Source organism: Gordonia sp. N1V, assembly GCF_029269935.1.
Classification (GTDB): Bacteria; Actinomycetota; Actinomycetes; order Mycobacteriales; family Mycobacteriaceae; genus Gordonia; species Gordonia polyisoprenivorans.
Genome location: NZ_JARJDD010000006.1, coordinates 1 through 115,343, shown reverse-complemented (window position 1 = coordinate 115,343; position 115,343 = coordinate 1). Strand labels below are relative to the sequence as shown.

The following is a 115,343-nucleotide window of genomic DNA, read 5'->3' as shown; positions in this document are numbered from 1 at the left end:
CGGGCGAGCGTTACGCATCGCCAGTGCCATGCGCGAGCACGCGGTACGCGCCGGTGACGGAGTGTGCGTGATCCTGCCCACCGATGTCACCTGCGCGGCAGCGTTCTACGCGGTCTGGGCGTGCGGCGCGGTCTTCACACCGATCACCCCGCCGACCTTTGCCGACCTCGACGAGTACACCGCGCACGCCGCGGCCATCCTCGCCCAGGCCGCTCCCGCTCTCGTCGTGACCGCACCCGGTCTCACACCACTGGTGACCGACGCCGTGTCCGCGGCGGGACTCGACGTCCCGGTCATGGAGGTGGGCGCCGCCGGCTCGGACGCCACGCCGCTCGACGACCTCGCGCCGACGACCGAATGCGCTCTGCTGCAGTTCACCTCCGGATCCACCGGCATACCGCGCGGGGTCGAGATCTCCTGGCCCAATCTCGCGACCAACACCGCGATGATCACCGACCTGCTGTGCTGGCGTGCCGACGAACCGATGGCGTCGTGGCTTCCCCTCTACCACGACATGGGACTGGTCGGTGGCTTCCTCACCACGGTCACCAATCAGGAAGATCTGTACCTGATGCGACCCGACCAGTTCGTGCGTGATCCGGCGCGCTGGCTGCGCGCGATGGAGATCGCCCGCCACACACCGTCCCCGTCGTTCTCCTTGGGTTACCTGGCCCACCGTATTCGCCCCGACGACATCGACCGTCTCGACCTATCGGGATGGCGCACCCTCGCGGTCGGTTCGGAGCCGGTGGAACTGTCGGATCTGCAATCGTTTTGCCGCCTTGTCGCCCCACAGGGCTTCGACCCGGCCGCGATCACCCTGGCCTACGGACTCGCCGAATCGACGTTGATGGTCAGTTCCTCGAGGCGCGACCGACCGATCACACTGCTCCGACCGGCCTCGCCACTTCGGTTCGGGGAGCCGGTCGACATGGGCAGATGTGCGGTGTTCGACGTCGATGCCGAGTATCCGGGATCGGGATGGATTGCCGGCCTGGGGTGTTCGACCCCTGACTCCGAGGTCGCCGTCGTCGACGACGACGGTCGGCCGGTGCCCGACGGGGTGCTCGGTGAGGTGACGGTCCGCGGTGGCTCCGTCGCCCGCGGCTATCTCGCCGGGTCACCGGCCGGTTCGACCCACATCACCGACGGTGTGCTCCACACCGGCGATGCCGGATTCCTGCACAACGCAGAGCTCTATGTCCTCGGTCGGATGGGATCGAGCCTGAAGGTGCGGGGCCGCTCGGTGTTCATGGAGGATGTCGAATCGACGGTGTCGGTCGAATGCGGGATCACCAAGGGCAAACTGGCGGCGGTGGCGATCACCGATGCCGGGTCCCAAGGCGTCGCACTGTTCGCCGAGACCGCGCCGGGAGAATGGATCTCCCACGCCCGCACCGTTATTCGCGGGCAACTCGGGCCCGCTCAGACGGTCACCGTCATCACCGGCGGGCGCGGCCTGATCCGGCGCACCTCGAGCGGAAAGCCGCGCCGGCGCCACATGTGGCAGATGTTCACCGCCGGGGAGATGACCGACGCCGTGGTGCATGAGGTCGACGGCACCGCGAGTGCCGCCTCTGCGAGCACCGTCGCGTCGGCCCGGGAGACCGCCGACGACCGGGCCGTTCCGACGCTGCCCGCGCAGCGCGTGGCCCAACTCCTCGATACCGCACTAGACTCGGTCGTCGTCCCCGACAACTGTGCGATCGTGTTCGAGGGGTCACTCGCTGAGGGATTCGGCAACGAAGGCTCCGACGTCGATTTCCTCGTCGTGGCGGGCGGCGACGAAGAATTGCCGACGCTGCCGACGGTCCTGTTCGGTGACGGCCGCCGCCTCGAGGTGCGCACCCGTTCGCTCGCCCAGCTGCGCCACCACTTGGAGACGGTCGCCGATCATCTGGCCACCGGCACCGTCTCCGAGCTCGACGAGGATCTACTCAACCGGTGCCAACGATTCCTGCGCTCGACCACGATTCGTACGAGCGCCCTCGTCGACCTCGACGAGCTGCGGGGGATCATCGACCACCGCCGTTTCGGTGAGGTGATGGCGCGATGGTGGCGCCATCGCGCGGTGGCGGTGCTGCGGCACGTCACCACTCTGCGGACCCTCGGTGCCGACGACGAAGCGATCGGGTGGATGCGTGATGCACTCGTTCAGGCGGCCAAGGCATGGTGCGCCGAGCGCGGCGAAACCTACGTGGAGACCAAATGGCTTCCCCGACAGCTCGATCGGATCGACGACGAGAGGATGACCGAACGGTGGACCGCTGCGACGACACCGCCCACGCCTGACGCCGACTCGACCGGCTCCTGGTGGGTGACGGCCACCGACCTGCTCGCGGAGATCGGAATCGACGCGAACGAGTGGACGGATGCGCGGCAGCTTCGGCTCGCACGTGTTCCCGGTGTGACGACGTGGACCATCGGTTCGCGTGTGCACGTGGTGCGTGGTGTGCGGGACGTCTTCGTGCTCTCCGACCCCGCGGCACAAGCGTGGCGGCAGATGGTGTTCCGTCGTCCGGTGCTCGAGATCTGCGACCGCGGTGACCGTGCCGGGCAGGCGGAGCACCGCCCGGTCGCGGAGTACCTCGTCGAGTTCCTTCGACTCGGTGTCGTCGGAGTGGACTGGGCAGGCGCCGGGCCCATCCGGCCGGCGATCGCGATGTGCGAGGTCTCCGAACCGTACACACCACCGCCGGCCACGAGCGGTCCGATCGTCGGACTGGGTGGGGCGGTCGCCCCGCCGAGGGAGGGCGTTGCCGTGCTCTCGCCGTTGCCCGCAGAGCGATTCGCCTCGGCCGGCTTACAACTCACCTGGGCCAACATCGTCGCCGAGAACGCGCGGGAGGACCTCGTCGGCGCCCTCAAGAGCGGGCAGGGCGGTGTGGCCGATGTTGCAGCGCCACGCCTGATCGCAATGATCGCCCGAATGGTGCTCTCGGCGTGGGGAGTTCATCCTCTACCTCCCGATGTCACTCCGGCAGCCACGCTCCGCAGGATCCTGCCGAGCCCGATGATCGAACCCTCGACACTCACCGTCATCGAGCGGGCCGCCCATTTCCGATTCGACGACATCTTGTCCTCGGGCGGCGACGGACTCGCCGAACTCGAGGTACTCGACGGACTCCTCGGCGCGGTCCGGGCGCTCGTCGGCAGTGACTTCCCGGCCTCCTTCGACTCCCGCGACCAATGGCGCCGCACCCTCGAGATCGCCTACGACTGGGTTCGCCTGGGCACTCACCTGGAGGTTCGGTTGCCGCTGGCCGAGGCCGCCGATCTGATGAACAGCGGAGGCGGACAACCACATCCGGTCGCCGACGCCCCGCCGGCACCGTCCACACCGATCGGGGGTGGCGCCCGATGAGCGTCGATGAGCAGCACAACGCGGGCCCGGACCACCAGGTCCGACGGATCGTGGTCGCGATGGCGCCGAACCCGCCCGCGGATGCGCCGGCGGCAACCGATCGCCTCCGCGAGGACCTCGGATACGAATCCGTCCGGCTCATCGAGCTCACCATCGCCCTGGAGAGAGCGTTCGGCCTGCCGCCCCTACCGCCCGCCGAACTCGCCGGCGTGCGCCGGGTAGGCGATGTCGAGGCCCTCATCCGCCGCCAGATCGGCCCCGACGATAGTCGCCGGATCAGCACCGACGATAGTCGCCGGATCAGCACCGACGGTAGAGGAGAAGGCCGATGACCCCGTCACATGGTCGGCGCCGGCGTGATCACATCCTGGTGACCGGCGCTGCGGGCCTGGTCGGTACCGAGGTGTGCCGCAGACTCGAGGCGTCGGGCCGGCCGGTGATCGGCGTGACCCATCGCACCGACTCACTGATCGCCAACGACGGTGCACCCGTGACCATTTCCGACACGATCACCGGTGACGTGCGACTCGGTGGATTCGGTCCCGCGGTGACCGCCCGGGCCGATTCGCTGGCCGGTCGGGTATCGACGATCGTGCACTGCGCGGCGACCACCGCCTTCGATGCCGCCGAGGAGGACTACGCGCAACTCAATGTGGGCGGCACCGCGCACGCCGTCGACCTTGCCCGCGCCTGGGACGTCCCGTTGGTGCACGTGTCGACCGCCTATGTCTGCGGCATGCGGGGCGGCACGATCGCCGAGGACGAGCTCGACGTCGGTCAGGTGTTCGGAACCCGCTACGAGAAGAGCAAATTCGATGCCGAGAAGCTCGTCGAACGGGCCCGCGCCGATGGGTTGCGCGCGGTGACGGTCCGGCCCGGGATCGTGACCGGCGTGAGTACCGACGGTGCCATCCGGGACCACAAGAACCTCTACACCGTCGTCAAACTCATGGTCGAGGGCAAACTGCGCACGCTGCCGGGACGCTACGACGCCACACTGTCGCTCGCGCCGGTCGATCACGTCGCCGACATCGTCACCGCCGCCACGTGCCACGCCGCCGATCTCGACGGAAAGGTACTGCACGCGTTGAGCTCTCGGCCGGTGACCCTGCGGGAGCTCTCCGACGTCCTGGCCGAGTATCCCTCCTTCCATGTGGCCACCTTCGTCCCGGATGCCACCTTCGATCCCGATGCACTCGAGGTGATCGAACGCGAGTACTTCCGCCGGGTCGGCTCGCTCTACACCAGCTACTTCCAACGGCGGCAGACCTTCTCGACCTGCATCGCCGAGACTGTCCTGGGGCGGCCGGCACCGGAATGTGGACCCGACTACTTGCGATTGCTTCTCGACCATTGCCTCGACATCGGCTACCTCGGTGCGCCACTGCCAGACGTGGAGACCGTCCTCGCCGGCCTCGGTGGTGCTCGATGACCGTGAAGACCGAGCGCGCGCACCACGCGACGACCCCCATGACCGCCGATCTGCTCACCCGGATCGGCGTCGACGGCGCCGACCTGTCGACCCACCTCGGCGACACCTACGTGCTCGAGGCGATCGAGCATCTCGATCGGATGGGTGTGGAGGCAGACTGGTTTGCCACCCGATGCTCACTGCTGCTCCTCAAACCCGACGCCGTGGTGGCCCGTGGCGTCGCGCCGACGCTCGAGTGGCTGGCCGCGCATCGGTGGCGAATCCTGCACGCCGCACGGGTCGAGTCGGGACGCCACCTCGCGAGGGCGTTGTGGCAGACCTCGTGGGCGCGGGCGTCGGTCGAGCGTCGCCGACTGGCCGACCTCCTGGTCGAGATGTGCGACTCCATGGTCCTTCTCGTCACCGACGACCACAGCGCTGTCGGTGCCGCGGACGGCGCTGTCGGCGTTTCTGCGGGCGCTGTCGGCGGAGAATCGGCGACGGTGCGGCTGACGCGGGAGAAGGGACCCACCGATCCGACCGCGGGTGCCCCGGGTGAGCTGCGGCATGCGCTCGGTCACCGCAGCTACCTGCTGAATCTCGTGCATACACCCGACACGCCCGTCGAGGTGTTGCGGGAATGGGCGATCATGCTCGACGAACCCGCGCGCGCAGCGTGCCTGCGGGATGTGATCGACGGTGGTGTCGACGTCGCCGAGCGGGTGGCGGCGTTGGCTGGGGAACTGTATTCGCAGACGCCGTCGCGTGAGTTCGGGCGGGCAGTGGCCGCCGAGCGGGTCGCCGCCCAGATGAATGCTGCTGCTGCACGTCTCGCGCCCCCGGGGCCCCACCTCACCGATGACCGGCTCTGTGCCGACATGCTGCGCAGCGCCTGGGCGAACGGGATCGACCTGGACCCGTGGTCGGTGATCGTGCTCGGCTCCCACATTCTGCCCATGACATCCGACCCGACCCGACGGGAGTGCAGATGACCACGCACATGACACCGGCCCCGGACCATCTCACCGTGGCGCCCACCTTCCACAGTCAGACGATTCCGCGCGAACTCGTTCATCGGTGTTCCGTCTCGGAGGTGTTCGTCACGTCGTTGTCGCGCGCGCAGCCGGATCTCGGCGACGACGAATTCCGCGTCGGTGCGCAGCTTCCGCGAATGCACGCCTACTTCGGGGATCACCGTGGGCCGCAGGCGGGTCGTCATGACCCGTTGTTGGTGATGGAAACCGCGCGGCAGGCCGCGATCGCGGTGACCCACCAGTTCTTCGACGTGCCGCTCGACAGCGCGTTCCTGGTCCGCACCTTCAACGGCGTCGCCGACGCACCTGTTGACGACGGGGCGTGGCGGCCGGGATCCCGGCCCGCAGACGTCGACATCTCCGTCGGCATCGGCGCCCGCCATGTGGTCGCCGACCGGCTGATCGGACTCGACATGGTGCTGGCGATCTCGGCCGACGGTGCGCCACTGATGACCGTGGACGGGTCGTTCTCCTGGACGACCCGTGCGCAGTGGTCGGCCCTGCGCGCGCAGGCGCGCGGCGGTGCGGAACGCGGGCGCGTCCACGTGGCCGAGCCGGCACATCCACACGTCGTCGGCCGCTTCGACCCGCGCAACGTCGTGGTCGGGGTGCGCGCGCGGGATGGCCACGAGACGCGGGGCGAACTCGTCGTCGACACCGCCCACCCGGGCTTGTTCGATCACGAACTCGACCACGTGCCGGGCACCCTGCTGCTGGAAGCGGCGCGACAGATCGCGCTTGCTCATGTCGGTACGGACGTGCGGATCGCGGCGGTCCGGAGTTCGTTCGGCCGGTTCGTCGAACTCGATCGGCCGGCGAGGTGCATCGCACGTACAGACCATGCATGTACAGATCATGGGCACGACCCGGCCGACCCCGGAGCGGCAATCTCGGTGCTGGTGACGATCGAGCAGGGCGGCACCGCGTGCGCCGAGGTCCGGCTGGGTGTGGTGATCGGGACGTGATGGTGACCGAAACCCTTCGGGCGTCGTCGGTCTCGGTTGCGCGCATCGCCCGATTCACCGCGGTGATGTTCAAGCCGCAATATCTGCTCTTCGGGGTCCTGTGGGTGCTCGCGGCCGAAGGGACTGCGGCCCGGCTCAGCGGTGTGCGTTGGGAGCCCGGAGCGGCAACGGTCGTGCGCGTGGTGGTCGTGGTGCTCGTTCTGCTGTTCCTGCGGATGGTCGACGAACAGAAGGACCTCGACTACGACCGTGTGTACCACCCGGACCGGCCGCTGGTGACCGGTGCGGTCACCGCCACCGACCTGCGCGTCGCGATGCTCATGCTCGGGGTGGTCGTGGTGGTGCTGTCCGGGACGGCGGGTGTGGGCTCGGCGATCGCGATCGCGGCGGTGCTCGCCTACGGACTCGGTCTGTGGGCCGCCGAGACGGTGTGGCCTGCGCTGCGGCGGTCGGTGCTCGGCAATCTCGCCGTCACCTACCCGGTGCAACTGGTGTTGGCGGCGTATGTCATCGCCTCGGCGGTCGACACCGGACAGGTGGGCGCAGCATGGTCGACGGCGTGGGTCGCGGTGCTGATGGCCGGGTCGTTCCTGCAGTTCGAGTTCGCGCGGAAAATCTCTTGCCGGCCGCGACCCGGTGAGATGTACTACTCGAATCCGCTCGGTGCCGCCGGCGCGGTCGGTGTCTCGATGGGCTTCGTCGCCCTGACGACGGTCGCGGTCCTGGCCATCTGGACGCCGTGGCGATTCGATGGCGTCGGCGCCCTCTTCGGTTGGGCGGCAGTGGTTCTCGCCGTCGTCCCGGTCGGGGCCGCGGTGGTGTGGCTGCGTTCGCGCCACGACGGGTATCCGCCCGTACCCGCCGCGGTGTACGTCCTGACCGTCTACCTCGCGGTCATCGGCGCGGCGCTGGCCACCCCGACGGGATGAGGTGACTCACCGATGACCAGCGCTCGCTCATCGCCTCGGCTCGAGGCGCACCCGGACCTGCGAGGGGGCGGCGACGAAATCGGTGGTCGATGGCCTGACCCGGCGGCGTCCGGCCGGCCGGACGGTCCAGCGCGAGTACAGGGCTGCCGAGCACAACAGGATCGTCGAGATCGCGAACGTGTTTCCCGGGCAATGGCGTTCTCCCACACCGAAAGCGAGATCGGCTTTCCGGTCGAGATACTCGGCTCGGTCCGGCTGCCATCGGTCCGGGTCGAAGGTCTCCGGATCGGTGTAGAACCGTGGGTCGTGCAGGACGAGGTACGGGCTGTAGATCACCGTCGAACCGTCCGGCAGGGTGAGTCGGCCGGTCTCGTCGTCGCCGAGGGTCACCGGCCCGTCGGCGGTCTGACTGCTGATCCACGGCCCCCACATCCGCAGTGTCTCGGCCACGACCCGACGCAGGTAGGTGAGCTGTTCGAGGTGGTCGGGGTGTACCGGTCCCTCGCCGACGACGCGTTCGACCTCTTGTGCAACAAGGGAACTCACGTGCGGGTTGCGGGCGACCTCGTACCACACCCAGGCCAGGATCGATGCCGTCGAACCGACGCCGGCGGCCACCATCAGCAGCAGTTCGTCGATGATCTCGTCGTCGGACAGGCCGATTCCGGTGTCCTCGTCGGTGTGTCCGACGAGGACCGACAGGACGTCGCCGTGATCGACGCCTTGGCTTCGGTAGCGGCGAACGACGGCGCCGATGGCCTCGCGCAGCATCGCCGAATCCCGCGCGAAACGCCGGTTCGCGCGCATCCGCATCCGGCGGACGGGGGCGGGCAGTGCGCCGCGGATGATCACCTCGCCGAGCAACCAGGGCACGGTTTCGCGAACCCGATCGAGCGCGTCGGCGCCGAAGTCGGCACGAAACAGCGTCGAGGTGACGGTCTGCAGGATCAGACCGTGCGCCTCGGTCCGCAGGTCCACCGGACGCTCATGGGGCAGACCGCGCGACCAGTCGTCGGCGATGGCGGCCGTGGTGACCGCATACCGCGCCAGCCGACGCGCCCGCAACGCCGGTGCCATCTGACGTCTGCGCATCTCGTGGCGTCGGCCACTGAGGACATTGGAGGCCTCCCGGATCGCCTCGTGCATCGCCTCCTGCAGATCGGCGCGGTGGAACTCGCCTGCGGTCCGAAAACCGATCTGCCGGATCAGTTCCGGAGTCGTGACCAGATAGGCGGGCCGGGTCCCGAGGTCCACGCGCACCACCGGGCCGATACGGCCCAGGCCGACGATGAAATGCAGTCCCTGTCGCAGGGCGACGACGCTGTGGCCGAGCCCGGGTACGCGCCCGGGCGCGCTCGGGACGTCCTCGGGCCGCACAGGCATACTTCCTCGGCGCAGTCGCTCGGTACCGACGAGTTCCCGGTAGATCCCGATGGTCTGCCGGGTCATTCGGGACTGGGGGACTGCTTTGTCGGACAACGCATCTCGTGCAGCAGCGAGTCGTGCCGGGTAGGCGAGTACCGCTGCGATGACCGCGGCGACGGAATCGGCCGACGGATCGGCGGCGCGCAGCCCGCCGCCGGTGGGCACCGTCTCGTCGAGGTCGGGATCGCAGTAGATCACCGGGAGACCGGCAGCGGCGGCCTCGAGCAGGACCAGTCCCTGGGTGTCGAATCCGGCCGAGGTGAACAACAGCGCGTCGGCGTCGGCCATCGCGGCCAGTACTCCGGCCCGGTCGGTCGAACCGAGCAACCGAATACGTTGTCGCAGCCCGAATTCGTCGACGAGGGTACGGATGTGGTGCTCCTGATCGCCGCTGCCCAGGATGTCGAGGGTGCATCCCGGGGTCGACGCGACCGCCTCGACGGCCACCATCGGACGCTTCTCCGCGGAGATCCGGCCGCACCACAGCAATCTGAGCGGATCGTCGTGGCTGTGAGCCGACCGTTGCGGCAGTGTGGCCAGGAGATCGTCGTCGACACCGCCGGAGACGACCCGGATGTCACCCGAGAGACCATGGCGGCGCAATCGGTCGGCAAAGTGCTGGGTCGGTGCGATCACCACGTCGGCGGTACGCGCCTGCGCAAGCATCATGTGCCACACCTGCCGTGCGGTGCGGGACTCGGCAACCCGCGCGACCCCTCCGCCGTGGGTCAACAGGCGGGGGGAGACGAGGCAACGGTGCAGGATTCGCATTCCCACCGCGGACGCCCAAGGCGCGGGGGAGGTGCGTTCGACGAACACGTCGTCGCGGCTGTGCATCGTCTGGACCAGTGGGATTCGGTGCCGGCGGGCGACTTTGGCGCCGAGGATCGCAACCCCATAGGTGGTGTGCACGTGCACGACGTCGACCGGGGAATGCCGGATCAGTTCTCTTTCGACCGCCGCGAGGACTCCGCGGGTGGGCACGACGAACGGAAATCCGTTGACCGACAGCGCCCGCGGTGCGGGGACGGCCACGAGCCAGGTGGGCACGGCGGCCTCCGGATCGGTCGGTGCCGGCGCGAACACCGTCACCCGATGGCCGAGGCGTTCGAGTGCCCGACGCTGGTCGTCCACGGCCGTCGAGATGCCACCGAGCGATCCCGGCGGGAAGTCGGCGAACATGGCGATGTGCAGCCGGTCGGGGGGCATTCCGCCGGGTTCGGGCGCCGTGGACTCGCCGGGCTCGGGCGCCGTCGGCTCGCCGGGGTCGGGCGTCGCACTGTCGGGTCGCATTGTCTGCAGGGTAATCCACACCGCAATCGAAAGGAGTCACATGAGGATTGCGATCCCGTTGACGGGAACACGCGGAGACGTCCAGCCGGCCGTGGCGCTGGGGGTGGAACTGCGCAGGCGCGGGCATGACGTCCTCGTCGGAGCGCCACCGAATCTCCTCGACTTCACCCGTCGTGCCGGTCTCGACGCGGTGAGCTGCGGACCCGATGTGGCACAACTGTATTCCTCCGACGAGGGGCAACGCGCGTTGGCCGCGGGCAGCAGCCTGGCATTGATGCGACTGGTCGGTGCGCAGATGGCCGACTATGCGTCTCGGATGAACACGGAGGTGATCGAGGTCTGTCGGGGTGCCGACGTGGTGGTTGCGACGCTGCTGACCGAGGATCGTGCGGCGTCGGTGACCGAGGCCTTCGACATCCCGATGGTGACGATGCACGGATTCCCGGGGCGGCCGAGCCGCAGCTATCCGTTCCCGGGTGCGCTGCCACCGACGATGACACCGCCCGCGGCGGTGAACCGCGCGACATGGCTGCTCGCCGACAACGTCCGTCGGCTCGTCTTCCTGCGATACCTGACTGCGTTGCGCACGGAATTGGGGCTACGTCGGAGTCTGGCCATTCCCGCCCAGATGTGTGCTCGCCGAGGGATTCCGGAGATCCAGATCTACGATCGCGCGCTGGTGCCCGGCCTGGCCGAGGAATGGGGGCACCGACGACCGCTCGTCGGGTTCCTGCCGCTGGAACCCGACACACGTGCCGCGGTCGGCGACCTCGACGGTGACCATGCCGAGGTGACCAAGTGGATCGGGGCCGGGAGCCGGCCGGTGTACTGCGGCTTCGGCAGCATGCCGATCCGTGACGCATCGGCCACCGTCGCCATGATGCGGACGGTCGCCGCACGGCTCGGCGTGCGCATCCTCGTCAGCGCGGGGTGGAGTGATCTCGATCCGGGCTCTCGCGGCGTCGCCGACAGCGACGTGATGGTCACCGGTGCGCTTGCACACGATCTGATCTTTCCCCGATGTGCGGCAGCGGTGCATCACGGTGGGATCGGCACGACCTTCGAGAGTCTGCGCGCGGGCATTCCGACACTGATCTGTTCGGTGTCGTTCGACCAGCCGATGTGGGGTGGGCAGGTGACCCGGCTCGGGGTGGGCGGGCACCTCCCGTTCGCCGACCTCGACGCCGATTCGCTGACCGATGCTCTCCGCGCCATCCTGCGCCCCGAGACCGTCGATCGCGCGGCCCGGTTCGCGGCACGACTGACCGAGCACTCCGACGCCACCGCACGCACGGCCGACATCGTCGAGGCCGCCGCGTGAGGCGGAATGGCGGCAGCCGGTCAGCGATGACATGCTTGTGCACCGACCACGCGAATACATCCACACAACAGAGGTGAGACACGACGATGACGGTGACCTTCGGCGATCACGACTATGCGCTGGTGATGTTCGACCTCGACGACACGCTCGCGCCGTCGAAGAGTCCGCTCGACGACGCGATGGTCGAGGTGTTGCGGCGGCTGCTGCAGCGGTCACTGGTGTGCATCATCTCCGGGGGGCGCTACGAGCAGTTCCGCGCCCAGGTCCTCGACCGGATCGGTGGCGTCGAGGAAGTCGCCAACCTGCACCTGATGCCCACCTGCGGCACCCAGTACGTCCGGTACTCCGCCGGACAGTGGGAGACCGTGTACGCCGAGGACCTCACCGACGACGAGAAGCAACGCACCCTCGACGCCCTGGAGACCGGCGCGAAGGAACTCGGGCTCTGGGAGACCGAGACCTGGGGCCCGATCCTGGAGGACCGCGGCAGCCAGATCACCTACTCGGCGCTGGGACAGTCGGCGCCGGTGGACGCCAAGAAAGCCTGGGACCCCGACGGCGCGAAGAAGGAATCGCTGCGGGCCTATGCCGCCGAACGACTTCCGGATCTGGAGGTCCGCAGCGGCGGGTCGACATCGGTGGACGTGACCCGCAAGGGCATCGACAAGGCCTACGGCGCACGCAAACTCATGGAGATCCTCGACCTGGGCCTCGATGACATCCTGTTCTTCGGGGACCGGCTCGACGAGGGCGGCAACGACCGCCCCGTCCAGGACATCGGCATCACCTCCGTCGCGGTCGAGGGCTGGGAGGACACTCACGGCAAACTCGTTGCGCTGCTGGACAACTGAGCCACCGCCCCCGTTCGGGTTTGCGAACCGGGTAGTGGGGAAATGCTCAGTTGATCGGCGCCGCGGCCGGTTGCACGCGTGACGATCCGGCCATCACCCGGTACGAGCGGCCGTGATACCGACCGGTCCGCGCATCGGTCTTGTCGGTGACGAACCACCAGTCCATCTGTGCCGCAGACGGCGTCACGGTCAGCACGGCATATCCGTGGGCGTCGAAGTCGTTCCACCGGACGTGCCGGTTGGCCGCCATCAGTGCCGGCGAGACCGCGGCACCCGCGGTGTGCTCGGGTACGCCGAGGATGTCGTCGATGTTGCTGGAGGTGACCGAGGTGACGACGAGTTCGGTTGCCACCGAACCGCTTCCCGGATAGTCGGCGGCATCGACCGGGATGTCACACGCCCATGACGAGTGGATGTCGCCGGTGATGAAGACCACGTTGGTCACCTTGTTCGACCGGATCGAGTCGAGCAGGCGCCGACGATCGGCGGTGTAGCCGTCCCACTGATCGGGATTGTAGGGCAATCCCTCGGCGGGCAGCCCGAGGGATTCGGTGAGTGCGGCGGTGGTGCGTGTGTCGAGCGGAGGCAGCAACACCGGTGCGATCATCACGGGATTGCCCACGATCTTCCATCGCGCCGCCGAGGACGCGAGACCGTCGGTGAGCCAACGCATCTGGGCGGCTCCGATGATGGACCGGGCCGGGTCGTCGATGCGATTCGACGACATCGACACCTGCCGGTCGCGGTAGGTGCGCAGGTCGAGCATCGACAGGTCGAGCAACCGGCCGAAGCGCAACCGGCGATAGAGGTGGGTGCCCGAGTCGTCGGCGGCCGCGCGTACCGGCATCCACTCGTGGTACGCGCGTTCGGCGGCGGCCTTACGCGTCGCCCACGCGCCCTCGTCGGGCGAGTGGTTCTCGGCGCCCTCGGCCCACGTGTCGTTGGCGGATTCGTGATCGTCCCAGGTGCAGATCCAGGGCAGAACACGATGGAGCTCCGCGAGGTCCGGGTCGGTCTTGTACTGCGCGTGGCGGATTCGGTAATCGGCGAGGGTGACGATCTCGTGCCGCGGTGAATGTGTGCGCACCGCACCGGTTTTGCCGGTGTACTCACCGGTGCCGTACTCGTAGAGATAGTCACCGAGCGCGACGATGGCGTGCAGGTCTCGGTGGGAGCGCAGATGCCGGTACGCGCCGAAGTACCCGGCCTCCCAATTCGCGCACGAGACCACCCCGAAGCGCACCCGCGACACATCGGCGTCGGATGGCGGTGCGGTGCGGGTGCGGCCCACCGGCGACACCGCCCCGGTGGCCGGACCGGAGGTCACCCGAAACCGGTAGTGGTACTCGGTGGCCGGCGTGAGGCCTGCTGCATCGACCTTGACGGTGAAGTCGCGCTCGGCGAGGGCGTTCACCGATCCCGACGCGGCGACGGTCGCGAACCGCTCGTCGTGGGCGATCTCCCACCGCACGGTGCCTCCCGCGCCACGTCCCGAGCCCGGCACCGCGTCGGCGGTCGCAGTGATCCGGGTCCAGAGGATGACCCGGTCCGGCAGCGGATCACCCGAGGCGACGCCGTGGGCGAAGACGGCCGACGCCGCCGGCGTGGTCACCGGGGCAGCGACCGCGTTCGTTGCCCACGGGCCCGCGAGGGGGCTCGCCACGCACAGCGCTGTACCGGTCTGCAGGAGCCGTCGTCGCCCGAGCGGGTTCACAGCAGTCGGGTTCACAGCAGTCGGGTTCGCGCGCGGCTGGTTCACGGGGCATCATTGTGCGGCATTTCCGACATATCGCCATGGTCGACCTCGCGTGGCGCTCGCATCGGTGCTGGTCGCCACAGTGGTGACACCGACGCGACGCCGAGAATTCACCTGCTGCTCATCGCGATCGCCGTCGTGTGCACAACAGGTCGGTCCGGCACGGGGTGGGCGGAATCGCCATGGATGCCGGTGGGACAATCGATGACTGCGTTCTCCTCCCGCCCGGGGGACGCGGCGATGGCGTGAGGCGAGTGACGAGGAGGCGACGTGTCCGAGATGGTTCCGTTGCGGGTGCAGATGGTGGCCGCCACCGAGTTCACCGCGCCGTCGGACGTGCCCTGGACCACCGACGCCGACGGCGGCGAGGCCCTGGTCGAGTTCGCCGGTCGCGCCTGCTACCAGAGCTGGGACAAACCGAATCCGCGGACAGCGACCAATGCCGGCTACCTGCGCCACATCCTCGAGGTCGGGCACCTCTCGCTTCTCGAGCACGCGACGGTGACCTTCTACATCACCGGCATCTCCCGATCGTGCACCCACGAGCTCATCCGCCACCGGCACTTCTCGTACTCCCAACTGTCCCAGCGGTTCGTCCCCGAACACGATTCGAATGTGGTTGCGCCCCCGGCCATCAGCGGCGACGCGGAACTCGAGCGCTTGTTCATCGAGGCCACCGACGCCAGCCGCGCCGCCTACACCGAACTCCTCGCCGCACTCGAGGCCAAGTTCGCCGACGTCCCCAATGCGATCCTGCGTCGGAAACAGGCCCGGCAGGCCGCGCGGTCGGTATTGCCCAACGCCACCGAAACCAAGATCGTCGTCACCGGCAACTACCGAGCATGGCGCCACTTCGTCGGGATGCGCGCCACCGAGCACGCCGACGTCGAGATCCGCCAGCTCGCCGTCGAATGCCTGCGCCAGTTGATGCAGGTCGCGCCGACGGTCTTCGGTGACTTCGAGATCGGCACGCTCGCCGACGGCACCGAGGTCGCGACCTCACCGTTCGTGCTCGAGGGCTGAGGTCCTCCCGTACAGCACCGGCGGCCCACAAAGTGCTGGTGGCGTGCCTTTCTGCGACACGTAGTGCCCATTGGCCGCGGGCCACGGCGCCCCGGTAATCTTGACCACCATGAGCGCAACCGAGTCGCAGCCACAGGCGCACCCGTTCGGGACCAACGTCGTGGCGATGGTCACCCCTTTCCGTCCCGACGGTTCGCTCGATCTGGACAAGGCCGCCGAGCTGGCCGACCACCTGGTCGGCAAGGGTTGTGACGGACTCGTGGTCAGTGGCACCACCGGTGAGTCGCCGACCACCACACCCGACGAGAAGATCGAGCTGCTGCGCACCGTTCTGGACGCGGTGGGCGACCGCGCCCGCATCACCCAGGGCGCGGGCAGCTACGACACCGCCGAGAGCATCCGCTTCGCGCAGGCCTCGGAGAAAGCCGGCGCGCATGGTCTGCTCGTCGTCACGCCGTACTACTCCAAGCCGCCCCAAGCGGGTCTGCTCGCGCACTTCCGCGCCGTCGCGGACGCGACCAGCCTGCCCGTCCTGATCTACGACATCCCGCCCCGCTCGGTGGTGCCGGTCGCCAACGAAACGATGCTCGCACTCGCCGAACACTCCCGGATCAAGGGCGTCAAAGACGCCAAGGGTGATCTGCATTCGGCCGCGGGACTGATCGCCTCCACCGACCTCGAGTACCTCTCGGGCGAGGACGCGCTCAACCTGCCGTGGCTGTCGATCGGCGCGACCGGCTTCGTCAGCGTGATCGGCCATCTCGTCGCAGATCGCCTGCGCGACATGCAGATCGCCGTGGAGAAGGGTGATCTGCAGACCGCCAGATCGATCAACATCACCATGCTCCCGCTCGTCAACGCGATGGGACGGCTGGGAGGGGTGACCATGGTCAAGGCGTCGTTGCGCATCCTCGGACTCGACGTCGGGGACCCACGCCTCCCGCAGGTACCCGCCGACGGTCCGCAGATCGAGTCGCTCATCGCCGACCTCCGCACGGCCGGATTGCTGGACCGATGACCGGCCCCCAGCGCCGCCGCAGCGCCCGACGCCAGGCCGGACCGCCCGAGCCCGCACCCGCCACCGATACCGCCGGCTCACCGGCCCCCGCCTCGTCTGCCCCCGCCTCGCCCGCCGTGGATCCCCCGACGGCCTCAGCGTCTGGCGGAGGGTCCGAAAGTGCGGCTGCGCAGCAGGATTCGGCCCGCCACGCCGCGTCGGCGCCGGCGGAGAACCGGGGTGGAGGTGAACCCCGTCGGTCCGGCCGGCACGAGCGCCGCGACAACGCGCGAGGTGCACGAGGCGGTGGTGGCCGGGATCGCGGCACCCCCACGCCGCCGGCACCCGTCGATCGACTCGGTACGCCGCGCCGACTGCCGAAGGGCGCGCTGCGCGTGGTCGCCCTCGGCGGCATCGGTGAGATCGGCCGCAACATGACGGTGTTCGAGTACAACGGCAAACTGCTGATCGTCGACTGCGGGGTGCTGTTCCCCGAGGACGCGCAGCCCGGCGTCGACCTCATCCTCCCGGACTTCCGCTACATCGAGGACCGGATGGACGACGTCGAGGCGGTCGTCCTGACCCACGGGCACGAGGATCACATCGGTGCGGTCCCGTTCCTGCTGCGTCTGCGTGGCGACATCCCCGTCGTCGGATCCAAGTTCACGCTGGCACTCGTCGCGGCCAAGTGCCGCGAACATCGGTTGCGTCCCAAGCTCATCGAGGTCCGCGAAGGCGAGCGGACCACGCACGGCCCCTTCGAGTGCGAGTACTTCGCGGTGAACCACTCCATCCCGGATGCGATCGCCGTCGCGATCCGGACCCCGGCCGGACTGGCCCTGCACACCGGCGACATCAAGCTCGACCAGCTGCCGCTCGACGGCCGACTCACCGACCTCGCCGGATTCAGCAGACTCGGCGATGAAGGCGTCGATCTGTTCCTCGTCGACTCCACCAACGCCGAGGTGCCGGGATTCGTCACCCCCGAGCGGCAGATCGGGGGAGTGCTCGACCAGGTGATCGGCAAGGCGCGTGGCCGGGTCATCGTCGCCTCCTTTGCCAGCCACGTGCACCGCATTCAACAGATCATCGACGTCGCGCACACCCACAACCGCCGGGTCACCTTCGTCGGCCGCTCGATGGTCCGCAACATGCAGATCGCCCAGGACCTCGGTTATCTGCACGTGCCCGACGGTGTCGAGGTCGACATGGACACCGCGGCAACCCTGCCCGACCACCGGGTGGTGCTGATCTCCACCGGATCGCAGGGTGAGCCGCTCTCGGCGCTGTCGCGGATGGCCCGCGGAGAGCACCGGCAGATCAACATCCGCTCCGCCGACCTGGTTGTCCTCGCGTCGTCGCTCATCCCCGGCAACGAGAACTCGGTCTTCGCGGTCGTCAACGGCCTCGCGAAGCTGGGCGCCACGGTCATCACCCAGCAGAGCGCCAAAGTGCACGTCTCCGGCCATGCGTCGGCCGGCGAACTGCTCTATCTCTACAACGCGGTCCGGCCGAGCAATGCCATGCCGGTGCACGGCGAGTGGCGTCACCTCCGCGCGAACGCCGCGCTCGCCGAGGCCACCGGGGTGAACCCGGATCGGATCATGCTCGCCGAGGACGGCGTCGTCGTCGACCTCGTGGACGGGCAGGCGCAGATCGTCGGCCGCGTCCCGGTCGGCCATGTCTACGTCGACGGTCTGTCCGTCGGTGACGTCGGTGAATCGACGCTGTCGGAACGACTCGTCCTCGGCGAGGGCGGGTTCATCGCGATCACCGTCGCTGTCGACTCCACCACCGGGCGTGCGGTGAGCACCCCCGAGGTCTCCGGTCGCGGCTTCTCCGACGATCCGGACGCCCTCAAATCCGCTGCCGACCTCGTCGATCAGGTGCTCGACACGCTGGCCGCCGAGGGCGTCTCCGACACCCACCGCATCGCGCAGGGCATCCGCCGGACGGTGGGCCGGTGGGTGGCCGACACCTATCGGCGCCGACCGATGATCGTGCCGACGGTGCTCGCCGTGGGCGACTGACCGCGACTGACCCGAACGCGTCGATCTGTCGAGACTCCTTGCGTGTCAACGACTCCGGAATGTCCGACATGTCCGACGCGCGACCATCCGGACGTCCCCCCGGTTCATCCGGCGCTCTCCTCACCGTTCACGCGCCGGTGGTAGCCTCCCCGCGTGATCGCCGCCGGACGGGCGGCGGCCGGACGGGCAGGAGTGGCGTGGTGACGGTGATCGGCGAGCGGTATCGGTGGCACGTGCGTGCCGTGGCGGTGGCTTGTACGGCGTTCGGGATCTTCGCCCCGGCGGCGACCATCGCGGCCCCCGTCGGCGCCGCCCCGCCCGCGGTGTCGACAACAGCGACCCCGCAACCGCAGGCAGTCGACCTCGGCGGGGTCACCAACGCCCGAACGTTGCACGACTACCGCACCGCCGACGGCGCGGGCATCACCGACAAGGTCATCCGCAGCGCGAACCTCTCCACGATCGACGACCGCGGGATCACCGAGCTCCGGCGGCGCGGAGTCCGCACGATCATCGATCTGCGTACCGCGTTCGAGACCCGGCTGCAGCCCGACAAGTCCGTGCCCGGCACCGCGGTCGAGTCGTTCGACGTCCTGCGGACAGCACCGACCACCCACCTCATCGACATCGGTTCCGCGTATCGCCAGTTCGTGGTGAACCCCGTGGCGCGGCAGGCGTTTCGCGATTCACTGCTGTCCATCCAGCGCACGGTCGCCGACGGTGGCGCCGTACTGTTCCACTGCACCGCCGGCAAGGACCGGACCGGTTGGCTCGCCGCAGTGCTGTTGACCATCCTCGGGGTGGACCGCTCGGTCGTCGACGCCGACTACCTCGCCAGCAACCGGTTCCGGCACGCGTCCGCCACGGACCCGCTCAACGGCGTGAACCTCGGACTGCTCGACACCGCCTTCGGTGCGGTGCGCACGACCTACGGAAGCTTCGACAACTACGTGCATCACGGGCTGGGCCTGAGCGACGCCGATGTCGACGCGCTGCGCCACACACTGCTGATCCCGGCTCGCTGACACCGGCCCCGCCGCGATATCGGGGCGCGGTGACCGACGGTCGCCGGCCGCAGCCAGTAGCGTTGGGGAGTGAGCTTCGCACAGGATGAACGCCGTGCCCTTGTCGACTCGATGCGTGAGGTGGGGCCGGACGCGCCGACCCTCTGCGCCGGATGGACCACGCGCGATCTCGCCGCGCATCTCGTGGTCCGGGAACGCAGGCTCGACGCCGCACCGGGAATTCTGATCAAACCCCTCGCCGGATACACCGAGAAGGTGCAGGCGTCGGTGGCCGCCGACACCGACTGGGACAAACTGCTTGCCGACCTCGCCTCCGGTCCACCGATCTTCTCACCCATGCGCCCACTGGACCGGTGGGCGAATCTGGCCGAGATGTTCATCCATCACGAGGACGTGCTGCGCGGTGCCGCCGACCCCGACAGTGAGTGGGTTCCGCGCGTCCTCGACCCCGGACTCCAGGACGCTCTGCGCATGCCGTTGCGGTCGATGAGCAAGATGACGCTGCGCTCGATGCCCGCTCGGGTCACGCTGCGCAGCACCGACGGCGCTGACCTCGCCTCGGGCGGTAGCGGAGAGCCGGTGACGGTCACGGGTACGCCCGGGGAGTTGCTGCTGTTCGCCACGGGGCGGACACCGGTGGCGGTGACCTTCGACGGCGATCCCGGACGGATCGATGCGGTGAAGGCGGCGGCCCACGGCTTCTGATCGCCGCACTGTGCTGTTCTCCCTCTGAGTGGCTGTTCTCCCTCTGAGTGCGGCGGCTTCCGGAACGGGACGGTGCCGAAACCGCCACGTCGCGGGTCACGAATTCGACACGCGCCGGTGTTGCCGGTGTTGCCCGTGTGACTGAGGTGATCATTGCCGACTAGTCTGTCGGCATGGCTTCGAGAGCGAGCACTGGCACGCGCACGTCCGCATCCCGTGCGTCGGGGGGGTCCTCGTCCGCACGGTCAGGGACATCGGCGCGGTCACGTACGTCGGCGTCGGCTTCCCGGTCGAAGAACGGCGCGAGCGCCAAGGCGACCTCGAAGTCCGGGAAGGCGAGTTCGGCCGGCACGCGTTCGACCCGGTCGGGTGCGCGCAGCGCCACCGCGGGCAAGACACGCACGTCGGGCACCTCTCGTGGGACGTCGCGGTCGAGTGCGGCCGCGTCGGCCGACATCTCGCGGCGAAGCTCGGGTGCGGGCGCCGTGGGTGCTGTGGGCAAGGGTGTCGGCAAGGGCATCGGAGCCGGTTGGGGACTCCTGGCACGCGGAGTCGGTGGTGTCGCCCGTGCGGGCTCGGGGCGCCGGGGACCGTCGAACCGGGATACCGATCTCGATGACTTCCACGACGACGACCTCCACAACGACGACCTCCACAACGATGACTTCTACGACGACGTCGAGGCAGCCGCAGAGTACGACGATCCCGATCTCGGCGCCGGCCCCCGTGGCGGACGACGCGCTGGCGACCGGCGTGCACAGCGCGACCGCGCGTCGGCCACCGGCGACGTCGGCGGCCACACACACCGGCGCGATGGTGTGGCCCTCGGGTTGCTGGCGCTCGCCGTGCTCATCGCGGCGGGAGTGTGGTTCGGCGCCGCCGGTCCTGCCGGTGCCTTCATCAATGCGCTGATACGTGCGATCGTCGGGTCGTTGGCGGTCCTGATCCCGGTTGCACTGGTCGCTGCGGCGATCATCCTGATGCGACGACCGCCGAACCCGGTGCGTCGGGGCCGCTACATCGGTGCCGCGCTGCTCATCGTGTTGCCGTTGCTGGGACTCATCCATCTGGTGGCGGGGTCGCCGACTGATCTCGACGGTCGATCGGGTGCCGGAGGGTTCCTCGGGTTTGCCGTCGGCACGCCGCTCACCGCCGGTGCCACGGCGTGGGTGTCGGTGCCGATTCTGTTGTTGTGCATGGCCTTTGGCGTTCTCGTCATCAGTGGCCGGACGGTACGTGACGTGCTCGACGCAGTGCGCACCTACCTCGGCCTGACCGCAGGTGTCGACGACTGGGACACCGACGACGAACTGCCATGGGACGCCGACGTCGATCTGGCCGACGACCCCAACTCCTATGACCCTGACGCCCATGACCCCAACGCCTACGATCGTGACGACTTCGGGTCCGGCGATCGGTTCGGCGGGTCGTCCGCACGACGCGGTCGTCCCGCGGGCGACCCGGGCTACTCTCCCGATCCCTACGACAACTACCCACCGGACCCGAACGCCGAGAGCCCGCGGCGCGCACGCCGATCTCGTCGTCCGGCACCGGTCAGTGCCGGCGACGTACTGGCGTCGGCGACGACGGAGAGTTTCGGCGATGACGCCACCACCGATCCGTTCGTCGACGAGGTCACCGAACCGCTCGGTGAGCCACCGGCGCCGCGGCGCGCGCGCAACCGGTCCACCGCCCGGGCGACCTCGGACACCGCGAAGCCCACACGCGCCACGCCGCCCGCGACAACTCCGCCTGCCCCGGCGCCGACCCCCGTCGACGACGACGCGGACGAGCCGTTCACGGTCGAGCCCGCCGACGGCGACTATCGGCTGCCGCCGACCACGCTGCTGATCGAGGGCGACCCGCCGAAGCAGGGCAGCAGCTCCAACGAGGACATGATCGACCGTGTCACCGGTGTTCTCGAACAGTTCAAGATCGACGCCGCGGTCACCGGTTACACGCGTGGGCCGACGGTCACCCGCTACGAGGTCGAACTCGGTCCGGGGGTCAAGGTCGAGAAGATCACCGCCCTGCAACGCAATATCGCCTATGCGGTGGCCACCGACAACGTGCGACTCCTCGCGCCGATCCCGGGCAAATCGGCGGTCGGTATCGAGGTACCCAACTCCGATCGCGAGATGGTGCGTCTTGCCGACGTCCTCACCGCGCCGTCGACGCGCAAAGACGGCCATCCGCTGGTCATCGGCCTCGGCAAGGACATCGAGGGTGACTTCGTCAGTGCGAACCTCGCGAAGATGCCGCACCTGTTGGTCGCCGGCTCGACCGGGTCGGGCAAGTCGAGCTTCGTGAACTCGATGCTTGTCTCGTTGCTCACCCGGGCCACACCCGAACAGGTGCGGATGATCCTCATCGACCCGAAGATGGTCGAGTTGACGCCGTATGAGGGCATCCCGCATCTGATCACCCCGATCATCACCCAGCCGAAGAAGGCCGCGGCCGCCTTGGCGTGGCTGGTGGAGGAGATGGAGCAGCGCTACCAGGACATGAAGGCGTCCCGGGTGCGCCACATCGACGACTTCAACGCGAAGGTACGTTCCGGTGAGATCACCACGCCACTCGGTTCCGAGCGCGTGTACAAGCCGTATCCCTACATCGTGGCGATCGTCGACGAGCTCGCCGACCTGATGATGACCGCCCCACGCGACGTCGAGGACGCGATCGTGCGTATCACCCAGAAGGCCCGCGCCGCGGGTATCCATCTGGTGCTGGCCACCCAGCGTCCGTCGGTGGACGTGGTGACGGGCCTGATCAAGACCAACGTGCCCTCCCGGCTGGCCTTCGCGACGTCGTCGCTGACCGATTCGCGCGTCATCCTCGACCAACCGGGCGCGGAGAAGCTCATCGGCATGGGCGACGGACTGTTCCTGCCGATGGGGGCCAACAAGCCGATCCGCATGCAGGGCGCGTTCATCACCGACGAGGAGATCAGCGCCGTCGTCGACTATGCCAAGGAGCAGGCCGAGCCCGAGTACACCGAGGGCGTCACCGCTGCCAAGGCCGGCGACAAGAAGGACATCGACTCCGATATCGGCAACGATCTCGACGACTTGCTCCAGGCGATCGAGTTGGTCGTCAGCAGCCAGTTCGGTTCGACCTCGATGCTGCAGCGAAAGCTGCGTGTCGGCTTCGCCAAGGCCGGACGACTCATGGATCTGATGGAGACCCGGGGGGTCGTCGGACCGAGCGAGGGATCCAAGGCCCGTGAGGTGCTGGTGAAACCGGAGGATCTGGCCGGCGTCATCGCGTCGATCAACGGCGGTGGGGATCAGGACGGCGACACCGCGCCCGAGTAGAACCGGGCCTGCGGTCTCAGGAGTCGCCGTGCGCGGCGAGCCAGTCGCGTGCGCGTCGCGCCGAGGCCCGCGACAGCCAGGCATCGGTGACGATCTCGGTCAGCTCGTCGACCGAGATCTCACCGATCCGTGACGTCCGCAGCAGCACCGACGGGTGACCCTCGAAGTGCGCCGTCGTGAAGAACGGCGACCTCGGGTCCTGCACCAGCGCCTGCTTGTCGGCCTCCGAGGGCACCCATAGCACGACGACGTCGTCGTATCGGTGGCCCGACTCGTCCACCGCGTCCGGGCGCGGCGTACGGAAGAACACGAAACTCTTGCCGCCGACCTGATAGATCGGACGATCGGGATCGTCGTTCGCCTCGGTGACGTGCGGCATCGACCGGGCCGCGGTGTGAAGGTCATCCACGTTGGCCGCGCGGGACCGGTGTCGCGCCATGACCGCCATCGTAGGGTGCCGTCGGATCGGTCGCCGCTGTGATTCACACTTTCGGTTCCGCGCCAGCCGAACCGGTCGAAACGGACATCGTGTAGGGTGGTCGCAGATCGAAGAGGGGAGTATCCCCATCTCGCGGCGGGTCCGTCAATACGGTCGCGGATTCCGAAGGTGCCGATCACCTTCGGACCGTGGCCCGGACCCCCGGTCGTCCATCGGCGGGAGAGACCTCTGGCATCGCAACCAACTTTGTGCTGCGCGCTGGAGGTAGATCGCTCATGCAAGTCTCGACCACGATGTGGATCATCACGTGTCTGGTGATCCTGGGTCTGTTCGTCTTCGATTTCTTCGCCCACGTCCGGGTTCCGCATGCTCCCTCCCTCAAGGAGTCGGGCATGTGGTCGGCCATCTACATCACGATCGCCGTCATCTTCGGCGGATTCGTGTGGTGGAAATGGGGATCGACCTACGGCGGTGAGTATTTCGCCGGGTACGTCACCGAGAAGGCACTGTCGGTCGACAACCTGTTCGTCTTCGTCATCATCATGTCGAAGTTCGCCGTGCCGAAGGAATACCAGCAGAAGGTGCTACTGCTCGGCATCGTCATGGCGCTGGTGCTGCGCGGTCTGTTCATCGCCGTCGGTGCCGCCGCGATCAACGCCTACAGCTGGGTGTTCTACCTGTTCGGTGCGTTCCTGATCTTCACCGCCATCAAGTTGCTGCGGGAGAGCGACGATCCGGTTGAGCACGAGGAGCAACGCGAATCGCGTCTGGAACGGTTCGTCAAGCGTGTCCTGCGCACCTCGGACACCTACGATGGCGACCGCCTGTTCACCCGGATCTCGGGCAAGCGGATGGCCACCCCGATGCTGTTGGTGCTCATCGTCATCGGCTTCACCGACATCCTCTTCGCCCTCGACTCCATCCCGGCGATCTACGGACTGACCCAGCAGCCCTACCTGGTGTTCACCGCCAACGCGTTCGCCCTGATGGGTCTGCGTCAGCTGTACTTCCTGCTCGGCGGCTTGCTCGACCGCCTGGTGTACCTGTCCTTCGGCCTGTCGTTCATCCTGGCCTTCATCGGCGTCAAGTTGGTGCTGCACGCATTGCACGAGAACACCCTGCCGTTCATCAACGGTGGCGAACACCTGTCGGTCCCGGAGATCTCCACCCCGCTCTCGCTGGGCATCATCGTCGGCACCCTGGTGATCACGACGGTCGCGAGTCTGGTGAGTTCGCGACGACAAAAAGCGGTTCCGCCGGCGTGATGGGGACGGTGCGGTGCGGACCGCCATCGGTCCGCACCGCTTTCCACCTCATTGCGAGAGATGGTGTGCCACGGCGGCATCCAAGATCTCGGTCGTGAGGCTGCAGGTCGGACTGTAGGTCTCGTACGCCTCGACCATGTACTCAATGGTCTCGACCCGCTCGGGTGGCTTGCCGGGGTCGAGGATGTCGGTGCGATAGGAGACCTCGCGTCGCGCGACCGGATGCTCCAGGTCGACGAAGGTCCACCCCTTGCATCCGGTGGCGCCGTCGTCGCGAAGCTGTGCGCGGAAGCCACGCACCATGATGTCGCGGATCTCGCTGCGGCCGAATCGGATCACCGGATCGGGTGGACCCGGACGATGTGTCGAGACGGCGTCGACGAAGATCCCGTGATCGAAGTCTGCCGACGGTTCGAGGTCGATCCGGCACGTCGACCACCACCGCCCCTCCGGGATCTGCGCACGCGGATGGCGTGGACGCAGAAACCGTGCGGCACCGCACATGTCGATGCCCGAGAGACGTGAGGTGACCGGAAACGGCGATGCCGTGCGCAGCCGGAGGTCATGAGCCCGGGGTACCGCCGCGCGCACGATGTCGGTCAGCGCGTCGCAGACATCTCGCGGATCGGTCCCGGCGGACCGGTGCGCGGAGAAGAAGACACCGAGTTTCGGGCTGTGGCTCACCGCGATCGAGCAATGCAGGCCGTCGCCACCGAGGCCGAAGCCGCCGTGAATCCGGGCGTCGACCCCCTCGATCGGCAACCGTGTGAAGGAATCCCCGCCGTACATGCGGGTGGGCGTCGGGGAGACCGACAGATGCGTGATCCTCGAGGTGGACTCGTCGAACCGCAGTTCGCAATCCTCCAAACTGCTGTCGAGGCCGACATCGTAGGGGCGATCGCCAACGATACGGGTGGTTGCCTCGACATCGAGGAATCCGCACGGGTCCAGCGCGGCGAAGTCCTTGAGGCGCGCGGTCTCGGCAGGGTCCCGCAGATCCAGTGCCCATGGTGGGTCGACGACGGCGACCGGCGACCCGGTGAGCGTCAGGGTGCAACCCGTGAGCGACACACCGATCGCGGTCACGGTGACGGCGATCCTCGCCGCGGCAGGCCATTCCCGGCGTCTGGGCGCACATCTCCACATGGGCGTCGATTCTCCACAGTGCGAGCCGGTGTGCGACCCGCCCGATCAGATCTGTGGACAACTCTCGGTGAGCAACTCGCCGGCGGTGCTGCGAACCGCTCGTGGTGCGGTCGGTCGCGCGAGTCAGTCGTCGAACGGTCCGTACACCTGGGTGAACTCGACGATGCGTACCGAGTCGACGGCCTGGTGTGCGTTGAAAGGGTCGTTGGCCATGAATGCCTCGGCAGCATCGATGTCGCCGTCGACCCGGATCATGATCAATGCTCCGGTGCCGTCGGGGTATGGACCGCTGAGGAGCACGTTGCCGGCCTGGTGCTCCTCCGACAGCCATTGACGATGGACGGCACGGTGGGCGTCGCGGATGGCCGCCTTGGCCGGCTCGTAGCCGTAATGCACCGCATAGATGGTCACGAAAGAATCTCCTCGCTCTGGTGAATGTGGTTCGACACGTTGGGGTTTCGGCTCATCATGTCGATTGCTCGGCGGCCGGCGCGTCGAGGTGTACCAGCATCCTGGTGTTGCCCAGCGTATTCGGCTTGACGTAGCTCAGGTCGAGGAACTCCGCGACACCCGTGTCATAGGAGCGGCACATCTCCTCGAACACCTCTCGGGTGACCGGTGTGCCCTCGATCTCACGGAATCCGTGCCGACCGAAGAACTCGGTCTCGAAGGTCAGCACGAAGACGCGTGCGAGCTGCAACTCTCGCGCCACATCGAGCAATCGCGCGACGAGCCGGTGGCCGATACCGCGCCCGGAGCACTGCTGATCGACGGCGACCGTACGAACCTCACCGAGATCGGCCCAGAGCACGTGCAGTGCACCACAACCCACGACGAGCCCGTCGAGTTCGGCCACCCAGAACTCCTGCACGGCCTCGTAGAGTGTGACGAGGTTCTTCTCCAACAGGATTCGCCCGGCGTACTGGTCGATGAGTTCCTTGATGCGGGGGACGTCGGAGGTCCGGGCACGACGGACGACGACCTCGCCAGGGGAGTTCATGGGTTCATCTTGCCCCCAGGACCGCCGGGCGCGTCACCGGGAGGCACGCTCTCCGACCGCTGACGCGACGGGGCACCGGTGAGCGTGGCACGGATCCGCCGGTCGCCGAGCGCGCATCGGTCGATACCCTGGTGATCGTGCGAATGAACGACACGCGTCCGACGCCGAGTGCAGGAGTCGGCGCCCGGGACGCGGTCTCATGACCGATCGGATGCGCCGGGCGGTCAACGAACGCGGTCTCGCCGACGTCGGGCGGGGACCCGATCACATCACCGATCCCGTCGACCCGGTGCCCGTCGTCAACATCGCCAATGCACTGACCGTCTTCCGGATCGTCCTGGTGCCGGTCTTCCTGGTCGTGCTGTTCATCGACGGCGGACATGACACCTGGTGGCGGGTCGGTGCCGCGGTGATCTTCGGCGTCGCCGCGATCACCGACCACATCGACGGCCGCCTGGCCCGTGGACGCAATCTGGTCACCGACTTCGGCAAACTCGCCGACCCCATCGCCGACAAGGCATTGATCGGTTCGGCGCTGATCGGATTGTCACTCCTCGGTGATCTGTCGTGGTGGATCACCGCGATCATCCTGGTCCGCGAACTCGGGGTCACCGCATTGCGGTTCTGGGTGCTGCGGCACGGGGTCATCCCGGCCAGCCGGGGCGGCAAGCTCAAGACGTTGTTGCAGGCCATCGGTATCGGGTTGCTGCTCTTCCCGTTGAGCGGGCCGTTGCATCTGGTGGCGGTCATCATCATGTGGGTGGCCGTCGTGATCACGGTGGTCACCGGATTCGACTACGTATGGCAGGCGCTGCGCATGCGTCGTTCCGCCCGTCATCGGGCCCGCCGGACCGCATCGCAACGTGGCGCCCCGATCACCGAATCGGGTACGGGGCGTCACTGACCCGCCGCAGGTCCGTCATCGGCGCCAGCGGCCGGGCGGACATGCCCCGGCTCGCCGCCGGACAGACGCGGCGACGGCCACGGAATTCGACTACTGTCGTCCACACGCGCACCCAATGGTTTGCCCGCGCGTGAGCTTCGGGAACGACACACCCCCGTCGGGCGTTGAACAGCACGATGTTGGTTGACCAACACGATGTGGAGCCCTATCACGGGCGGTTCATCGGGCCGGTGGCGATGTTCGATGTGCGAGACAGACAGGGAGGAAGCCCGATGGCAATGCTTTTGCGAGAGGCGCTCGGCGACAGCCTGCGTCGCGTTCGCACCCAGCAGGGCCGGACGCTGCGTGAGGTGTCCACCGATGCGCGGGTGAGTCTGGGTTACCTGTCCGAGGTCGAGCGGGGCCAAAAAGAGGCATCCAGCGAACTACTGGCCGCCATCTGCGATGCGCTCGAGGTCGAGATCGCCGATCTGCTCCTCGACGTCGGCACGGCCATGCGTCCCGACCATGCCGCGGAGCCGGCGGCCGAGGGTGCCGACCGTGAGGCGGCCATCGCGTCCAAGGTGGTCATCGCCGCACCCGAGGTGCGCGCCCACGCGACCGCGCTGGCCGCGGCCTGACGTCGCATCGTCGACAACACCTGCTCGTCCACCCCGGGAGCGTGCGCGATCTGGCTCTTCGGCGCAGGTTGTGAGATGGCGTCGGCGCCGGATGTCCGGGTGGCCGAGCGACGTGAGGTGCGCGTGGCCCGCGACATCCGGGTATCCCCTGGGTAATCCCCCAACTGAATGCCGGACTGCCTCGCCCCACCGACCGAGACGCTAGATTGGTGTGCAGACCGACGCGAAACCGTTCTGAATGGAGCTGACGACAAGCATGGCGAACCCGTTCGTGAAGATGTGGCGCTATCTGATGGCCCTCGGCAACGCGAAGATCGACGAGAATGCCGACCCGAAGATCCAGATCCAACAGGCGATCGAGGATGCGCAACGGCAACACCAGGCTCTCTCACAGCAGGCGGCGTCGGTGATCGGCAACCAGCGTCAGCTCGAGATGAAGCTCAACCGCCAACTCGAAGAGGTCGAGCGGCTGCAGGCGAACACCCGGCAGGCGCTGACCCTGGCAGATCAGGCCAACGCCGCAGGCGATGCCCAGAAGGCGCAGGAGTACACCAACGCCGCCGAGGCCTTCGCCGCTCAGCTCGTCACCGCCGAACAGGGCGTCGAAGACCTCAAATCGCTGCACGATCAGTCCCTGCAAGCCGCGCAACAGGCCAAGCAGGCCGTCGAGCGCAACGCAATGATCCTGCAGCAGAAGCTCGCCGAACGCTCCAAGCTGCTCAGCCAGCTCGAGCAGGCCAAGATGCAGGAGCAGGTCAGCGCCTCCCTCAATCAGATGAGTGAGCTCTCGGTGCCGGGCAACACCCCGAGCCTCGACCAGGTGCGCGAGAAGATCGAGCGCCGCTATGCCAACGCGCTCGGTTCCGCCGAACTGGCGAAGAATTCGGTGCAGGGCCGGATGGCCGAGGTCGAGCAGGCAGGCGTGCAGATGGCCGGGCATGCGCGTCTCGAGCAGATCCGTGCCAGCATGTCCGGCGGTTCGCTGCCGACCGGGGGAGCGGCGTCCCCGGCGGCTCAGCCGGCACCGGGCCTGACGAAGCCGACCACCGAACCGCCGCAGACGGGCAACTGACGTCACCGTTGCCGCCGACGTCGTCCCCGGCGGCTCCCCGGAAGGTCGCCATTGTCGCCGGTCCGGACGCCGGACATGCTTTTCCTGCCTTTGCTCTGGCAGAAAAGCTTGCCGCGCAAGGTATCTCATCCACGGTGTGGACAGGTGTCGTCTGGCACGAGGTGGCGCGTTCGCGAGGACTCGACGTCGCGGAGTTGCCGGGTCTGCGTGCACTTGCCACCGACGACGACTCCGACGCCGGTGCCAAGCTCGCCGCGCGTGCCGCGCGGATGGCCGTCGCGCTCGCTCCGGTGTTGGCCGCGCGGGGTACCGATCTGGTGATCTCCGACGTCATCACCGTCGGCGGCCTGTGGGCCGCGGAGTTGTGCGGGCTCCCCGCGATCGAAATGTCGCCACATCCGCTCTACCTGCCGTCGCGGGGACTGCCACCGATCGGCGCCGGGCTGAGCCCCGGTGACGGGGTGGGTGGACGGCTCCGCGACATCGCGCTGCGCACGGCGAGCAACGTCTCCGTCCGGGCCGGTGAGCGTCAGCGCGCGGCCGCACGGCGGGGGATCGGTTTGGCCGGGACACGGTCCGGCACAGCACGATTGATCGCGACCCTCCCCGCCCTCGAGGTGCCCCGACCGGATTGGCCGCCGCAGGCCCACATCGTCGGACCACTGCTGTGGGAACCCACCGACGTGATCGTCGAACCACCGTCGGGCACGGGCCCGTTGGTGGTGGTGGCGCCGTCGACCGCGGTGATCGGTGCGGCCGACATGCTCGCCGAAACGCTTGCGGGATTGTCTGAGCTGGCGTCGAGAAGTCCAGTGCGCGTGGTGATCTCGGCGCTCGACCCGCCAGGTGCCGCTGCGTTCGGGGCGCCCGGGCTGTCGGTGACCGCCGGCCTGGGACGGCAGGATCAGCTCGTCGCCCGAGCCGACGTGGTGGTGTGCGGTGGGGGGCACGGGATGCTGGCGAAGTCGTTGTCGGCAGGGGTCCCGGTGGTCACGGTGCCGGGCGGCGGCGATCAGTGGGAGTTGGCCAACCGTGTGGCCCGGCAGGGCGGTGGGCTGGTGGTGCGGCCGGTCGAGGGGCACGCGATCGCCGATGCGGTCGCCACGGTGCTCGGCGATCCGAGGTATGCGCGTGCCGCGGCGGCCGCCGCCGCGTCGATGTCGGATGTGGTGGACCCGGTTCGCGTGGCGTGTGATGTGTATCGTCGGTCGGTCGCCGGGAGCGCGCTCGGACGCGGCGATGGGTACCGGACGGACGGAGGGGAAGTGCCGCGATGCGATTGACCGAGTTCACCGAGTTGATCACCGAGGAATTCGGCACGATGTCGGCGGATTCGATCCTGTCCGATCATGTGCTCACCGAGCTCGGTGGGCGGACGGGCGCGCAGGCGATCGAGGCCGGCGTGGATCCGCGCGATGTGTGGGTGGCGATCTGCCGGGACTTCGACGTGCCACGCCACCGCTGGTAGAAGTCGCGCTGGTGAAAGTCGCGCTGGTAGAAGTCGCCCGGCACCCGCGTGTCGGACTTGCCATCGAACACATGTTCACGCAATTCTGTAGGGGTGTGGAACCAACTCGGCACCGCGTGCGTCCAAAGCTCTCGTGAGGACGTGAACGGTTTTGTCGGACCCCGTCGCTAACGTCCTTCACGAATCACACCGATACCGACGACCCACCCGATGACCGCCGGAGTCCCCGGCGCACAGACACGAGGAGACAGCCATGGCAGCAGCGCCCCAGGACCGTGAGAAGGCCCTTGATCTCGCACTCGCGCAGATCGACAAGAACTTCGGCAAGGGCTCGGTCATGCGACTCGGCGAGGAGACCCGGCAGCCGATCGAGGTGATCCCGACCGGCTCGATCGCCCTCGACGTCGCGCTGGGTATCGGCGGACTGCCGCGCGGCCGTGTCGTCGAGATCTACGGCCCGGAATCGTCGGGTAAGACCACGGTCGCCCTGCATGCGGTCGCCAACGCGCAGGCCCAGGGCGGCATCGCGGCGTTCATCGACGCCGAGCACGCACTGGATCCGGATTACGCGGCCAAGCTCGGCGTGGACGTCGACGCCCTGCTGGTGTCGCAGCCGGACACCGGTGAGCAGGCGTTGGAGATCGCCGACATGCTGATCCGCTCCGGTGCCCTCGACATCCTGGTCATCGACTCGGTTGCCGCACTGGTCCCCAAGGCCGAGATCGAGGGCGAGATGGGCGATTCGCACGTCGGTCTGCAGGCCCGCCTGATGAGCCAGGCATTGCGCAAGATGACCTCGGCGTTGAGCAATTCCAACACCACCGCGATCTTCATCAACCAGCTGCGCGAGAAGATCGGCGTGATGTTCGGTTCACCGGAGACCACGACGGGCGGTAAGGCACTGAAGTTCTACTCGTCGGTGCGTCTGGACGTCCGTCGCATCGAGACCCTGAAGGACGGCACCGACGCCGTCGGTAACCGCACCCGCGTCAAGGTCGTCAAGAACAAGGTGGCACCGCCGTTCAAGCAGGCCGAGTTCGACATCCTCTACGGACAGGGCATCTCCAAGGAGGGATCGCTGATCGACATGGGTGTGGCCGAGGGCTTCATCCGCAAGTCCGGCTCGTGGTTCACCTACGAGGGCGATCAGCTCGGTCAGGGCAAGGAGAACGCCCGGAAGTTCCTGCTCGAGAACGACGACATCCGCGACGAGATCGAGAAGAAGATCAAGGAGAAGCTGGGCATCGGCGCGGTGGTCGACGCCGATGACGTCGCTCCGGCACCGGTGGAATTCTGACCGGCGCCGACGAACCCAGCGGCGCAACCGGCTCCAGCGGCGCAACCGGCCCCACGGCGTGGGATGTGGCGCTGCGTCTGCTGGGTGTCCGGGCGCGGTCACGCGGCGAGATGCAGGAGCGACTGGTTCGGCGTGGCTTCGACGCCGACACGGTCGCCGATGTGATGCGGCGCCTGGATTCGGCGGGTCTGCTCGACGATGAGGACTTCGCCTCCGAGTGGGTGCGGTCACGCCACACCCACTCGGGACGCGGACGCGTGGCCCTACGTCACGAGCTCAAGGCCAAGGGCGTGGATGCGGCGACGATCGAGAATGCGTTGTCCGACATCGATCCCGAGGACGAGCGCGCCGTGGCCGGCCGCCTGGTCGCCAAGAAGCTGACTCCGCGGGTGCTCGAGCAGGTGGCCGATCGCGCCGAGCGGGACAAGCACTTTCGTCGGCTCGTGGGCATGCTGGTCCGCCGCGGATATCCGCAGTCCCTGGCGATCGACGTCGTCGGCGAGCACCTCGACGCCGCGGCGGAATGAACTCGGCGGAATGAACGCGATGTGCCGAGTCGGTAGAACAGCTCGATCAGTATGACGTTTCACCCGGAATCCGGGCGAAACGTCATGCTGATCGGCAATGGCACCTGACCGGCAACGTCAACTGATCTGCGCTGAACCGGGTTGGGTTATCGCGGACCGAAGTTCGGCATGTTCTCCATCGCGCCGAGGTCCACGTCCTCGCCGTGGGGGACGTCGGTTCTGCGGCGTCCCCGGCGCAATGTCTTCTCGATGAAGGTCGCCAGCGACGACAGACCGAAGTTGATGACGATCATCACCACCGCCACCACGACGAGTGCGGGCAGGTAATTGCCGTAGTACGACGCCGACTGGATGCCCGACCGGACCACCTCGACGTAACCGATGGCGTAGCCCAGTGCCGAGTCCTTCAGTGCGATGACCATCTGCGAGATCAGTGCGGGCAGCATCGCGGTGATCGCCTGCGGAAGCAGCACGATGCGCATCATCTGGGACTTGCGCAGTCCCAACGCCATCGACGCCTCGGTCTGTCCTTTCGGCAAGGAGTTGATGCCCGAACGCAGGATCTCGGCGATCACCGACCCGTTGTAGAGCGTCAGACCTGTGACGACCGCCGCGAACGCCAACTGCGACGACGGGAACACCGCGTAATCGGCGAACAGGTAGTAGGCGAAGATCATCAGGATCAGCACCGGGATGGCGCGGAAGATCTCGACGAACAAGCCCGCCAGCGTCCGCACCCACAGGTGATCGGACAGTCGACCGATACCGAGCACCGAGCCCAGGACCATGGCGAAGATGATCGACAGGAACGCCGCTTTCAGCGTGCCCCACAGACCCGGCAGGATGTAGGTCGTCCAGGTGGTCCCGGTGACGAAGGGATTCCATTTCTCGCCGGTGAGCTGATCGTTGTCGCTGAGGACGACGAGCACGTACACGACGACGGCGACGATCACCGCGAGGAAGATCGCGGCGATGATCGCATTGCGAATCCGCGCCTTGGGTCCGGGTGCGTCGTAGAGAACCGTTGCGCCGCTCATCGTTTCACCGCCAGTCGTTTGGCGAGGTAGCCGAAGACGGCGCCCTCGATCAGGGTGATGATCATGAAGCCGATGGCGATGATCACGAAGATCGCGATGATCTCATTGGCGTGGTCCTCGATCTGCTCCTTCATCAGCAGCGAGGCCTCGGCGACCCCGATCACCGAGGCGATCGTGGTGTTCTTGGTCAGAGCGATCAACACGCTGCCCAGCGGCCCGATCACCGCACGCAATGCCTGTGGCAGCACGATGATCCCGAAGACCTGCGTGAAACCCAGGCCAAGGGAGCGGGCGGCCTCGGCCTGTCCGATGGGAACGGTGTTGAAGCCCGATCGCAGTGTCTCGCAGACGAAGGTGGCCGTGTAGAGGATGAAGGCCAGCACCGCCAGGCGGAAGTTGTTGTTCTCGATGAAGGTGTTGTTGTCGGGAGCCAACGCCAGACCGAGGTTCTGATAGAGGCCCACCGAGCAGAAGATGATGATCAGCGTCAGCGGGGTGTTGCGCACGACGTTGACGTAGGTGGCGCCGAACCAGCGCATCACCGGGACGGGGGAGACCCGCATCCCGGCCAGGATGATGCCCCAGATGAGCGCGCCGAGCGCCGACCAGAAGGTGAGTTCCAGGGTCACCTTGAACGCGGGCCACAGTTGCGGCCCCATATCCGACCAGAGTTCATTCATGGTTGTTCACCTGCCTTCCTCAGCTCAGTCCCGGCGGGCACGGGGTGGACGTGGAGTTGACGATCTTGTCGACGGCCTGCGGTCCGGGGTCGGGCAGGAACTTGTAGCTCGATCCGGGAGCTGCGGCGCGGGCCATCATCTCGTCGACATACTGGTTGCCGATCGCCTTGCGCAGCGCCGCTTCCCATGCGGATTCGCCCCCGCCCGGTCCCGGCTGCAGCATGGCGTCGAGTGCCTCGTCCACGGCCGTGATCGCCTCGGGGTAGTTCTTGGCCATGCCGATGCCGTAGTTCTCGGTGGAGAACGGCGCACCCTGTTTCTTGAGGACCTTCTTGCCGCTGCTGGTGACGCATGCGTCCTTGGGGTAGGTCATCCCGACGAGCTTGAACTCGTCGGGGAAGAAGTCGGCGTAACCGGCGAGGATGACCTCGTCGGTGGTCAGCGCGTCCACTTTGCCGCGACGCACGGCCTCCACACACGATGAGTACGAGTCGTACTCCTGCAGTTGCACTCCGGGCAGCTGCGCCTTGACGTTCTGCGCCGACGTCGATCCGGTGACCGAGCAGAGTCTCTTGCCCTTGTTCAGATCGGTGAGTGAGGTGATCGAGTTGTCGTCCTTGCGGACGAGCAGAGCTTGATAGTTGATCAGGTAGGGGCCGGCGAAGCTGACCTGCTTGGCTCGGGAGGCGTTGATCGAGTAGGTGGCCGCGATCATGTCGACCTCACCGTTGTTGATGAGCGTTTCGCGCTGGGCCGACGGCGTCTCACGCCAGGTGATCTCGGGATGGGCCACCCGGAGCTGGTCGGCGATGTGATTGACCACGTAGGTCGACACCGACGGGTCGAACCCGGTGACGCTCTTGTCGGGGTTGCGGATACCCAGGCCGGGCTGGTCGTATTTGGTGCCCAGCACCACTTTTCCGTTGCGGATGGAGTCGAGTAGGTTGCGGGGTTCGGAACTGCCGCAGGCGCTCAGGCAGGCGGCGAGCACCGCGGCAACGAGTACTGCGACGCCCAGAGCGGCGGCGCGGCCACGTCGCCGATGACCGGAGGTCTGTGGAAAACGTTGTCGCATATGTCTTGTCGAGGATCCCGGAGTGTCGGTGGGGTTGGTCATCTCAGTGACCCAGGATCTTCGACAGGAAGTCCTTGGCGCGGTCGGACTGCGGGTTGTCGAAGAAGGACTCGGGGTCGGAGTCCTCGACGACGGCGCCGTCGGCCATGAAGATGACGCGGTCTGCGGCCTTGCGGGCGAAGCCCATCTCGTGGGTGACCACGAGCATCGTCATGCCCTCCTTGGCCAGCGAGACCATCACGTCGAGGACCTCGTTGACCATCTCCGGGTCGAGTGCCGAGGTGGGCTCGTCGAACAGCATGATCTTGGGGTTCATGGCCAGGGACCGGGCGATCGCCACGCGTTGTTGCTGTCCGCCGGACAACTGCGCCGGATACTTGTCCTTCTGGCTGGCGATACCCACGCGCTCGAGGAGTTGCAGCGCGTGTTTCTCGGCCTCGGCCTTGTTCTGTTTGCGGACCTTCGTCGGCGCGAGGGTGACGTTCTGCAGGATCGTCTTGTGTGCGAACAGGTTGAACGACTGGAAGACCATGCCGACATCGGCGCGCAGCCTGGCGAGGTCTTTGCCCTCGGCGGGTAGCAATTCCCCCTCGATGCGGATCTCGCCGCTGTCGATCGGTTCGAGGCGATTGATCGTGCGGCACAGGGTGGACTTGCCCGATCCCGAGGGGCCCAGCACGACCACGACCTGCCCGCGCGGGACGTCGAGGTTGATGTCCTTGAGGACATGGAGCTCACCGAAGTGCTTCTGCACATTCGTCATCGCGATCATCGGCGGTGAATCGGCGGCGGTCGCCGCACCCGGCGCCGCGTTCGGAGATTCGGTCATACGTAGCAACCCTAATGGGGACAAGTCCGAACGGCGCGGCAAATGCGACACCTGCGTGTCCGATTCGGGAGGAAACAGGAAGTCACGTGCACTTTTCCGTCCAGGCCCCCTGCATGCCCCCGGGCGATGACCCGACAGCCGATTTGCCCCCGCCCCGTACTCTGGACCGAGTGAGTATCGACCTCTCCGAATCCTCAGCGACCTCGCCGAATGCCGGTGTGGGCGGCGACGCCGTGCGTCGCTATCAGGTTCGCACGTACGGCTGCCAGATGAACGTCCACGACTCCGAGCGGATCTCGGGTCTGCTCGAGGAGGCGGGCTATATACCTGCCGACTCCGACGACGACGCCGACCTCGTGGTTTTCAACACGTGCGCGATCCGTGAGAACGCCGACAACAAGCTCTACGGCAATCTGTCGCATCTGGCACCGGTGAAGGCCGCTCGGCCGGGTATGCAGATCGCCGTGGGCGGTTGTCTGGCGCAGAAGGACAAGGACGCGGTCTTGGGTCGGGCGCCCTGGGTCGACGTCGTCTTCGGCACCCACAACATCGGGTCGTTGCCGGTGCTGCTCGAACGCGCACGACACAACGAGACCGCCCAGGTCGAGATCCGCGACTCCCTCGAAGCATTTCCCTCCACGCTGCCGGCCAAACGCGAATCCGCTTATGCCGGTTGGGTTTCGGTGTCGGTGGGCTGTAACAATACCTGCACGTTCTGCATTGTTCCGTCGTTGCGCGGCAAGGAGGTCGATCGCCGGCCCGGCGATGTGCTCGCCGAGGTGACGGCTCTCGTCGATGCAGGTGTGCTCGAGGTGACCCTGCTCGGGCAGAACGTCAACGCCTACGGCATGTCCTTCGCCGACCCGGGCACCCCGCGTAACCGCGGTGCGTTCGCCGAACTGCTGCGTGCCTGTGGTGACATCGACGGGCTCGAACGTGTGCGGTTCACCTCGCCCCATCCGGCGGAGTTCACCGACGACGTCATCGAGGCGATGGCTCAGACGCCGAATGTATGCCCGCAGCTGCACATGCCGCTGCAGTCCGGGTCGGACCGGATCCTGAAGTCGATGCGACGCAGCTATCGGCGGACCCGCTTCTTGGGCATCCTCGACAAGGTGCGCGCGGCGATGCCGCACGCCGCCATCACCACCGACATCATCGTCGGCTTCCCCGGCGAGACCGAGGAGGACTTCGCCCAGACCCTCGAGGTGGTCGAACAGGCCCGCTTCGCCAGCGCGTTCACCTTCCAGTACTCGCCGCGACCGGGAACACCCGCGGCCACGATGGACGACCAGGTGCCGCCTGCGGTGGTCTCCGAGCGGTACCGGCGACTGATCGAACTCCAGGAGCGGATCTGTCTGTCGGAGAACCGGGCGATCATCGGCCGGCAGGTCGAGTTGCTCGTGGTCGCCGACGAGGGTCGCAAGAGCGCACACTCGCACCGCATGACCGGTCGCGCGCGAGACGGCCGGCTGGTCCATTTCCGTCCCGGGGATCTCGCCGCGCCGATCCGTCCCGGTGACATCGTGACCACCGAGGTCACCGAGGCGGCGCCGCACCACCTCATCGCCGACGCAGGGGTGGCCGGGCATCGGCGCACCCGAGCCGGTGACGCGCACGAACAGAGCCGGACCCCGACGACCCCGCCGGTCGGTGTCGGCCTCGGCATCCCCGGCATCGGTCCCGCGCCGGTGGTCGCGGACGACAGCGGCTGTGGTGCCGGGGCCTGCGGGGCCGGCACCACCGCACCCGGTTCCGCGGGTCCCGGGCGCGTGATGGCGACGGCAGGACAGTGAGGGACGACGACGTGAGTATCGAGGGCCAGAACCCGAAAGATCCCGACCACCGCGACGGCGACGACGCCGCGAGTGCGGCCGACACCGATGCGGCGGCCACGCGTGAGCGACGAGAGAACCTGCGGGGGGACAAGGCGCTGTCGGAACTTCTCGGTCGCGACGTCCGGCGGCCGGCGGGATCGTCGGAGAGTCTCGCCGATCTGGCAGCCTACGAGAACGACCTGCGCAAGGCCGAACGCAAGGTGGCCGGTGAGATCGATCCGGGTGCGCGCGCCATCGTGGTGGCGGTCGCGGTGCTACTGGCAATGGTGTCGCTGGTGTTGCCGCACACCGGGTCGGCCAGCGGGATCGACGTCCTGACGATGTCGGCGAATGCGGTGACCGAACGGGTGGCGGTGACCTCCCGGGTCTTCGTCTACCTGCTGTTGATCTTCGGGATCGGCGCATCGATGCTCGCACTGCTCACCCGGCGCTGGATCATCGCGTGGGTCGCATTGTGCGGATCGGCGGTCGCATGCGTGGCCGGGTTGCTGGCCTGGTGGACCCGCAACACCCCGGGCGTGGGCGGGATCGAGCCGCCGTCCGGCGTCGGAATCGGGCTGATCCTCGGCTGGATCGCGGTCTTCGTGCTCACTTTCCACTGGGCGCGGGTCGTGTGGGCACGCAGCACCTATCACCTCGCCATCGCCGAGCAGCGCCGGGTGGAGGCCGCCAAACGCGAGGAGGCGACCCGTCGCATCCGCGGGCGGACCGACTTCCGGCCACCGACCGGCGGGGACTCCGGGGCCTGACCGGCAGGGACTCCGGGGCCTGACCGGCGGGGACTCCGGGGCCTGACCGGCCGGGACCGCGAGCGGGCTCAGCGCTCGTCGATCGCCGTCTGGGCGGCCTGTGCCCACTCGTGCCACTGCGCCGCCTGCTCGCGCAGCTTGGCTGCGTCCCGTGCCTTGCCGCGCTCCTCGGCCTTGCGGGCCTGCTCTTCCAATTGCGCTGCGCGGTCGGCGAATTGGGCGGCACGTGCCTGCGCCTCCGGATCGGTGCGCTGCCATTGTGCGTCCTCGGCGTCGCGAATCCGCTTCTCCAGAGCTCGTGCCCGGCTCTCGAGGCTGTGCATCTGCTCCCGAGGAACCTTGCCGATCTCGTCCCACTTGTCCCGGAAGGCCCGGAACTCGCGGCGGGCCGCCTCGAGGTCGGCCGCGGGATCGATGGCGGCCTCGGCGGTGGCGAGCAACTCGAGTTTTGCCTGACCGTTGGCGGCGAACTCGGCGTCGCGTTCGGAGGCGGTCGCATTGCGTGCGGCGAAGAACACGTCCTGCGCCGCCTTGAACCGCTGCCACAGGGCTTCGTCGGCGTCGCGCGGGGCGCGGCCCGCGGCTTTCCATTCGCCCAGCAACTCCCGGAAGCGGGCCGAGGTGGGACCCCAGTCGGTCGACGACGACAATTCCTCGGCCTGCGCGATCAGCTCCTCCTTGCGTGCCTTGGCGCCGGCACGCACCCGGTCGAGCTCGGCGAAATGAGCGCCCCGGCGTCGGTTGAACGCGTCGCGAGCCTTCGCGTACCGCTTCCACAGCACATCGTCGGTTTTGCGGTCGATCCCCTTGATCGACTTCCATTCGTCGAGGATCGCGCGCAGCCGGTCTCCCGACGTCTTCCACTGGGTGGACTCCGCGCCGATGGTCTCGGCCTCGGCGGCCAGTTCTTCCTTGCGGGCGATCGCGGCGGCGCGGGTGGCCTCCCGCTCGGCCTTGAGTGAGTCAGCGACCTCGTCGGCGGTGCCGACGATCGCCGACAACCGCGCGGCGAGCGCATCGACGTCACCGATCACCGCGGCGTCGGGGAGGGTCTCCAACAGATGCTTGGCCGCGGCCTGTGCCTTGCGCGGATCGCCGGAACGCGCGGCGAGGCGTTCCTCGAGGATCTCGACCTCGGTGGCCAGGTCGTCGAACCGGCGACCGAAGTGCTCGAGCCCGTCCTCGACGGACCCGGCCTGCCACGATCCGATCTGCCGCTCGCCTGACGAGGTCTTCAGCCACACGACGCCGTCGGCGTCGATCCGTCCGAACCGGTGGGGATCGGTATGTGGCAACGGGTTCGGGGTGACGACCGGGATCGGGGCGGACGCTGCCGGCCCCGGTTGGGGGCGGGGCCGCGGGCCGGGGCGGGGGCCCGGGCGCGGACCGGGTTTGGGGATCGGGGGCCGGGCTGCCGGTCCCGTGGTGGGTTCGGTGGTGTCGGTGTCGCCGCCGGTGGCCTCGTGCCCGCCGGTTTCCGGTGTCGCGTCTGGTCCGCTCATGTGCAGGTGCCCCTTCCCGCCTTGTGGTGCCGCGCGTCACGGCTGCCGTTTCACTTCGATCCCCGGCCGCGTTGGCCGCCGGGCTGGAGTCCATTCAAGCAGCTCAGAGTTCATCGCGTGTGGGCTGCGGAACAATGGGTACCGCTCGTCGCCCGATCGGCGGGGTCGGGCCGCGAACGCCCGCCCGGGGTGCCCACGGTGGCGCTGCGCCGTCGACTAGCGTCGAGCACGTGTTCAGCTGCGCGGTATTCGTCCCGAGTGCGCCCCTGCTGGTACCCGAACTCGCCGGTCCCGACGCCGTCGACACGCGGCCGGTACGTGAGGCGACGCGTTCGGCGGTGCGGGCGCTGGCGGCCTCGGCCACCCGATGGGTTGCCCTCGGCGCCGACGACGCGCCGGCCGTTCCGGCGAGCGGGCCCGCCGCAGCCGTGCTCACCGACCGGCCGCGATGCGGCACCGATGTGGCCGTCACCGGGACCTTTGCGCGCTTCGGTGTCGACCTACCGGTGACCCTGGATCCCGCCGTGGAGGAGGCTTGCGCGCAGGCCGACGCCGAGCCGGTGCGACCGCGATTGCCGCTGTCGATGCTGATCGCCGCCTGGCTGCGGGAACAGGCGGGCGCCGACCGCGTGACGCCGGTGGTGCTCGACCCGTCGGCGAGCCCCGCACAGTGCGCGGCGGTGGGGGACGAGATTGCGGCGGCGCTGTCGGCGGTGTCCGAACCGGTGGGTCTGCTCGTGGTGGGCGACGGCGCGACCGCGTTGTCCCCGAAGGCTCCGGGCGGTGGCGAACGCGCATCGGCGGTGCGGTTGCAGAAGCGGATCGACACCGCCCTCGAATGTGGGGATCTGGAAACTCTGGCCGACCTCGACGCGCAGGAGTGCGATGCCGAGGGTGTCGGTGGACGAGTCGCCTGGCAGGTCGCAGCGGCGGTGGCCCGGGCGTCGCGCGCGCACACCGATGTGGACCCCGCCCGGTTGGACCCCGCCCGGTTGGACACCGCCCGGTTGGACACCGCCCGGTTGGACACCGAATGCCTGTATGCCGCAGCACCGTTCGGCGTGGGGTACGTCGTCGCTCGCTGGACCCCGCTCCCAGCCGGACCCCGAACAGGAGCCGATTATGACCGGCGGTGACATCGGGGCGCCCGTTCCGGTTGCGGTGGTGGGTCCCACGGCGGTCGGCAAATCCGATCTCGCGCTCGATCTCGCCGAGGCCCTCGACGGGGAGATCGTGAACATCGACGCGATGCAGCAGTACCGCGGAATGGACATCGGCACCGCGAAACTCACCCTCGCACAGCGTCGTGGTATCACCCATCACCAGATCGACGTCCTCGACGTGACCGAGATCGCCACGGTCGCGCGATACCAGGCCGCGGCCACGCGCGACATCGAGGAGCTGCTCGCGGCCGGCCGGACCCCGGTGATCGTCGGCGGATCGATGCTCTACATCCAGGGACTGCTCGACGACTGGAAGTTTCCGGCGACCGACCCGCAGGTGCGTGCGCGCTATGAGGAGATGCTGGCGCAGATCGGCGTCGCCGCCCTACATCGCAGGCTCGCCGAGGTCGACCCCGCCGCGGCCGAATCGATCCTCGACACCGACGGCCGCCGGATCGTCCGGGCACTCGAGGTCGTCGAACTCACCGGAGAGCCGTTCGCCGCGTCGGCTCCCAAGATCGGTGAAGCGCGCTGGGGTACAAGGATTCTCGCTCTCGACAGAGAAACCGCTGACCTCGACGAGCGGATTGCCGCGCGCACCGCGGAGATGTTCGCCAACGGCCTGGTCGACGAGGTGGCCAGGCTGGCCGAGAACGGGCTGCGTGAGGGGCGCACCGCGCGCCGGGCGATCGGATACGCCCAGACCCTGGCCGCCCTCGACGGCGAGTACGACCTCGACCGGGCCGTCGAGCTGACCGTCATCGGCACCCGGCGCTATGTTCGCCGGCAACGTTCCTGGTTCCGACGTGATCATCGGATCGTGTGGCTCGACGCCGCGGCCACCGACCTCACCGATCGGGCACTGGCTACCCTGGACCGGTGACGACCAGCGCCTCGACCACCGCCGCCGAATCGAAGAGTGGCCTGCCGTTCGTGAAGGGCCACGGCACCCAGAACGACTTCGTCATCCTCACCGATCCCGCGGTCGAGATCGCGCTGGGTGCCGATCTCGTCGCCGCACTGTGCGATCGGCAACGTGGTATCGGCTCCGACGGACTGTTGCGGGTCGCGCGATCGGGTGCGCTGGTCGCGGCGGGGGTGCTCGAGGCCCTGCCGGACCGGGTGAACCCCGACGACTGGTTCATGGACTATCGCAACGCCGACGGCTCGATCGCCGAGATGTGCGGCAACGGGGTCCGTGTCTTCGCCCATCATCTGCGCGCGTCGGGACTCGTGGGCACCGACGAATTCACCGTGGGTTCGCGCGCCGGCGCGCGACCGGTCGTCGTGCACTCCTTCGACCGACTGCGCGCCGACGTCAGTGTGCAGATGGGCCCGGCGAGCGTCGGGGAGCCCTCGACGGTCCGCATCGGCGACGATCTGTACCCCGGGGTGGCCGTCGACGTCGGCAACCCGCACCTGGCCTGTGTGGTTCCCGAACTCGATGCCGACGGCCTGGCCGCCGTCGACTTCTCCCGGGGTGTCGTGATCGACCCCGAGGTCTTCGCCCACGGAGCCAACGTCGAACTGCTGACCGTCCCGGAGGCCGTCGACGGACGGCTGTACGCCCGGATGCGGGTGTTCGAACGTGGGGTCGGCGAAACCCGAAGCTGTGGAACGGGTTTGGTCGCCGCAGCGGCGGCCGCACTACGTCATCGGGGTGAGCGGGTCGGGGAGTTGGTGATCGACGTGCCGGGCGGGCGGGTCGAGGTGCGCATCCTCGCCGACGATGCGTGGCTGCGCGGCCCGTCGGAACTGGTCGCCGACGGCGCGTTGCGCGCAGGGTGGGACGGATCCTGACACGACCGGCGAACGCTTCCGCCGACAGCCGGGGGCGCCGACAGCCGGGCGGAACGGTCCGGGCCGTGGAGTCGTCGCCGGGCGCCGCGAAATATTCGTGTGCGCTGCATCGTTGCCGCATGCGACCATGGAAGGCGTATGAGCAACACGACACACACCGCATATCCCATCCCGACCCCTGATCTCGCCGAGGACACCGGTATCCCCGAGGACACCGGAGTCACCGACGACCAGGGCATCACCGGGAGTTACCGGACCGACGAGCCGACCACCGGTGAACTCCAACTGTCCGAGCGTGCCTCGCTGCAGCGCGTGGCCGGTCTGTCGACCGAACTCACCGACATCACCGAGGTCGAGTACCGGCAGCTCCGACTCGAACGCGTCGTGCTGGTCGGCGTCTGGACCGAGGGCACCTCGGCGCAGGCGCGGGCGGCGATGACCGAGCTCGCCGCACTGGCCGAGACCGCCGGGTCGGCGGTTCTCGACGCCGTCATCCAACGACGCAATGCCCCCGACCCCGGCACCTACATCGGGTCGGGCAAGGCCGAGGAACTGCGCGAGATCGTGCTGGCCACCGGCGCCGACACCGTCATCTGCGACGGTGAGCTCACCCCCGGTCAGCTCACCGCGCTGGAGAAGGTCGTCAAGGTCAAGGTCATCGACCGGACCGCATTGATCCTCGACATCTTCGCCCAGCACGCCACCTCCCGCGAGGGCAAGGCACAGGTGTCGCTGGCCCAGATGGAGTACATGATGCCCCGCCTGCGTGGTTGGGGTGAGTCGATGTCCCGGCAGGCCGGTGGCCGTGCCGGCAGCAACGGTGGTGTCGGCCTGCGCGGACCCGGTGAGACCAAGATCGAGACCGATCGTCGCCGGATTCGCGAACGCATGGCCAAGTTGCGGCGCGAGATCCGGGACATGAAGAAGGCGCGCGTGACCAAGCGATCGGCTCGCAGCCGCAGCGCGGTGCCGTCGCTGACGGTCGCCGGCTACACCAATGCCGGGAAGTCGTCGCTGGTCAACGCGATGACGGGCTCGGGCATGCTGGTGCAGGACGCCCTGTTCGCGACCTTGGACCCGACGACCCGCCGGGCCACGCTCGACGACGGTCGCGAGGTGGTCTTCACCGACACCGTCGGCTTCGTCCGCCACCTGCCGACCCAACTCGTCGAAGCCTTCCGCTCCACCCTCGAGGAGGTCGTCGACGCCGACCTGCTGTTGCACGTCGTCGACGGCAGCGACGAATTCCCCGCCGAGCAGATCGCCGCGGTCCGCCGGGTGATCAACGAGGTCGTCGCCGAGGAGGGGGTGTCCGCGCCGCCGGAACTGTTGGTGATCAACAAGATCGACGCGATCGACCACACCCGGATGACAGAGTTGCGGGCGATGGCCCCCGACGCGGTGTTCGTCTCGGCGCGCACCGGTGAGGGGTTGCCGGCGCTGTTCGATCGGGTACGGGAATTCGTCGGCCGGACCGATGTCGAACTGACCCTCGCCGTGCCCTACACCCGGGGTGACCTGATCTCCCGCATCCACGAGGAGGGGGAGGTGCTCGCGAGCGACCACACCGCAGACGGCACCCGCATGACGGTACGGGTGCCGCAGGCCTTCGCCGGGCAGCTCGCCGACCTCGTGGTCACCCGGTCCTGACCGTCACCGGTGCCGATCGAGTGCTGCTGATCGCGGGTCGGTCTAGACCGCCTCGGGTGTGGGTGTCGGTTCGCGCAACCCGCTCGACAGGGCCAGCGCGAGGACCGGGATGCAGCCGAGCACGACGAACACGGCCTGCGTGCCCCACCGGTCGGCGACGATGCCCAACAACGGCATGAACAGACCGCCGGCACTGACCGCGAGTCCCAGGGTGACACCGGCCGCGGTGCCGGGGCGGTTGGGCAGATAGTCCTGGCCCAGCTTCACCAGCACGGCGAACGGGATGTTGGTCACCAGGCCGACCACGAAGACCAGGGGCAGGGCCGCGATCTGATGGCCGCACGCGAGCATGGCGAACAAGGCGGGGATCAGCGCGATGTTGCCGATCTGCACGGTGCGCACCATCCCGACGCGGTCGCCGAGCCGGCCGCCGGCCAGCGTGCCGAACACCCCGCCCACCAATTGCAGCGTGAGGGCAAGTCCCGCAATCGAACTCGATGCACCGAGGTATCGGATCCAATACAGCGCGATAAAGGTGTTGACGCCGAAGGAGATCGTCGAGCGGACCACTTCGACGGCGGTCAAGGTGCCGAACATGCCCCAGCGGTCGACTCCGCCGCGGGTGATCCGCGCGGCGGGATGTACCACCGTTCGGCGTTGATGGCGCCAGAGGATGTATCCCATCACCACCGCCGGGCCGATGAACACCGCGGTCGCACCGACACCCCACGCATCGAGTGCCGGGGTGGCCAGGGCGGGCGCCAGGAAGAAGCCGACGCTGCCGCCGGCGGCGAACAGGCTCATCGCGCTCGCGCTGTCGCCCGCGGCGCTCCGGGCGTCGCGCCCGGCGGGTGGATGGAACATCGCCACACCGAAGCCGGAGATCAGCAGCAGCATCCAGACCAGGGCATACGAGCCCGCGAGACCGGCGAGTCCGGCACCCAGCCCGGCCACGACCATTCCGACCGGCGACATCCACCGCAGCCGATGGCGGTCGGCCAGTAGCCCGACGAGGACCTGTGGCAGTGCACTGCCGAGCGTCGCGGCAAGCGCGAGACCCGAGGCGCCGACGTAGGAGTAGTGCCGCTCCAGCACGAAGAACGGCACGGCGGCCGGTACCAGGCCCTGATAGAAGTCGTCGACCGCATGGGCGGTGGCCCAGATCCGCATGCGCTGCCATGACGACCCGGCGGGTCGGCGAGATCCCGGCGGAGTCGACTCGACGGCGGTGTCCTCGATGCTCATGGTTCCATCGTGGTTCGTCGCCGTGGTGCAGTCTTCCGATATTCTGTCGGTTCATGTCGGAAAACAGCCAGCACGAGGATGTGGTGACCCAGTCGTCGTCACGTGCGGCAGGGGAGATCGTCGAACGCCATCGGCACACCGACGACCAGCTCATCTACGTCAGTCGCGGGGTGATCGCCGTTGCCACCGATGAAGGGGGATGGGTGGCGTCGTCGAATCGCGCGGTGTGGATTCCCGCCGAGACCTGGCACCAGCACCGATTCCACGGGTTCAGCCGGTTTCACACCGTGGGTTTCGCCGCCGTCGAACGAGTCCTCGACGCGGACGGCCCCGCGGTGATCTCGGTGACGCCGTTGGTGCGGGAGCTGGTGATCGCGGCCGCGGAGGACGTCCGCGGAGCCGACGAACTGTCCCGGATCCTCGCCGTGCTGCGCGATCAGTTGCGCCGCGTGCCCCAGGAGCCGGTCTCGTTGCCCACACCCCGCGACGATCGCCTCGCACGTGCGTGCGACCTGGTGCTCGCCGACCTCTCGGTGCCTCGCCCGCTGGGTGACCTCGCGGCGGCCGCGGGGGCAGGCGAACGCACGCTTGCGCGACTGTTCCACGACGAGATGGGGATGACATATCCGCAGTGGCGCACCAACATCCGGGTGTATCAGGCGATGATCGCGCTCGCCGAGGGGCGCTCGATCACCGCGACCGCGCACGACTGCGGGTGGGCCACCCCGAGTGCCTTCATCTCGGCCTTCCGACAGGTGACCGGCCGGACCCCGCGCGCCTACCAGATCGAGACGGTCCCGGTGCGTTCCTGACCGGTCGGGGTTCTCCACCGCCGGAATCCCTCGGTCGCAATCCCTGTGGGACAAGAGTTTCGGCCACAACGCCATCGGCCACCGACCCGCTGGGTCGGTGGCCGATGCTCGTCGGGGTCCGGTTACCCGGTCACTCGGCGTCGAGGTCGGTGGCGACCAACTTGGCGATCGCGTCGACGGTGGCCGGGTCCTCGGCGGTCACGACCACGTTGGTGCCCTTCTCGGCGCCGAGCGTCATGATCATCAGCGCCGATCCGGCGTCGACCGGCTCGCCGCCCTCGACGGCCAGGGTGATCAGGCAGCCGGCGTCGGCTGCGGCCTCGGCGATGATCGTCGCGGGGCGGGCGTGCAGTCCGACGGCGGAGCCGACGGCGACGGTGGTGCTGGGCATGATGGATTCTCCTTGACCTGTTCGGATGGCATGTACGCGGATGGGATGTACGCGGATGGGATCGAATCGGATGGGATCGGTGGTGAGGGACGGACCGTTCGCGGGCGGGATCTTCGATTGTGCCCGCGGCGGTCGGTCGAGGTGGGCGAACCGCGCCATCAGGCGGGGACGGCCTCCCGCGGGGTGGTCGCGACGGCGGTGCGGTCACGGTTGCGGCCCCACTGCTTGGCGGCGATGACGCACAGCGCGGAGAGAACGGTGCCCGCGGCGAGAGCGACGAGGAACCACCACCAGGCGTTCATGGCGAAGAAGACGAACACACCGCCGTGCGGGGCGCGCAGTTCGACACCGAGCGCCATGATCAGCGCGCCGGACAGAGCGCCACCGGCCATCATCGACGGGATCACCCGCAGCGGATCGGTCGCGGCGAACGGGATGGCACCCTCGGAAATGAACGAGGCGCCGAGAAGCCAAGCGGCCTTGCCGTTCTCACGCTCGGGTTCGGTGAACAGCTGCGGACGCAGGACCGTGGACGCCAGGGCCATCGCCAGCGGCGGGACCATGCCGGCACACATGACCGCGGCCATGATCTCCAGCTGCGCCGAGCCGCCGACAGCGAGGCCGGTGGTGGCGAACAGGTAGGCCGCCTTGTTCACCGGGCCGCCGAGGTCGAAGCACATCATCAGGCCCAGCACGATGCCCAGGATGATCGCCGAGCCACCGGTCATGCTGCTGAGGCCGTTGTTCATCTCGGTGGTGAGCCACGCCAGCGGCCTGCCGAGGAACATGAACATCACCGCACCGATGACAAGGCTGCCGAAGAGCGGGATGATCACCACCGGCATCAGGCCACGCGCCCACTGCGGCAACGGAAGTCGCGAGATCGCCAGGCAGACGACGCCGGCCGCGAGGCCGCCGATCAGGCCGCCGATGAAGCTGGCGCCGACGGCCACCGACACCAGGCCGGCGACGAAGCCGGGCGCGATACCGGGCCGGTCGGCGATCGCGAACGAGATGTAGCCGGCCAACGCCGGGACCAGCATGCTCATCGCCAGGGAACCGATCGCGAAGCTCACCGCGCCCAGGTAGGTGCCGAGTCCTCCTGCCGGGAGATTCCAGAGAGTGTTGTGCAGCGCGATGTAGGCACCGTCGCTCATCGTCTTGTCGATGTTCTTGTTGGCGATCTGGTAGCCGGCCAGCAGGAATCCGAGAGCGATCAGCAGACCGCCCGCAGCGACGAACGGGATCATGTAGCTGACGCCGGTCATCAGGGCCTGCTGAACCTGCTTGCCCAGGCTGAGCCCACCCTTCTCCGTGGCAGCGGCGCCGGCACTGTCGCCGTCGCCGGCGCGCACCACCGCCGCGTGCGGATTCTCCGCTGCCGCAAGCGCTTCGGCGATCATCGCGTCGGGTTCGTTGATGGCGCGCTTGACGCCGGACTCGATGACCGGCTTGCCGTGGAACCGGCTCTTGCCCTTGACGCCGACGTCGGTGGCGAAGATGACGGCGTCGGCGCCGGCGATGACGTCCGGGGTGAACGGGGTGGTTCCCGAGGACCCCTGGGGCTCGACGTGGAAGTCGACACCGGCGCGCTCGGCGGCGTACTTCAGCGCGTCGGCGGCCATGTAGGTGTGGGCGATCCCGGTGGGGCACGCGGTGATCGCGACGATCGACATCGGCTTGTCGCTCGTCGGTGCGGCCGGGGTCGATGAGTCGACCGGCGCGGTCTTCTGGGTGGTCACCGTGTCGGTGGCCACCTTCTGCGGTGCCGCCTTCTCGGTGCTCGCGGCCGCGGTGGTGCTCGAGCCGGCCGCGGGCGGATTGATCGCACCGTCGACGAGGTCGACGATCTCGTCGTCGGTGCGCGCTGCCCGCAGCGAGGCGACGAAGTCGGGACGGACCAGCGCACGAGCGAGCGAGCTGAGCAGCTTCATGTGCTCGGAGGCACCGCCCTCGGGGGCGGCGATGAGGAAGACGATGTCGGCCGGACCGTCGGGGGCGCCGAAGTCGACCTTCTTCGACAGCCGCGCCATCGCCAGGCTCGCCTGCGACACCGATGCGGCGCGGGCGTGCGGGATGGCGATTCCGCCGGGTAGACCGGTGGCGGACTTGGCCTCTCGGGCGAGCGCGGCGCGCGCGAGGTCGGCGGGATCGCTGGTGCGACCGGCTTCGCCGAGGTTCTCGGCGAGGTGATTGATCACCGCCGACGGGTCGTCGCCTGCGTCGACGTCGAGATTCACCGTGGCTGCGGTGATGATCTGCTCGGACATGGGTTTCCTTACTGGTGTGTCGCTGGTTGGGTGCTGATGGTGGATCTGGTTCTGGAGTTGTTCGGGGTCACGGGTTGTTTGTCATGGGGTTGGGGCGGCTCCGGCGAGATCGGTGATCACGACACGGTCGGGATCGAGGTGGTCGGGGCGGGGAGGCTGGGTGCCGGCGAGTGCGGCCGCCGCGGCACCATAGGCGACCGCGCTGCGCAACCGTCCGGGCTCGTCGGCGCCCCGGGTTTCGGCGATCAGGTAACCGGCCAGCGAGGAGTCGCCTGCGCCGACGGTGCTGCGCGGGACGATCGGCGGCGGCGTGGCGAACCAGCTGCCGGACTCGGTGGTCAGCAGTGCGCCGGCCGCACCGAGGGTGGCCAGCACGGCGCCGCCGATGCGGTGCGCCATGTCGGCCGACGCCGAGACGATGGGCGACAGATCGCCCTCGGCGGCGGCGTGACGCAGGATCTCCGGATCGGCACCGCTGACCTCGGCGAGTTCATACTCGTTCGGCTTGATCAGGTCGACGCGTCCGGTCACCGCTGCCGTCAGGGGAGCACCCGAGGTGTCGATGGCGACGCGGTGTCCGCGCGCGATGAGCTGGTCGGCGAGTACGCGATACCAGTCGTCGGCGACACCCGGTGGCAGCGATCCGCACAGGGCCACCCAGTCGGCACCGGCCGCGCGGGCCAAGACGAGGTCGGTCAACGCACGCACCTGACGGTCGTCGAGGAACTGGCCGGAGGCGTTGATCTTGGTCGTGGTGCCGTCGGGTTCGGCGATGGTGATGTTCGACCGCACCTCGCCGGGCACGGCGAGGGCCTCGTGGCGAAGTCCGACCTGGTCCAACGCGGTCAGCAGCGGATCGCCGTTGCGCGCCGGTAGGACCGCGAGGGTGGTCAGACCCGCCTCGGCGATGACGCGGGAAACGTTGACGCCCTTGCCTCCCGGCTCGGCGCGGACACCGACGGTGCGTTGCACCTCCCCGCGCTGGAGGGGGCCGGCGATCTCCAGGGTGCGATCGAGACTCGGGTTGGCGGTGACGGTGAGGATCATGCGATCACGACCTCGATGCCGCGGGCGGAGAGCACCGCGGAGAAGGTGGGATCGATACCGGCGTCGGTGATGAGGACATCGACGTCGTCGAGGTCGGCGAAACCGGCGAAGTCCTCGCGATTCATCTTCGAGGAGTCGGCGAGCACGATCACGCGTTGCGCCGAGCGCACCAGCGCCGACTTCACCGCCGCCTCGTCGGGGTCCGGCGTGGACAGTCCAAGACCCTCGCTGACCCCGTTGGTGCCGATGAAGGCGACCGTGGAGCGAAACTGCCGCAGTCGGGACACGGTGTCGGCGCCGACTGCCGCCTGCGTCAGACTGCGAACTCGCCCTCCCACCAGATGCAGTGTGGCGCTGGGATGTTCGGCAAGAAGCGTGGCCAGGGGCAGGCTGCTGGTGACCACGCTCAGGCGTCGGTCGGTGGGGATGTTGAGTGCGGCCTGGTAGGTGGTGGTGCCGGCGTCGAGCGCGAGCGAGCCGCCGTCGGGCGGCAGGAAACGCATCGCCGCACGGCCGATCGCCACCTTCTGATCGGCATGGCTGGCCTCGCGCTCGCCGATGCCCTGCTCGTCGACGATCTGGACCAGGCCGGGCCGAACCGCGCCACCGTGTACGCGCTGCAGATGGCCGGCGCGTTCCAGGCTCGCCAGATCGCGTCGCACCGTCTCGCTGGTGACCTCGAAGCGCTCGGCGAGCGCGCTCACCGAGGCGCGGCCCTTCGAGCGGACCAGCTCGGCGATCGCCTGCTGTCGTTCTTCCGCGTACACGTCTCTCCGATCTCTTTCCGACCACCGACCCCATGTGGGTTTCTGTGGGACCCGGTGTTGATATATCTGTGTTTACGCCTGTTTGTGTTGACAAGTCAAGGATTTCTTGTAACTTCGATCACAAGAGGTGGTGACGTACCGGTGTTTCACATCCATCGGACGCCTGGTCGGATCACACAGAACGACCGCGTGACCAGTACGACCCGCATCACCGCAACGCCCGCATCATTGAAGGACGAGGAAAGGCCGGAACCGTGGATCAACAGGTTCGCCCCCAGCACACGCAGACCGAGGGCAGTGCGTCGGATGCCGACACCACGCTGCACGGGACGCCCGTCGTCGGCGGCAAGGCCTACGGGCCGGTCGTCCGTCCGGGCGAGCGGGTGAGGGTCGAGCCCGCCGATCCGGGCTCACATGTGGTGGACGAGGCCGACCGTGAGGCCGAAAAGGCCCGCTTCGTCGATGCCGCGGCCGTGGTCGCCGCGCGACTGCGTGAGCGCGCCTCGCACGCCTCGGGTGCCGCCGCAGAGGTGTTGATCGCCACCGCGGGCCTCGCCGAGGACCGCGGGTGGATCGGCACGGTCACCAAGCTGATCGCCGACGGGACCCCGGCCCCGGCCGCGGCCGCCGCGGCCACCGAACAGTTCGCCGCGATGTTCGCCAAGCTCGGCGGGATCATGGCCGAGCGCATCACCGACCTCAACGACGTCCGTGACCGGGTGGTGGCCGAGGTACTCGGCGAGCCCGAGCCCGGGGTCCCCGTGCCCGACGAGCCGTCGGTGCTCCTCGCCGACGACCTCGCGCCGGCCGACACCGCCGGACTCGATCCGAAACTGATCACCGCGTTGGCCACCCGGCTCGGTGGGCCGACCAGCCACACCGCGATCATCGCCCGCCAACTGGGGATTCCGTGCGTGGTGGCGGTCGCCGGCCTCGACGACGTACCCGCGGGCACGCCCGTTCTCGTCGACGGAACCGCGGGAACCGTTGTCGTTCACCCCGATCCGGCGCGGGCCGGGGACGAGGTGGAGCAGAGTCGTCGGGAGGCGGAGGCGATCGCGGGATGGACCGGGCCCGGGCGCACCGCCGATGGTGTGGAGGTGGCCATCCTGGCGAACGTCGCCGACGGCGTCTCGGCGCGGGCGGCGACGGCATACCCCGTCGAGGGGGTCGGTCTGTTCCGCACCGAACTCGCTTTCCTCGATCGGGCCGACGAACCGTCGGTGGACGAGCAGGCAGCGCTCTACCGCGAGGTCATCGAGGCCTTCGACGGCAAGAAGGTCGTGGTCCGGACGCTCGATGCCGGCTCGGACAAGCCGCTGAAGTTCGTCGATCACGGCACCGAGGCGAATCCCGCACTGGGCGTACGAGGCAACCGGATCGCCGCGACACATCCCGAGATCCGTACCGGTCAACTCGACGCGATCGCCCGCGCCGCGCAGGCGACCGGCACCACGCCCTGGGTGATGGCGCCGATGATCGCCTCGGCCGCCGAAGCCGCCGAATTCGCCGCCGAGGTCCGCGGTCGCGGGCTGGTGGCGGGGGTGATGATCGAGATCCCCTCGGCGGCGATCCTCGCTCCGGCGATCCTCGCCGAGGTCGACTTCGTCTCGATCGGCACCAACGATCTCACGCAGTACACGATGGCCGCCGACCGGATGTCGGCCGAGCTCGCCGGGCTCACCGACCCGTGGCAGCCTGCGGTGCTCTCGCTGATCGCCACCGTCGCCGAGGCGGGCACCCGCAGTGCGACACCGGTCGGGGTGTGCGGCGAGGCCGCCGCCGATCCGCTGCTCGCGTGTGTCCTGGTCGGACTCGGCGTCACCTCGCTGTCGAGCGCCCCGGCCGCGGCGCCCGCGGTGGGAGCGAAGCTCGCCGAGGTCGACCGCGAGGCGTGCCGCTCCGCCGCGCAGGCTGTACTGGCGACCGCCTCACCGGCCGATGCGCGTGCCGCGGCCGCGGAAGCGTTGCGCAGCTGAGCCGTTCGGCTGAGCGGGCCGGCGGGTGCGACTCCGCTCAGATGCGGCGCATCACCGTCACGACCTTGCCCAGCACCGCGGCGTCGTCGCCGGGGATGGGCTCGAACAGGTCGTTGTGCGGCATCAGCCACACATGGCCGTCCTTGCGCTTGAAGGTCTTGACCGTCGCCTCGCCGTCGATCATCGCCGCGACGATGTCGCCGTTGTCGGCGACGTTCTGTTGACGAACGACCACCCAGTCGCCGTCGCAGATGGCCGCGTCGATCATCGATTCACCGACGACGCGCAGCAGGAACAGTGACCCGTCGCCAACGAGTTCACGCGGCAGCGGGAAGACATCCTCGACGGCCTCCTCGGCCAGGATCGGCCCGCCGGCCGCGATACGTCCCAGAACCGGCACGAACGTCGGCGTGGGGAGGTTCGATGCATTCGGGTTGTCGTCGGTGGGCGTGGGATCGCCGTCCTGGACGTTCACCGCGCGGGGTCGGTTGTGATCGCGTTTGAGCAGACCCTTGCGCTCGAGGGTTCGCAGCTGATGCGCGACCGATGAGGTCGACGCCAGGCCGACGGCGTCGCCGATCTCGCGGATGCTCGGCGGATACCCGCGTTCGCGCACGGACTTGCGGATCACATCGAGCACGCCCTTCTGGCGCGGGGTGAGCGCGGCCTCGACGGCCGCGGGATCGATCGGGCCGGTCGCGACGGCGTCGTCCGGATCGGTGACGGTCGCCGCGTCGGGGTCACCCGAGCGGCCCTTCTTCTCACTCATGGGGTTCGCATCCTTTCGGTCGGTGCGCACATCCTCGCGGGGTACGCCCTGGTTGACGGGCCCTGTGGAGAGCTGAACACCGGCCAGGGTAGCCGAGGCGACAGGCAACCTCAAACATGTGTTCGACGTGTCGCGAGAAATTGTCGGTGCCCCGTGGTAGAACTCGAACATCCGTTCTTCGAATGCATGATCGAGATAGGGAGACGCCATGCCGACCGTACTTCTGCCCACCGCGCCGGGCACCAACGACCTGCCCGTTCGGTCCCGCCGGACGGCTCACCGCGCCGCCGCCGTTCGCCGCGGGGCGTCGATGCCGGCCCGCGCAACCGTCGAGCACCGGGCGCTCGAACACCGGGTGCTCGAACACCGGGTGCTCGAACACCGGTCGTCCGAACACCGGTCGTCCGAACACCGGTCGTCCGACCGTCGCCTCCCGGAGCGGCGCACGCTCGAGCGCGACCCGGCCCGCCGACGACCGGCATATGCGGGCCCGGCCCGGACCGGTGCGCGCCGCCTTCCGGCGGTTGCGGGCACCCGTTGCGCAACTCCGGTCGGCCCGCGGGTCACCGCGCACCGCACCGCTCGCCGTACCGGTGCGATGGTGGCCGTGCTGACCGGTGTCGCCCTGGCGCTGCTGGTGTGGCTGGTGGCCGTGGCCGGTAGCGACTACCAGCAGTCGACCACGCCGGCGCCCGCGGCCACCGAGGTCGTGCACGTACGTGCCGGGGAATCGCTGAACTCGGTTGCCGCACGGGTCGCGCCCGACCTGCCCCGGCAGGCCGTCATCGACGAGATCGCGCGGATGAACGAGATGTCCGGCAGCGGGCTCCAGGTCGGTCAGGCACTGCTGGTACCCGCCTACCGGTGACGACCGGGGTAGGCGATCACACGGCTGTTCCACCGCGGTGGGGCGGTATTGTCGGTGTATGCGCTGTCCGTTCTGCAGGAATGATGACACCAAGGTCATCGACTCCCGAGTTGCCGACGAGGGGCAGGCGATCCGTCGGCGCCGCTCCTGCAGCGCATGCGGTCGCCGGTTCTCGACGGTGGAGACCGCTGTCCTGGCCGTCGTCAAACGCAATGGCGTCACCGAGCCCTTCAGCCGCGAGAAAGTGATGCGTGGGGTCCGACGCGCGTGTCAGGGACGCCAGGTCGACGAGGACGATCTCGCGCAGCTCGCCCAACAGGTCGAGGAGACCGTTCGGGCCTCCGGAGTCGCCGAGATCCCCAGCAACGAGGTCGGATTGGCGATCCTCAAACCCTTGCGCGACCTCGATGAGGTCGCCTACCTGCGATTCGCGTCGGTGTACCGCTCGTTCGATTCCCTCGAGGACTTCCAACGCGAGATCGACGACCTGCAGGGCAATCTGACCCACGGCCGGACGACGCCCGCAGCCGGCGTCGTGTCAGCCGAGTCGGTCCAGGGTCCGTAGCGCCCGTTTCTCCGAGATCGGATAACGCGTGCCCAGTCGCTGCGCGAACAGACCGACCCGCAATTCCTCGACGAGCCAGTGCGCCTGTTCGTTGACCGCGTCTCGCCTGCGGTCGGGCACCTGCGCGAGCCGCTGGTTCCAGCGCTCCACCACCCGATCCAGTGCCTCCATGCCGGCGCGATCCCGCGCGGCGGATGCCGGCAGATGCTCCAGGCGCTCACGGGCAGCGCGCAGATAGCGGGGCACCTCCGCCAGGTGCTCCCGTGGGGTGGCGGCGACGAAGCCGTCGAACACCAGATGGCCGAGCTGTTCGGCGACGTCGTCGGCGGCGAGTTGCCCCGAATGGGTGTCGATCACACCGCGCAGTGCCACCAACTCCCGCAGGACGTCGACCGCGAGGCGTAGATACTCCGGAGCGGCGTCGGTCACCGCTGGCCGCAGCCGTTGGGCGAGCGCGGCGAACGCCTGGGGCGAACGTACGACGCGCAGTTCGTCGGGCTCCACGAGATCACGGATCGCTCGGCGTGTGCAATCGCCGAACAACCGCGCCGGCTCCCGATAGGGGCTCTGGCTCAACGCGATCCGTCCGGCAGGGTCCAGTCCGGAGGCGGCTTTCGGACTCAATGCGGGGATCGTGTTCTCCAACAACACGATCACGCCGCCGGCCAGGGCGGTGCTCGCCTCGGTGGTGGTCGCCGCCCGGACAACCGAGACCCCGTCGGGATGGCCGGCGCGGTGGGTCACGTGCAGAGTCGGGTAACGGGTGATGGTCTGCCCGGCGACGTCGGCGGTCTCGCTCGGCGCGAGTGTTCCGATGCCCTCGTCGGTCCACGTGGTGTACACCGGTGTGGCCGTCTGTGTGGTGGCGGCGGATGTCGGTTCCGACAGTTCGGCGAACGATGAAGTACGGGTGAGGATCTCGCCCTTGTCGTCGACGACCGCGAAGTGGATGCGCAGATGAGTCGGGAGTCGGTCGGGGTCGAAGTCGGCGGGCGAGACCGAGTGACGGGTGATGGTCGACAACTCCCGGGCCAGACCGCGGATCAGCGGCTCCGAGCGTGGGGTCAGCCGAGAGAGCGCCAGATCGGCGAAACGTTGGGCCGGTGCCATCGTCTTGCGCAGCGACTTCGGCAGGGTCTTGACGAGTTCGGTCGCCAACTCCGAGCGCATCCCCGGGACCAGCCAATCGAAGCCGGCGTTGCGTACATGGGGCAGAAGATCTTTCGGGATGACGACGGTGACGCCGTCGTCGGGCGCGCCGGGCTCGAAACGATACCGCAGCTCCAGACGGGTCTGGCCCTGCTGCCAGAACCCCGGATAGTCGGTGTCGGCGACGGCGACGTCAGCCGCCACATCGGCCGCGGTCAGGTCGAGCAGATGCGGTTGCGCCGACCGCGTCTTCTTCCACCAGGAGTCGAAATGTCGCGCCGAGGTCACCTCGGCAGGGATGCGCTGATCGTAGAACTCGAACAGTTGCTCCTCGGAGATCACCACATCGCGCCGTCGGGCGCGGTGCTCGACATCGGCGGCGTCGCTGAGCAGTTGCCGATTCCGGTGGAAGAACTCGTGGTCGGTCTTCCAGTCGCCCTCGACCAGGGCGTGCCGGAGGAACAACTCCCGGGAGACCTCGGGGTCGATGGGGCCATAGGTCACCCGGCGTCGTGCGACGAGGGTGACCCCGTAGAGGGTGACGCGTTCGTAGGCCATCGCCGCGCCCCGCCGCGACGACCAGTGCGGCTCGCTGTAGGTGCGTTTGACCAGGTCGCCGGCCAACCGTTCCACCCACAACGGGTCCACCCCGGCCACGGTGTGCGCGAACAACCGTGACGTCTCGATGATCTCGGCCGCCATCAGGAACGCGGGCGGCTTCTTGGCGACCGACGACCCGGGGAAGATCATCAGCGTGGTGTTGCGGGCTCCGGTGTATTCGCGGCCCTCGGCATTGCGTGCGGCGATGTTGCCGAGCAGCCCGGCGAGGATCGCGCGATGGATCGCATCGGCATCGATCTCGGTGCGTGGAGTCTCCCAGTCGAGGTCGGAGACGATGCCGCGCAACTGTCGATGCAGGTCCTGCCATTCCCGGATGCGCAGATAGTGCAGGAACTCGCGCTCGCACATCCGCCGGAATTGATTGCCCGACAGCTCTTTGCGCTTCTCCTGCAGATACGCCCACAGCGTCGGGTAGGCGAGGAAATCCGAGCCCGGGACCGCAAAGCGACGATGCGCGGCGTCGGCGGCCTCCCGATGTTCGGCCGGTCGCTCACGGACATCGGGCAGCGACAATGCCGCAGCAATGACGAGCACGTGCTCCAGACATCCCTCGTCGCGGGCGCCGACGAGCATGCGAGCGATCCGCGGATCGACCGGAATGCGCGCCATCGTCGCGCCGACCGGCGTCAGCCGGGGCGCCGTGCCGGAGTCCGACCGGGCAGTGCCGGAGTCCGACCGCGCTGTGCCGCGCGTCTTCTGGCCGCCGGTGGTGATCGCGCCCAGTTCACCCAGGACTGCCATGCCGTCGCGGATCGCCCGGGCGTCGGGTGGCTGCACGAACGGGAAGTCGGCGATGTCGCCGAGGCGCAGCGCGGTCATCTGCAGGATCACCGACGCCAGGTTGGTGCGCAGGATCTCCGGATCGGTGAAGGCGGGCCGGGCGTCGAAGTCCGCCTCGGAGTACAGCCGGATACACACGCCGGGCGCGACGCGCCCGCAGCGCCCGGCACGCTGGCGGGCGCTGGCCTGCGAGATGGGTTCGATCGGCAGCCGGAGCACCTTCGTGCGCGTCGAATAGCGGGAGATGCGTGCGGTCCCCGAATCGATGACGTAGCGAATGCCCGGAACCGTCAGCGATGTCTCGGCCACGTTGGTGGCCAACACGATTCGACGGCCGTCCGACGGCGAGAACACCTTCTGTTGGTCGGCGATGGACAACCGCGCGAACAGCGGAACCACCTCCGCGCCCGCGGCGACACGACGCGACAGCACTGCCGCGGCCTCTCTGATGTCGCGTTCGGTGGGCAGGAACACCAGGATGTCCCCGCGACCATTCGCGCCCCACAACTCGCCGATTGCGGCGTCGATCCCCTCGAACAGATCGAGATCGGCGTGCTCGCCGCCACCGGCGTCGTCGCCGGAATCAGGGTCTTCCCGCAGTGACAGCGGGCGATACCGCACCTCGACCGGATACGTGCGCCCCGACACCTCGAGGATCGGCACCTCGGTATCGGCGGTGGCGAAATGCCGTGCGAATCGGTCGGGTTCGATGGTCGCCGAGGTGATGATGACCTTGAGGTCGGGCCGGCGGGGCAGCAGGCGGCGCAGATAACCGAGGATGAAATCGATGTTGAGACTGCGTTCGTGGGCCTCGTCGACGATGATCGTGTCGTAGTGCCGCAGCATCGGGTCCGAGGAGATCTCCCGCAGCAGGATGCCGTCGGTCATCACCTTCACCAGCGTGTCGGCACCCGAACGATCGGAGAACCGCACGGAGTAACCGATGGCGTCGCCGATGTGGGTGCCCGTCTCGTCGGCGATCCGGCGCGCCACCGAACTGGCCGCGATCCGACGGGGTTGGGTGTGACCGATCGCCCCCCGCACACCGCGGCCGAGCTCGAGGCAGATCTTCGGCAACTGGGTGGTCTTGCCCGACCCGGTCTCCCCGGCGACGACGACCACCTGATGCTCGGCGATCGCCGCGGCGATCTCCGCACGCGCCGCCGACACCGGGAGCTCCGCCGGATACTCGATGACCGGGATCGCAGCACGTCGAGCAGCGATCCGTTTCTCGGCGCCCTCGATCGCACGGAGCAGGCCGTCCAGACGTTCGGGCGAGGGAGCTGCTCCGCGTTCGTCCGGTCCGCGCTTGTCGAGTCCGAGTTTGTCGAGTCTGAGTTTGTCGAGTCTGCGGCCCAACGAGTGCTCGTCGACGATGCTCAGCCGAGCGATGCGCTCGCGCAGTTCGTGAGGATCGACGTCCTCCGGATGAGCGGTGGAGCGGGCGGGGGAGGAGGACATGATGCGTTCCAGGATATGGGGTCGGGCGGGGGTGGGCTGGATCGCACCGGCTCCTGCCCGCCCCCGCGACGCACGTGCACGGCGGCGACCGGCATCATGGTGACCATGGCTGGTTCGCTGTGGCATGGCTTCGCCGACATGGGTTCGGTGAGTACCAACGGTCCGTTCGTCGTCACCCGCGGTGAGGGGGCGCGCATCTGGGATGCGCAGGGCAACTCCTACCTCGACGCCACGGCGGGACTGTGGTTCACCAACGTCGGTCACGGTCGCACCGAGATCGCCGACGCCGTGCGCACACAATTGGCGACGTTGGCCCATTACTCCGGATTCGGTGACCTCACCGCCGATGTCACCGACACCCTCGCCGACCGGCTCGCCGCGCTGGCACCGGTACCCGGCAGCAAGATCTTCTTCACCTCCGGCGGTAGCGATTCCGTCGACACCGCGGCCAAGCTGGCGCGACGGTACTGGACCGAGGTCGGCAAGCCGGAGAAGACCTTGCTCGTCGGCCGCACCAAGGCCTACCACGGCATGCATGTCGCGGGTACCTCGCTGGCCGGTATCCCGGCCAACCACGACGGCTACGGACAACTCATGCCCGACGCGGAGTCGGTCGGCTGGGACGACGCCAAGAGTCTGCTCGGGCTCATCGAACGGGTCGGCGCCGATCGGGTGGCCGCCTTCTTCTGCGAACCGATCATCGGCGCCGGCGGGGTGTACCTGCCGCCCGAAGGGTATCTCGCCGAGGTGCGCCAGATCTGCCGTGACCACGACGTGCTGTTCGTCGCCGACGAGGTGGTCACCGGTTTCGGTCGCATCGGTGGCGACAGCTGGTTCGCGTCGTCCCGGTTCGATCTGCAACCGGATCTGATGACCACCGCCAAGGGACTGACGTCGGGGTACGTGCCGATGGGCGCGGTGTTCATCGCCCCACGGATCGCCGAGCCGTTCTACGCCGGCGGCGTCTGGTGGCGACACGGCTACACCTATGGCGGTCACGCCGGTGCCGCCGCGGCGGCGATGGCCAATCTCGACATCATCGAACGCGAGGGCCTGCTCACCGAGGCGACGCGTCTGGAGACCGATCTGGCGACGGCGCTACGCCCGCTCGCCGATCTCGACGCCGTGAGCGAGGTCCGCACCGGGTTGGGCGCGGTCAGCGCCGTCCAGCTCGCCGATCCCGCACGTGCCCAGGACGCGGTGGCGGCCATGCGCAGGCACGGGGTGAGCGGACGTGCCGCCGGGCAGGGCGCCCTGCAGATCTCCCCGGCCTTCGTGATGAGCACCGCAGAGGTCGGCGACCTCGCGAGCCGCATCGGCGACGCACTGAGCTGAGGCGGAGCCCGCACGTCGGAGCGCGCACGCCGTTGACGACTCGGGCCCGGTGCCTGCGCTCACGCAGACACCGGGCCCGACATCTTCTGTCACAGAGGGGCTGTCACACGCCGATCAGACGCCGCTCAGCACCTCGGTGGTGGCGATCGCCTGGCTGACGCCGGCCACGATCGAGGCGACCTTGAGTGCCTCGAAGATCGCCTCGCGGTCGACGCCCGCCTCACGCAGGGTGGCCTCGTGCGCGCCCACGCAGTGCTCGCAGCCGTTGATCGAGCTGACCGCGAACGACCACAACTCGAAGTCGGCCTTGTCGACGCCGGGGTTGCCGATGATGTTCATCCGCAGACCGGGACGCAGGTCGTCGTACTTGCCGCCGAGGAATCCGCGGCCGCGATAGAAGACGTTGTTCATCCCCATGATCGACGCGGCGCCCAGGGCGGCGTTGTAGGCCTCCGCGGACAGCGTGTCGGCGGCTTCCTCGCCGATCTCGGCCAGCACCTTGGCATTTCGCGTCGCCGCAGCGGTCGCGAGCAGGGTGCCCCACAGCTGCTCCTCGGTCAGCGCGGTGGTGCGGCTGATCGAACCGAGGTTGAGCTTGAGGTCCTTGGCGTACTCGGGGAGGGCTTCCTTGAGATTGTCGATGCTCATGAGTGCTCCTCTCAGACGCTGGCGGTCAGCAGTTCGCCCGCGTTGATGGTGGGATCGCCCTTGCGCCAGTTGCAGGCGCACAGTTCGTCGGACTGCAGCGCGTCGAGGACGCGGAGCACCTCGTCGACGTTGCGGCCCACCGAACCCGCGGTGACCGAGACGAACTGGATCTCGTTGTTCGGGTCGACGATGAAGGTGGCGCGGTCGGCGACGCCGTCGGCGTTGAGAACACCTGCCGCGGTGGCCAGTTCGCGCTTGAGGTCGCTCAGCATCGGGAAGGGGAGGGTCTTGAGGTCCTCGTGCTGGGCGCGCCACTGGAAGTGGACGAACTCGTTGTCCACCGAGGCGCCGAGCACCTGGGCGTCGCGGTCGGCGAACTCGTCGTTGAGCTTGCCGAAGGCGGCGATCTCGGTCGGGCACACGAAGGTGAAGTCCTTGGGCCAGAAGAAGATGATCCGCCACTTGCCGGGATGATCATCGCTGGAGATCTGGGTGAAGTAGTCGTCGGGCTGCTGGGCGTCGACCTTCGACAGGTCGCCGCCGATCACAGCGGTGAGGTTGTAGGCGGGGAACTGATCGCCGATCGTGAGCAGAGCCATGGTGTGCAATCTCTCCTTCTAGTCGCGCGGGCGCCGGCGATCCGGACGGATCGGCACGGCAGTACCGATAATGCTTCGCACCGACCATTGTGCTCGGGAATCGGTGAAAGCGAAACGTGATGATTAGCACTACACTGATAGGTATGCCCGATAAAACTTATCAGCCGTCGCTGGCCGGCCTGCGTGCCTTCGTCACGCTGGCACGCAAACATCATTTCGGTTCTGCGGCAAACGAATTGGGGATCAGTCAGCCGTCGCTGTCACAGGCGCTGGCCGCCCTGGAGGCGGGTCTCGGACGCAAACTCATCGAGCGCACCACACGGCGTGTCTTCTTGACTCCGGAGGGGCAGACCCTGCTCCCCAAGGCGATCGCGGTGACCGACGCCGCCGACGACTTCTTGTCCGCGGCGGCCGGTGCCGACGATCCGCTCTCCGGCGCGGTGCGCCTCGGGGTGATCCCCACGGTTGCGCCGTACATCCTGCCGCGGATGCTGCGCGGGTTGCCGGCCCGGTTACCCGGCCTCGAACTGCGGGTGGTCGAGGATCAGACCGCCCGTCTGCTCACCGCGCTGCGCGAGGGCTCGCTGGACGTGGCTGTCCTGGCCCTGCCGGCAGAGGCCGGCGGTATTGCCGAAATCCCGATGTACGACGAGGATTTCGTGCTCGCCCTGCCCGTCGGCCATCCGCTCGCCGGCCGCAAACGCGTCGATCCGAGCACCCTCGCCGATCTTCCGCTGCTCCTGCTCGACGAGGGGCATTGTCTGCGTGATCAGGCACTCGAGGTCTGTCGACTGGCCGGGGTCTCACCCGACCTCGGGCACACCCGCGCGGCATCGCTGGCCACCGCGGTGCAATGTGTCGAAGGTGGGCTGGGGGTCACCCTGATCCCCGAGACCGCTGTCGACTCCGAAACGGCGGCAGGCGAACTGGCGATCGCGCGATTCACCGCGCCACGTCCGGGACGGCGGATCGGGTTGGTTTATCGGGCGTCGTCGGGCCGCGACGAACCGTATCGGCGGCTGGCCGCCGTGATCGCCGCACTGGTCGAGGAGATCGCGCCGGTGCGGATCGCCGCGCAGGCGATCCCGGTCTGACCGCGCCGGCGATCAGGCCTGGTTGGTGGCCACGGCGTGGGCGAGCTCTTCCCACTCGTCGAGCAGGCTGGAGTCCACGTCGCGGATCATCGCGCCGACGCGGTCGGTGATGTCCTCGATCTCCTCGGTCGCCACGGCGAGCGGAAGTCCTTGTCGCAGAGCGCGATAACAGTCGGAGAGGTACCGCAGCACGATGCCCTCGCTGCGGGCGAGGCCATAGGCGGAGATCAACTCGGTGAAAGTCATCGCCCGTTCGAGCATCTCGCGCAGGACCGACTTCGGTTTCGGGGGGAACGACGACACCCACGGATGGCCTCGGCGGTAGACGTCGAAGGCATAGGAGATCTCCTCGGCGAGGGGCCGGGGCCAGGTGATCTCCTCCAGCCGCGACATCCGCTCCTCGTATTCGATGCCGTCGGCCTTCATCTCCGCGATCGCGGCGTCGCGGGCGACCTTGCGCTGCGCGAGCAACAACGGCCGCGGATCCTCGAGTGTCGACTCGAGGATCGACACCACGTCGAGGGCGTACGTCGTCGAGTCCGGGTCGAGGAGTTCGAACGCGGCGAGCGCGAACGCCGACAACGGATTGGTCAGCGCGAAGTTCTCCGGCATGTCCACCGACAGCGCCACGTGTCTGCCTTCGGCGTCCGGCCGGTCGAGCTGGACGACGATGCCGGCGTTGCGGAGATCGCGGTAGAGGGCGATGGTGTGCCGGATATGGCGCAGCTGTCGATCGCGGGGCTCGTGGTTGTCCTCGAGGAGATGTCGGGTGGCCGCGAAACAGTCGCCGGGCCGGCCGAGGACCTCCATGAGCATCGCGGTGGTCATCTGGAAGTGCGAGCGCAGTGGCTCGTCGGGGGCCTCGGCGAGCTGCAGGAAGGTCTTCTCACCCCAGGAGACGAATCCCTCCGGAGGCTTCTTGCGGACGATCTTGCGGAGCTTCTTCGGATCGTCACCGGCCTTGCTGACCGCCCGCGCGTTCTCCACGTCGTGTTCGGGTGCCTGGGCGACGACATAACCGATCGTGTCGAATCCGGCGCGACCGGCCCGTCCGGCGATCTGGTGGAATTCCCTGGCCCGCAATCGCCGCACCCGGGTGCCGTCGTATTTGCTGAGTCCGGCGAACAACACGGTCCGGATCGGGACGTTGATCCCGACCCCGAGCGTGTCGGTGCCCGCGACGACCTTGAGCAGACCACGCTGGGCCAGACGTTCGACGAGGCGTCGGTATCTGGGCAACATACCCGCGTGATGTACCCCGATCCCGGCTCGCAGCAGCTTGGACAAGGTGGAGCCGAATCCGGTGGAGAACCGGAAATCGCCGATGGCGTCCGCGATCTCGGCGCGCTCGGCTTTGTCACAGATCCGCGCCGACAACAGTGCCTGCGCCCGCTCGACCGCAGCGGCCTGGGTGAAGTGCACGACGTAGATGGGGGCCCGTCCGCGATCGATGAGGTCCTCGATGGTCTCGTGGATCGGCGTCATCGCATACGCGTACTCCAGCGGTACCGGGCGTTGTGTCCCGGTGATGGCGACGGTGTCCCGGCCCGTGCGGCGGCGCAGATCGTCGACGAAGAAGGTGACATCGCCCAGCGTCGCCGACATCAGCAGGAACTGCGTGTGGGGGAGCTCGATGAGCGGTACCTGCCAAGCCCACCCCCGGTCGCGTTCGCCGTAGAAGTGGAACTCGTCGGCGACGAGCACCCCGATGTCGCTGTCGGGGCCGTCGCGCAGCGCGAGGTTGGCGACGATCTCGGCGGTCGCGCAGATGATGGGGGCGTCGGCGTTGACCGCGGCGTCGCCGGTCAGCAACCCGACGTGCTCGGCGCCGAACTGCTCACACAGGTCGAAGAACTTCTCGCTCACCAGCGCCTTGATCGGGGCGGTGTAGAAGGCACGCCGGCCACGACAGCGAGCGAAATGGATTGCCCCGGAGGCCACCAACGACTTGCCCGACCCGGTCGGCGTGGCGAGGATGACGTTGTTCCCCGACACCAGCTCGAGGAGCGCGTCCTCCTGATGCGGGTAGAACGCGATGCCACGGCCCGCCCACCACTCGGTGAACTCCTCGAACGCGGCGTCCTCGTCGGCGGTCGGGGTCAGCGGCGGGGCAGGGGTCAGCGGGGTGGGAGAGCGCACATCCGGGTCGGCGACCCGGGCGGCGTCGCCCGGGTCGGGTCGGCTCAGATCGGAAATGGCCGACCACCGGTGCCGTCGTCGGGATCATCGCCACTTCCCGGCTGATCACCACTGCCGGGATTGCCGTCACCCTGATGCAGGTCTGCGAGGAAGCGTTCGAGTTCGGCACCGAGTTCGTCGCCGCTGGGCAGGGATTCCTCGGTGGCCAGCAGCGACGCCCGCTCGGTCTGTGCCTGCTGGAATGCGTCGTATTGCTGCTCGAGCGCTGTCACCACCGTCTCGATCTCGGCGTTGCCCGAGACCTCTGTGTCGACTTGTTCGCGGACCCGCTCGGCCGCGGTGTCGAGGGCGGCGACGGGCAGGTCGAGGCCGGTGATCGCCGTCACTGCCGTCAGCAGTCGGGATGCGGCAGCGGGGTAGTCGGTCTGCGACAGATAATGCGGCACGTGCACCGATAGCCCCGAGGCGCGACGTCCACCCTGTCCCAGCCGCAGTTCGAGCAGCATCGAGGCGCTGGCCGGCAGTTTCATCGCGGTACCCCATCGTGGCAGGTCGCCGAGGATGTCGGGATCGCTGCCGTGGGCGGTGATCGATGCCGGTCGGGTGTGTGGAACGGCCATCGGGATGGCATTGAGCCCGACGACGTCGGTGACTCCGAAACGGTCGGCCAAGCGCCGCACGGCCTCGGTGAACTTCTCCCACCGCAGGTCCGGCTCCGAGCCGGACAGCAGCAAGAACGGTCGATCGTTCGCGTCGCGGACAGCATGCAGGGTCAGCGTCGGCATCGCCACACCGGTGAAGGTCTCTCCGCTGAAGTCGACCATCGGACGGCGGGAGCGGTAGTCCATCAGCTCATCGGTGTCGAAGGTCGCGACCAGATCGGACTCCAGACTGTTGCGCAGATGAGCTGCGGCCAGCGCCACCGCATGGCCCGCGTCGGCGAAGCCGTCGAGAGCGTGGATCAGCACCGGACCCGTGTCGTGGCGTCCCATGGCGGGCGCGGGAAAGGCCAGCTCGTACAGCGAGCCGTCACCGCGCGAGGCATCGTCGCGCGAGCCGTCGTCGGCGGTCCGCTCGTCCATGTCAATCCTCCTCGATGTGGCCCGTCGCCCCAGGTGAGCGTGGGCGTGAACCACCATTGTCTCGCATCTGCGCCGCTGCAGACCAATTCCGCAGCTCGGCGCCGTATCGCAGACGGTTCTCGCACCGTCTCCGCCACTACAACCATTGTCGCCGGGCGGCGATTCCCGCCGTGTGTGCGCTGTGCTCCGGTCGACGAGTGGCACAGTGATTCCCATGATGACGATTCCCATGACGACCCATCGCGGGAACCCATGACACCTCATCGCCGAGCGCGCCGTTCGTCACGGCGCCGGCATGTCGCTGTGGTCGGTGTTCTGCCCCGACTTACGGGTATGTCAGTCTGTGCGGCCCTGCTCTTCGCCGGTTGTACGACGGATGGTCAGGCGGTGGGCAACTCGGCCGCGGACCTCTCCGATCGTGCGGTGCTCCCTGCCGACTTCCCGGTTCCGGGTGCGACTCGGGTCCCCGAGACGGCGGTGCCGTTCGCCCTGGCCGGAGTGAGCGGTAACGATCCGGCGGTGGCCTATCCGGTCGATTGCGCACCCCCGGCTCCATCGGCCGCCGGTGCCGTCGTCACCTCGGTGATCGTGGCCTCGGGATCGACGTCGTACACCTCCGCGATCGCCCGCGTGCACGACGGGCTCGCCGCACTACTCGCCCAAGCCGGTCGGTGCCCGGAGACCCGTACCGGTGGGCAGCGGGCCGGCAGCATCATGGCGACCCGGATTCAGCCGGCTCCGCCGGCACCGACCGAGGTCGACACCGCCGCCTTGCAGCGCACCGTGTTCACCGGTGACCTCTCCCATTCCGCCGCCACGAGCAGTCTGACGCTGCTCGGACAACGCGATGACGTCCGCGTGTACGCGCAGTACCGATGGGCCGGTGACGGCGCCATCGACCCGTCGGCCGCCCGGAGTCTCGACGCGCTGTTCACCAAAGCGGTGGCTGCTGCCTTCTGACCTCGGTGCGTGCCGACGGTTGTGGACGAGCGGCGATCGGGGGATCACCGGTCCGTAGCGGTCTCGACCGACGGGGACCGGACGGCGCCGACGACCACGATCAGCGCATGACGCCACAGATACCGCCCTCACCCATCGATGCGACCACCTTGCTCAGTGCGGTCCCCGCGCTCCTCGGATTCATCCCGAGCCGCTCGCTGATCGTCGTCGTTCTCCAGTCCCCGAACAGTGTGCGGGTTGCCATGCGCTACGACCTGTCGCTGACGTCGGACGGGCGCGCCACCGACGAACTGCTCGTCGTCGCCGAGAGTTTCGGACACATCGTCCGCCGACACGGCGGGGGACCGGTGCTCGCGGTGATCGCCGACGACCGATATTCGCCCCACGATGACCGCTACCGTCAGGTGTTCTCCCTGGCCGACGACTGCCTCGCCGATTCCGGTGGTCTCGCACAGGGTTTCGTCGTCACCGCCTTCGAGCGGCATGCGCCCTGGCAACTGATCTGGAGACGCTGCGCCGGTCCGACAGCAGCCGGGGTGGGCGGCCGACCGGCCAGTGGAACCATGGCCGATCCCTACACCTCGCCGACCGCCGTCGCCGAGGCGGTGTCGACAGGTCGACGGATATTGGGCGATCGATCGGAGATGGCCGCGATGCTCACCCCGCTGCCGCACTGTGACTCCACGCACTGTGACTCCCCATCCGGTGACTTTCCGAGCGGCGCCGAGTTCGATGGGGGACAGCGGGTCTCGACGCGAACCGAATTACGGTTGGCGCCGGTGCAGGACGATCTGTCGAACCGTCCGGCAGCAATGGGCAGGAAATCCCGAGATGGGCGAAACGCCGAGTTGTTGCGCGCCGTTCTTCATGCGATGCAGGCGCCGGGCGTGCCCGACTGCGCGACCATGACGGTGCTGCACCGCGCGATCACCACACTCCCGGTGCGCGACGCCGCACTCGCCTGCGCGGTCACCGACCTGAGATCAGATGCGGAAAACCTGTGGCGCACCCTCACGCGCCGATTGCGAGGTACCGGACGTGCCAGTGCCGCAACACTTCTCGCACACCTGCATTACATCGGCGGGGAAGGGGCGTTCGCGGGTGTCGCGCTCGACTGCGCGTTGGCCGCCGACCCCGGGTGGAAACTGGCGACCCTGCTCGACCAGGCGTTGCGCGGCGGCGCGACACCCTCACTGCTCTGGGAGATGATCGACGAGTCCTATGGCATCGCCACCGATCTCGGGGTGGTGATCCCCCGAGCAACACTGCGTGCCGTCGGCTGACCGGCCGTGTCGCCGAACCGTGGCCCAGCCAGTGTCGCCCGCGCAGCGTGGTGGTGCGCGTCGCCGGCCGGTCAGAACCGGTCGGCTAGACCTTCTCGACGAAGATCGAGTGCGCCATCTCCGCGGAGAGGACCAGACCCTCGTGACCCGGGGTGTCGACCTCGACGCGCTGCGGGGTACAGGTCACCGTCACCCGGGCGTTGGGGACGACCCCGGCCTCACGGAGATCGGAGATCAACTCGCGATCGGACTGGGCGTGCTCGGCGACGCGGCGCACGATCACCGCGACCGGGTCGCCCTGCGGGAGATCGGAGAGCCGGGTCGCGGTGTCGATGGGGGTCGCGGCCTCGGCGCCGAGCGCCTCGAGGCCGGGAATCGGGTTTCCGTAGGGCGAGGTGGTGGGGTTGTCGAGCACCGCCAGCAGACGTCGTTCGACGTTCTCGCTCATCACGTGCTCCCAGCGGCAGGCCTCGTCGTGCACCTGGTCCCAGGGCATCCCGATGACATCCACGAGCAGTCGTTCGGCCAGCCGGTGCTTACGCATGACGGCGATCGCGAGACCGCGGCCCTTGTCGGTGAGTTCGAGGTGGCGGTCCCCCGCGACCCGCAACAGCCCGTCGCGTTCCATGCGCGCCACCGTCTGTGACACCGTCGGTCCGCTCTGATCGAGACGCTCGGCGATACGAGCACGCAGTGGGACGATCCCCTCTTCTTCGAGGTCGTAGATCGTCCGCAGGTACATCTCGGTGGTGTCAACCAGATCGTTCACTGTCCGCAGTCCCTTCGTCGTCACCAAGGGTACCTTGACCAGCACCGGCATCGGCGAAGTCGTCGAGCGCCCCGGAACACCCGCGTGGCGTCGTCGGCTCCTCGGTGAGTGTCGTCGGTGTGAGCGTCGTCGCCCCCGTGCCGATCCGCACCGGGCGGGCGTCGGACCCACTAGCCTGAAATCCGTGCCGAGTCAGTGGAGTCCTCGATGAGTGCAGCGGTGATCTGGAGTGAGGACTTCCTGTCCTACCGGTGGGCGCACTCCCACCCGATGAACCCCGTGCGTCTGGCGTTGACGATGTCGTTGGCGCGCAGTCTCGGGGTACTCGACGACGTCGACCTCGCCGACCCGTTGCAGATCGACGACGACGCGCTGATCCCGGTGCACTCCCGCGACTACATCGATGCCGTGCGGGCCGTCGGATCGGGCACCGCGTCGTTGTCCGGGCCGTTGCTGGCGCGGCTGTTCGGACTCGGTGACGCCGACAATCCCGTCTTCGACGGGATGCACGAAGCCGCTCGGCTGCTCGTCGGTGGGACGCTCGCCGCCGCGCAGGCCGTCGCATCGGGATCGGTGCGCCGGGCGGTCAACATCGGCGGCGGCATGCACCATGCCATGCGATCGCGGGCCGCGGGGTTCTGTATCTACAACGACTGTTCGGTCGCCATCCGGTGGTTGCTCGACCACGGCTACGACCGCATCGCCTACATCGACATCGACGCCCACCACGGTGACGGGGTGCAGGCCGAGTTCGTCGCCGACCCGCGTGTCATGACCATCTCGCTGCACCAGCATCCGGCCACCCTGTGGCCCGGCACCGGTTGGCCGACCGAGATCGGTGAGGAGGATGCACACGGCACCGCGGTGAATCTGCCGTTCATGCCGAACACCCCGGACCGGTTGTGGCTGAGAGGGTTTCATGCGGTGGTGCCATCGATGATCGCCGAGTTCGCACCACAGATCCTGATCAGCCAGTGCGGTGCGGACAGTCACCGCGCCGACCCGCTGACCGATCTGGCACTGACCGTCGACGGACAACGCGCGGCGATGATCGCCATGCGTGACCTCGCCGAAAAGTACTGTGAGGGACGGTGGATCGCGGTCGGTGGCGGGGGCTACGGCGTGGTCAACGTCGTACCGCGCAGTTGGACGCACCTGCTCGGCGTGGTCCTCGACCGCGACATCCCCGTCGAGACCACCATCGGTGAGCAATGGTGTGAGACCGCCACCGAGGTCGCGGGCACGATCTACTCGGAGTATTCGGCGGCACCGGTGGGCACGATGAGCGACGACGGCGACGTCGGTTATGTCGCCTGGGACGGCGACACCGGTCAGGAAGCACCGCCCGGTGTCGACGAGTCGGCGCTGCGACAGACCGATCGAGCCATCATGGCCACCCGCAAGGCGGTCTTCCCGCTGCACGGACTCGACCCGGAGGATCCGCGTGACTGAGCAACCCACCTCGGACGACGCAGGGCAGTCGGACGTCGACGCCGACACCACCGCGGGAGCGCGCACGGTGGAGGGGCCGGTCCCGCGCGGGCCCTGGGATTACCCGCGGCACTGGATCGCCGACGTCCTGGCCTCCGACGGTGGCGTGGTGCATCTCCGGCCGATCGTCCCCGACGACGCCGATCGCGTCGTCCGGTTTCATGCCGGGCTGAGCGAACGCACCCGCTACATGCGGTACTTCGGCCCCACCCCGACGCTGCCGCCGCGCGAGGTGGTTCGGATGACCACGGTCGATCACCAGCAGCGGGTGGCGCTGGTCGCCGTGCTCGGTGGTGAGTTCATCGCGATCGGCATCTACGAGGGCCTCGCCGCCGACGGCAAACCCGAATCGGCCGAGGTCGCCTTCGTCGTCGCCGACGCGCATCAGGGACGCGGACTGGGGCCGATCCTTCTCGAACACCTCGCCGGCGCCGCCGCGGAGAACGGCTTCACCCGATTCGAGGCGGAGGTGCTCAGCGAGAACCCGAACATGGTCGCGGTGTTCCGCGATGCCGGATACCAGATCTCGCGCGCCTTCGACGGCGCGACGGTTCACGTCGAGTTCACCATCGACCCGACCGAGGCGTTGCTGTCGGTGCGCAACGCCCGCGAACGTGCGTCCGAGGCGCGCAGCGTCGCCAATCTGCTGCGACCCATGTCGGTGGCGGTGATCGGTGCATCCACCGATCCGAAGAAGGTCGGCAACGCCCTGTTGGCCAACATCATCGCCGGCGGATTCGCCGGACCGGTGTTCCCGGTCAACGGGCCCGGACACCACGGTGACGACACCGACGAGCAGGCGCACGCCGATGGCGCGGCCGGTCACCACGTGGTGGGACATCCGGTGGCGCATGGCAATCCGCGTCTGCGTGACCGGCAGCGGCCACCGTCGGTGCGGGGTATTCGTGCTTACGAGACGGTGCGCGACATCCCGGATCCCGTGGACCTCGCAGTCGTCGCCGTACCCGCAGCAGTCGTCGACGACGTCCTCGACGACTGCCTCGTCAAGGGCGTGCGCACCCTGGTCATCGTGTCGTCGGGGTTCGGTGAGGCCGGTGAGGCGGGCCTGGCCAGTGAGCGGCGCCTGCTCGAGCAGGTGCGCGAACACGGCATGCGTCTGGTCGGGCCCAACGCCCTCGGCGTCGCCAACAACGACCCACAGGTCGCACTCAACGCGACATTGGCACCGCGTATCCCCGCCGCCGGGCGGGTCGGCTTCTTCTGCCAGTCCGGTGCGCTGGGCATCGCCATCCTCGACACCGCCGCGCGGCGCCAGATCGGTCTGTCGACCTTCGTCTCGGCAGGTAACCGCGCCGACGTCTCCGGCAACGACCTGCTGCAGTACTGGGACACCGACACCGCGACCGATGTGGTGCTGCTCTATCTGGAGAGCTTCGGTAACCCGCGGAAGTTCTCGCGCATCGCGCGTCGCGTCTCGCGGACCAAACCCATCGTGGCGGTCAAGTCCGGCAAGGGGGCGCTGACCGCGGTGCGTGCCGCCCGATCGGCCGCGGCCACCCTCGACGACCGCATCGCGCAGATGGTGCTCGAGCAGGCCGGCGTGATCCAGGTCGACACCATCCCGGAATTGTTCGACTGCGCAACGATATTCGCCTATCAGCCGCTGCCGCGCGGGCCGCGCACCCGGATCATCGGCAACTCGTCGGTACTCGGCAGCCTCGCCGCCGACACCGCCCGCAACGGTGGTCTGGACGTGATCGGCACCGTCGACATCGGGGCCGGGGCGTCGGAGGAGGAGTTCGAGTCGGCAGTGGCCGCGGCGATGGCCGACGACCAGGTCGACGCGATCGTCGTGGTGTTCGTGCCGCCGGTGGCGGTCGACGCCGACTGGCACGCCCGCGCGCTGATGGCCGCAGCCAACACCCCGGACGCCGATGCGGCCAAGCCCATCGTGACGACGTTCCTGGCGGTCGAGGGCATCCCGCCCGGACTCATGCGTCCCGGCCCGAACGGCCTGCCGGAGCGGGGATCGATACCGTCCTACGGCAGCCCCGAACGCGCGGCGTCCGCGCTGGCCAACGCGTGGCAGTACGCGCGCTGGCGCGCCCGGCCCGAGCCGACCGTCATCCGGCCTGCCGACGTCGATCCCGAAGCCGCCCGCATGTTCGTCCGGGAGGAGATGGCGGGCCTCGAGGCCACCGACGGGGAGCGCACCACACCGGACGAGAACACCCCCGATACCGAACCGACCGGTCGGCTGCTGAACGAGGTTGCCGCGGCCCGGCTGCTGACCTGGTACGGCATCGATGTCGTGGCGTTCCGCGAGGTACGTACGATGCACGAGGCCAGTGCCGCCGCCCGCGAGCTGGGTTTTCCGGTGGCGGTCAAGGCCACCTCGCCGGGCTGGCGGGGCCGTCTCGACCGCGAGGGTGCGCGGCTGGATCTCCCCGATCCCACCGCGGTGGTGACGGCGTTCGCCGAGCTGACCGAACTGACCGGCGACGGCGTCCTACACGTGCAGAAGATGGCGCCCAAGGGGGTGGGGACCGTCATCACCATGCGTGATGACCCGTCATTCGGGCCGCTGATCTCATTCGGCTTGTCCGGCAGCACCTTTGAACTTCTCGGCGATCGTGCGTACCGCGCGGTGCCACTGTCGGATCGGGATGCCGCCGATCTCGTCGATGCGCCTCGCTCGGCGCCGCTGCTCGACGGATTCCGCGGTGAGCGCCCCGCCGACAAATCCGCTCTCGTCGACATCCTGCAACGCATCTCGACCCTCGTCGAGGACATCCCGGAGATCCGGGAAGTCACCTGTGATCCGATCCTGGTCTCACCCGACGGCGCTGCGATTCTCAATGCCCGGATACGCATCGGTCCGGTGCCCTCGAGGAGGGACACCGGACCGAGGAGGCTCAGCTAGGCCGGCTCAGCCAGACCGGAATGAGTTGACCGGGGCGGCCGCGAGTCAGCTGGCGTAGGCGCGCAGGCGTTCGGCGCGATCGCCCTGACGCAGCTTGCCCATCACCTCGCGCTCGATCTGCCGAACACGCTCACGGGAGAGTCCGAACATCCGGCCGATCTGGTCGAGCGTGCGCGGTTGACCGTCGTCGAGGCCGTAGCGCATGCGGATGACCTGCTGTTCACGCTCGTCGAGGGTGGCGAGAACGGCGCGCACGTCCGAGTGCAGCAGACCCGCGATGACTGCGTTCTCGGCCGAGGTTGCCTCGGCATCCTCGATGAAGTCGCCCAGCGGGGCCTCTTCGTCGCTGCCGACCGGCATGTCCAGACTCACCGGATCGCGGCTGTGGTCGAGGAGATCGGCGATCTTCTCGGCGGGAATGCCCGACTCGTTGGCCAGCTCGTCGTCGGTCGCCTCGCGGCCGAGCTGCTGATGCAACTCGCGCTTGATGCGGGCGATCTTGTTGACCTGCTCCACGAGATGGACGGGCAGCCGGATGGTGCGGCTCTGATCGGCCATACCGCGGGTGATGGCCTGACGAATCCACCAGGTGGCATACGTCGAGAACTTGAATCCCTTGGCGTAGTCGAACTTCTCCATGGCGCGGATCAGGCCGAGGTTGCCCTCCTGGATGAGGTCGAGCAACGGCATACCGCGACCGGTGTAGCGCTTGGCCAGCGAGACCACCAGACGCAGGTTGGCCTCGAGGAGATGCGCACGCGCTGCCTCGCCCTCACGGACCACGGTGTTGAGGTCGCGCTTCTTGGCGGCACTCAAACGCTTACGGGTGGCCAGGACGTGCTTGGCGTAGAGGCCCGCCTCGATCTGCTTGGCGAGCTCGACCTCCTGTTCGGCGTTGAGCAGCGCGGTGCGGCCGATGCCGTTGAGATAGACCCGGACGAGGTCGGCGGCGGGCGATTGGGCGTCGAGATCCTGCTCTGTCATGGCAGGACGAGTGGAGGTGGTGGGCTCGGCGGAGAAATCGGTGGTAGGGGTGGTGGAGCGAGCAACGGTGGAGCGTGACATTCCGGCCTCCTGACTTGAGTGCATTCAGATGGTCCAACGCCGCACCGACGCCGATAGTTCCCGACGCCGGAGTTCCTTACCTTTCGGTCACCACGCTGACCTGCTGATATACGCACCTCACCGTCGGTGGTTCTGAGAAGTTGCTGAGATCGGTGAATCCGCGGAACACGGTCAGGCCCCTGGCCGTGTCTCCGAGGACGTCGAATCGATCGTTCGGGCAGTGGTTCCGAGCGGAGCCGGGCCGACGACGGTGTGATCGGACCCGTACAGGTAGTGCGGAACCTCGCCGCGCTTGCGCGGAGGCCGATCGTTGGCGATCAGCACCGCCACCCACGGCAGCGGGATCGATGCGGCGATGATGGCCAGCGCCCACCAGCCCGAACCGGTCGACGAGTACACGATGCCCGCGATGATCAGGGCCGGGACACGGAACGCCATCAGTGTCAGGTATTTGCGGACACGGGCGCGATGCTGCTCGTCGTACGGAGTCGGGGCGCCGGTGATGAGGAATGCATCTGCCTTCGATCGATCCGTCCCGGACCGCTCGCCGTTGTCGTCCCGCTCACCCATGACTCCACTGTCCCACTTTCCCCGAACGGTCGCACTGTCGGTTATGTCCGATTATTCGATTCTGTTGCGTTCTCGAGTGCCTTGGGTTCGGCAGGGGTGACCCGGTCCAGCCCGGGTGGCGCACAATGGTGGGCATGCCCACCGAAACCATTGAGCGGCCCGACATCGACGAACGCATCGACACCGATGTGCGGACCGACACCACCACCGACGAACGTCCCGACGCCGACGCCACCGATCGCGGTGACGACGACCGGCCCAAGTTCTTCCATTACGTCAAGAAGGACAAGATCGCCGAGAGCGCGGTCATGGGTACTCATGTCGTGGCCCTCTGCGGGGAGACCTTTCCGGTGACCCGATCGGCCAAGCCGGGCTCGCCGGTGTGCCCGAAGTGCAAGAAGATCTATAAGCGGATGCGTAAGGAATGAGTGCCTGATCGCCGGCGGTCGCGATCGGGAATCGTGGTCGTCACGAATCGTCGGGTGAATGCCCACTCGGCCGGTTTCGTCGGCTGATCGGACCGGTCGACAGGCGCTCGGGCAGCATCTTGAGCTGTCCGGTGACCTCTGCGGTCTGGTGGTGGACCCAATCCCGGACCTGCGCGGTCACCGCGGGCCGCGCAGGCCACAGGGACTGCACCGCGGCGTTGAACTCGGCGCCGACCACGATCGCGAACCCGAGGAAGAACGTGAAGAGCAGGAACGCGATCGGGGTGGCCAGCGCGCCATAGGTGTAGCCCGCCCGCGTGATCGCGGCCAGATAGAGCCGCAGGAAGTAGCTGGCCACCCAGAAGACGATTCCCGCGACGATCGCGCCTCCCACCAGGCGATGCCAGGGCAGTGGATTGGGCAGCGCCAGATGATAGAGCGTGGTCAGCACCAGCATGAGCAGCAACGCCACGAACGGGAAGTACCCGAAATCGATCGCGTTGGTGACGATCGGGTCCCAGGATTCCGGCACGATCTCTCGGAGATAGTTGGGGCCGAGCGCGACCAGGGGGAGCAGCGGGACCGCGACGGTGAGAAACCCGAGGTAGAGCAGCAGCGCGAAGATCCTCTGCCACACCGGATTTCGGACCTCGTGTTGGTCGTGGGCACGCACGATCGAGGCGACGAAGCACGACACCGCCGATGACCCCGCCCACAACGACAGGATGAAGCCGACCGAGATGACACCGACACGTCCGCGGCCCAGGACGTTGTCGACGGTCGGCTTGATCAGGTCGTTGACCACATTGGGTGAGAAGGTGCGGTTCGCGAACGCCAGGATGCGATCGGAGATCACGTCGACGGTGTCGGGACCGAACCAGCCCGAGAGATAGCCGACGCTGCCGAGCAGTCCGAGGAGCAGGGGAGGCAGCGACAGCGCCTGCCAGAACGCGGCCTGCGCGGCCCAGCCCACGATCCCGTCATCCCAGGACTTCACGATCGTCCGCCAGATCAGGATCGGGACGTTGCGTACCACCGGACGCCGCGGGGTCTCGGGCGGTTCGACCGTCGGGTCGTCGCGCCCGAGTTCCTTGTCCGTCCGCGGGTCGGCGCCCGGTGGGGGTGAGCCGGGGTGGGCCGTCTCGGGCTGCCCCGGGTCGGCGAGCGCCCGGTGGTTGGGGTCGGGTGCGTCGAGTTCGACCGACGACGGTGCCGGGCGGCGCGCCGAGTGCAGCGGTGCGGTCGGGATCTCACCGCGGTCGGGGTGCGGTGCGCGAGGGGGTCGGGGGAGCAGAGCACCCGGCGGCGGATCGGCACCCGGGCGTCCGGCCGCCTCGGGGACCGGGCCACGACGTGCGCCCGACGACGTGACGTCGTCGGGAGTCATCGGAGCGGGGTTGCGTCGTCGGGTGCTGATGGTTACAGCATCCACGATCGGCGAAGGTGATGTGCGCCACCATGGCCGCGACGTGCCCAATGCGCGTGTCGCACGCGGAGTCCTCGGCGTTTCCCGCACACCTCGACTGCACGGCTCCCCGCGCCTCGGCACCGTGGTGCCCGACGCCTCGATGGCACGTTGTGTCCCACACCGTGTCGCCCACGCGGGTGTCGGAACCGCTCGGTAGCATTGGCCCGTCCGTGAGGTGTGCCGGCCGATCGCCCGGCATGCTGTGTCGCCCGGGTTCGACCGGGAACACCGACGGATTCCCCGTCCACCGACCCCCGGAGTCAGCTGCCAGTGACCGCTGCCGAAGACCTTGCCGCCGCCGCCATTTCGGGCCCCCCGCTCCGCGCCTGGCAGCGGCGTGCGCTGACCCGATACCTCGCGCGGGGGCCGAAGGACTTCCTGGCGGTCGCGACCCCCGGTGCGGGTAAGACCACCTTCGGTCTGCGCGTGGCGCGGGAACTCCTCGACGACCGGACGGTGGAGCAGATCACCGTGGTGACGCCGACCGAGCACCTCAAGCATCAGTGGGCCCAGGCCGCCGCTCGCGTGGGCATCTCGCTGGACTCCCGGTTCCGCAACGCGACCGGTCAGACCAGCTCCGACTATCACGGCGTCGCGCTGACCTATGCGCAGGTCGCCGCGCACCCGTCCCGGCACCGGGTGCGCACCGAGAACCGGCGCACACTGGTGATCCTCGACGAGATCCACCACGGCGGCGACGCGAAGTCGTGGGGTGAGGCGATCCGTGAGGCCTTCGACGACGCCGAGCGCCGACTCGCCCTGACCGGTACGCCGTTCCGATCCGACGACTCGCCGATCCCGTTCGTCACCTACGAACCCGAAGAGGGTGGGGTGCTGCGCTCCCGCGCCGACCACACCTACGGATACTCCGACGCCCTCGCCGACGGCGTCGTGCGACCGGTGGTGTTCCTGGCCTATTCGGGTCAGGCGAGTTGGCGCACGAGCGCGGGCGAGGAGTTCACCGCACGGTTGGGTGAGCCGCTGTCGGCCGAGCACACCGCACGCGCGTGGCGGACCGCCCTGGACCCGCACGGGGACTGGATTCCGTCGGTGCTGCAGGCCGCCCACACCCGGCTGGGACAGATCCGGGCCGGCGGTATGCCCGATGCGGGCGGCCTTGTCATCGCCACCGATCAGACCGTCGCCCGTGACTACGCCGAACTGTTGCAGGCGATCACCGGAAGGACGCCGTCGGTCGTGCTCTCCGACGATCCGAAGGCATCGTCGCGGATCGCGGAATTCGCCGAGTCCGACGACGAGTGGATGGTGGCGGTCCGCATGGTCTCCGAAGGTGTCGACGTTCCGCGGCTGGCCGTCGGCGTCTATGCGACGAGTTCGTCGACGCCGTTGTTCTTCGCGCAGGCCATCGGCCGATTCGTCCGGTCACGCCGACCGGGTGAGACGGCGAGCGTGTTCCTGCCGTCGGTGCCGGTGTTGCTGAACCTCGCCAGCCAGATGGAGGCCGAGCGCGATCACGTGCTCGGCAAGCCGCATCGGGACAGCGACGGCCTCGACGACGCCCTGCTGACCGACGCCAACAAGCAGAAGGACGAGCCGGGCGAGGAGGAGAAGGGTTTCCAATCCCTACACGCCGACGCCGAACTCGATCAGGTGATCTTCGACGGCTCCTCATTCGGCACGGCGACGTTCTCCGGCAGCGACGAGGAGTCGGACTACCTGGGTCTACCCGGCCTGCTCGACGCCGATCAGGTGCGCGCTCTCCTGCGTCAGCGGCAAGCCGACCAGGTCCAGACGCGTTCGGCCGCCCCGGTCACCACCCCGGCCGCCGACGCGGTCAAGCCCGCCGGCGAGAATCTGCACGCCTTGCGCAAGGAACTGAACACGCTCGTCGCTATGCACCACCATCGCACCGGGAAACCGCACGGGGTCGTGCACAGCGAACTGCGGAGCAAACTCGGTGGCCCACCGACCGCGATGGCCTCGGCGGATCAACTGCGCGAGCGGATCGCCGCCCTGCGTGAATGGCGCTGAGCGCCCACAGACGACGAGAGGGCCCGGCGGGAAACGTTTCCCGCCAGGCCCTCTCGTGGTGTGGGTCGGTCAGACGAGCTCGCCGGCCGACTGGTCCACGGTGGCCTGCATTTCCACGAGGCGAGCCTCGTGCTCGTTGAAGTGGTGCCGGCAGAAGAGGAGTTCGCCGCCGTTGGGGAGTACGGCGCGCACCTTGGCCGCGGCGCCACAGCGATCGCAGCGATCCGATGCGGTCAGTGGCAGGGAGATCGGGGGTGTGGTCGCGATGTCTGGCATGGTTTCCTCCGTCCCGGTCCGGCACCTCTCGTGCCATTCCTTCGTGAGCCGGCACATCCGGGCGATGCGCCAACCTCACTGTGTCAGACGTTTTCGGCTTTCGTATTGTTCCGCAGCCCCGGCGAGTTGTGTCGTCACTCACCCGTTACACGGGTGGCGGCACCCGCAACATGGGATCCACAGACTGTTACCGGCAGTGCGACGCTGGCTCACATCGCGGCGCAGGTGCGGACCCGGGTGAACCCCGGTATCAGCGTGCCGGCGTCGCCACCGCGCCCGTCGTCGTGTCGCGTTCCTGTTCCTCGCGCAGGGAGCTGATGGCGTCGGAGGACTCCACCTCGCGGTCGCGTAGGTACTCGCGCAGCGAGTAGGCGAATGCCGCGGCCCACGCGAGCACCACCACGGCGTAGATCGCCGTCTGGACCGGACGAGCGATGTCGACGAGGTCTGCCCGCAGCAGGCTGCGCGCGTTGGTGAGCACGATCAGCCCGCCGACGGACGCGCCGAGCAGACGCGGCGGGACGTGGCGGACCAGCCAGGCCGCCAGCGGCGCGGCGAGCACACCGCCGACGAGGATCGCACCGACCCACGCGAAGTTGATCCCCTGCGATCCCAGACTGAACAGGAATCCGAGGCTCGCGGCAACGGCGATGATGAACTCGCTGGTGTCGATCGAGCCGATCACCTTCCGTGGCTCGAGACGCCCGCTGGCCAGGATGGCCGGAGTGCCCACCGGTCCCCATCCGCCGCCGCCGGTGGCGTCGACGAATCCGGCGATCAGGCCGAGTGGGGACAGGAACCGTTTGCGCAGCGGCTTCCCGAGGTGCTGCCGGGGAATGCCACTGAAGGTGAATCGCACGAGGATGTAGAGACCCAGGGCCAACAGAATCGCGGCCATCGCGGGCGCTGCGGCCTCGGTCGACAGATTCGACAGGATCGTCGCACCCAGGAATGCGCCGATTGCACCTGGAATTGCGATGCGGCGCACCACCTTCCAGTCGACATTGCCGAATCGCCAATGCGAGACGCCCGAGACCAGGGTGGTGCCGATCTCGGCGAGATGGACGGTCGCCGACGCGGCGGCGGGATTGGTGCCGATGGCCAGTAGCAGCGTCGTCGTGGTGACGCCGTAGGCCATGCCGAGACTGCCGTCGACCAGTTGGGCGGCAAAGCCGACGAGGCCGATGAGAACGATGGTGCGCATCAGAAGAGTCTTTCGATGAAGGTGTCGGGGCTGAATCAGAGTCGGAGGTGAATCAGAGTCGGGGCTGAACCGGATCTGTGTGGATCAACCAGACGTCGGATCAGCGAGACGCCGGATCAGAGAGACCGCGGATCAGAGCGGCATCGGATCAGGCGGCGGCGAGCCAGACCGGACACAGCATCGACGCGACCCGCACCAGGTCGACGACACGGCGACGCACCAGGGGAGTTCTGGGTACATCGCGCGAAAGCGGCATGTCCGACATCGTAGGGGTGCTGCCGTCACCCCCTCGCATCCGCGAGTGCGTCCCGATCAGCGGGCCCGAAACCCTTGACAGAGCTGAGGAATCGGCGCGCAGACGCCGACTGCCCCGGCCGTCGGGCCGGGGCAGCAGGTGGATCGTGAGGGTGTCGGTCAGTCCAGGTAGTCGCGCAGGACCTGGGAGCGGCTGGGGTGGCGCAGTTTCGACATCGTCTTCGACTCGATCTGGCGGATGCGTTCGCGCGTGACGCCGTACACCTGGCCGATCTCGTCGAGAGTGCGCGGCTGGCCGTCGGTGAGGCCGAAACGCAGGCGGACCACGCCGGCTTCGCGCTCCGAGAGCGTCTCGAGGACCGATTGCAGCTGGTCCTGCAGCAGGGTGAAGCTCACCGCATCGACCGCGACGACGGCCTCGGAGTCCTCGATGAAGTCGCCGAGTTGCGAGTCACCTTCATCGCCGATGGTCTGGTCCAGCGAGATCGGCTCACGCGCGTACTGCTGGATCTCCAGAACCTTCTCCGGCGTGATGTCCATTTCCTTGGCCAGTTCCTCCGGCGTGGGCTCACGGCCCAGGTCCTGGAGCAACTCGCGCTGGATGCGACCGAGTTTGTTGATGACCTCGACCATGTGCACCGGGATGCGGATGGTGCGGGCCTGATCAGCCATGGCGCGGGTGATCGCCTGCCGGATCCACCAGGTGGCGTAGGTCGAGAACTTGTAACCCTTGGTGTAGTCGAACTTCTCGACGGCACGGATGAGGCCCAGGTTGCCTTCCTGGATCAGGTCGAGGAAGGCCATACCGCGACCGGTGTAGCGCTTGGCCAGCGACACAACCAGACGCAGGTTCGCCTCGAGAAGATGATTCTTCGCGCGGTTGCCGTCGCGTGAGATCCAGTTGAGATCGCGCTTCTGTGCGGTGCTGATCTTCTCGCCGGACTCCATGATCCGGCGCAGTCGCTCGGTCGCGAACAGTCCGGCCTCGATGCGCTTGGCGAGTTCGACCTCCTCCTCGGCGTTGAGCAGGGCGACCTTGCCGATCTGCTTGAGGTAGGCGCGCACCGAGTCGGCCGAAGCGGTGAGTTCGGCGTCCTTGCGGGCCTGGCGCAGGGCTTCGGATTCCTCTTCGTCCCAGACGAAGTCGCCGGCGGTCTTGGCGTCGTCGGAGGACTTGGCGGCCGCGGCGGTGGCTGGTTTGGCCGCCGCAGGAGCTGCGGGGGTGCCTTCGGACTCGTCGTCGTCCTCGTCCTCGGCGTCTTCCTCGTCGTCGTCGGCGGTCAGATCGTCGGCGTCGATCTCGACGTCGTCGAGTACGGCGTCGGGGCCATCGAGTTCTTCGATCGAGGTGGGCTCGGTATCGGTGTCGTCGGGGGAGTCCGCGTCACCGGCGGCCTTCGGGGCGACCTTCTTCGCGGCGGTCTTGCGGGCAGGAGCCTTCTTGGCGGTCTTGCGAGCGGTGGCCTTCTTGGCCGCCTTCTTGGCGGTCTTCTTCGCGGGTGCCTTGTCAGCCGTGGGAGCGGTCGACGTCGTCGGGTCGGAGACCGTGGTCGGGTCGGAGACCTCTGCGTCGTTCTGGCGGGTCTGGGTGGCTGCCACGTACAACCTTTCGGATGCGAATCTTGACTGTCCTCGCGGCAGCGTCGGCCGTCGCGGATGAGGGCTTGGTGCGGCGCACATGGCACCGGTGCGGACCATTGTAACGACACCACCCCCACCGATGTGACAAAGGCCAGGTCAACGGCAGTGTTGGAAGGTCACGATCTACACGCGGAGGCCCTGATCGACGGCCATGGCCGCCCCGACGATGCCCGCGGTGTTGAGCAGGGCCGCGGCCTCGACGGGGGTGGAGTTGGTCAGCAGCGGAATCCATTTCGCCGACTTGCGACTGATCCCGCCACCGACGATGAACAGTCGCGGCCAGAACAGCGCCTCATAGGTTTTGAGGACCTCGGAGACCTTCTCGGTCCACTTCTCATACGACCATCCCTTGTCTTCCTTGACCTTCGACGACGCCTGGTGCTCGGCTTCCTTCTTGCCCACCTGGAGGTGGCCGAGTTCGGTGTTGGGCACCAGTTTTCCGTCGTTGAGGATCGCCGAGCCGATACCGGTTCCGAAGGTCAGCAGCATCACGACGCCATTGACGCCCTTGCCCGCCCCGTAGGCGTCCTCGGCCATACCGGCGGCATCGGCGTCATTGAGGACCGAGACCTTCCGGCCGTCGAGATTCTTGCTGAACAGTTCGTAGACGTCGGTGCCGATCCAGCCCTTGTCGATGTTGGCCGCGGTGCGCATGATCCCGCCGGTGATGACCCCCGGCAGGGTGATGCCGACCGGTCCCTGCCAGTCGAAGTGCGCGACGACCTCGGCGACCCCGCCGGCGACCGCGTCGGGGGTGGCCGGCTGCGGGGTGAGCACCTTGAACCGTTCACCTATCAGGGCACCCGTGTCGAGATCGACGATGCCGCCCTTGATACCGGAGCCGCCGACGTCCACGCCGAAGGCGAGATTGGTTGCCGTCGAAGTCTTTTCGTCCGAAGCCCGATCTCCTTCGCGTGCGGAGGCGGTGGGGGAGCCGGGCGTGCCGGACTCGGTCATGGCGGGTCCTCTCGATACGGATCGATGGTGATCGGGTATGACGCGTCTCCAGGCTATCCAGGCGGGCATCGTGGTGCAGCGAGGATGGCCAATCCGTCCCGGGAGGTGTCGGTCAGTGCGGTGAGCCCCGTCTCACCGGATGCCCGAACGCCCGCTCGCGGCGCCGGATGTGCTCACATGGACAGGTGGAGCAACGAGGCAGTGATCCCGTCGGCCGGAACGTCGCATCCGAGGGCGTGCCGTCGGCGAATGTGACAGTCGAGAGTCCTGCCGCGCTGGCCGAGCTCGCCGTCGAGATCGCGGAGGCCGCGGCCGACCATGTTCGTCGCCGACGTCCGGAACTCTTCGGCGGTCCGGGTCCTCAGGCCGCCGCCGACGGCATCGAGGCGGTGACCACCAAGTCGACGCCGACCGACCCGGTCACCTTGGCGGACACCGAAACCGAGCAACTGATCCGGGATCGTCTCCGCACGGCCCGACCGGCCGACGAGATCCTGGGCGAGGAATCCGGCGGCGCCGTCGATGTGCCGACCGGGGTGCGCTGGGTCGTCGATCCCATCGACGGGACCGTCAACTTCATGTACGGCATCCCGGCCTATGCGGTGTCGGTGGCCGCACAGGTCGACGGTCGTTCGGTGGCGGGCGCGGTGGTCGACGTCGCGCGGGCGGTCACCTATCACGCGGCCGAGGGCGGCGGCGCGTTCCTGCGCGCCGGCGGTGAGACGGTGCCGTTGCGCTGCAACGACATCGAGCGGGTCGAGCTCGCCCTCGTCGCCACCGGATTCGGATACGACGCGGAGCGCCGGCGCGAGCAGGGGGCGATCGTGGCGCAATTGCTGCCCCGGGTACGCGACCTCCGTCGCATCGGCGCGGCGGCACTCGATCTGTGCATGGTCGCCAGTGGGGCGGTCGATGCCCACATCGAGCACGGGCTGAGTCCCTGGGATTGGGCGGCGGGCGGATTGATCGCCGCCGAGGCCGGAGCGGTCGTCCATCTGCCACCGGCCGATTCGCGGTCCTGCGACGGCCACGCGACGATCGCGGTGGCTCCCGGGATCGCCGACGCCTTCGTCGCGCTGCTCGACGATCTCGGTGCGCGTCGGGCACTTCCGGCTCGCGACTGACGCTCCCCACCGACCGCGGGCGTCGCTCAGCAGGGTTGGGCGTGCACCGCTTTCACCAGTCCCGGATCAACTCCGGCCTGCGGGTTCTTGGGGTCGGCCGAACGCAGCGCCTCGAGTGCGGCCTGCGCGTCCTGTGACTGCTCGCGCGGCTTGTAGTACTCACCGAGTGCCACGTCGACGTCGGTACCCCGGCGGCCGTCGTTGATCAGCTGGGCGCACGGGATCGCCAGCCACACCGACGCGGCGGCGGCCTGTCCGGCGGGGCCGAACCGGATCTGGGCGACGCAGTCCAGGTCGTGATTCGGGTAGATCGGGTCGTCACCGAACGCGGTGTCGCTGGCCGGGGTGAACCCCTGGGCGGTGAGGTCGTTGGATACCGATTGGGCCTCGCCGCGTTGGGTGGATGCGTTGAGTACGCGCACCTGGAAGGTCGACAGCGCGGCCGGTGCGACCGACAGCATCTGATCCCGGTTCACGACGGTCCGGGAGGGGGTCGCGCTCGCGCCCGCGGGCGCGGGGGGCTGCGCGGCGGTGGCGGTCGCCGAGGCCGAAGCGCTCGCCGGCGTCGGCTCGTTGCAGGCGGTGGGGGTGGTGTCGGAATCCGAACCGGCCAGGGCGACCGACCACGCGATGATGCCGAGAACCACCAGGACGGCCAGGAGGATGAGGATCGCGCGCGCGTTCCGACGCTTGTAGGGCCGACCGTTGTGGTCGGTGGGATAGCCGGTCGTAATCTGCGAGACCACCGTGAACTGCGCTCCTTCACCAGGGAAGGGTCGAGCGCGCCGGCGATGAATGCCGGGCCCGACCGCCGATTCTGGCCCAACTCTAGAGGGTGGCCACCGCGACGGAGCGCAGGCGGCGCCGACTAGGGGATGGTCGTCGCCGACGCCTCATGCGGCGGTTTCATCCGGCTTGCACACACTGTTGACTCTGCGGTGGTCGTGCACTAGGCTTCGGGCGCCCGCACTCCCGAGTCCGCTGGAGTTCTGGCAACCAACTGTGATCAACATCACAACTGTCTGGTCGATGATCGGTAACGAATCACACCGGTCATGACGTTGTAGTGACGCCGGCAAGACAATCCCGGCGACTTAGCGCCCCAGCGGTCCAGGTCACGAGCCGACGACCCCAGGTCGCGCTCCTTCAACCAGGTAAGGCACACAATGGCTACTGATTACGACGCCCCACGGCGCACGGAGTCCGAGGACCTGAACGAGGACTCGCTCGAGGAGCTGAAGGCACGGCGCAGTGAGGCGCAGTCGGCTGCTGTCGACGTCGACGAAAGCGATACCGCCGAGTCGTTCGAACTGCCCGGCGCCGACCTCTCCGGAGAAGAACTCTCGGTTCGGGTCATCCCGAAGCAGGCCGACGAATTCACTTGCACCAGTTGTTTCCTCGTCTACCACCGCAGCCGTCTGGCCCGTGAGAACGGCGCGAGCATGATCTGCGTGGACTGCGCCTGATCGACCCCACCCGACGGATCCGCCCTCCGGGCGGATCGTGGTGGGGCCCAGGGTGCCACCCCGTCACCGGTTGCTCGTCGGGATGTTCACCCGTTGCCGGCGGCTGCGTCGGCAACGCCCAACGCGCTCAACAGTTCTGCGGGCCTGCGCGTCGACACCAACCAGTACGGAGTCGGATCGTCCGGGTCGTCCAGAACGAGCAACACCATCGTCTTCACCCATGCGTGATGGATCAGGAACGCCGCGGGGTCGAGCTGCCGGCCCAGGGCGGCACTCTTCGCCGATGCCGGCACCGATGCTCCTCGTGCGATGACCGACCGTGGCAGCCGCGCCTTCCCGGCGTGCAGCTCACCGTCGGCGGTCACCCGAATTCGGGTGTGTCCCATCGACACCAGAACCAACGCACACACGATCGCCGCGCCGAGGTAACCGAGGAGACCCCACGGCGAATCATGCGCCGACAGCTGGATCTCATGACCCACCACGCCGGTCACCACCACGGCGGCCAGCCACCACCACCACGGCACCGACAGACGCTCGGCGTACCGATCACCGTCGCCTGCGTCACCGTTGCCACCGTCACCGGCACGATCCGTCCCCGACTCAGGGTTCGAGGAGACCACGGAGTCGGACTCGTCGGTAGGCCTCGTCTGGGATTTGTCCGTGCGGGGTTCGTGGGTGCCGGGTTCGGCGGCACTGCGGGGTTCCGGGTCACTCACACCCCTCAGCGTAGTCTTCCCCCGTGGCCTCAGAATTCCCCCCTGTGACCGGGTCCGACCCGTCCGATTCGTCCTCGTCCGATTCGATCCCACCGGTCCGGATTCAACGACTCGACCCCGACATCGCACTGCCCGCGCGCGCCCATCCCGGTGATGCCGGGGTCGATCTGTGCTCCACCATCGATCTCGAACTCGGGGCCGGGCGTCGACAACTCGTGGGCACCGGGATCGCGATCGCGCTGCCGTACGGCACCGTCGGCCTGGTCCACCCCAGATCCGGACTCGCCGCGCGCGCCGGTCTGTCGATCGTCAACGCTCCCGGCACGATCGACGCCGGGTACCGCGGTGAGATCAAGGTGTGTCTGATCAACCTCGATCCGACCGAGACCATCCACATCTCGCGCGGTGACCGCATCGCGCAGCTGGTGATCCAACGAGTCGAACTGCCCGAGTTCGTCGAGGTCACCGAACTGGACGAGACGAGCCGTGGCTCGGGCGGATACGGGTCCAGCGGCGGTCACGCGATCCTGTGAGGCGTGCGCCCGGCCCTGGACTACCCTGCAGTGGCGAGGGTGACGCGGTACCAACCGTGAAAACGGCGATGGGAGACACGAACTGATGGCTGACGAGGAGCGGGGGGTCGGGGACTCGGGCGACGGGGAGTTGCGGGTGGGCCAGGCCCGCGGGCCCTACGACATGGAACTGCTCGACACCCCGGCCGAGGAACTCGCCAATTCGCACCTGGATCTCGGGTCGGTGCTGGTCCCGGTCGTCGAGGGCGGACAGGTCACCGTCGAGATGTCGCCCGACCATCAACCCGAAGCCGTGTATCTGGTGACCCCGCACGGCCGGATCAGCGTGACCGCCTTCGCCGCGCCGCGCTCTCCGGGACTGTGGCGTGAGGTCGTGCGTGAACTCGCGGCCTCCCTGCGGGACGAAGGCGCGACCACCAGCGTCGAGGACGGGCATTGGGGGCGAGAGGTACTCGCCGAGGTGCCCGGTGGCGCACACCGGTTCATCGGGGTCGACGGTCCACGGTGGATGGTGCGGTGTGTTGCCAGTGGCCCGGCCGAATCCGCGGGCCCACTCGCACAACTCGCGCGTGCCGTCCTCGCCGAGTCGGTGGTGCGGCGCGGCAAGGATCCGGTGCCGCCCCGCGAAATGCTGCCGATCGTCCTGCCTCCCGTCCTCGCCGAGCAGGTCGCCGCCGCCCAGCAGCAGATGTTCGCCGACGACCCGGCCGCCGGTGCACCGACCGGTTCCGTCGACAACACCCCCGACGACAACCTTGCCGCCGACAATCTCGCCGTGTCGAACGCTCCGGGCGAAACCCCCGCCCCCGCACAGGTCCCCGAGCAGCCGACACCCGAGACCGAGCGCATCGCCGGCGGTGCGCTCGATCAGATCGAGCAGGCCACCGTCATCCGCGAGGTGCCTCCCGCCGACGACAGTGGGACACCGGAGGGCGCACCCGACGCCGATGACGCGCCCCCGCCGTCGGCGGGTTCGGCGATGCAACGCTTCCGCCGTCGCCGCGGCAAGCGCTGACCACCCACTTACCCCGTACCGAGCGGGCTCACCGCTCGGTTGTTGCGGCACTCTCGTCGACCAGGGACTGCCATCCGGTGGCGCACGCGCGCCCCAACACCGCCGGATCGGTACCCCACTGCGTCAGGTGAACCCGTTGCAGTTGCGCGCGAGGTGCTGCGCGACACCACGACTGCGCGACGGCCCACGGATGGAGCGGGTCGTCGTCGGCGGCGACCACCGCCAGCGGCACGGACAGAGTGGCGATCCGGTCGAGGTCCGGGGCGCGATATGCCGCCGCCCGTTCGAGCTGGGTGACGAGTCCGGGATACAGGGCCCGCCACGACCGGGCGAGCTCATTCGCCAACCATGTCGGGCTCGTCGACGACATCGCATCGATCGTCGCGTCCAGGCCGTCGGTACGCAGGGCTGCCGCGGTCATCGCCGCGCCGGTCGCGGCAAGTGCGGTACTCGGCTCGCCACTCCACGCCGGCATCGCCGCCCACACCCCGACGCAACGATGCCGGCCCGGCCCGAGCGCCCACTCCAGCGCCAGGGCGGCACCGATGGAGAACCCGCCCACCAACACCCGGGCGTGGTCGGCAGTGAACTGCCGCAGCGCGTCACGGTGTCCGCCGATGAGATCGTCGGTCGGGTCGAGGGCGATCAGGTCGACGCCGATCTCGCGGGCCGCGGGACCGAACGCGCGGCGGACGAAGTCGGCGTCCGAACCCGTCCCCGGCATCACGATGAGGACGTCCGCCGGGTGACACTCGGCCCGCTCGCCGGCGCTCCCGGAGCCGGTCAACCTGCGGGTGTGGATTCGGTTGTCATTCGCGGGCATGCACAGATCATGCCGCGCGTTGTACGCGATGAGGACATGGGTCTACGCTGAGCCGAAAGTACCCGCGTCGGAAGACGAGAAGGCCGAGAACCACAGCCCAGCAGGCTCGTGCCCTCCGAGCGGAAACGAAGTCTCTCTGGAGGTTGTGATGCCGACGGCCGGTTATCTCAAGCGGCTGACGAAACGGTTGACCGAAGATCTCGGCAATGCGGATGCGGAGCAGATCGCCGCCGAGTCCGAGGCAACCGGAGCGCAGCGCGCCGTCGAATGTTGTCGAGGCGACGAGGTCACCATGCACGGCGAGTTGCGTGCGGTGGAGACGTGTTCGCGTGCCGCCAAGAGCGGGGTCAAGGCCGAGTTCTTCGACGGGACCGACACGGTCATCCTGAAATGGTTGGGACGTAACCGCATTCCCGGCATCGAGCCCGGGCGCAAACTCACCGTCCGCGGCCGCCTCGCCGAGCACGACGGGTTCAAGGTGGTCTACAACCCGTACTACGAGCTGTACGGCTCGGAGGAGTGATCCCGCCGATCCCGCGCTGATCGGCCGTTCACTGCGGGACCCGCATCGCCTCGTGCAGCGCGGGCTCGGTCTCCGCGGGAGCGATGAACACCAGTTCGTCGCCACCTTCGATCGGATCGTCACGCTCGGGCACGATCACCCGACCACCCCGCAGTATCGCCACCAGGGCGGCATCGCGCGGCAGGCTCAGCTTGTGGACCGGCCGGCCGGCCAGCGGTGTGTTGGCGGGCAGCGTCAGCTCCACGAGATTCGCCTGGCCCTGCCGAAATGTCATGAGCCGTACCAGATCTCCGACCGACACGGCCTCTTCGACGAGGGAGGCGAGCAGTCGTGGCGTCGAGACGGCGACGTCGACACCCCATTCCTCGCCGAACAGCCATTCGTTGCGGGGATCATTTACCCGCGCGACCACCCGATTGACCGCGAACTCGGTCTTCGCGAGCAAACTGACGACGAGATTGGCCTTGTCGTCACCGGTGGCGGCAATCATGACGTCGAAGGACTGCAGCTCCGCCGACTCCAGATTCGACAATTCGCACGCGTCGGCGAGCAGCCACTGCGCACCGGGCACCGCGTCGGTGTCGATGTGCTCGGCATTGCGCTCGAACAGGGTGACCTGGTGGGCGTTGACGAGGAGCTCGCGGGCGATGGAGCGTCCGACCGCGCCGGCCCCGGCGATGGCGACTTTCATTGACGTACTCCTCAGTCGGCGTCGATCGGTGACGCGGCAATCGTACGGGTCTCGGCGAGGCGCTCGAGCAGCACCGCGGCGAACACCACGTCGTCCTGCTGCAAGACTGTCTTCGCTTCCGGCAGAACGGGATTGCCGACACGATTGATGAACGAGATCCGTGCTCCGGTCAGTTCCTGGAACTTCACCACGGTCGTCCCGATCCACGACTCGTCGATCTCGAGCTGGGCGATCGCGAGCGTGCCCGACGGGTCGCGCCACTCGGTCGTGGTGGAGACCTCGCCGAGTGCGGAGACGAACCGCTCGGTCGTCCACGGCACGGTGGCCACGGTCGGAATGCCCAACCGCTCGTAGACCGCGGCACGTTTGGCGTCATAGATACGCGCGACCACCCGCTCCACGTCGAAGGTCTCGCGGGCCACCCGCGCGGAGATGATGTTGGAGTTGTCGCCGGAGGACACCGCGGCGAAGGCATCGGCCTGCTCGATCCCGGCCTTGATCAACACATCACGATCGAATCCGACCCCGACGATGCGCTGACCGGTGAACCCGTCGCCGAGCCGGGTGAACGCCGAGGGGTTGCGGTCGATGACCGCTACCTCGTGACCGCGCTTGACCATCGCCCGAGCCAACGACGAGCCCACCCGGCCGCAGCCCATGATGACTACCCGCAAGAAAATCGATCCTTCCTTCCCGGCGCATGCCACCGGGAGGCGACGCGTCGCCGGGGAGCCGGCCGTGCACCGGTGTCGGTCCACGCAGAGATGAACCTACCCGTAGGGGCCGTGCCGTGATGCGGGTCCTGGTGGCCTTCATCTGACCGAGGTCTTAGTGTTGCGTGGTGCCCACCGTGTCAAAGGTGCCCGTTGCGACAAAACGCCTGCTTCTGGGTCGACCGTTTCGCAGCGACAGTCTCGGCCACACGCTGTTACCCAAACGCATCGCGCTACCCGTGTTCGCCTCCGACGCCATGTCATCGGTCGCCTACGCGCCCCAGGAGATCTTCCTGGTGCTCTCCGTTGCCGGGCTCTCGGCGCTGGCCTACACACCCTGGGTGGCGATCGCGGTCGCGATCGTGATGGCGGTGGTCGTCGCCAGCTACCGGCAGAACGTGCACGCCTATCCCTCCGGCGGCGGCGACTACGAGGTCGCCACGGTCAACCTCGGCCCCACGGCCGGACTGACCGTCGGCAGTGCGCTGCTGGTCGACTACGTCCTGACCGTCGCGGTGTCGATCTCGTCAGCGGCGGAGAACATCGGGTCGGCCATCCCGTTCGTGTCCGAACATCGCGTGTGGTTCTGCGTGGCCGCGATCATCATCCTGGCCGCGGTGAACCTGCGCGGGCTCAAGGAATCGGGCACCGTACTGGCCATTCCGACCTACGCGTTCATCGTCGGCGTGCTCGGCATGCTCATCTGGGGGTTCACCGAGATCTTCATCCTCGGACGCGAGGTCCGTTCGGAGACCGCGGGATTCGAGATCCGAGCCGAGCACAGCCACCTGATGGGCATCGCCTTCGTCTTCCTGATCGCGCGGGCCTTCTCCTCGGGATGCGCGGCGCTGACCGGGGTCGAAGCCATCAGCAACGGCGTGCCGGCGTTCCGGAAACCCAAGTCCCGCAACGCGGCGACCACCCTGCTGTTGCTCGGGTCGATCGCGATCGTCCTGCTGCTGGGCATCGTCTTCCTCGCCGAGCGGATCGGCGCCAAATACGTGATGAACCCGGCGGAGGACCTCATCGGCGCACCCCCCGGCTACCAGCAGAAGGCGATGATCGCCCAACTCGCGCACGCGGTGTTCGACACCTTCCCGGCCGGTTTCTACTTCGTCGCGACCGTCACCGCGTTGATCCTGATGCTGGCGGCCAACACCGCCTTCAACGGATTCCCGGTGCTCGGTTCGGTGCTCGCCCAGGATCGCTACCTGCCCCGGCAGTTGCACACCCGCGGCGACCGGCTGGCGTTCAGCAACGGCATCCTGTTCCTCGCGGTCGCCGCGATCGCATTCGTGGTCGCCTTCGGCGGTGAGGTGACCTCACTGATCCAGCTCTACATCGTGGGCGTGTTCGTGTCGTTCACGCTGAGCCAGACCGGCATGGTGCGCCACTGGACCCGGTTGTTGCGCACCGAGACCGACCCGAAGGCGCGCCGCCGGATGATGCAGTCGCGGGTGATCAACACCGTCGGCCTGGTGATGACGGCGACCGTGCTGGTGGTCGTGCTCATCACCAAGTTCACCGCCGGTGCCTGGATCGCCATCCTGGCGATGGTCATCCTGTTCGTGCTGATGAAGGCGATTCACCATCACTACGCGACCGTGCAGCGCGAACTCGAGCGCACCCCCGCCGACGACGAGGCGGTGCTCCCGAGCCGTACCCACTCGATCGTCTTGGTCTCGACGCTGCACCTGGCCACCAAACGCGCGTTGCTGTTCGCCCGGGCCACCCGACCCGATGTGCTCGAGGCGGTCACGGTGAATGTCGACGACCGTGACACCCGCCGATTGGTCTCGGAATGGGAGGACAGCGATCTGCGGGTGCCGCTCAAGGTGATCGCGTCGCCATACCGCGAGATCACCCGGCCGATCATCGACTACGTGCGGCGTGTCCGCCGCGAATCGCCGCGCGACGTGATCACCGTGTTCATCCCCGAATACGTGGTGGGCCATTGGTGGGAACAGATCCTGCACAACCAGTCGGCGTTGCGGTTGAAGACACGTCTGCTCTTCGAACCCGGGGTGATGGTGACCTCGGTGCCCTGGCAGCTCACGTCGTCCGATCGCCGCAAGGCCGACCTCGACTACCACGCACCCGGTGACACCCGCCGGGCACTCGGTGGCGGCCCCGAGTGACGGGCGACCCCTCCGACGCGCTGACGCTGCGGGTACGCCGACCCGCCAACGGTGGGTCCGCCATCGCCCACGCCGACGACGGCCGGGTTGTGTTCGTGCGCGGCGCGATCCCGGGCGAACTGGTCACCGCGAACATCGTCGAGGACAAGTCGGGATTCCTCGTCGCCGAGGTGGCCGAGGTACTCGAGCCGTCGACACATCGACGCGACTCACCCTGCTCTGCCGCCGCACAGGGTGCCGGCTGCTGCGATCTCGCGCATGTCTCCGTCGAACACGCCCGCACCCTGAAGGCCGAGATCCTCACCGACGTCCTGCGGCGGATCGGCGGGTTCACCGACGACGCCCTGTCCGCACTCGACGGCGGGCCGCCGACGGTCGCCGCGCTCGACGACGCCGAGACCGGCTGGCGAATCCGGACACGCATGGCCGTCGATGCCCACGGGCGTGCCGGACTGCACCGGCGCGGCGAGGCCGGCCTCGTCGTCGGCCGGCCCTGCGCGCAAACCGATCCGCGCCTGACCGACCTCACGGCGCTCGACGGTCGGTTCACCCCGTACGCCGACCTCGCGCTGGTGCTCGACGACGACGGCGCGCGGCACCTCACCGAGATCGCGCCCGCCGACGACACGACCACACGTGCTCGCGGTGGTCGTCGAGCCGGCGGTGGTCGTCGCGCCGCACAGCAACGTCGGCGGCGCCACGAACGACCGCGGACGACACGAGTGATCGAGGGACACACCGCCGCGCGCCACCGGGTCGGCGAGCGAACCTGGGACATCCCGGTGACCGGATTCTGGCAGGGGCACCGGGCCGCCGCCGGAGTGTATGCGCGGACCGTCGCCGATCTCGTTGCGCGCCACACCGACTCGGTCGGGACATGCTGGGATCTGTATGGCGGCGCCGGGATCTTCGCTGCCACGCTGACCGACACCCTGCATGCGCAGGCGGTGCACATCGTGGATTCCGACGCCGGGGCACTGGCCGCCGCCGAAGCGACCTTCGCCGATGACGACGGCGTCGAGGTGCACCGCGGCGAGGTCGCCGCAACCATCGGTGGACTCCCCGACGCCGGGGTCGTCGTGCTCGATCCACCCCGGACGGGGGCCGGTGCACGGGTGATCGGACAACTCGCCGCGGCCGGCCCGGACGTGGTGGTGCACGTCGGTTGCGACGTCGCGAGGTTCGCCCGCGACCTCGGATTCTTCGCCGAGAACGGGTATCAGACCCGCGAGATCCGCGGATTCGACGCATTTCCGCTCACCCATCACATCGAGGCGATCGCCGTGCTCGTGCGGTCGAACTCACGCCCGCTGCCGCGCTCGGCGGACCGGGGTGCGCCACCGGCGACCGTAGACTGACACACATGCTCCCGCGCGCACCTGTCGGTGTGCCGGGTAGCCCGCCGGGTACGCACCACGTCGCCCGGGAGCGAGACGATCAGTGATGGAGGATCAGATGGGCCTGCTGGAGCGCATCAACTCACCAGCCGACCTGCGGACGCTGTCGGCCGCAGAGGTCGCCGCGCTGGCGGGCGAGATCCGCGAGTTCCTGATCCAGAAGGTGTCGGCGGTCGGCGGCCACCTCGGGCCCAACCTCGGTGTCGTCGAGCTGACCCTGGCCATTCATCGTGTGTTCGATTCACCCATCGACCCGGTGATCTTCGACACAGGCCACCAGTGCTACGTCCACAAGATCGTCACCGGGCGACGCGAGGGCTTCGATTCGCTCCGGCAGCGCGGCGGGTTGACCGGCTATCAGGAGCGGTCCGAGAGCCCGCACGACTGGGTGGAGTCCTCGCACGCCTCGGCGGCACTGTCCTACGCCGACGGGCTCGCGAAATCGTTCGCGCTGACCGGCCAGGACGACCGGACGGTCGTCGCGGTGGTCGGCGACGGGGCGTTGACCGGCGGGATGTGCTGGGAGGCGATCAACAACATCGCCGCCGCCGATCGTCGCGTGGTGATCGTCGTCAACGACAACGGCCGGTCCTACGCGCCGACGATCGGCGGGCTGGCCCGGCATCTGTCCGGGCTGCGGCTGCAGCCCGGTTACGAGCGGGTCCTCGACGAGGGCCGGCGTGTGGTCAAACGGTTGCCGGTGGTCGGCGACCCGGCCTACGCCGTTCTGCACGGGGTCAAGAGCGGACTGAAAGACCTTCTCGCGCCACAGGAGATGTTCACCGACCTCGGCCTCAAGTACGTCGGCCCGGTCGACGGCCACGACGTCGAGGCGCTCGAATCGGCGTTCACGCAGGCCCGTTCGTTCGGTGGGCCGGTCATCGTGCACACCGTCACGCGCAAGGGCATGGGCTATGCGCACGCCGAGAACCACGAGGCCGACCAGATGCACTCCACCGGCGTCATCGATCCGGTGACCGGCCGGGCGAAGTCTGTGGCACCGCAGGATTGGACGTCGGTGTTCTCCACGGCACTCGTCGAGGCGGGGGCGGCCCGCGAGGACGTCGTGGCGATCACGGCCGCGATGCCCGGTCCGACGGGTCTGACACCCTTCGGTGAGAAGTATCCCGACCGGATGTTCGATGTCGGGATCGCCGAGCAGCATGCCATGACCTCGGCGGCCGGGCTGTCGCTCGGCGGTCTGCATCCGGTGCTCGCCATCTACTCCACGTTCCTCAACCGTGCATTCGATCAGTTGCTGATGGACGTTGCGCTGCTCGAGCTGCCGGTCACGCTGGTCCTCGACCGATCGGGGATCACCGGTCCCGATGGGCCGAGCCATCACGGGATGTGGGATCTCTCGCTGCTCGCGATGGTCCCCGGGATGCGGGTTGCGGCTCCCCGCGACGCCGTGCGGCTCCGCGAAGAACTCGACGAGGCGCTCGCCGTCGACGACGGGCCCACCGCACTGCGATTCTCCAAAGGTGCTGTGCCCGAAGATATCCGCGCTGTGGTGCGTCTCGACGACGGAGTCGATGTGTTGCGTCGGGGCACCCCGTCGGCCGAACCGATCGGTGGTGACGTGCTCATCGTCGCGGTCGGGGCGTTCTGCTCGCTGGCCCTCGACACCGCCGAACGGCTGCGTAGTCAGGGCATCGAGGCCACCGTCGTCGATCCCCGGTGGGTGCTCCCGGTTCCGGCGTCGATCACCGAGATCGCCGGCCGGCACCGGTTGGTGGTCACCCTCGAGGACAGCGGTGTGCACGGAGGGGTGGGGTCGGCGGTGGCGACCGCGCTCGGTATCGCCGAGGTCACCGTTCCGGTGCAGAACCGCGGTATCCCACAGCAATTCATCGCACACGCCTCACGCGGGGAGATCCTCGCCGAGCTGGGATTGACCGCGCAGGATCTGGCGCGCTCGATCACCGCGACCGTCTCCGGGATGCATTTGACACCGGGGCTCGACCGTCACGAGTTCGCCGACACCGGCCTCGACGCGTCGCGTGCGGATCGTTCGCTGCGTGAGGTCGACGGCCCCGACCCCGAGTAGACCGCGCCGGAGCAGTTCGGCCGGCAGTAGTTCGACCAGCGGTGGTTCGGGACCGCCGCGCTATGGCGACAAGCGCTGTCGCAGGGGTTCTTTCGGTGCGAGATCGGTTCCGCAGGTCAGCTCTGGCCCGGCGTCGGCGAGGTGCTCGACGTGGCCTCGTTCAGCGCTGCGGTGATCGGGCCGACCGTCAGCGAACGCTGCCAGTCGCGGGCGTCGCCGGCCGCCAGGCGGGCGTCGACCGCCGCCTCGGTGATCGGGGGATCGATTCCCTCCCAACACAACTGGCGCACCAGGTCGGGTGTCAGCAGATTCTCCGGGGGTAGTGTGTGCTCCTCGGCGATCTGTTTGACCAGCGGCCGGACCGCGCTCGCGCGTGCCGCGGCCTCCGGGTTGCGTTGATCCCAGCGGCTGATCGGCGGGGGACCGGTGGCCGGAGTCTTGCGTGGCGGGAGTTCGGCCTCGGGCAGGTCGCGTGCGCGCAGTAGGGCCGAGAGCCAGATCCCGGCCTGCCGTCGTTGCCGCGGCCCGCCGAAGACCGGAAGGCGGGTCAGCTCGTCGGTGGTCGACGGTGCGGCAGCGGCGGCGGTGATGATCGCCGAGTCCGGCAGCACCCGACCGGGCGCGACGTCGCGTCGCTGCGCGATCTCCTCACGTGCCGACCACAATTCGCGGACCGCTGCCAGCCCCCGGGCGGTCTTGACGGTGTGGATGTTGGCGGTCCGCCGCCAGCGATCGGTGCGCGGCGGCGACGGTGGACGGCGCAGCACATATGCGAATTCCTCGGCCGCCCAGTCACTTTTCCCCGCGTCGCGCAGGGCGGCGTCCATCGCGTCGCGTAACTCGATGAGTACCTCGACGTCGAGTGCGGCGTAGTTGAGCCACTCCGCGGGCAGTGGGCGCTTCGACCAGTCGGCGGCCCCGTGGCCCTTCTGCAGCCCGAATCCGAGGAACTGTTCGACCATCGCGGCCAGATTGACCTTGGTCAGCCCGAGCAGCCGGCCGGCGAGTTCGGTGTCGAAAAGCGTGGTGGCGTGGAATCCCAGCTCGCGTAGGCACGGTAGATCCTGGTCGGCGGCATGCAGAATCCACTCGGGTTCGGCCAATGCGTCGATCACCGGCAGCAGTGCCTCGGGTTCCTCGATCGGGTCGAGTAAGAAGCTGCCCGCGCCGGTTCGGCGGATCTGGATCAGGTAGGCGCGTTGCGAGTAGCGGTAGCCCGATGCCCGCTCGGTGTCGAGCGCGACCGGACCGCTGCCCGCCGCCAATCGTTGTGCCGCATCGGCGAAGTCGGCGGCCGACGACAGGACCGGCGGCACCCCCTCACGCGGTGCCAACAGCGGGGTGACGGGCGGGGAGTCCGACGCGGACTCCTCCGCGGCTCCGATCGGGTCCGCGTCGCTCACGCCGACCCGAGTTCGGTGACCCCGACCGGCGGCAGGCCCGCCGCCGAGGACAACACCTCGCAGAACCCCTCGAGGTGACCGCCGAGGCCGTCGGAGGTCGGCGCGGTCCACGAGGCGCGTAACTCGAGTTGATGAGCCCGCGGGGGGCCGGCGATGTCGCCGTAGCGCACCGACGTCGTCGAGGTGACGGTGCCGCCGAGGGCGGTCACCTCCACTCGGCCGCCGGAGCTGGCGTGCACACTGCCGTCGGATGCGGTCTGGCCGACCGGTACGCCGAGCGCGTCGGACAACCAACTCCACGCGACCTCCGGGAGCAACGGGTCCATCGCGAGTGCGGCCTCGACCTCGGCCTGGATGTAGGCGACGAGCCGCATCGTCCCGTTCCAGGCATCCTGGCCGTCGGGGTCGTAGAGCAGGATCAGCCGTCCGAAGGCGCTGCCCTGGCCGTCGGCGTCGATGTCGAGGTCGTCGGGTGAGTCCGGAGGGCGCACCTCGGCGCCGACGGCGTAGCTGTAGGGGGCGAGGCGCTGCGGGGGACGGATCGGCCCGACCTCGATCTCGCGCCGGATGCGCGCGGAATGCAGCGACTCGACCGCGGTGCGGAAGTCAGCAGGCTCCATCGGAGCTCCGGAGGAGGTCACGCCCCCGACGGTATGACGGAGACCACGTCGGGCGTCGGAGGCGCGCCGTGGTGATGGTCACCACCGGGCGCCCCGCGAGCACGCCCGACCGCGCGATTGCCGACGGGCCACCGCATGGCAGAGTGATCGGTGATGTCGCACGCACCTGGTACCCGCCGCAGTCACTCCCGTATGCCGCTCGTTGCCGCCGCACGGGGGGAGTCGCCCGCCCGCCGGCCGGTCTGGTTCATGCGGCAGGCCGGGCGATCGCTGCCCGAATACCGGGCGATCCGCGCCGAGATCGGGATGCTCGAGTCGTGCTTCGACCCCGATCTCGTCTGCGAGATCACCCTGCAGCCGGTCCGCCGCCATGACGTCGACGCGGCGATCCTGTTCTCCGACATCGTGGTGCCGCTGAAGGCGGCGGGGGTCGATCTCGACATCGTCGCCGGCACCGGCCCGGTCATCGCAGCGCCGATCCGCAGCACCGCCGACGTCGAGGCCTTGCCGCGTCTGGACCCGGCCGCGGTGGGTGCGGTCGCGCGCGCGGTCACGAAGATCCTCGATCAGCTCGACGAGGCCACCGCGCTGATCGGTTTCGCCGGTGCCCCGTTCACCCTGGCCTCCTACCTCATCGAGGGTGGTCCGAGTCGCAATTACGTCCACACCAAGGCGCTCATGCGCTCCGATCCCGACACCTGGCATGCGCTGATGGCCCGGCTCGCCGACATCACGATCACCTTCCTGCAGGTGCAACTCGACGCCGGGGTCGATGCCGTCCAGGTCTTCGACTCGTGGGCCGGTGCGCTCTCGGAGGCCGACTACCGCACCTTCGTCGCCCCGCACGTCGATCGCGTCTTCGCCGAGCTCGCCGAATATGGCGTTCCCCGAATCCATTTCGGTGTCGGCACCGGTGAGTTGCTCGCGGCGATGGCCGAGCCCGCCGATGTCATCGGCGTCGACTGGCGGGTCCCGCTGGAGGAGGCGGTACACCGCGTCGGGCCGGGTAAGGCCGTGCAGGGCAACCTCGATCCCACCGTGCTGTTCGCCGGCCCCGCCGTCGTCGAACAGGAAATCCGACGCGTCCTCGACGACGGCCGCCGGGCCGTGGCCGCGGGTGCGATCGGCCACATCGTGAACCTCGGTCACGGCGTGCTCCCCGACACCGATCCCGACGTGCTCACCCGCGCCGTCGAGCTGATCCACACCCTCTGATGCCGGCGCGGGTCGCGATCGTCGGCGGGGGAGTCTCCGGCCTGGTCGCGGCCTACCGGTTGCGTCGCGCACTCGGCGACGACGCCACGATCGACCTCTACGAACAGCGCGAGCGGCTCGGCGGCGTGCTGCACACCGTCGACGTCGCCGGGCAGGCCACCGACGTCGGAGCCGAAGCGTTCATCGTGCGCCGGCCGGAGGCTGTTGCGCTGGTCGACGAGCTCGGTCTGGCCGATCGGGTCGTCTCGCCGACGCCCCGCCGCCCGGCGATCTGGGCCGGCGGCCGGCTGCATCCGATGCCCGCCCCCGCCCTGATGGGTATCCCGGCCACGGCAGAGGTGATGGCGGGCCTGGCCGATCCCGCCGACCTCGCCCGCATCGCCGCCGAACCCGACCGCGCCCTGGCGTGGCGGCCCGGCGACGACGTGGCGGTCGGTGATCTGGTGGCCGACCGGTTCGGCGCATCGGTCGTCGCGCGCAGCGTCGATCCCATGCTCGGTGGCGTGTACTCGTCGCTGGCCGCCGACATCGGTGTGCGCGAAGCGATCCCGGCGCTGGCCGCGCGACTCGACGCGGGCGCGCCGAACCTGTCGGCGGCCGTCGGTGGGCTACTCACCCCGGTCGGTACCGGTGGCCCGGTGTTCGGGACACTCGTCGGTGGCTATCGGGTGCTCGTCGACGCGCTCACCGCTGCCACGCGGCCGGCCTTGTTCACCGATCGACAGGTGGTGGCCGTCCACGCCGACGGCGATCGGTGGCGGGTGGGCACCGAGTCCGGAACCGACACCGACTACGACGGCGTCGTTCTCGCTGTGCCCGCATGGACGGCGGCCCGCCTCATCGCCGGGATCGGCGATGAGTTCGTCGCGACCCTCGCGGCGGTCGAGCCGGCGTCGTCGGTGGTGGTCTCGATCGCGTTGGCGCCGGGCACGGCACTGCCCGACCACTCCGGCGTGCTGGTGGCGACCGGAGAAGACCTGCGGCCCAAGGCATTCACGCTGTCCTCCCAGAAGTGGGCGCACGTCGGCGGTGACGGTGCGGCGGTGTCGGTGCGCGCCTCGTTCGGCCGTTATGGCGACCCGGTGGCCGACCCCGCCGACGATCCCCGTATCGACGAGTCCCTGCGGTCGTGGGCGCTGACCGATCTGGATCGGATCTGTGTCGCCGCCGGGGTGAGCGCCCCCTCGGAGCACGTGCTCGAGGTCCGCGTCCAGCGATGGGACGGCGGGCTGCCCCGTTACGCACCCGGACACCTGGACCGGATGGCCGGGGTGCTCGACGCACTGCCGCCGCGACTGGCGCTGGCCGGCTCCTCGTATGCCGGGGTCGGCGTGCCGGCGTGTATCGCAACGGCCGGTCGGGCCGCCGAGGTGATCCTCGCCGCTCTCGGCTGAAGGCCCGGATGGGCCTTGCGACCTGGGTGTCGGCGGTCCCGCCTGCGGTGGCACCATGGGGTGCATGAGCCGCTTGGACTATGCCGCACTGAATTCGACGATCCGCTACCTGATGTTCTCGGTGTTCGCCGTGCGCCCGGGTGAGCTCGGCGACGACCGCGACTCGGTCAAGTCCGAGGTGACGGACTTCTTCAAGTCCCTCGACGACTCCGACGTCGTCGTGCGCGGTGTGTACGAGGTGTCGGGGATGCGCGCCGACGCCGACTACATGGTCTGGTGGCATGCGGAGAAGCTCGAGGATCTGCAGGCCGCCTACAACCGATTCCGACGCGAGACGCCGCTGGGCCGGGCGAGTGATCCGGTGTGGAGCAACGTCGCGTTGCACCGTCCGGCCGAGTTCAACAAGAGTCACGTCCCGGCCTTCCTGGCCGGTGAGGAACCGGGCAACTACATCTGCGTCTACCCGTTCGTCCGGTCCTACGAGTGGTATCTGCTGCCCGACGAGGAACGCCGCAAGATGCTCGCCGACCACGGCATGGCCGCCCGCGGCTACAAGGACGTCCGCGCCAACACCGTCGCGTCGTTCGCGCTCGGTGACTACGAATGGCTGCTCGCCTTCGAGGCACCGGAGTTGCACCGCATCGTCGACTTGATGCGCGACCTGCGCGCCACCGAGGCCCGCATGCACGTGCGTGAGGAGACGCCGTTCTTCACCGGGCCCCGCGTCGAGCCGGGTGCCCTCGTCGACGCGCTGCCCTGAGCGCGTACGCACCCGACGAGGTAGTCCGAGCTCATGTACGTTCCACCCGGTTTCGCGCTCTCCGACGAGCAGATCGCCGAGATTCTCGACGGCCCCGGACTGGCCCAGCTCGTGTCGGTGGGGGCCTCAGGTCTCGTCGTGACGCCGCTGCCGCTGATCTACGACCGGCCCAACGCCCGGCTGCTCGGGCACATGGCCAAGGCCAACCCGCACTGGCGCGAGGCCACCACACAGACGGAGTCCGTGGCGATCTTCCCGATCTCCGACGGTTACATCTCACCGTCGCTGTACGCCACCAAGGCCGAGACCGGCCGGGTGGTGCCGACCTGGAACTACGAGACCGTGCATGTGCACGGGCGACTCCGTTTCCACACCGAGCACGACTGGCTGCACCGACAGGTGTCGGCTTTGACCGAGCTGCATGAGCGTTCGCGGGACCAACCGTGGGCGGTCACCGATGCCCCCGCCGAGTTCATCGACAGGCAGCTGTCGGCCATCGTCGGCGTCGAACTGTCGATCACTCGGTGGGCGGGCAAGGCGAAGATGTCGCAGAATCAGCCCGAACGCAATCGGCGCAGCGTCGTCGAGCACCTGTCACGCTCGCCGATCGCGGCCGATCAGGCCATGGCACGCCGGATTGCGCGCCGGTCCGCCGACCGGCGGGACGGTTAGGCCCCGTCGTCCTCCGGTTCGAGGGTCAGGCTGATGGAGTTGATGCAATATCGCAGGTCGGTAGGGGTGTCATAGCCCTCTCCGGCGAACACATGCCCGAGGTGGCTGCCGCAATTGGCGCAGAGCACCTCGGTGCGGCGCATGCCCAGCGAGTCGTCGGAACGCTCGATGATCGCGTCGCCGGCCAGCGGTGAGAAGAACGACGGCCAGCCGCAGTGCGACTCGAATTTCTGCTCGCTGCGGAACAATTCGTGTCCGCAGGCCCGGCAGCGGTAGACCCCGATGCTCGTGGTGTCGGTGTATTCGCCGGTGAACGGCGCCTCAGTACCTGCTTGGCGCAGCACCCGGTACTCGGCGGGGGTGAGGCGTTCGCGCCACTGGTCATCGGTGAGATCGGCCAGTTCGGCCGGGTCCTGCACGTCCTTGCGGGCGGGGGTGTCGGTCATGATTCCACCGTACGAGGTGCGGCCATCGCCCGCCAGGACGGTCTATCGGGCAGCGGACGGGGCCGGCGCACCGACCGGTTCGCCCTGATCGTCGGCAGGCGGCTCCGGCGCGGAGAAGTCCCGCCAGCTACCGGCCACGCCGTCGCGGCGCATGTCCAGATATCGGAACAGCAGCGAGCAGAACACCGCGATCATCAGCAACGACCACCCCCAGGTGACCTTGTTGTATTCGAGCTGTCTGCCGAGGGCATCCCAACGCACCGAATAGAACGCGTCGAAGGTGAAGCAGCCGTAGACACCGAGCCAGGCCGGCCAGTTGCGCATCGGTGAGCCCGGGATGAACACGGTCATCAGCAGCGGGAACAACAGCATCGAGTAGTAGCCCTGCCCGAGTGAGCTCACCAGGAACGTGGTGCACAGCAACACCCCGGAAGAGGTGGCGAGCCAGAGCAATTCGTTGGTGCGACGGTAGTAGCGGTAGAGGAACCACAGTGCGAACACGGCCATCGCCGTGAATGCGATGCGCAGGAGCAGCACGAGCCAGTCGGCGACACCGAAATACGCGCCGTTTCCGCCGATCGAGCTGTTGTAGTAGTCGCGGGTCTCGCCGAGGTACGGCACCGTGCGCGTGAGGAACGACGTCGGATCCGCCGACACCGGCCATGCGACCAGATTCAGCACCAACGGAATCCCGATGGCGGTCACCAGGATTCGCCATCGACCCACCAGCAGCGGCAGCAACAGCAGGGGAGCGAGCACCGGTTTGACCGCCAGCGTCAGCCCGATGGGTACGCCGGCCCACCAGTCCTGTCGGCGCAACATCAGCATCAGGAAACCGAGGAGGCCCAGCAGGACGAAGGCGTTGAAGTTGGTGAAGATCAGTGTGTGCGCGACGGTTTCGGTGCTGAAGAAGAAGAACAGCACGGTGGGCATCACCCAGGTTCGGGCGCCGAAGCCGAACAGCCGGGTGATGAGGTAGGCGCACACGATCAGCACGACGACGCTGACCGCGATGAACAGCCACCGTGAGCGTTCCGGGTCGATGACCGCCAGCGGGGACATCAGCAGGGTGCCCGACGGCGGATACAGGTAGTGCGGATCGACCGTGTTGAGGTTCTCGCCGTAGACCGCCCGGCGGTTCAGGAATGCCAGGGCGGCGTTGTAGACGGGTTTGAAGTCGTCGGTGCGGTCACCGTTGACCCCGAGGATCACCGACCGCTGGAAGATCATCATCAAGGTGATCGGCCACAGCACCATCGGGATGATGCGCTGAGCCGGCATCTGCGGGTAGAGATACCTGTCGAGAATGGCCACCCGCGAACCGTACTACGTGCATGGTGCCGGTCTCGACCGGCCGGTGGTGGTGCCGGTTCCGGCACGTGCGTGCCGACGACTGCGTCAGCTCGGGCAGCCCCGTTCCGACGGGCCGCCCAGCGATGCGGAGGCGACGTAGTCGGCAACGGTATCGGCGACGCAGCTGCTACGGGCGAGTGCGGAATAGCCCAGACCGTTCCAACTGACCGTGATCGGTGAGGTGGATGCGCGGGTGAACAGTGCGCCGAGGGCGTCGGCGCCGGTTCCGCCGTTGATCGGGTCACCCGGATTGTCGAGAATCAGCGGTGCGACCGGGAAACTGCTCGGCGGGGTCACCGCCTCGCCCGCGGACCAGCCGTTGCAGCGCATGAGCGACAGCGCGGCATCGGTGCCGGTGAGCGGATTGTCCTTGGACCAGGTGCTGATCAGGCCGCCGATCTCGTTCTGGCTGACCGGTCCGGTCACGTCGTTGCAGTCGCCGACGATCTGGCCGTCGGTCAGGCGTAGCGACTGTGCCTGATCGGCGAGGTCGGACAGTGCGTCGGTGTCGCCACGATCGGCGGCGGCGATCGCCGAGGCGACGCCACCGATGCCGTCGGGTGAATCCGCGGCCAGTGCGAGACCGGTGGTGATCCCGGCGAGCGCCTGGGTGTCCGACAGAGCCCCGAGGTCGCCGGTGCGCCCTTTGCTCAGGACGTCGGCGATCGTGGCGGCGCCGCCCGAGCCCAGGGCGCACGCGCTGCCCAGGGCGGCGCAGCGCTGGGTGAAGGTGGTGAGCGCGGCCTGGACGCCGGTCGCCGCGGCGGCGGCGGTGTCGCGGGCGTTGGCGCCGAACGGGGTGGGAGTGTCGAGGATGATGCGCCCCGACCGGCCGCCGTAGAGCGCGGTGTAGCCGATGACGACGTCGGAGCCCTCGCCGACCCCGATCAGACCGAGCTGGGGAACGCCCCATCGCTTGCGGAGGGTCTCCAGGTCGGAGGCGGCCGCGCCGACACCGAACGCCAGCTGGTCGGGGGCGAGGGTCTCGGTGCACGCGTCGGCGGCGTCGGAGGCCGCCGACGCCAGGTCGCCGATGCGGCGATCCTCAGATGCTCCGCGGGTCAGGCCGTTGTCGGCGTACGCGGCGCGATCGGCGCGGGTCAGACAGTCCAACGGTGTGCTCTGCGGGATTCCGCGCCGGTCCACGGCCACCACCGGGTGTTTGTCGAGCAGGCTGCGGCCCGCGCCGGAGGCCAGCAGCAACAGCGCGCGGGACGACGGCATGTCGGTCCCGGAGGTGAGGACCAGGGGTGCGGCGTCCGCGGGCGTCGTGGGCGAGGTGATGCGGGTCAGGGCGAGCGAGAGCGTCGTCTGCGACCGGTCCGGGTCGACCGGGGAGGCCAGCGTGGCGCATTGCACCCTCAGCCCGTTCGGTGCGGGGGCCCCGTAATCGCCGGAGACCTTGGCCGCACAGTCCTGCCACGGCAGGTCGTTGGCCGGGGCGCGCAGCTCCGGTGCCTTCGCCGGGGCACTCGACGACGCGGGCGCGGTCTGACCACCGTTGCCGCCACCGCCTGGCACGAGGGCCGGACCGGGATCGGGGCCGATGGCGCACGCGGAGATGCCGATCGTCACCGCGGCCACGAGAGCCGCGACGGAGACGCCGGACCGTCGCCACGACCGGCCGGCGCGTCCCGATCTCGCTCGTGCCGGTGCGGTGTGCGACCGTCCCCGGAACACCGGGCCACGTCTTGCCAAGGCCATGACGGCGAGCGTAGCCAATCGGTCAGCTCGCCCGGGTCCACCGGGTGTAGACGTACCCGTCGTCGTCGGAGAGGAGATGGCCCGGACGCATCTGCGCGAGCTCGGGCAGGGCGGGGCCGGTGACGATTCGCGCGGTGTCGCCGGCGACGATCGTCGGACTCGTCGTCAGGCACAGTTCGTCGAGCAGGCCCTCGGCGACGACCGCCCCGAGGAGGGTGGGTCCGCCCTCGCAGAGCACGCGGGGCCGTCCGAGGATCGCAAGGTGATCGAGCACCCGACCGATGCGGACGGCCTCGCTGCCACAGTCGACCACCGTCGCCCCGCGATCGGTCAGTGTGCGACGACGCTGCGCCGGCGCGTCGGAGCAGGTGAGCACCACGGTCGCGGGATCGGCCAACGGCGGATAGTCAGGGTCGATCGACAGTGAATTGCTGATCAGAGCCAGCATCGGGGCGGGCGATTGGCCCTGGTCGGCGCGCATCGCGCCGAACGCCTCGTCGGGTGTGGGTTGCCGATAACCCTCGGCCAGGGCGGTGCGGGCGCCGACCACCACGACGTCGGCGAGCCCGCGCAGGAGGCGGAAGATCGCGCGGTCACCGGGGCCGCCCAGCCCGCCCGAACGGCCCTGCACCGAGGAGGCGCCGTCGACGGAGGCAACCATGTTGGCGCGCACGAACGGACGATCGAGCGAGTCGGGGTAGGGGTAGAAGCGCGCGAGTTCGCGCAGATTCTGGGTCTCGTCGGGCGCTCCGGATGTGACCTGGGTCGCTTTATGCTGGTAGAGCATCATTCCTCATGGTCGGCAGTGACTAGGCTGCCCACCATGGTGGCACGTCTATCCGACCGGAATCCGGTGGTCTCTCCCGAGCAGCTGATCGAGGAGATGGTTCCGCCGTCCACCTTCGACTCGGTGAGCTTCGACTCCTACATCCCCGACCCGAACGAACCGTCGCAGGCCGAGGCGGTCGCCAAGGCCCGTGACTTCGTCGAGCGGGCGAAGAAGTCGCGCAGCGGCAAGAAGGGGTTGTTCTCCCGCAAGCAGACCTCGCAGGGGGTGGGCCTCTACCTCGACGGCGGGTTCGGCGTCGGCAAGACCCACCTGCTGGCGTCGATCTATCACGCCATGCCCGCGCCGAAATCGTTCGCCACGTTCGTCGAACTCACCCACCTCGTCGGAGCCCTGGGCTTCATGAACGCCGTTGAGCGCCTCTCGGAGCAGAACGTGTTGTGCATCGACGAATTCGAGCTCGACGATCCCGGCGACACGATGATCGTCTCGCGTCTGCTCACCGAACTCACCGCCAAGGGCGTCTCGATCGCCGCGACGTCGAACACGTTGCCCGGCCAGCTCGGCGAGGGCCGATTCGCCGCGCAGGACTTCCTGCGGGAGATCAAGAAGCTGTCCGCGATCTTCGAGACCATCCGTGTCGACGGCCCCGACTACCGACACCGTGACCTGCCGCCCGCACCGGAGCCGCGCTCAACCGAGGATCTCATCGCGCTGGCCGAGTCCACCGAGGGGGCGACCCTCGACGATTTCGACGAGCTGTGCGCGCACCTGGCCAAGCTGCATCCGTCGAAGTACAAGGAACTCGTTGACGGCGTCTCACTGGTGTGCATCAGTGGGGTGCATCCGGCCAAGGATCAGTCGGTGGCGCTGCGGATCGTGGTGCTCGCCGACCGCCTCTACGACGCGAACATCCCGGTGACGGTGTCCGGCGCCAAGCTCGACGAGATCTTCACCGATGAAATGCTGGCCGGTGGCTACCGCAAGAAGTACCTGCGTGCGACGTCGCGTCTGTTGGCGCTGTCGCGATTCGCCGAGTCGGCGGTGTGACAGAAGGGTCTGACACAGGCCGTGGGGGCAACGGCATCGGAACATTTCTCCGGATTTGTTCCAGTGTGTCGTTGACCACACCCCGTCGACGTGGCTAGCATGGCAAGGGCCTGAGTCCACCGACGGGGAAGAGGTCGAAGGCGTTGCAGAACAAGGATTTCGAGCACGCCGACGCCGCAGTGGCCACGTCCGGTGACTCGTCGTCGGGTGCGGCGTCCGGCGACGACTTCTACGACCTGCCCACCATGACCGAGCTCCTCGAGTCGGTGCGGGAGTTCCTGCACGGACAGGTGATGGCCGAGACCTCGGGCAGTACCCGATTCCACGCTCGTGTCGCCGGCAACGTGGTGGCCATCGTCGAACGCCAACTCGCGGCCGGTGCCGAGCCGGCGCAACGCTTCCACGCCGACCTCGCCACCCTCGGATGCGCCGATGCCACCGAACTCGTCGCAGGGCTACGCGAAGGACGATTCGTCCCGGAGGACCCGCGGATTCCCGCCGTACTGCGCGCTGCAGTGGAAGCCAAACTGCGCGTGGACAATCCCTCTCTGATCGGAGATGCATGACCTTCGAAGTGCCGGAACACGTACGGCCGCTGCGCGATGCGGTGTACGAGTTCATGGTCGAACTCGTCGAGCCGCGTGAGCCCGAACTCGACGCAGGCGGTCCCGACGCGGACGCGATCATGGCCGAGCTCCGCGCCGAGGCCAAGCGCCGAAACCTCTGGGCGCTGGGACATCCCACCGAGATCGGCGGTGGTGGTCTGCCATTCCTCGACTACGTCTACGTCAACGAGGTCCAGGGCCGCAGTGAGTACGGACAACTGGCGCTGGGGACCTGGACATTGCAGGACTCGATCATGCTCAACCGCCATGCATCCGCCCGATGGCGTGATGCCTACCTCGAACCGCTTGTGCGGGGCGAGATCTCGCCGAGCTTCGGGATGACCGAACCCGACGTCGCAGGATCGGACCCGACCGGACTGCGCACCACCGCGGTCCTCGACGGCGACGAGTGGGTCATCAACGGCCGCAAGTGGTTCACCACCGGCGCCGCCCAGGCCGCCTACACCACCGTGATGTGCCGTACCGAGCCCGACGCCCCCGGCCATCGGGCGTTCTCCATGATCATCGTCCCGACCGATCACCCGCGTTACCGGATCGTGCGTGACACACCGGTTCTCGGGTTCTCCGGGCATCACTTCGAAGTCGACTACGACGACGTGCGGGTGCCTGCGGAGAATCTGCTCGGCGAGCGTGGCAATGGTTTCGTCATCGCGCAGGAAAGGCTCGGGCCCGGCCGCATTTTCCATGCGATGCGCTGGCTCGGACAGGCACAACGGGCCTTCGACCTCATGTGCCGCAGGCTGATCGGACGCAGCGCCTTCGGCGAACCGCTTGCCGACAAACAACTGATGCAGAAGCACGTGTTCGACTCCTACACCGAGATCCAGGCAAGCCGTTTGCTGACCCTCAAGGCGGCCGAGCAGATCGATCGCGGGGAGCAGGCCCGCGTGGACATCGGGGCGGTCAAGGTCTTCGGTGCGCACATGTTGCACAACGTGATCGACCGTGCCGTGCAGGTGTACGGGGCCGCGGGCGTCACCGACGACACCCCGCTGGGCAAGATGTATCGCAACGCCCGCTTCGCGCGGATCTACGACGGCGCCGACGAGGTGCACATCTCGACGGTGGGGCGGCGCATCCTCACCGAGTACCGCAACGGCGGGAACTGGGAGTTCGGGCTGCGCTGAGGAGGCCTGCCCTTTCGCCTCATCCGATGAGCGACAACAATTCCCACTCGTTCTCCGACACCCGGCGGCCGATGGCGGCCAGTTCCACCGAGCGGCTGGTGCCCGTGCGGTGCCGCTGGGTCTGGTGCAGGCAGATGATGCCCCAGCGCAGCGTGCCGTAGACCTGCCACCAGAACAATGCTTCCCGGTCGACGGGCGCTCCGCCGGCGGCCTCGTAGGCGCCGATGAACTCGTCGAGTCCGCCGAGCCCGCCGACCATCCCCGCGCCGCCGAATCGCCAGGCCTTCACGCACATCCAGCCGAGATCCTCGAGCGGGTCACCGATGTGGGCGAGCTCCCAATCCAGAACCGCGGCAAGCCCGTTGCCGTCGACGATCACGTTGCCGATGCGGAAGTCGCCGTGGGTGACGGTGCGTCCGGCGGTCGAGGGTCGGTGGCGTTCGAGCCAGGACAGCGCGAACTCGAAGGTCGGGAAGACCCGGTCGGCGGCGTCGAGTTCGGGACGCCAAGCGGCCAGCGGATCGTCCTCGGGTAGCCCGGGAACCGCGTCGACGTCGATCGAGTGCACCGCCGCCAACGCCGCACCGAGCTGGCCGGTGAGTGCAGCGCGTGCGTCGGCGAATTCGGGGTCGCGCAGAATCTTTCGCGGAATGGTCGCGCCGTCGATGTGATTCATCACGACGAAATCGCCGCCGATGTCGGGGTGGTCGAGGCCCTCGGCGATCACCGTGGGCGACGGCACCCCGACGGCACCCGCGGCGCGCATGAGTGCGGCCTCGCGCAGCAGTGACGATGCGTCGCGTCCGCCGGGTGGATCGAGCCGCAGGACCAGCCGTCGTGCTTCGCCGTCGATCGTCGCGACGAACGACCACGTCTGCCGGGAGGCCCCGGCCGGAATGCGCACGAGATCACCGATCTCGATCGCTCCCGCGCCGGTGCACTCCCGGAGAACGTCGGCCAGGCCTGCGGCGACCCGAGCATCGGCGTGTCCCGGGTCGGGGTCGGGAGTCGTTGCGGCAGAGGAAGACATTGGTTGAGTGTAGAGTCCGGTGCGACACGACGGCGGTTATCGGGGGATCAGTGCGTCTGACCGGTCCGGCTCACACGTCCAGTGGACGGCTCAGCACGGGTCGGCTCAGCACGTAATCGTGTTCGACGCTGCCATTGAGGTCGAAGGTCTTCACCCCGGCACGGGTGAACCCCATCTTGGCGTAGAACCGTTGTGCCCGAGCGTTTTCCTGATTCACGCCCAGCCAGATCGACGCCGCGCCGCGGGCCCGGGCACGTTCGATCGCCGTCTCCATCAACAACCTCGACGGCGACTGCGTGCGTCCACGCGCATGATGATCGGGCAGCACGTAGATCTTGGAGACCTCCGAGGACGGTCGATCGGTGATGACGGCGGCGACGTCGGCATCAGTGGGTTCGCGATGATGCACAAGGGCGTAGCCGACCGGAATATCGTCGTCGGTTCGCGCGAGCAGTACGTCGGACTCGGGAGCATCGATGTACTCGGCGAAGTCGGCGGGGGCGAGGTTGTCGCGGATGAATGCGTCGATGTTCGCCGGGGCCGAGTGCGGGGGACAGGCCAGCGGAAAGGTCGCGGCAGCGACGGCTGCCACCTCGTCGGCGAATCGTGGATCGGTGACCACCTGCACGGTCACCGTCATGGGCTCAGGTTGGGCAGACACCGGCCGACTTCTCCTCTCGGGCGCCAGGATGTACCGAACGCTACCGGGTCCGGGCAGCGCGCAACCCCTTGCGCGGCTTCTGCGCGCAAGGGGTCGACTGCAAGCGCTACTTCTTTCCGCAGGTGCAGTTCTCACCGCACTTGCAGTCCGGGCCACACGTGCAATCGGGGTTGTCACAGGCGGGGGCACTCATATTGCTCATCATGCATACAACCCTAGACCGCGGTACGAGCCGCGACTAGGGACTTCGGTCGGGCGGGACGGCCACCACGAGGTGCACCTCAGGGAACCGGTGTCCGGGTCCAGGGCGGGAGACGGTGCGCCACAACTCGACGAACCCGGCGTCGACGAGTGTGCCGGCCAGTGTGTCGGGGTGCCAGCGCCACGCTGGTGCCACCGCGTGGTCGAACTCGTGTGCACCGCGTTCATCGGAGCTCTGCGTGGCGACGAGGATCAGCGCGCCCGGGGCGAGCCGACGCCGCCAGGAGGTGAGGACCTCACCGACGTCGTCGGGTGAGAGATGGATCAGGCTGAAACGCGCAACCAATGCGTCGACCTCCGACAGGTCGACGTCGGCGAGGAGCGCATCACCGTGCCGGAAGTCGATGTGCGGGTGGGTGTCCCGCGCGATCCGCAGCATCGCCGAACTGGGGTCGACGGCGCTGACCAGACAACCTGAGGCCGCGAGATGCGCTGCCACGTGGCCGATTCCGCATCCGACGTCGACGACCCGCGGATACTCGGCGCTTGTGCGCGCGGTGTCGATGAAGGCGTCGACGACCTGCTTTTCCAGTGCAGTGGTGAAGGCCGTCGGGAACGTCGTTGCATACAGCGATGCCAACGCGTCATAGCCGGGTTGTTCGGTCACCGCGTGGTTCAGTTCTTGACGAGCCCGCCGTCGACGACCAGGTTCTGCCCGGTGACCGCACGCGACCATGGTGAGAGGAAGAAGAGCACCGCGTCGGCGAACTCGCGAGGTGTGGTCACCGACCGCAGCGGAGTGGAAGCGGCGATCGCGTCGAAGACCTCCGCGGGGGTGGCGGCGCTGGCGTCGGTGGTGCGCAGCAGGCCGCCGGAGACCATGTTGACCGAGATACCGTCGGGGCCGAGATCGTGCGAGAGCGTGCGCGTCAGGGCCAGCAGCGCAGCCTTGGCGGCGGTGTAGTCGTGGTAGGGGACCACCGGGTTCTGCACCAGATTGGTTCCGATGGTCACGATGCGACCCGCCCCGCAGGCACGCAAACCCGGTAGAGCGGCTTGCACTGTGGTGAGCGCGCCGCCCACGATGCCGCGGAACTGTGCATCGAGCTCGGCCCAGGTCAGGTCGTCGGCGTGGGATCGCGCGTCGCCGTTGAACGAGTAGTCGGGCAGCGCGTTGGTGACCACCGCCGTGATCGGACGATCGAAATGGTGTGTGGCGGAATCGATCATGGAGTCGACGGCAGCTCTGTCGGTGACGTCGGCGGCGATCGCCACCGCCCGGTCACCGATCTCGTCGGCCAGCGCCCGCGCGGCGTCGGCGCTGTTGCGGTAGTTGATGACGACCCGTGCGCCCTGCCCGGCGACCGCGCGGACGATCTCGGCACCGAGGCCGCGACCGCCGCCGGTCACCACGACCACGTGATCGGAGATCGGAAGTGCGCCAGACATGATCATCCCTTCGCCAGTGCGAACTGGGGCAGGTTCGACGGGTCTGATCTCAGCCGACCGACTGCCGGCACCCCATGTCCGAATGACATCAGATCGTATGCGCGCTCATGAGGCAAGGGCCGGGGCCGTCGATGGCTCGCGTCGGGAGGAAAGAAACGACCCGCTGTGTGCAGCGGGTCGTCACATCGGGCTTGTGGTGGTGCGCGATACAAGGATTGAACTTGTGACCTCTTCCGTGTCAGGGAAGCGCTCTCCCACTGAGCTAATCGCGCGGGATATGAAGTTGGTGGTGGAGGTGGCGACGGGAATCGAACCCGTGTGCACGGCTTTGCAGGCCGTTGCCTCACCACTCGGCCACGCCACCAGAGGCGAGTCGACTCGCACCGAGCGGATGACGGGATTCGAACCCGCGACCCTCACCTTGGCAAGGTGATGCGCTACCAGCTGCGCTACATCCGCGTGCTCGTCGAGTGGACCAGGCCACTCGCGACGTGCTGCGCAACCATATTCGATCGTTCGCCGATACGCCAAATGCGCAGGCGAAAAGAGTCGGGACGAAGAAAACCCGCCGGGGTCCGGCGGGCTTCTCGTGGTGCGCGATACAAGGATTGAACTTGTGACCTCTTCCGTGTCAGGGAAGCGCTCTCCCACTGAGCTAATCGCGCGGGATATGAAGTTGGTGGTGGAGGTGGCGACGGGAATCGAACCCGTGTGCACGGCTTTGCAGGCCGTTGCCTCACCACTCGGCCACGCCACCAGAGGCGAGTCGACTCGCACCGAGCGGATGACGGGATTCGAACCCGCGACCCTCACCTTGGCAAGGTGATGCGCTACCAGCTGCGCTACATCCGCACGCTTCGCGAGCGATCTTGTGGACCTTGTGCTCGCGATGCGGGACAGAACATTATCCGAACGTTACGGAGATACCAAATCGCCTGGTCGGGGACGCGAGCGTGCATGCTGGTGGGATTGTCGGTCGGACGCGGGTGCGTGTGCGGGTTCGGCCGGATTGGGGATGGAACGCGCAGCGGGAGCGATTTTGGCAACGGGGTCACCGGCGTGTAATCTTCTGCCTCGTGCACCGGCGCCCCGCGCGCCGGAAACACGGTCCCGTGGCTCAGTGGAAGAGCGTCCCGTTCACACCGGGGAGGTCGCTGGTTCGATCCCAGCCGGGACCACCAGGTCAGAGCGTTTTTCGAGGTAGGCGGGACGCAAGCGGGCCGCTAGTCCCAATACCGTTCAGTTAAGGTTACATGGGTGTAGTTTGTAGGGTATGCCTCGTGCT

101 protein-coding genes, 7 tRNA genes and 1 riboswitch (1 of these 109 running past the window's edge) are annotated in these 115,343 nt (G+C 68.3%); of the genes, 56 read left to right on the top strand and 52 right to left on the bottom strand.

Features of this window, described 5'->3' with window-relative positions; genetic code table 11:
• The 6 genes in view from P3L18_RS10145 to P3L18_RS10120 are tightly spaced (each overlapping or abutting the next) and all read left to right on the top strand, a layout consistent with a single transcriptional unit that may run on beyond the window.
• A protein-coding gene (locus tag P3L18_RS10145) for an AMP-binding protein (protein ID WP_276114009.1) crosses the window boundary here: on the top strand, positions 1-3,364 show its 3' portion. The gene continues 131 nt to the left of window position 1, outside the view; the window shows 3,364 of its 3,495 coding nt (coding positions 132-3,495); its start codon lies beyond the left edge, outside the window; the stop codon is at positions 3,362-3,364.
• On the top strand, positions 3,361-3,696 hold the full coding sequence (locus P3L18_RS10140) for an acyl carrier protein (RefSeq protein ID WP_276114008.1): 336 nt from the start codon (positions 3,361-3,363) through the stop codon (positions 3,694-3,696). Before P3L18_RS10145 ends, P3L18_RS10140 begins: the two co-directional genes overlap by 4 nt.
• Positions 3,693-4,796 (top strand): SDR family oxidoreductase, encoded by a 1,104-nt coding sequence (locus P3L18_RS10135; protein WP_276114007.1) that lies wholly within the window; start codon positions 3,693-3,695, stop codon positions 4,794-4,796. The genes P3L18_RS10140 and P3L18_RS10135 overlap by 4 nt, the downstream gene beginning before the upstream one ends.
• On the top strand, positions 4,793-5,767 hold the full coding sequence (locus P3L18_RS10130; protein ID WP_276114006.1) for a nucleoside-diphosphate kinase: 975 nt from the start codon (positions 4,793-4,795) through the stop codon (positions 5,765-5,767). Before P3L18_RS10135 ends, P3L18_RS10130 begins: the two co-directional genes overlap by 4 nt.
• A complete protein-coding gene (locus P3L18_RS10125) occupies positions 5,764-6,774 on the top strand; it encodes a ScbA/BarX family gamma-butyrolactone biosynthesis protein (RefSeq protein ID WP_079929510.1) in 1,011 nt (336 codons plus the stop codon). Before P3L18_RS10130 ends, P3L18_RS10125 begins: the two co-directional genes overlap by 4 nt.
• Positions 6,774-7,703 (top strand): hypothetical protein, encoded by a 930-nt coding sequence (locus P3L18_RS10120; protein WP_079929511.1) that lies wholly within the window; start codon positions 6,774-6,776, stop codon positions 7,701-7,703. Before P3L18_RS10125 ends, P3L18_RS10120 begins: the two co-directional genes overlap by 1 nt.
• Positions 7,704-7,730: 27 nt before the next feature.
• Here P3L18_RS10120 and P3L18_RS10115 read toward each other — a convergent pair whose 3' ends face one another.
• Positions 7,731-10,421 (bottom strand): cytochrome P450, encoded by a 2,691-nt coding sequence (locus P3L18_RS10115; RefSeq protein WP_276114005.1) that lies wholly within the window; start codon positions 10,419-10,421, stop codon positions 7,731-7,733.
• 40 nt (positions 10,422-10,461) lie between these two features.
• Here P3L18_RS10115 and P3L18_RS10110 point away from each other — a divergent pair, with 40 nt between their 5' ends.
• Positions 10,462-11,742 carry a glycosyltransferase gene (locus tag P3L18_RS10110; protein ID WP_276114004.1) on the top strand — a complete coding sequence of 427 codons (1,281 nt, stop codon included), beginning with the start codon at positions 10,462-10,464 and terminating at the stop codon, positions 11,740-11,742.
• Positions 11,743-11,828: 86 nt separating this feature from the next.
• Positions 11,829-12,593, top strand: a complete 765-nt coding sequence (locus tag P3L18_RS10105; RefSeq protein WP_079929514.1) for an HAD-IIB family hydrolase — start codon at positions 11,829-11,831, stop codon at positions 12,591-12,593.
• A gap of 46 nt (positions 12,594-12,639) precedes the next feature.
• On the opposite strand, the gene P3L18_RS10100 is transcribed toward P3L18_RS10105, so the two are convergent.
• On the bottom strand, positions 12,640-14,352 hold the full coding sequence (locus P3L18_RS10100; RefSeq protein WP_276114003.1) for an alkaline phosphatase D family protein: 1,713 nt from the start codon (positions 14,350-14,352) through the stop codon (positions 12,640-12,642).
• Between the two features lie 267 nt (positions 14,353-14,619).
• On the opposite strand from P3L18_RS10100, the gene thyX reads away from it, so the two are divergent.
• The 5 genes from thyX (at position 14,620) to P3L18_RS10075 (ending at position 20,129) form a co-directional block, all read left to right on the top strand.
• Entirely contained in the window at positions 14,620-15,372 is a 753-nt protein-coding gene (gene thyX, locus P3L18_RS10095; RefSeq protein ID WP_006371400.1) for an FAD-dependent thymidylate synthase, read from the top strand.
• 109 nt (positions 15,373-15,481) lie between these two features.
• Positions 15,482-16,390 carry a 4-hydroxy-tetrahydrodipicolinate synthase gene (gene dapA, locus P3L18_RS10090; RefSeq protein WP_276114002.1) on the top strand — a complete coding sequence of 303 codons (909 nt, stop codon included), beginning with the start codon at positions 15,482-15,484 and terminating at the stop codon, positions 16,388-16,390.
• On the top strand, positions 16,387-18,399 hold the full coding sequence (locus P3L18_RS10085; protein ID WP_276114001.1) for a ribonuclease J: 2,013 nt from the start codon (positions 16,387-16,389) through the stop codon (positions 18,397-18,399). Before dapA ends, P3L18_RS10085 begins: the two co-directional genes overlap by 4 nt.
• Before the next feature lie 200 nt (positions 18,400-18,599).
• On the top strand, positions 18,600-19,424 hold the full coding sequence (locus P3L18_RS10080) for a tyrosine-protein phosphatase (RefSeq protein WP_276114000.1): 825 nt from the start codon (positions 18,600-18,602) through the stop codon (positions 19,422-19,424).
• Positions 19,425-19,493: 69 nt separating this feature from the next.
• Positions 19,494-20,129 carry a TIGR03085 family metal-binding protein gene (locus P3L18_RS10075; protein WP_006371404.1) on the top strand — a complete coding sequence of 212 codons (636 nt, stop codon included), beginning with the start codon at positions 19,494-19,496 and terminating at the stop codon, positions 20,127-20,129.
• 160 nt (positions 20,130-20,289) lie between these two features.
• Here the strand turns inward: P3L18_RS10075 and P3L18_RS10070 are convergent, their stop codons facing one another.
• On the bottom strand, positions 20,290-20,631 hold the full coding sequence (locus P3L18_RS10070) for a hypothetical protein (RefSeq protein ID WP_035734861.1): 342 nt from the start codon (positions 20,629-20,631) through the stop codon (positions 20,290-20,292).
• Here P3L18_RS10070 and P3L18_RS10065 point away from each other — a divergent pair.
• Positions 20,615-23,443, top strand: a complete 2,829-nt coding sequence (locus P3L18_RS10065; RefSeq protein WP_276113999.1) for a DNA translocase FtsK — start codon at positions 20,615-20,617, stop codon at positions 23,441-23,443. The genes P3L18_RS10070 and P3L18_RS10065 overlap by 17 nt on opposite strands.
• A gap of 16 nt (positions 23,444-23,459) precedes the next feature.
• On the opposite strand, the gene P3L18_RS10060 is transcribed toward P3L18_RS10065, so the two are convergent.
• On the bottom strand, positions 23,460-23,891 hold the full coding sequence (locus P3L18_RS10060; RefSeq protein WP_276113997.1) for an MmcQ/YjbR family DNA-binding protein: 432 nt from the start codon (positions 23,889-23,891) through the stop codon (positions 23,460-23,462).
• A 266-nt stretch (positions 23,892-24,157) separates the two neighbouring features.
• Between P3L18_RS10060 and P3L18_RS10055 the strand changes: the two genes are divergently transcribed.
• Positions 24,158-25,147: a TerC family protein gene (locus tag P3L18_RS10055; RefSeq protein ID WP_079929522.1), complete on the top strand. Its 990-nt coding sequence runs from the start codon at positions 24,158-24,160 to the stop codon at positions 25,145-25,147.
• A gap of 48 nt (positions 25,148-25,195) precedes the next feature.
• On the opposite strand, the gene P3L18_RS10050 is transcribed toward P3L18_RS10055, so the two are convergent.
• The 3 genes from P3L18_RS10050 to P3L18_RS10040 form a co-directional block, all read right to left on the bottom strand.
• On the bottom strand, positions 25,196-26,233 hold the full coding sequence (locus P3L18_RS10050) for a hypothetical protein (protein ID WP_079929523.1): 1,038 nt from the start codon (positions 26,231-26,233) through the stop codon (positions 25,196-25,198).
• A 183-nt stretch (positions 26,234-26,416) separates the two neighbouring features.
• Positions 26,417-26,704 (bottom strand): YciI family protein, encoded by a 288-nt coding sequence (locus P3L18_RS10045; RefSeq protein ID WP_006371410.1) that lies wholly within the window; start codon positions 26,702-26,704, stop codon positions 26,417-26,419.
• A 55-nt stretch (positions 26,705-26,759) separates the two neighbouring features.
• Complete coding sequence (locus P3L18_RS10040; RefSeq protein ID WP_006371411.1) at positions 26,760-27,293, bottom strand: amino-acid N-acetyltransferase; 534 nt, start codon at positions 27,291-27,293, stop codon at positions 26,760-26,762.
• Positions 27,294-27,492: 199 nt separating this feature from the next.
• On the opposite strand from P3L18_RS10040, the gene pgsA reads away from it, so the two are divergent.
• From pgsA to P3L18_RS10005, 7 genes are all read left to right on the top strand, one after another.
• Positions 27,493-28,197, top strand: a complete 705-nt coding sequence (gene pgsA, locus P3L18_RS10035) for a CDP-diacylglycerol--glycerol-3-phosphate 3-phosphatidyltransferase (RefSeq protein ID WP_276113996.1) — start codon at positions 27,493-27,495, stop codon at positions 28,195-28,197.
• Positions 28,198-28,469: 272 nt separating this feature from the next.
• The gene (locus tag P3L18_RS10030; protein WP_079929526.1) at positions 28,470-28,817 is read left to right on the top strand and encodes a helix-turn-helix transcriptional regulator; all 348 of its coding nucleotides are present in this window, start codon (positions 28,470-28,472) and stop codon (positions 28,815-28,817) included.
• A 256-nt stretch (positions 28,818-29,073) separates the two neighbouring features.
• Positions 29,074-29,889, top strand: coding sequence for a PspA/IM30 family protein (locus P3L18_RS10025; RefSeq protein WP_006371415.1), 816 nt, complete (start codon positions 29,074-29,076; stop codon positions 29,887-29,889).
• Between the two features lie 8 nt (positions 29,890-29,897).
• The gene (locus P3L18_RS10020; RefSeq protein ID WP_211545124.1) at positions 29,898-31,172 is read left to right on the top strand and encodes a nucleotide disphospho-sugar-binding domain-containing protein; all 1,275 of its coding nucleotides are present in this window, start codon (positions 29,898-29,900) and stop codon (positions 31,170-31,172) included.
• Complete coding sequence (locus tag P3L18_RS10015) at positions 31,163-31,357, top strand: DUF3046 domain-containing protein (RefSeq protein WP_006371417.1); 195 nt, start codon at positions 31,163-31,165, stop codon at positions 31,355-31,357. The genes P3L18_RS10020 and P3L18_RS10015 overlap by 10 nt, the downstream gene beginning before the upstream one ends.
• 253 nt (positions 31,358-31,610) lie before the next feature.
• The gene (gene recA, locus P3L18_RS10010; RefSeq protein ID WP_006371418.1) at positions 31,611-32,654 is read left to right on the top strand and encodes a recombinase RecA; all 1,044 of its coding nucleotides are present in this window, start codon (positions 31,611-31,613) and stop codon (positions 32,652-32,654) included.
• Positions 32,648-33,181: a regulatory protein RecX gene (locus P3L18_RS10005; RefSeq protein ID WP_253193931.1), complete on the top strand. Its 534-nt coding sequence runs from the start codon at positions 32,648-32,650 to the stop codon at positions 33,179-33,181. Before recA ends, P3L18_RS10005 begins: the two co-directional genes overlap by 7 nt.
• 146 nt (positions 33,182-33,327) lie before the next feature.
• Here the strand turns inward: P3L18_RS10005 and P3L18_RS10000 are convergent, their stop codons facing one another.
• Genes P3L18_RS10000 through gluA form a run of 4 tightly spaced genes read right to left on the bottom strand, consistent with a single transcriptional unit; the run spans position 33,328 to position 36,745 of the window.
• Complete coding sequence (locus P3L18_RS10000) at positions 33,328-34,218, bottom strand: amino acid ABC transporter permease (RefSeq protein ID WP_006371420.1); 891 nt, start codon at positions 34,216-34,218, stop codon at positions 33,328-33,330.
• Positions 34,215-34,898: an amino acid ABC transporter permease gene (locus P3L18_RS09995; protein ID WP_006371421.1), complete on the bottom strand. Its 684-nt coding sequence runs from the start codon at positions 34,896-34,898 to the stop codon at positions 34,215-34,217. The genes P3L18_RS10000 and P3L18_RS09995 overlap by 4 nt, the downstream gene beginning before the upstream one ends.
• 19 nt (positions 34,899-34,917) lie before the next feature.
• On the bottom strand, positions 34,918-35,973 hold the full coding sequence (locus P3L18_RS09990) for a glutamate ABC transporter substrate-binding protein (RefSeq protein ID WP_014359816.1): 1,056 nt from the start codon (positions 35,971-35,973) through the stop codon (positions 34,918-34,920).
• Positions 35,974-36,016: 43 nt separating this feature from the next.
• The gene (gene gluA / locus P3L18_RS09985) at positions 36,017-36,745 is read right to left on the bottom strand and encodes a glutamate ABC transporter ATP-binding protein GluA (protein ID WP_014359817.1); all 729 of its coding nucleotides are present in this window, start codon (positions 36,743-36,745) and stop codon (positions 36,017-36,019) included.
• A 227-nt stretch (positions 36,746-36,972) separates the two neighbouring features.
• On the opposite strand from gluA, the gene miaB reads away from it, so the two are divergent.
• Both miaB and P3L18_RS09975 read left to right on the top strand, forming a co-directional pair.
• Positions 36,973-38,598: a tRNA (N6-isopentenyl adenosine(37)-C2)-methylthiotransferase MiaB gene (gene miaB, locus P3L18_RS09980; RefSeq protein WP_079929525.1), complete on the top strand. Its 1,626-nt coding sequence runs from the start codon at positions 36,973-36,975 to the stop codon at positions 38,596-38,598.
• Between the two features lie 11 nt (positions 38,599-38,609).
• Positions 38,610-39,389: a hypothetical protein gene (locus tag P3L18_RS09975; RefSeq protein ID WP_006371425.1), complete on the top strand. Its 780-nt coding sequence runs from the start codon at positions 38,610-38,612 to the stop codon at positions 39,387-39,389.
• Positions 39,390-39,457: 68 nt separating this feature from the next.
• On the opposite strand, the gene P3L18_RS09970 is transcribed toward P3L18_RS09975, so the two are convergent.
• Entirely contained in the window at positions 39,458-40,891 is a 1,434-nt protein-coding gene (locus P3L18_RS09970; RefSeq protein ID WP_276113995.1) for a DUF349 domain-containing protein, read from the bottom strand.
• Positions 40,892-41,121: 230 nt separating this feature from the next.
• Here P3L18_RS09970 and P3L18_RS09965 point away from each other — a divergent pair, with 230 nt between their 5' ends.
• From P3L18_RS09965 to hflX, 4 genes are all read left to right on the top strand, one after another.
• The gene (locus P3L18_RS09965; protein WP_276113994.1) at positions 41,122-42,027 is read left to right on the top strand and encodes a hypothetical protein; all 906 of its coding nucleotides are present in this window, start codon (positions 41,122-41,124) and stop codon (positions 42,025-42,027) included.
• Positions 42,014-42,937, top strand: a complete 924-nt coding sequence (miaA, locus tag P3L18_RS09960) for a tRNA (adenosine(37)-N6)-dimethylallyltransferase MiaA (protein WP_014359822.1) — start codon at positions 42,014-42,016, stop codon at positions 42,935-42,937. Before P3L18_RS09965 ends, miaA begins: the two co-directional genes overlap by 14 nt.
• Positions 42,934-43,854 carry a diaminopimelate epimerase gene (dapF, locus tag P3L18_RS09955; RefSeq protein WP_014359823.1) on the top strand — a complete coding sequence of 307 codons (921 nt, stop codon included), beginning with the start codon at positions 42,934-42,936 and terminating at the stop codon, positions 43,852-43,854. Before miaA ends, dapF begins: the two co-directional genes overlap by 4 nt.
• Before the next feature lie 138 nt (positions 43,855-43,992).
• Positions 43,993-45,504 (top strand): GTPase HflX, encoded by a 1,512-nt coding sequence (hflX, locus tag P3L18_RS09950; protein ID WP_079929529.1) that lies wholly within the window; start codon positions 43,993-43,995, stop codon positions 45,502-45,504.
• Between the two features lie 42 nt (positions 45,505-45,546).
• Here the strand turns inward: hflX and P3L18_RS09945 are convergent, their stop codons facing one another.
• Positions 45,547-46,749: an MFS transporter gene (locus P3L18_RS09945; protein ID WP_346348426.1), complete on the bottom strand. Its 1,203-nt coding sequence runs from the start codon at positions 46,747-46,749 to the stop codon at positions 45,547-45,549.
• A gap of 53 nt (positions 46,750-46,802) precedes the next feature.
• Between P3L18_RS09945 and P3L18_RS09940 the strand changes: the two genes are divergently transcribed.
• Positions 46,803-47,561 (top strand): helix-turn-helix transcriptional regulator, encoded by a 759-nt coding sequence (locus P3L18_RS09940; protein WP_079932221.1) that lies wholly within the window; start codon positions 46,803-46,805, stop codon positions 47,559-47,561.
• A 130-nt stretch (positions 47,562-47,691) separates the two neighbouring features.
• Here P3L18_RS09940 and P3L18_RS09935 read toward each other — a convergent pair whose 3' ends face one another.
• From P3L18_RS09935 to P3L18_RS09920, 4 genes are all read right to left on the bottom strand, one after another.
• A complete protein-coding gene (locus P3L18_RS09935; protein ID WP_276113993.1) occupies positions 47,692-47,952 on the bottom strand; it encodes an HPr family phosphocarrier protein in 261 nt (86 codons plus the stop codon).
• A 158-nt stretch (positions 47,953-48,110) separates the two neighbouring features.
• Positions 48,111-50,222: a fructose-specific PTS transporter subunit EIIC gene (locus tag P3L18_RS09930; RefSeq protein ID WP_276113992.1), complete on the bottom strand. Its 2,112-nt coding sequence runs from the start codon at positions 50,220-50,222 to the stop codon at positions 48,111-48,113.
• Between the two features lie 81 nt (positions 50,223-50,303).
• On the bottom strand, positions 50,304-51,269 hold the full coding sequence (locus P3L18_RS09925; protein ID WP_006371170.1) for a 1-phosphofructokinase family hexose kinase: 966 nt from the start codon (positions 51,267-51,269) through the stop codon (positions 50,304-50,306).
• Positions 51,266-52,036 carry a DeoR/GlpR family DNA-binding transcription regulator gene (locus P3L18_RS09920; RefSeq protein WP_006371169.1) on the bottom strand — a complete coding sequence of 257 codons (771 nt, stop codon included), beginning with the start codon at positions 52,034-52,036 and terminating at the stop codon, positions 51,266-51,268. Before P3L18_RS09920 ends, P3L18_RS09925 begins: the two co-directional genes overlap by 4 nt.
• A gap of 254 nt (positions 52,037-52,290) precedes the next feature.
• On the opposite strand from P3L18_RS09920, the gene P3L18_RS09915 reads away from it, so the two are divergent.
• Entirely contained in the window at positions 52,291-54,015 is a 1,725-nt protein-coding gene (locus P3L18_RS09915) for a putative PEP-binding protein (protein ID WP_079929532.1), read from the top strand.
• Positions 54,016-54,052: 37 nt separating this feature from the next.
• On the opposite strand, the gene lexA is transcribed toward P3L18_RS09915, so the two are convergent.
• Complete coding sequence (gene lexA, locus P3L18_RS09910) at positions 54,053-54,703, bottom strand: transcriptional repressor LexA (protein WP_306304199.1); 651 nt, start codon at positions 54,701-54,703, stop codon at positions 54,053-54,055.
• Between the two features lie 289 nt (positions 54,704-54,992).
• Here lexA and P3L18_RS09905 point away from each other — a divergent pair, with 289 nt between their 5' ends.
• Both P3L18_RS09905 and nrdR read left to right on the top strand, forming a co-directional pair.
• Positions 54,993-55,652: a LysM peptidoglycan-binding domain-containing protein gene (locus tag P3L18_RS09905; RefSeq protein ID WP_276113990.1), complete on the top strand. Its 660-nt coding sequence runs from the start codon at positions 54,993-54,995 to the stop codon at positions 55,650-55,652.
• A gap of 58 nt (positions 55,653-55,710) precedes the next feature.
• Positions 55,711-56,217, top strand: a complete 507-nt coding sequence (nrdR, locus tag P3L18_RS09900; protein ID WP_014359831.1) for a transcriptional regulator NrdR — start codon at positions 55,711-55,713, stop codon at positions 56,215-56,217.
• On the opposite strand, the gene hrpA is transcribed toward nrdR, so the two are convergent.
• A complete protein-coding gene (gene hrpA, locus P3L18_RS09895) occupies positions 56,191-60,228 on the bottom strand; it encodes an ATP-dependent RNA helicase HrpA (protein ID WP_276113989.1) in 4,038 nt (1,345 codons plus the stop codon). The two genes, nrdR and hrpA, sit on opposite strands and share 27 nt — an antisense overlap.
• A gap of 105 nt (positions 60,229-60,333) precedes the next feature.
• On the opposite strand from hrpA, the gene P3L18_RS09890 reads away from it, so the two are divergent.
• Positions 60,334-61,563, top strand: coding sequence for an aminotransferase class III-fold pyridoxal phosphate-dependent enzyme (locus P3L18_RS09890; RefSeq protein ID WP_276113988.1), 1,230 nt, complete (start codon positions 60,334-60,336; stop codon positions 61,561-61,563).
• Between the two features lie 114 nt (positions 61,564-61,677).
• Here P3L18_RS09890 and P3L18_RS09885 read toward each other — a convergent pair whose 3' ends face one another.
• Together P3L18_RS09885 and P3L18_RS09880 are read right to left on the bottom strand one after the other, a co-directional pair.
• A complete protein-coding gene (locus tag P3L18_RS09885) occupies positions 61,678-62,211 on the bottom strand; it encodes an alkyl hydroperoxide reductase (protein WP_276113987.1) in 534 nt (177 codons plus the stop codon).
• 11 nt (positions 62,212-62,222) lie between these two features.
• Positions 62,223-62,810 carry a redoxin domain-containing protein gene (locus tag P3L18_RS09880; RefSeq protein ID WP_006371161.1) on the bottom strand — a complete coding sequence of 196 codons (588 nt, stop codon included), beginning with the start codon at positions 62,808-62,810 and terminating at the stop codon, positions 62,223-62,225.
• Positions 62,811-62,953: 143 nt separating this feature from the next.
• On the opposite strand from P3L18_RS09880, the gene P3L18_RS09875 reads away from it, so the two are divergent.
• On the top strand, positions 62,954-63,904 hold the full coding sequence (locus P3L18_RS09875; RefSeq protein ID WP_276113986.1) for a hydrogen peroxide-inducible genes activator: 951 nt from the start codon (positions 62,954-62,956) through the stop codon (positions 63,902-63,904).
• Positions 63,905-63,916: 12 nt separating this feature from the next.
• On the opposite strand, the gene P3L18_RS09870 is transcribed toward P3L18_RS09875, so the two are convergent.
• A complete protein-coding gene (locus tag P3L18_RS09870; RefSeq protein ID WP_276113985.1) occupies positions 63,917-66,043 on the bottom strand; it encodes a DUF3516 domain-containing protein in 2,127 nt (708 codons plus the stop codon).
• A gap of 44 nt (positions 66,044-66,087) precedes the next feature.
• Complete coding sequence (locus P3L18_RS09865; protein WP_006371158.1) at positions 66,088-67,125, bottom strand: PAC2 family protein; 1,038 nt, start codon at positions 67,123-67,125, stop codon at positions 66,088-66,090.
• Between the two features lie 333 nt (positions 67,126-67,458).
• Between P3L18_RS09865 and P3L18_RS09860 the strand changes: the two genes are divergently transcribed.
• The gene (locus P3L18_RS09860) at positions 67,459-68,085 is read left to right on the top strand and encodes a hypothetical protein (RefSeq protein ID WP_276113984.1); all 627 of its coding nucleotides are present in this window, start codon (positions 67,459-67,461) and stop codon (positions 68,083-68,085) included.
• Positions 68,086-68,192: 107 nt separating this feature from the next.
• Positions 68,193-69,368, top strand: coding sequence for a DUF4192 domain-containing protein (locus P3L18_RS09855; RefSeq protein ID WP_276113983.1), 1,176 nt, complete (start codon positions 68,193-68,195; stop codon positions 69,366-69,368).
• Between the two features lie 85 nt (positions 69,369-69,453).
• Here P3L18_RS09855 and P3L18_RS09850 read toward each other — a convergent pair whose 3' ends face one another.
• On the bottom strand, positions 69,454-70,137 hold the full coding sequence (locus P3L18_RS09850) for a metal-dependent transcriptional regulator (protein WP_006371155.1): 684 nt from the start codon (positions 70,135-70,137) through the stop codon (positions 69,454-69,456).
• Between the two features lie 207 nt (positions 70,138-70,344).
• On the opposite strand from P3L18_RS09850, the gene P3L18_RS09845 reads away from it, so the two are divergent.
• Both P3L18_RS09845 and P3L18_RS09840 read left to right on the top strand, forming a co-directional pair.
• Positions 70,345-71,589 (top strand): acetoin utilization protein AcuC, encoded by a 1,245-nt coding sequence (locus tag P3L18_RS09845; protein ID WP_079929544.1) that lies wholly within the window; start codon positions 70,345-70,347, stop codon positions 71,587-71,589.
• Between the two features lie 67 nt (positions 71,590-71,656).
• Positions 71,657-74,512 carry a bifunctional GNAT family N-acetyltransferase/acetate--CoA ligase family protein gene (locus P3L18_RS09840; protein ID WP_276114080.1) on the top strand — a complete coding sequence of 952 codons (2,856 nt, stop codon included), beginning with the start codon at positions 71,657-71,659 and terminating at the stop codon, positions 74,510-74,512.
• 45 nt (positions 74,513-74,557) lie between these two features.
• Here P3L18_RS09840 and P3L18_RS09835 read toward each other — a convergent pair whose 3' ends face one another.
• Positions 74,558-75,496: a sigma-70 family RNA polymerase sigma factor gene (locus P3L18_RS09835; RefSeq protein ID WP_231386991.1), complete on the bottom strand. Its 939-nt coding sequence runs from the start codon at positions 75,494-75,496 to the stop codon at positions 74,558-74,560.
• A gap of 252 nt (positions 75,497-75,748) precedes the next feature.
• Entirely contained in the window at positions 75,749-76,147 is a 399-nt protein-coding gene (locus P3L18_RS09830) for a DUF3099 domain-containing protein (RefSeq protein WP_276113982.1), read from the bottom strand.
• Positions 76,148-76,281: 134 nt separating this feature from the next.
• Between P3L18_RS09830 and P3L18_RS09825 the strand changes: the two genes are divergently transcribed.
• Positions 76,282-76,575: a DUF3039 domain-containing protein gene (locus P3L18_RS09825; RefSeq protein ID WP_026920164.1), complete on the top strand. Its 294-nt coding sequence runs from the start codon at positions 76,282-76,284 to the stop codon at positions 76,573-76,575.
• Between the two features lie 40 nt (positions 76,576-76,615).
• Here the strand turns inward: P3L18_RS09825 and P3L18_RS09820 are convergent, their stop codons facing one another.
• Complete coding sequence (locus P3L18_RS09820) at positions 76,616-77,962, bottom strand: YhjD/YihY/BrkB family envelope integrity protein (protein ID WP_276113981.1); 1,347 nt, start codon at positions 77,960-77,962, stop codon at positions 76,616-76,618.
• Between the two features lie 351 nt (positions 77,963-78,313).
• On the opposite strand from P3L18_RS09820, the gene P3L18_RS09815 reads away from it, so the two are divergent.
• A complete protein-coding gene (locus P3L18_RS09815) occupies positions 78,314-80,035 on the top strand; it encodes a DEAD/DEAH box helicase (RefSeq protein WP_276113980.1) in 1,722 nt (573 codons plus the stop codon).
• Positions 80,036-80,104: 69 nt separating this feature from the next.
• Here the strand turns inward: P3L18_RS09815 and P3L18_RS09810 are convergent, their stop codons facing one another.
• From P3L18_RS09810 to P3L18_RS09795, 4 genes are all read right to left on the bottom strand, one after another.
• Entirely contained in the window at positions 80,105-80,311 is a 207-nt protein-coding gene (locus tag P3L18_RS09810; RefSeq protein WP_014359844.1) for a hypothetical protein, read from the bottom strand.
• Positions 80,312-80,561: 250 nt separating this feature from the next.
• On the bottom strand, positions 80,562-81,515 hold the full coding sequence (locus P3L18_RS09805; protein ID WP_276113979.1) for a sulfite exporter TauE/SafE family protein: 954 nt from the start codon (positions 81,513-81,515) through the stop codon (positions 80,562-80,564).
• A 414-nt stretch (positions 81,516-81,929) separates the two neighbouring features.
• Positions 81,930-83,369, bottom strand: coding sequence for an RNA polymerase sigma factor (locus tag P3L18_RS09800; RefSeq protein ID WP_276113978.1), 1,440 nt, complete (start codon positions 83,367-83,369; stop codon positions 81,930-81,932).
• A 165-nt stretch (positions 83,370-83,534) separates the two neighbouring features.
• On the bottom strand, positions 83,535-84,368 hold the full coding sequence (locus P3L18_RS09795; RefSeq protein WP_276113977.1) for a polyphosphate--glucose phosphotransferase: 834 nt from the start codon (positions 84,366-84,368) through the stop codon (positions 83,535-83,537).
• 185 nt (positions 84,369-84,553) lie between these two features.
• On the opposite strand from P3L18_RS09795, the gene P3L18_RS09790 reads away from it, so the two are divergent.
• A complete protein-coding gene (locus tag P3L18_RS09790; protein ID WP_276113976.1) occupies positions 84,554-85,492 on the top strand; it encodes an inositol monophosphatase family protein in 939 nt (312 codons plus the stop codon).
• 26 nt (positions 85,493-85,518) lie between these two features.
• On the opposite strand, the gene cei is transcribed toward P3L18_RS09790, so the two are convergent.
• Positions 85,519-86,238, bottom strand: coding sequence for an envelope integrity protein Cei (gene cei, locus P3L18_RS09785; protein WP_276113975.1), 720 nt, complete (start codon positions 86,236-86,238; stop codon positions 85,519-85,521).
• 420 nt (positions 86,239-86,658) lie between these two features.
• On the opposite strand from cei, the gene P3L18_RS09780 reads away from it, so the two are divergent.
• A complete protein-coding gene (locus P3L18_RS09780; RefSeq protein ID WP_014359847.1) occupies positions 86,659-86,958 on the top strand; it encodes a DUF4193 domain-containing protein in 300 nt (99 codons plus the stop codon).
• A gap of 86 nt (positions 86,959-87,044) precedes the next feature.
• Here P3L18_RS09780 and P3L18_RS09775 read toward each other — a convergent pair whose 3' ends face one another.
• Entirely contained in the window at positions 87,045-87,677 is a 633-nt protein-coding gene (locus P3L18_RS09775) for a DUF3093 domain-containing protein (protein WP_094600450.1), read from the bottom strand.
• Between the two features lie 44 nt (positions 87,678-87,721).
• Here P3L18_RS09775 and dut point away from each other — a divergent pair, with 44 nt between their 5' ends.
• Together dut and P3L18_RS09765 are read left to right on the top strand one after the other, a co-directional pair.
• Entirely contained in the window at positions 87,722-88,210 is a 489-nt protein-coding gene (dut, locus tag P3L18_RS09770) for a dUTP diphosphatase (protein WP_014359849.1), read from the top strand.
• Between the two features lie 85 nt (positions 88,211-88,295).
• The gene (locus P3L18_RS09765) at positions 88,296-89,225 is read left to right on the top strand and encodes a DUF3710 domain-containing protein (protein WP_094600452.1); all 930 of its coding nucleotides are present in this window, start codon (positions 88,296-88,298) and stop codon (positions 89,223-89,225) included.
• A 28-nt stretch (positions 89,226-89,253) separates the two neighbouring features.
• Here P3L18_RS09765 and P3L18_RS09760 read toward each other — a convergent pair whose 3' ends face one another.
• The gene (locus P3L18_RS09760) at positions 89,254-90,048 is read right to left on the bottom strand and encodes an alpha/beta fold hydrolase (RefSeq protein ID WP_079929555.1); all 795 of its coding nucleotides are present in this window, start codon (positions 90,046-90,048) and stop codon (positions 89,254-89,256) included.
• A 148-nt stretch (positions 90,049-90,196) separates the two neighbouring features.
• Between P3L18_RS09760 and P3L18_RS09755 the strand changes: the two genes are divergently transcribed.
• A complete protein-coding gene (locus P3L18_RS09755; protein WP_006371135.1) occupies positions 90,197-90,571 on the top strand; it encodes an OB-fold nucleic acid binding domain-containing protein in 375 nt (124 codons plus the stop codon).
• Between the two features lie 28 nt (positions 90,572-90,599).
• Here the strand turns inward: P3L18_RS09755 and P3L18_RS09750 are convergent, their stop codons facing one another.
• Both P3L18_RS09750 and P3L18_RS09745 read right to left on the bottom strand, forming a co-directional pair.
• A complete protein-coding gene (locus tag P3L18_RS09750) occupies positions 90,600-91,262 on the bottom strand; it encodes a TrkA family potassium uptake protein (RefSeq protein WP_006371134.1) in 663 nt (220 codons plus the stop codon).
• A gap of 11 nt (positions 91,263-91,273) precedes the next feature.
• Complete coding sequence (locus P3L18_RS09745) at positions 91,274-91,936, bottom strand: TrkA family potassium uptake protein (protein ID WP_014359852.1); 663 nt, start codon at positions 91,934-91,936, stop codon at positions 91,274-91,276.
• 167 nt (positions 91,937-92,103) lie between these two features.
• Here P3L18_RS09745 and P3L18_RS09740 point away from each other — a divergent pair, with 167 nt between their 5' ends.
• The 3 genes from P3L18_RS09740 (at position 92,104) to dxs (ending at position 97,560) form a co-directional block, all read left to right on the top strand.
• A complete protein-coding gene (locus tag P3L18_RS09740) occupies positions 92,104-94,113 on the top strand; it encodes an APC family permease (RefSeq protein ID WP_276113974.1) in 2,010 nt (669 codons plus the stop codon).
• Entirely contained in the window at positions 94,110-95,471 is a 1,362-nt protein-coding gene (locus P3L18_RS09735) for a TRAM domain-containing protein (RefSeq protein WP_276113973.1), read from the top strand. The genes P3L18_RS09740 and P3L18_RS09735 overlap by 4 nt, the downstream gene beginning before the upstream one ends.
• A gap of 97 nt (positions 95,472-95,568) precedes the next feature.
• Positions 95,569-97,560 carry a 1-deoxy-D-xylulose-5-phosphate synthase gene (gene dxs / locus P3L18_RS09730; protein ID WP_276113972.1) on the top strand — a complete coding sequence of 664 codons (1,992 nt, stop codon included), beginning with the start codon at positions 95,569-95,571 and terminating at the stop codon, positions 97,558-97,560.
• 116 nt (positions 97,561-97,676) lie between these two features.
• Here dxs and P3L18_RS09725 read toward each other — a convergent pair whose 3' ends face one another.
• On the bottom strand, positions 97,677-98,963 hold the full coding sequence (locus P3L18_RS09725) for a ribonuclease D (RefSeq protein ID WP_079929556.1): 1,287 nt from the start codon (positions 98,961-98,963) through the stop codon (positions 97,677-97,679).
• Positions 98,960-99,604 carry a DUF3000 domain-containing protein gene (locus tag P3L18_RS09720; RefSeq protein WP_014359855.1) on the bottom strand — a complete coding sequence of 215 codons (645 nt, stop codon included), beginning with the start codon at positions 99,602-99,604 and terminating at the stop codon, positions 98,960-98,962. The genes P3L18_RS09725 and P3L18_RS09720 overlap by 4 nt, the downstream gene beginning before the upstream one ends.
• Before the next feature lie 132 nt (positions 99,605-99,736).
• On the opposite strand from P3L18_RS09720, the gene hemE reads away from it, so the two are divergent.
• The 4 genes from hemE to P3L18_RS09700 all read left to right on the top strand — a co-directional run bounded on the left by hemE (position 99,737) and on the right by P3L18_RS09700 (position 103,624).
• Complete coding sequence (hemE, locus tag P3L18_RS09715) at positions 99,737-100,798, top strand: uroporphyrinogen decarboxylase (protein ID WP_006371127.1); 1,062 nt, start codon at positions 99,737-99,739, stop codon at positions 100,796-100,798.
• Entirely contained in the window at positions 100,798-102,192 is a 1,395-nt protein-coding gene (locus tag P3L18_RS09710; protein ID WP_276113971.1) for a protoporphyrinogen oxidase, read from the top strand. The genes hemE and P3L18_RS09710 overlap by 1 nt, the downstream gene beginning before the upstream one ends.
• 64 nt (positions 102,193-102,256) lie before the next feature.
• Positions 102,257-102,952, top strand: a complete 696-nt coding sequence (hemQ, locus tag P3L18_RS09705) for a hydrogen peroxide-dependent heme synthase (RefSeq protein WP_079929561.1) — start codon at positions 102,257-102,259, stop codon at positions 102,950-102,952.
• Positions 102,953-102,985: 33 nt separating this feature from the next.
• A complete protein-coding gene (locus tag P3L18_RS09700; RefSeq protein ID WP_079929562.1) occupies positions 102,986-103,624 on the top strand; it encodes an FMN-binding negative transcriptional regulator in 639 nt (212 codons plus the stop codon).
• Here P3L18_RS09700 and msrB read toward each other — a convergent pair.
• The 4 genes from msrB to P3L18_RS09680 form a co-directional block, all read right to left on the bottom strand.
• Complete coding sequence (gene msrB / locus P3L18_RS09695; protein ID WP_006371123.1) at positions 103,621-104,070, bottom strand: peptide-methionine (R)-S-oxide reductase MsrB; 450 nt, start codon at positions 104,068-104,070, stop codon at positions 103,621-103,623. The genes P3L18_RS09700 and msrB overlap by 4 nt on opposite strands.
• 42 nt (positions 104,071-104,112) lie before the next feature.
• Entirely contained in the window at positions 104,113-105,384 is a 1,272-nt protein-coding gene (locus P3L18_RS09690; protein WP_006371122.1) for a glycosyltransferase family 87 protein, read from the bottom strand.
• Between the two features lie 84 nt (positions 105,385-105,468).
• Entirely contained in the window at positions 105,469-107,127 is a 1,659-nt protein-coding gene (locus P3L18_RS09685; protein ID WP_276113970.1) for an alpha/beta hydrolase, read from the bottom strand.
• Positions 107,128-107,149: 22 nt separating this feature from the next.
• On the bottom strand, positions 107,150-107,914 hold the full coding sequence (locus tag P3L18_RS09680) for a dihydrofolate reductase family protein (protein WP_079929567.1): 765 nt from the start codon (positions 107,912-107,914) through the stop codon (positions 107,150-107,152).
• 36 nt (positions 107,915-107,950) lie between these two features.
• Here P3L18_RS09680 and zapE point away from each other — a divergent pair, with 36 nt between their 5' ends.
• The 3 genes from zapE (at position 107,951) to P3L18_RS09665 (ending at position 110,717) form a co-directional block, all read left to right on the top strand.
• Entirely contained in the window at positions 107,951-108,964 is a 1,014-nt protein-coding gene (zapE, locus tag P3L18_RS09675; RefSeq protein WP_079929564.1) for a cell division protein ZapE, read from the top strand.
• Between the two features lie 143 nt (positions 108,965-109,107).
• Positions 109,108-109,530, top strand: coding sequence for a DUF6285 domain-containing protein (locus P3L18_RS09670; protein WP_020171461.1), 423 nt, complete (start codon positions 109,108-109,110; stop codon positions 109,528-109,530).
• On the top strand, positions 109,527-110,717 hold the full coding sequence (locus tag P3L18_RS09665) for an acyl-CoA dehydrogenase family protein (RefSeq protein ID WP_020171460.1): 1,191 nt from the start codon (positions 109,527-109,529) through the stop codon (positions 110,715-110,717). Before P3L18_RS09670 ends, P3L18_RS09665 begins: the two co-directional genes overlap by 4 nt.
• A gap of 19 nt (positions 110,718-110,736) precedes the next feature.
• Here the strand turns inward: P3L18_RS09665 and P3L18_RS09660 are convergent, their stop codons facing one another.
• From P3L18_RS09660 to P3L18_RS09615, 10 genes are all read right to left on the bottom strand, one after another.
• Entirely contained in the window at positions 110,737-111,747 is a 1,011-nt protein-coding gene (locus tag P3L18_RS09660) for a phosphotransferase family protein (RefSeq protein ID WP_079929565.1), read from the bottom strand.
• A 70-nt stretch (positions 111,748-111,817) separates the two neighbouring features.
• Positions 111,818-112,387 (bottom strand): GNAT family N-acetyltransferase, encoded by a 570-nt coding sequence (locus P3L18_RS09655; protein ID WP_020171458.1) that lies wholly within the window; start codon positions 112,385-112,387, stop codon positions 111,818-111,820.
• 259 nt (positions 112,388-112,646) lie between these two features.
• Positions 112,647-113,276 (bottom strand): class I SAM-dependent methyltransferase, encoded by a 630-nt coding sequence (locus P3L18_RS09650; protein WP_079929566.1) that lies wholly within the window; start codon positions 113,274-113,276, stop codon positions 112,647-112,649.
• Between the two features lie 8 nt (positions 113,277-113,284).
• Positions 113,285-114,058 carry a 3-oxoacyl-ACP reductase gene (locus P3L18_RS09645; RefSeq protein WP_211545078.1) on the bottom strand — a complete coding sequence of 258 codons (774 nt, stop codon included), beginning with the start codon at positions 114,056-114,058 and terminating at the stop codon, positions 113,285-113,287.
• Positions 114,047-114,143, bottom strand: a riboswitch (TPP riboswitch). (Overlaps the previous gene by 12 nt.)
• A gap of 112 nt (positions 114,144-114,255) precedes the next feature.
• Positions 114,256-114,330 (bottom strand) — tRNA-Val (locus tag P3L18_RS09640).
• An 18-nt stretch (positions 114,331-114,348) separates the two neighbouring features.
• Positions 114,349-114,422, bottom strand: a tRNA-Cys gene (locus P3L18_RS09635).
• 22 nt (positions 114,423-114,444) lie between these two features.
• Positions 114,445-114,517: transfer RNA gene (locus P3L18_RS09630), tRNA-Gly, on the bottom strand.
• Positions 114,518-114,648: 131 nt separating this feature from the next.
• A tRNA-Val gene (locus P3L18_RS09625) sits at positions 114,649-114,723 on the bottom strand.
• A gap of 18 nt (positions 114,724-114,741) precedes the next feature.
• Positions 114,742-114,815: transfer RNA gene (locus P3L18_RS09620), tRNA-Cys, on the bottom strand.
• 22 nt (positions 114,816-114,837) lie between these two features.
• Positions 114,838-114,910, bottom strand: a tRNA-Gly gene (locus tag P3L18_RS09615).
• A gap of 254 nt (positions 114,911-115,164) precedes the next feature.
• On the opposite strand from P3L18_RS09615, the gene P3L18_RS09610 reads away from it, so the two are divergent.
• Positions 115,165-115,239: transfer RNA gene (locus P3L18_RS09610), tRNA-Val, on the top strand.
• Positions 115,240-115,343: the final 104 nt, after the last annotated feature.

Coding starts and splice junctions, on each gene's coding strand:
- P3L18_RS10140 (WP_276114008.1), top strand. CDS start 3,361: ATGAGCGTCGATGAGCAGCACAACGCGGGCCCGGACCACCAGGTCCGA.
- P3L18_RS10135 (WP_276114007.1), top strand. CDS start 3,693: ATGACCCCGTCACATGGTCGGCGCCGGCGTGATCACATCCTGGTGACC.
- P3L18_RS10130 (WP_276114006.1), top strand. CDS start 4,793: ATGACCGTGAAGACCGAGCGCGCGCACCACGCGACGACCCCCATGACC.
- P3L18_RS10125 (WP_079929510.1), top strand. CDS start 5,764: ATGACCACGCACATGACACCGGCCCCGGACCATCTCACCGTGGCGCCC.
- P3L18_RS10120 (WP_079929511.1), top strand. CDS start 6,774: ATGGTGACCGAAACCCTTCGGGCGTCGTCGGTCTCGGTTGCGCGCATC.
- P3L18_RS10115 (WP_276114005.1), bottom strand. CDS start 10,421: ATGCGACCCGACAGTGCGACGCCCGACCCCGGCGAGCCGACGGCGCCC.
- P3L18_RS10110 (WP_276114004.1), top strand. CDS start 10,462: ATGAGGATTGCGATCCCGTTGACGGGAACACGCGGAGACGTCCAGCCG.
- P3L18_RS10105 (WP_079929514.1), top strand. CDS start 11,829: ATGACGGTGACCTTCGGCGATCACGACTATGCGCTGGTGATGTTCGAC.
- dapA (WP_276114002.1), top strand. CDS start 15,482: ATGAGCGCAACCGAGTCGCAGCCACAGGCGCACCCGTTCGGGACCAAC.
- P3L18_RS10085 (WP_276114001.1), top strand. CDS start 16,387: ATGACCGGCCCCCAGCGCCGCCGCAGCGCCCGACGCCAGGCCGGACCG.
- P3L18_RS10060 (WP_276113997.1), bottom strand. CDS start 23,891: ATGGCGGTCATGGCGCGACACCGGTCCCGCGCGGCCAACGTGGATGAC.
- P3L18_RS10055 (WP_079929522.1), top strand. CDS start 24,158: ATGCAAGTCTCGACCACGATGTGGATCATCACGTGTCTGGTGATCCTG.
- P3L18_RS10040 (WP_006371411.1), bottom strand. CDS start 27,293: ATGAACTCCCCTGGCGAGGTCGTCGTCCGTCGTGCCCGGACCTCCGAC.
- pgsA (WP_276113996.1), top strand. CDS start 27,493: ATGACCGATCGGATGCGCCGGGCGGTCAACGAACGCGGTCTCGCCGAC.
- P3L18_RS10030 (WP_079929526.1), top strand. CDS start 28,470: ATGGCAATGCTTTTGCGAGAGGCGCTCGGCGACAGCCTGCGTCGCGTT.
- P3L18_RS10025 (WP_006371415.1), top strand. CDS start 29,074: ATGGCGAACCCGTTCGTGAAGATGTGGCGCTATCTGATGGCCCTCGGC.
- P3L18_RS10015 (WP_006371417.1), top strand. CDS start 31,163: ATGCGATTGACCGAGTTCACCGAGTTGATCACCGAGGAATTCGGCACG.
- recA (WP_006371418.1), top strand. CDS start 31,611: ATGGCAGCAGCGCCCCAGGACCGTGAGAAGGCCCTTGATCTCGCACTC.
- P3L18_RS10000 (WP_006371420.1), bottom strand. CDS start 34,218: ATGAGCGGCGCAACGGTTCTCTACGACGCACCCGGACCCAAGGCGCGG.
- P3L18_RS09995 (WP_006371421.1), bottom strand. CDS start 34,898: ATGAATGAACTCTGGTCGGATATGGGGCCGCAACTGTGGCCCGCGTTC.
- P3L18_RS09990 (WP_014359816.1), bottom strand. CDS start 35,973: ATGCGACAACGTTTTCCACAGACCTCCGGTCATCGGCGACGTGGCCGC.
- gluA (WP_014359817.1), bottom strand. CDS start 36,745: ATGATCGCGATGACGAATGTGCAGAAGCACTTCGGTGAGCTCCATGTC.
- P3L18_RS09970 (WP_276113995.1), bottom strand. CDS start 40,891: ATGAGCGGACCAGACGCGACACCGGAAACCGGCGGGCACGAGGCCACC.
- miaA (WP_014359822.1), top strand. CDS start 42,014: ATGACCGGCGGTGACATCGGGGCGCCCGTTCCGGTTGCGGTGGTGGGT.
- hflX (WP_079929529.1), top strand. CDS start 43,993: ATGAGCAACACGACACACACCGCATATCCCATCCCGACCCCTGATCTC.
- P3L18_RS09945 (WP_346348426.1), bottom strand. CDS start 46,749: ATGAGCATCGAGGACACCGCCGTCGAGTCGACTCCGCCGGGATCTCGC.
- P3L18_RS09940 (WP_079932221.1), top strand. CDS start 46,803: ATGTCGGAAAACAGCCAGCACGAGGATGTGGTGACCCAGTCGTCGTCA.
- P3L18_RS09935 (WP_276113993.1), bottom strand. CDS start 47,952: ATGCCCAGCACCACCGTCGCCGTCGGCTCCGCCGTCGGACTGCACGCC.
- P3L18_RS09930 (WP_276113992.1), bottom strand. CDS start 50,222: ATGTCCGAGCAGATCATCACCGCAGCCACGGTGAATCTCGACGTCGAC.
- P3L18_RS09925 (WP_006371170.1), bottom strand. CDS start 51,269: ATGATCCTCACCGTCACCGCCAACCCGAGTCTCGATCGCACCCTGGAG.
- P3L18_RS09905 (WP_276113990.1), top strand. CDS start 54,993: ATGCCGACCGTACTTCTGCCCACCGCGCCGGGCACCAACGACCTGCCC.
- nrdR (WP_014359831.1), top strand. CDS start 55,711: ATGCGCTGTCCGTTCTGCAGGAATGATGACACCAAGGTCATCGACTCC.
- hrpA (WP_276113989.1), bottom strand. CDS start 60,228: ATGTCCTCCTCCCCCGCCCGCTCCACCGCTCATCCGGAGGACGTCGAT.
- P3L18_RS09890 (WP_276113988.1), top strand. CDS start 60,334: ATGGCTGGTTCGCTGTGGCATGGCTTCGCCGACATGGGTTCGGTGAGT.
- P3L18_RS09885 (WP_276113987.1), bottom strand. CDS start 62,211: ATGAGCATCGACAATCTCAAGGAAGCCCTCCCCGAGTACGCCAAGGAC.
- P3L18_RS09880 (WP_006371161.1), bottom strand. CDS start 62,810: ATGGCTCTGCTCACGATCGGCGATCAGTTCCCCGCCTACAACCTCACC.
- P3L18_RS09875 (WP_276113986.1), top strand. CDS start 62,954: ATGCCCGATAAAACTTATCAGCCGTCGCTGGCCGGCCTGCGTGCCTTC.
- P3L18_RS09865 (WP_006371158.1), bottom strand. CDS start 67,125: ATGGACGAGCGGACCGCCGACGACGGCTCGCGCGACGATGCCTCGCGC.
- P3L18_RS09860 (WP_276113984.1), top strand. CDS start 67,459: ATGTCAGTCTGTGCGGCCCTGCTCTTCGCCGGTTGTACGACGGATGGT.
- P3L18_RS09855 (WP_276113983.1), top strand. CDS start 68,193: ATGACGCCACAGATACCGCCCTCACCCATCGATGCGACCACCTTGCTC.
- P3L18_RS09845 (WP_079929544.1), top strand. CDS start 70,345: ATGAGTGCAGCGGTGATCTGGAGTGAGGACTTCCTGTCCTACCGGTGG.
- P3L18_RS09835 (WP_231386991.1), bottom strand. CDS start 75,496: ATGACAGAGCAGGATCTCGACGCCCAATCGCCCGCCGCCGACCTCGTC.
- P3L18_RS09830 (WP_276113982.1), bottom strand. CDS start 76,147: ATGGGTGAGCGGGACGACAACGGCGAGCGGTCCGGGACGGATCGATCG.
- P3L18_RS09825 (WP_026920164.1), top strand. CDS start 76,282: ATGCCCACCGAAACCATTGAGCGGCCCGACATCGACGAACGCATCGAC.
- P3L18_RS09820 (WP_276113981.1), bottom strand. CDS start 77,962: ATGACTCCCGACGACGTCACGTCGTCGGGCGCACGTCGTGGCCCGGTC.
- P3L18_RS09810 (WP_014359844.1), bottom strand. CDS start 80,311: ATGCCAGACATCGCGACCACACCCCCGATCTCCCTGCCACTGACCGCA.
- P3L18_RS09805 (WP_276113979.1), bottom strand. CDS start 81,515: ATGCGCACCATCGTTCTCATCGGCCTCGTCGGCTTTGCCGCCCAACTG.
- P3L18_RS09795 (WP_276113977.1), bottom strand. CDS start 84,368: ATGACCGAGTCCGGCACGCCCGGCTCCCCCACCGCCTCCGCACGCGAA.
- P3L18_RS09780 (WP_014359847.1), top strand. CDS start 86,659: ATGGCTACTGATTACGACGCCCCACGGCGCACGGAGTCCGAGGACCTG.
- P3L18_RS09765 (WP_094600452.1), top strand. CDS start 88,296: ATGGCTGACGAGGAGCGGGGGGTCGGGGACTCGGGCGACGGGGAGTTG.
- P3L18_RS09760 (WP_079929555.1), bottom strand. CDS start 90,048: ATGCCCGCGAATGACAACCGAATCCACACCCGCAGGTTGACCGGCTCC.
- P3L18_RS09755 (WP_006371135.1), top strand. CDS start 90,197: ATGCCGACGGCCGGTTATCTCAAGCGGCTGACGAAACGGTTGACCGAA.
- P3L18_RS09750 (WP_006371134.1), bottom strand. CDS start 91,262: ATGAAAGTCGCCATCGCCGGGGCCGGCGCGGTCGGACGCTCCATCGCC.
- dxs (WP_276113972.1), top strand. CDS start 95,569: ATGGGCCTGCTGGAGCGCATCAACTCACCAGCCGACCTGCGGACGCTG.
- hemE (WP_006371127.1), top strand. CDS start 99,737: ATGTCGCACGCACCTGGTACCCGCCGCAGTCACTCCCGTATGCCGCTC.
- P3L18_RS09710 (WP_276113971.1), top strand. CDS start 100,798: ATGCCGGCGCGGGTCGCGATCGTCGGCGGGGGAGTCTCCGGCCTGGTC.
- hemQ (WP_079929561.1), top strand. CDS start 102,257: ATGAGCCGCTTGGACTATGCCGCACTGAATTCGACGATCCGCTACCTG.
- P3L18_RS09700 (WP_079929562.1), top strand. CDS start 102,986: ATGTACGTTCCACCCGGTTTCGCGCTCTCCGACGAGCAGATCGCCGAG.
- msrB (WP_006371123.1), bottom strand. CDS start 104,070: ATGACCGACACCCCCGCCCGCAAGGACGTGCAGGACCCGGCCGAACTG.
- P3L18_RS09685 (WP_276113970.1), bottom strand. CDS start 107,127: ATGGCCTTGGCAAGACGTGGCCCGGTGTTCCGGGGACGGTCGCACACC.
- P3L18_RS09680 (WP_079929567.1), bottom strand. CDS start 107,914: ATGCTCTACCAGCATAAAGCGACCCAGGTCACATCCGGAGCGCCCGAC.
- zapE (WP_079929564.1), top strand. CDS start 107,951: ATGGTGGCACGTCTATCCGACCGGAATCCGGTGGTCTCTCCCGAGCAG.
- P3L18_RS09665 (WP_020171460.1), top strand. CDS start 109,527: ATGACCTTCGAAGTGCCGGAACACGTACGGCCGCTGCGCGATGCGGTG.
- P3L18_RS09660 (WP_079929565.1), bottom strand. CDS start 111,747: ATGTCTTCCTCTGCCGCAACGACTCCCGACCCCGACCCGGGACACGCC.
- P3L18_RS09655 (WP_020171458.1), bottom strand. CDS start 112,387: ATGACGGTGACCGTGCAGGTGGTCACCGATCCACGATTCGCCGACGAG.
- P3L18_RS09645 (WP_211545078.1), bottom strand. CDS start 114,058: ATGTCTGGCGCACTTCCGATCTCCGATCACGTGGTCGTGGTGACCGGC.